The organism is Phytopseudomonas dryadis (genome assembly GCF_004327355.1).
Taxonomy (GTDB): domain Bacteria; phylum Pseudomonadota; class Gammaproteobacteria; order Pseudomonadales; family Pseudomonadaceae; genus Aquipseudomonas; species Aquipseudomonas dryadis.
Window position 1 is genome coordinate 173,015 of record NZ_QJUM01000002.1, and the last position, 115,343, is coordinate 288,357.

Genomic DNA, 115,343 nt, shown 5'->3' on the forward strand with positions numbered 1-115,343 from the left:
TCGATCCCCAGTCGGTGAAGAAGCAACTCGGCATCGCCGTCTCGCAATGGGACGATTTCATGTACCGCATGCGTGCGCTGGCCGAACGCAAGGTGCAGTGGCATGAGGCCCTGGGCTTCTTCATGAACGTGTTGTGCGAAACCTCGCCAACCGGCGCCCTGCCGGAAGTACTGCCGAACGAACGCGCCCTGCGCAAGGTGCAGGAACTGTACGAAGGCCGGGGTCGTGGCTCGAACCTGGAGTCGGCTCGTGGTACCGCCTGGGGACTGCTCAACGCCGTGACCGAGTTCGTCGATCACGAACGTCGGGCGCGCAGCACCGAATATCGCCTGGACTCGGCCTGGTTCGGCCAGGGCGCGCAGATCAAGCAACGAGCCCTGGACACCGCCCTGCAATTGGTCGCCTGACCTCTATCCTCCCCACCCCATAACGCCCGATCAGCCTCGCCGCTGATCGGGCGTTTCTATTTCCGCATGGTGAACACGATGAAAGCGACTCCGTTGAGCAGCACCGACAAGACTCGCCCGGCGCTGCGCCTGATCAGTACCAAGGAACTGCCCCGCGAAGACTGGCTGGAGGTGCGCAAGCAGGGCATCGGCAGTTCTGATGCAGGCGCGGCCGTTGGCCTAAATCCCTATAAATCGCAGCTCGAACTATGGATGGAGAAAACCGGTCGCGACACCGCACTGCCGAAGGCCGATCCGCACGACGAGGAAAGCCCGATGTACTGGGGCAATGTGCTGGAACCGGTCGTGGCCTGGCACTACAGCAAGCGCACCGGCAACAAGGTGCGACACATCAACGCCGTGCTGCAGCATCCAAATCCCGAGTTGCCCTGGATGCTGGCCAATATCGACCGTGAGGTGATCGGCGCCGACGACGTACAGATCCTCGAATGCAAGACAGCCGGCTTGAACGGGGCACGCCTTTGGAAAGAGGGCGTGCCCGAGTATGTGCAGTTGCAGGTGATGCACCAGCTCGCGGTCACCGGCAAGCAGGCGGCGGATGTGGCGGTGCTGCTCGGCGGCCAGACGCTGGAGATCCATCGGATCGAGCGGGACGAGCAGATGATCGCCCGCCTGATCGAGCTCGAACGGCGTTTCTGGCAGTACGTGGAAACGGATACACCGCCACCCGCCGACGGCAGCGCCTCGGCCGAGCTGGCACTGCGCTGCCTCTATCCCGAGGACAACGGCCAGACGCTAGACCTCAGCGGTAATGCTGGCCTGGCAGCAGCCTTCCTGGAATTGAAGGCGGTACGCCAGTCGATTGCCGAGAAAGAAAAGCGCGAAGCCGAACTCAAGCAGCGCCTGCAGCAGGCCATGGGCGATGCCACCCGTGCGGCGTTCTCCAGCGGCAGCATCACCTGGAAGAAAGCCAAGGACAGCGTAACCCTCGATATGGTGCGCCTACTCGAGGACAAGCCCTATCTCCAGGCGAAATACCCGCTGATGAAACCCGGCTCACGTCGCTTCCTGATCAACTGATTTCCCAATTCCCTCCCCCTTGGCCAGCACCCGCAGTTCGCACTGCTGGGCTGGCTTTTTTCGTTTCCAGGAGAACCACCATGCTGAAAGGCCTGGCAATCACCCCGCCCGTGCTGGGGCGCATCTCCATCGGCAGGGTCGTCGAGAAGAACGGCAAGCGCCTGCCGGAGAAAGACGACCAGTTCACCATCACCTCCCAGGTACAGAGCAAGGATGGCTGGCTGCTGCACCCGCTCAACGACGAGCTGCGCAAATCCCAGGAGGACAAGCTACGCAGCATCCCGATTCGCCTGCTGTTCAACGAACCAGAGCTGAACTTCCGCGCCGACTACACCCTGTTCGACCGGCAGAGCGGACGCCCGCTGTGTGTCGGTAACGGCGAGACCTGCAAGCGCCTGGGCAAGGACGGCATCCAGTCGCTGCCCTGCCCCTCGCCGGATGCCTGCTCGCTGGCCAAGGGCAATGCCTGTAAACCCTACGGCCGGCTCAACGTCGTGATTGGCGACGACGATCCACTGGGCAGCTTCGTGTTCCGCACCACCGGCTTCAACAGCATCCGCACCCTGGCGGCACGCCTGCTGTACTACCGAGCCCTTTCCGGCAACCGGCTGGCCTGTCTGCCGCTGGAACTGCGCCTGCGCGGCAAGTCCACCCGGCAGAGCCACGGCACACCGATCTTCTACGTCGATATCACCTTCAGAAGTGGCATAGGCATGGAAGCGGCGTTGCTCGCCGCCAGACAGCTCGATGAAGAACGGCAAGCCGCTGGTTTCGACCAGGTCGCGCTGGGCGCCGCCGCACGCAAAGGCCTCGGCAACGGCGCCTTCGAAGACAGCGTGGAAGACAGCGGCGCCATCACCGAAGAGTTCTTCCCGCCCCAGGACGATTCACCCCGCCAACCGGACACAGCGGCGACGGCCAGCCCCACCCTGGCCGCCAAGCTGGAAGCCCAGGCGCAGCGACACGCTACCCCGCCATCCTCCACCGAACGCAAACCCGCGCCCCAGCGCGCCAAACGCGCATGACTCTCCAGGAGCCCTTCCATGAAATTCCACAAGTTGAAAGCCGGCGAAATCGCCGGCAGCTATGTCGTCGAATCACCCGTCACCGAGGCCGATATCCTGCGCATGGCGCAGCAACTGGCAACCAGCCGCCTGGCTCGCGGTCGCGCCTTGACCGAGCCCGCCCAGGTCTTCGCCCACCTGCAGATACTCCTGCAACAGCAACCGCATGAGATCTTCGCCCTGCTGTTGCTCGACAGCAAACACCGGGTCATCGGCTTTCACGAAGTCTTTCGCGGCACGCTCGATTCAGCCTGCGTGTATCCGCGGGAAGTGGTGAAAATCGCCCTGGAACACAACGCGGCTGCCGCGATCCTGGTGCACAACCACCCTTCCGGCGACCCCGAGCCCAGCCAGGCCGACCTCACCCTTACCCGATCCCTGAAGAGTGCGCTCGCCCTGGTGGGTACCCGCACCTTGGATCACATCATCGTCGGCCACGAAGGCTGCGCATCCCTCGCCCAACTGGGTCATCTGTAAGGAGAACGACCATGACCGCATTGCGCTTCATTGGCCTGCTGTTCGTATTCATAGGCGTACTGGCCAGTAGCTCGGCGGCTATCGCGCTACTGGTATTCATGCTGCGTTTCTGGCCAGTTCTGCTGGTCGCCACTCTGGCCTTCGGCCTGTTCGCCTGGCTGCTCAAACGAGCCGACGTTCAGATCGTCCGCCAGGCCTGAGAACGAAAAGGCGCTCGTCCGACGCCTGCCCGCGACGTTCCCCGCTATCCCCTTCGATCCCCTCTGGAGCGACCACCATGACCATACGGTGCTTGATCTGTAATTCTTCCGTCGTGCTTTCCAAGGATGCAGCCAAGGCATTAGCCCGCCTGATCGGAACCCTGGGCGGGTTCCTGAACGGTATCCAGCAATCCGCCACCGCTCAGGCCGTGGCGACGCCCCCTAAAGAGAACCATCTGGAGCGCGCCTTCGACTTGATGATCGACGGCGTGTCGGGTGCAGCCTCCAACTGGGCCGATACCCAGGACTTCATTCGTGATGTCAGGAAACACCAGTTCATGGAGTACGACTGCTTGTGCCTGCGCTGCGGTGCAAAGTTCGATGAACAGTCGGATGCCTGAATCGATTCAGTACAGCGCGCTCAATCCTGGCTCAGACGCTCGCTCAGGCGCTCGACCATCTCCACGAGCAATTGCCGGTCAGCCTGATCAAGGGGCGTCAGCAGTCGACTGATCCGGCTGGCCTGATCATCCGGGCGCGGGCTGGCCTCACTGAGCAACTCAGTGGCTTCGCATCCGAAGATCGAGGCGAAATCGAACAGGCGAGCGATATTGGGAATGACGATGCCGCGCTCTATGCGTGATACCGCCTCGTTGCCGACGCCCAACCGCTCCGCCACTTCTTCCTGGGTCAACCCGGCGCGCACGCGCTGCCTGGCAATGGCACGGCCTACCGCTTCCGCCAGATCTTTTTGATCGCTACTCATGATGACGCCTCTTCCAGTCGACCCGAATGGTTGGGCATCAACTCGTTGACATGAAGGACAGCAGAGGTCGACAATCAACTTAAAAGGTTGATTATCGACCTTTCTGCATGCCACAACAGCACACAACACAAGGAAGCTTCTGCATGAACGACAAACTCTTGTTGGCTCTGGCGCTCGCCTGGACGCTGACCAACACCGCCTGGGCCGGAACCTATGAGTGGACTTCGGGATGGGGCCAGGGCGTCGCCGAATACCAGGCCGACGACGGCAATGACAATGCTCTGACCATTTCCTGTCCCGACCACGAGGACGGCTATATCAGTGCCTACGCAGACATTGCCGGAAAAGCCTACTCATCCGACCAGGAAGGCGGCTTCGACGTGATCGTCGACGGAATCCACTACAGCAATCCCTTCTTCACCGACTGCCGTGCCTGCGCAGCCAACTTCCCAGGCTTCTGGGATGCACTGCGCAAGGCGAACAACCTGCAGATAAACGCCGAAGGCAAGACGGTCAACTTACCCACTAAAAACATCGGGCAAATACTGCGCCCGCTCGACCACCCGGAAAACAGTTGCACCGCTTCCTGGTAGTGACGCGCACCCCTGCTTTTCCACCATTTACTGGGAGTAATGAAATGCAAGAACCGAAAGAAACACCTAACGAGTCCACGGACGATCAGGACTTCCCGGGATTAAACCCGGCCATTATCGGATGGGGCATTGCAGCCATTGTCCTGTCAATCCTCGGCGTCACCTTCAACAACTCCGCCATGGTGCTGGGCGCCGGCTTCTTCATGAAGTTCCTAGCGGTGGTGGTCGGGTCGGTGCTCGGCCTGATAGGCGCCCTGCTTGGCGACGCGATCAGGAAATTCGCCCATCCCGACGCGGTTTTCACCAACGGAGGCCTTTTCCAGTTGATCTGGATAAAGGTGTTCTGGCTGATGGGCCCACAGCTCATAGGGCTGGTGCTGGGCGCCTTTCTCGGTATCAGCCTGGTGCTTCGGTAAGGACGCCGCCCATGAAATCCATAGTGATAACGCTATTTGCCATCGTGGCACTTGCCGGGTGCTCCGATGAGAACTCCAAAGTGAGGGGCGAGTTCATGGCCGGCTGCATCAAGGGCGGCGCGGGTAAATCCATCTGCACCTGTACCTTCGAGAAGCTGGAGAACGCCTACAGCCCTGAACAACTCAAGGCGCTAAACACCCCTTATAAGGCACCTCCCGACAGCTTCATCAAAGACACCCTGCGGTTCGCGATGGCCTGTCGGACAGAGTAGCCGCTTTCCCCACCACCTTCGTGCGCCCGATCTGTTCGGAACGCTTGCGCGCGTGCACCTCAGCACTCGCTCGGACTGACAACGCCCGCCTGTAGCCAACAAAAACACGCCAACACCCACACGCAGTCATGCAAGGAGCAACACAATGACACCCCCTACCTACCGCAAACGGCTTCTGGCACTTGCCATTTCCGCCAGTACTCTCCCGCTGGCGGCCCAGGCCCTCACCTTGACCAACGATGGAATCCACAGCGCCGGCAACACCTATGCCGACCGCGTTGAAGTCACGGGTACCTTCTCCAACCAGGACGTCCAGCCGCTGCAGTTCCATGGCGATGTCTTCAACGATGACCTGGTGCTCGACGCCTCGGTGAATGCGACCGGCAACGGGCTCAATGCCGTCGACCTAGCCTCTGCTGGAGACGACTCCGATCCTTCATCGGCCGGATCGACGACCCGGGTACAGGGCGATCTGATCAACAACGGCAGCCTTACGATGACGGGCGAGCGGGTTTCGGGAATACGGGTCGATTCCGCCGCCATTCACGGTGACCTGATCAATGCGGCCAGCGGCAAAATCCTGGCCGATGGCGAAGAAGCATCCGGCATCCTGCTCGAGGGAGGCAGCATCACCGGCAAGCTGATCAACCATGGCCTGATCCAGGTCAGCGGAGAAGACGCTTCCGGCCTGCTGGCTACGGCTAATGCCGTAGGCGATCGCGCCGACCTCGGCGGCATCGAGAATCACGGCAGCATCGTTGCCAGTGGCGAGGACGCCACACCGATCAAACTGGATGGCGTCAGTTTTGCCGGATCGCCAGTACAAGTATTGAACACGGGATTGATCCAGTCCGACGATGCAGCCATCGAGATCGGTACCTTCGACATCGACAGTACCGACGCCGTCGATACGCTGGTGATACAGAACAGCGGCACCATCATCTCCCGGGATGAAGCCATCGATGCTTCCTTCGCCAGCGGCGACGTCAAACTGCTGTGGGATCAGGGCAGCATCACTGGCAACCTGATCGACCTGGCCAGTATCGACATCACCGGCCAGGTTGCCTTCACAGGCAACGATGCCACGGAGGACGGCGCCCATATCCGCATGAAGAATGGCGGTTGGGTGCAGGTGGGTGGCAGCTCGGCCGCTCGCCTGGAGTTCGAGCAGCCACATACCATCATCCAAGGCAACCTGAATGTCGCGGAGAACGCCGCGCTGGGCCTCAACCTGAGCGGCGCCACCGACCCAAGCAAGGCGGTGGTCGCGGTCTCCGGCACCGCGGCATTCGCCAACGGCTCGCAGATCCAACTGGCAGCCCGGGGCAGCGATTTCACGGCCGATGGCAGCACCTATACGCTGGTCGAGGCCGGCAGCCTGGAGGACGCAGGCCTCAGCGTCACCAGCCGCTCGGCGCTGCTGAATGTCGACACCTTCACCATCAAGGGCAACCAGATCGTGGCCAAGATCAGCACCAAGGCCGAGGAAGAGGTGGGCGAAGAGATCGGCAACGTGGGTGGCACGCAGAATGCCCAGCGTGCCGGGGCGGCGTTCAGCCAGGTGGTCACCGGGCTGGCGCAGAACAACCCCAACGATCCGGTATTCCAGGCCTACGTGAATGCGTCGCAGGATCCTGCCGCGCTGAAGGCATTGGCCGAGCAGTTGACGCCGGAGGTCAATGGCGGTGCCACCCAGGCTGCCACCAGCGGCCAGTCCCTGGTCAGCAATGTCACCGGCAACCGCACCAGCAGCCTACGCGGTGCCTCATCCGGCGACGCCCTGCAGGGCACCGGCGTCTGGGCACAGGCGCTGTACAGCGATGCCAACCAGGATCTGCGCGACGGCGTGGCCGGCTTCAACGCTTACAGCCGCGGCATCGCCATCGGTGCCGACGGAAAGCTCAGCGATCAGCTCACCCTGGGCGTGGCCTATAGCTTCCTGCACACCGGAGTGAACAGTGACAGCGGCAACACCACCGATGTCGACGGTAACGCCCTCACCTTGTACGGCAGTTTCGAACAGGGCGGCTACTTCGTCGATGCCAACCTGAGCTACGGGATCTACGACAACGAGAGCAAGCGTCGTATCGCCGGTACAACTGCCAAGGGCGACTACGACAGCAACGTCCTCGGCGCCAGCCTGGTCGGCGGCTACACCTACCGCCTGAACGACCGGTTCCTGGTCGAACCTCGCCTGGCAGCCCGCTACACGCGGGTGGATATCGACGGCTACCGCGAGAAAGGCTCGTCCGCGGCGCTCAGGGTCGAGGATCAACGCTACGAAGTGGCGGAACTGGGTGCCGGCGTGCGGGTGGCAGGCAACTTCCCGCTCGGACGCGGTAACCTGCAACCCCAGGCCAAGCTGATGGCCTACCATGACTTCGCCGCCGACGAGGCGAAAAGCACTTCGACCTTCCTGCTGGGCGGCACGCCGTTCGTGACGCAGGGTGCCGGCTCCGTGCGCAACAGCTATGAAGCAGGTATTGGTGCAGATTACCGTCTCGGCGCGATCACCGTGGGTCTCAGCTACGACTATGTCGGCAAGACCGACTTCAACGCCGACACCTTCACCGCCAAGGTACGTTACGACTTCTGATGAGAAGCCACCTATCCGGCCTGTTCAAGCAGGCCGGCTTTTATCGAATGACGATGGCGCTGCTGGTCAGCGCCGTTCTCGCTGGATGCCAGACGCCCCAGGAAGCCCTGCAGCAATTGGCTGATGAGCAGGGTCGAGCACTGGAAATCCTCCAGGATCAACCCTACCCACTTGCCCTGCTTTTGCCGCGACAGGTTCCCACTGGTTCGCGCCTCAGGGTCTACCTGGAGGGCGATGGCCATGCCTGGATCACCTCAAGTCAACCGAGCCTGGATCCCAGCCCACGCAACCTGCTGATGGCGAGATTGGCAGCCAATGATCCTTATCCCAATGTCTATCTGGCCCGCCCCTGCCAGTTCGTCAGTGCTCCAGCCTGCAGGCCCGAACTCTGGACGAACCGCCGCTTTTCCCAAGAGATCGTCGATAGCCTCGGCCAGGCCCTGGGTCAGCTCAAGACGCTCTACGGCAACCAGGAATTCGAACTGGTGGGCTATTCCGGAGGCGCAGCTTTGGCATTGCTGCTGGCAGCGCAACGCGACGACGTCAGCTTCGTCCAGACCATCGCGGGCAACCTCAGCCCAAGGCTCTGGACAAAGACCGGAGGGCTCTCGCCTCTCAGCGGTTCACTGGATCCGCTGGACTACGGTGACCGGCTCGCAGCCATGCCCCAACGGCATTTGATCGGAGAACAAGACAGCATCGTACCGGGACGACTGGCAGACCTGTATCAGCAAGCACTTGCGTGGCCATCTTGCTCCCTGCTTATTCGTGTCGCTGGAGCGAGCCACGACAGCGGCTGGGAGACCGATGCCAGCCTCTGGAATCTATCGCAGCCTGAGCCAACCTGTTTCTCGCCACCTCAAGAGCCAAAGCCGAGCAGCTCCATCACTGGGGCCGCTCGCCCCTAACCGGCGACAGTTCTTTTTTTAGATCCGACTACATCCGAATGCATGCTGCCAGTCACCGTACTGCTTGGTAGCAACCTTGCACAGGTAGCTTGCCCTGTTGTAGAAGTCCGCCATGTCTGCAAAGCAGTCACGTCGTAGCACGTAGGCAGCATTCTTTGGCAGCTCGACTAGACCCGCGACTGCCTCGACCGGCAACCCCAGCGCACTTCCCCACGCCTTGTGAAGTCGGTTGAACAGGTTGTCCCTGCCCAACTCGTACTTGCCCAAGCTGCAGTAGGCATCGCAGTTCAAGAAAATCACCAGGTGGTAGTGAGGACGTCCCAACCGTCCCAACTCCCTGGCCCACACATACCTCACGCTGCTTCCGTGCACACGCTCGTTCGATTGACTGGCAACCTGCCGGTTGTGCCTTATCTGAGCCTTGAGCGATTCGAAGAATCGGTTGAGGGCCTGGTTCGCATTGGCGAGACCAGCCAGATCCGTGCTTGCAGGAAAACGAAGGTCGACCCTGAAGGCCAGCACTCGCGAATACTCATCAAGCGCACGGCTCATCGTCGTGTAGAGACGATCAAGATATTGGGCAATGAAGGGGCCTTTCTGCATCTGGATAGGGAGCCCTCGATAGTGAGGCTCATGGTGAAGAAGCAGATTGCTGTTTTCAGGATGGCGGTTCATTAAGATACTCCAGTGGTTAGTCACATAAACTAACCACCACGAGTATTAAATATATTCCTCTCATTAAGCATATTACTATTACCGACAGTGCTAGAGAGCACTGCCCTGACCAAGGCCACGAAATACGCCACAGAGAAAACCGACAAGAAACAGATGCTGCTCGGGAAAAATACCATTATCACTGACGGCATAACCGACAGCACGACAACAATCACATATCTCGCTCTTCGACCCTGGCAATTATCCAGCCCTGTACCTCACTCTCCAGCCAACCCACACACCGGTCGCCCAAAGGCACTGGTTTGGGAAAGAACCCTTCTGATACGTACTTGTAGATGGTCGAACGCGCCAGCCCGGTGGCGTTGGAGACTTCTTTCAGGCGAATTATTCTCATGAGCGGGTTCCTCTAATTCATTCAGAGGATTGGTTGGTGAGTATTTTTAGTCTCCGTCAGAGCCAGAGCGCTCTGGCAGTAGCTCAAGCTCACCAGAGTGAGGCGCCTTATCACGATTGATCGCTTTTCTGTCCATACAGTGAATGCCACGTTCCCCCCTTACCTCGAAAGCTAGGCCATAGGGCTGAGACAAAATCGCACCGCGAAATCTCAAAAAAAGGCTGGTAAAACGTCTGAAAAACCGGCATACGTGTTACACGTAACGCTACCTGTAACGGCACCTGTAACGGCACAAAAACACTAATAATTAGTATGGTTATTTTATGTTAAAAAGTATGCAGAATGAACTTATAATATTTCCATGGATTAATAAAATCCCCAAAGAAGATAGACAATGGGCTCGAGAGTATTTACGAAGTAAAAAATGCTACATTGACAACACTGCATTTGAACCATATGGAACTCAGCCAAGCCTTGCAAACGACGCTAATAATCGAGAAATCGAGTCACAACTAAGAAATGCTTGGCGCCAGAGGAAATCAAGGAGCAAACATTCAGAGAGGAAAAGTTATACATTTATTCTATCGCATGATAAGAAACGTGCACTGGATAAAATAGCCAATGAAACATTCTCAACAATCACGGATGCGCTTGAAAAACTCATAGGGCATGAACAACAGCGGATCAAAGAACACAAAGAAGCAATCGCCGAGACGAAGAAAAAACTTAAACACCAAAAAGAAGCGCACCTTAGGGAGATAAAGAAATTAGAGAAAGATAACATGGAAATAGAACAAATATTAAGGGCAACGCAAACCCAGTTCGAACTGCAAATCATGAAGCTGATACAGATCAGACTTCAACTCGACAACCCCTATGCCGCCCATGTTCCAACTGATGCAATAAAAGAAAAAGCAATCAGTCTATTCGAAAACGAACGCAATGAAGTTCTCAAGAGAATGGGAACCTTGTCGCTGGGGTTGAGAAGACCGGCCTCTAATACTGAAAGACTTTGGGATAGAGCGGTGTCTGAGATAGCTTCGACAGATACTGATAGCTAGCTCAGATCAGTGAATACAGTGCAAAACTCACGTCATTCAGAAATTTAGTCCGCACTGATCCATGCGCTCGCCCCATGCCCATTCGACCGCAAGCGCGATAGCTTCAGGAATGTTGAAATGACTGGGCTTCAAGGAGAGTGCAGTCACTCATAACTCAACCACAACGAGTCTAATGAGAGGCGCTTTCAACCAGCCATTCAGGAATGTCCCTCACGCCATGTAAGACGCGCCATACATCGACACGGTCATCGCGTTCAACGTAGAACACCAGATAGGGATAGCGCTTCAGCGGCCAGTAGAGCAACCCTGGTAAAGCCAGCTCATGGGCGTACCGAGGCATACCCGAGGCTGGATGGCGGCTGATGTGGGTATAGGCATTTTCCAGAGCATCGATAAACCCGAGTGCAGCCTGCTCGGCCTGCTCCCCCAGATAATAGCTGACAGCGTCCTCTACATCCTGGCTGGCAAGGGCTCGCGGAATGACCGGCTTGGCCTTCATCCCCGAGCCTTACGAACCCTGGCGCGCAAGGATTCGAAGTAGTCGCCATCCACAGGAGCAGTGGAAGCCGACTCTGCCCCGGCCAGCAGCAGACCACGCAGGTGCTGCCGATCCTGATCCTTGCGAATCAGCTCCCGCACATATTCGCTACTGGTGCTGTAGCCTCGCTGGCTGACTTGGTCATCGACGAAGCTCTTGAGAGCGTCCGGCAGGGAGATGTTCATGGTACTCATGGCTTCGTCCGGCTTTGACAAAATTTGCCAAAGTATACACCCCTGCCCCTACCTCACCAGCATCGAAACCACCATGCCGACCTGCGACAAAACGAACCAACGAGGTCTTGTGGTGGCCTGAGAAAAACAGACGATGGAGATGCGATAGGCTGAAATACGCCCGCTTATTGGCTACTGGTGCTGTTGTAGCACGTCTTCAGCAAGAAGCTGACCGACGCCTTCAAGGATCGTAAGCAGAGCGTTATCGGCCGGGCGCGCCGCCCTATCACAATAACCGAGGCAAAGTTTGCTAACTGAGCCGCGCAATATTGTCGTCGATGCGTGCCTGAATCGTGTGCAGCGTGTCTCGGGTGATGCTACGAGGAAACTGGCGCTTGGCGCTGGCAGTAAAACCGCTGGCTACCTGGCAGATCCGCTCGATGACGTCGGCGGCGTCCCGGGACGATAGATCCGCCTCCTCCACAGCCAGCCTGAGCAGATGCTTACGCGTGATACGAAGCGCCTCCCCCATCACGTCCATCTGGTGGTATCCGCCCGGCCCTTCGCAGAAAGTCACGTCGTAAGCCGGGGCCAGCTTCCATTGGCCGCTAGAAGACATGAGGTAGGCAAAATTCTTGAGGTGGTCATCGCGGTTGTTGAACGCCACGTTGAACACGATCCGCTCGAAGGCAACCGCCTTCTCCCGCACGTCGTTGCAGCAGTACTGGGTCGCTCGTAAGAAATTGGTGTAATCCAGCGCGCCGGTAAAGGCGGCAAGGCTTTGCATGGGGACACGCATGCCATTATGACGGTCGGAATCGATGGGTAGCGAAGACAGCTGTCCATTCGGCAACTCAAAGCGCTCGGTGTCCGGGGTATCGATGGCGCTCTCACGCAGGCATTGCGCATAGATGGCTTCAACGGCACATGCCTCGGGAGGGGCTCATGCCCTTCCCGGAAACGGGATCAACCCAGCCTCCAACATAACTCCACGAATTCCAGGCTTATGGCCGAACTTGGCCATATAACAAGCAAAATATTGGATTTATCCACTCACACAACGGCGTCATAGGCGGGTCACAATACATCAATCAAGAGCTCAGCCTGTCGGCGGAATACGCCGTAGGCCTCATCGAAACCAGGCCTGACCGAGCCGAACACCAGCGGCAGCAAACGTGCTTCATAGTCCTCGCGAATCGCGGGATCCTTCTCGGCTTGCCCCAGTGCAGCGGAAAGGATTGCCTTGGGCTCGGAAGCGAACGGCGGAAACTGCTGGCCGAACTCCTGAACATCGAACGCCACAAGGGCCTGAAACCCCTCGACTGCCCGCTCGGTAATCTTTGAGTCTGCTCTACAAATGCAAAAGACATCGTAGATATGCCTGACCAACGTCCGATCCCAGTCCTGATGCATGGCACCCGCTCGGTGTTGAGCATATCGACGCAAAAAAGAAATCACCTTCTCCGCCAAGGTCTCCTCAACTGCCACACACTCGATTTGCCCCATAGGCTGGGAACATGACGCCAAACGCTCTACCAAGTAATCCAGGGGCTGGCGCGTAGTGGCGAACTGTGGTCTACGAACCGTAAGCTCAAGGCTCAGGTAGGGTCTCAGGCTGGCGTCATGCCCATAGCGAGGTTGGTACTGCCATCGGGTAGCGAAATAGCGATTCTGGTTACGGGCAATACGCTGCTGCGATTCCTCGACGAATCCCATGGACTCCAGCCGCCGTGCCACCTCCACCTTCAAATGGCTCAGATGCTTTTTGATTGCGGAGGCGCCACCGAGGCTCGGCTCGTCCAACACAACCTTGAGATCCACATCTTCGGACATGCGCTCGATCAGGCCGTATGCCTTGGACAAGCTGGTACCGCCGCAGAACACCAGATGGGTTGCGGGATACTCCATGCCCAGCAAGGCGCGCAAGGCATCCGTGACGTGGATATCCTTCTCCAGGATGCTGGCAGTCAGCAGGCCGACATCGAGTTCAGCCAATACCGACTCGATCAGTTCGGACTGGTCAGGCGTGATGGCTTTCATAGGCTACCGTCTGCTTGCCGAAACCCAGCTTGCGGGTAATCCGGCGGCGTCCGGTGTCCAGCACAATGCCAGCAGCCAGTTGCTGGGAAGTACCCGAGTTGTAATCGCGCACTGCCTGAGAAGGCTTCACCTTGACACCAAGCTTTTGCAGAACCAGCGGTGCCAACACCTCGAGGGGTTGCACAGGGATGGGTTTGCCGGTCAACGCACTGGGCTTAGCTTTGGCGAACACACCCAGCCCCAGCTTGACCAGCACACCTTCAGCAATGAGCTGCCTCAAGGCTCGGGAGAGCTGGGCCGGGCTGCCAAAACGAGCGAACTCGGAACGCAGGAACACATTGTCCTTGCGCAACGCGATAGCCCTTTTCAAGCGTTCTTCGGTAATCATGCTGCCTCTCACCTATCCATATAAAATAAACAATATATTGTTTATAAAAGGATTTTTATCACAAAACATGCTCATGACGTAGCAGAGTATACGCCACTCAAGATGCTGACTCCACCTGAACGCCATCGCAACCTCCAGAGTGTAAGGCGGGAGCAGCGCGTCCCAGTCATGCCGTTGTTGCTTTAGCTATTAATTGTTAGCAGGAGCGTCTTGGTGCGGAGTTCATAGGTGCGCACCACTGAGTCATCTCGAGTGGTAGCATGTGGCACATTGCCAGCGGAGCTGGTCAGGACAATAATGAAGTGAAGGGATGTCGGTATGATCAGAAGGTTCCGGCTGGAGCAGAAGTCTCATTACGAGAGGCTGGTGATTGCTCAGCGTTTGTCGGACATGCTTGAGAAGTTCCTGACTGGGAGGCTCGCTCCGCTCGCGATCGGCGCTGAACAGGGCGGTATCGAAGAATGGGATGACGTGGTCATCCTCCACTCCCCAGACTCCTTTGAGCATCTGCAGGTCAAACGCCAGGCCAGTGATTTTTGCACCAAGAATCCAGACAAGACCAAACACTCAGCCAAGGCATCCAAAGGTGCATCTGCCGACACTGAGCCTGCGGGCTCAGTCATAGACTCGGCATTCGCCAGCCTCGCTAAGCACGCCGGCTTGGGCACTTTCGATTCCCTCCCGGATCGTCAGTTTCGGTTGACCCTCGTCGGTGCACACCTGAAGATCAAAAAAGACCTGACCGTCGACCATTTGGATGCCTTGTGCAAACTGTGTCGCCAAGACGGACTTGACTTGGACGAACTTGCCAATCGCAAGGACGGCCCCACCGAACGAACCTATCTTTGGCTCACGACTTGGTGTGGGTTCAAAGATTGGAATCAGATCAGGGACACCTTGTGTCGAGTCACCATAGTCTGTGTAGGCAACGATGCGACCCTGGAGCAACGCTCCGTTGAATCTCTCGGCCGGCACTTTACCGATCCGAAACGGACGCTTGAACGCCTGATAACGTACATCACTGGCGAGACATCTGACGTGTCAGCTTTGGGCTGCCATGCGGTAGTCCGAGAGCTCAAGGACGAGCTTCGCCCAGATATCGAAACCTGGGCTCAGTATCTGTTAGGCGACGAAGTTCTGCCGGCCGGCAGGTCATGGTCGTTCGCAGGGACTCATGACCTTGGTGGGGTGGCTCCCCGATCCGCGCAGGGGGTTGTGGAGCACATGTGGAGTAGTGAGCCTGGAAACCGGAAGCTCAGGATATACGCCCCATACATGCCCTCCATCGGAGCAAATCTCACTCTTCCAGCAGCAATACTGCGCATGGCTTTACACCTGCCTAATGGCAGTCAGAGTCTGATGCTAGGCGAACCAACATGGCGCGGTAGCGTCGGTCATGAAGTCGGGTACACGCTCGGTTGTGCAGAGAGCGACCTGAATAATCTCCCGTGGCTCGAAAACCCTGAGCGTCTTGCGTGCGCACTGGATCATGAATTCAAGACACAAGGCGCGGCCCGAGCGGAAGCTGAGGCGCTCGCAAGCGCCATGGACGACTTAGTGTGGCAGCGCCTTATTCAAGGCGTCTCTGAAAAGCTTACCGCCATTACAGATCCTGCCCTCGCTGACGCCATGGAAACGGTTTGGCTGGAATGGTTGGACGGGTTCGCCGATAATCCCGAGAGCCGCCGAAAATTTCTGGATCAGCTTCTGTACCCGGAAACGGAAGGGAAAAATGCGAAGCACGCACTTCGCCTTGGCCCTCGCACTTTGGATCTGCTGGTCACCGCAGTTGAAACCCTGTTGCTGGTTGCGGTGGGGGTCGGTGGAAACGGCACCGACTGGGCGTCCTTCCCGGATTGTGGGCAGGTGCTGAGCATCGCACTTAAGTACTGGTCTGGCCCCGCTGGCTGCGCTCCAGAAGTCCGTGAGCTGTCTGACGATTCTTTGATGACGGTTATCGGCCCTTCCCCTGCCCCGGTCGTAATCTTGTCAGGCGTGAGCACCTCCCCCTCAGAGCTATTGAACATGGGGATGGCTGACGACGCCGAAACGGCTACCAGTATGGCGGCCGAGCGCCAGCCGCACCTGCTCGTCACGCGGTCTGGGGCGTTTAATCATCTGCGTAGGGGGAGTCTGGCCTCTGTGCGCCAACACTTCACTAAACAATGGCAAGATCGACTGCTAGCCCGCGAGTCAGCCATCGAGAAGAACGCGAAAGGACTCTGAAATGCTAACAATCCCGGAGATGGTTGCAGCCATCTCGAAGCGTGCTGAAGGTCGCTATGAAGTTTCCTTGTCTGATACGTTTGAACTAGCGTCGCCGTCGATTGAGATCGACTCTACTACGGTGCAGCTCAAACGGGTCAATCAGGAAGGTGCAGGCTGGCGGACTGTGTTGATTGCAGCCTTTCCCTTCGATTCGGCAAAAATCCAAGGCGCATTTCGGTGGGCAGCGGATGTTCGTGACATGCTTGCGGAGCCGCAAACAGCCGACCTCTATATGTTCATGCTCATCGAAGGCATTGCGTCAGAAGACGCAGCTCGCCTCGAGACGGACGATCGCTTCTGCAGAAAGGTAGTGGTCAGAGGGCAGGAAGATATCGACTCCTTTCTAGACCGTAGTTTCTTGGCGACTCTTTCCCCCGCCGGTAGCTCAGACAATATCAGCGATCCACTGCTAGCGTCCCTGGGCTCGCTGGGCCTGGCACATTCCTGGGCGGTGCCGCATCTTGAGACGTGGCGAGAATTACTGCTGTCTGGAAAATCAGGCGGTGACATCGCTGAAGCCCTGAAGGTTGCGGCGTTTGGTGACGAGGACTCCCAATGAAACAGCTGAAGTCCATTACCCTATCCAACATCCGCAGGTTTGGCGCTGATACCACGATTGAGCTTAGCCGCGGTGCAACCATTCTCTTGGCCCCCAATGGCACCGGAAAGACGGCGATCTTCGAAGCCATCGAGTTCGGTCTCACCGGCAAGATTTCCCGACTCGGCGAAAATCTTTCACCAATCATTCGAGACACTCAAACCATGGCCCGAGTGAGCCTGGATTTCGGTGATGTGCAAGCCTCTGCTCAGGTGAGCAATATTGGTGATGTTGAAAGAACGGGCGACCTCAGCCCTCTTTTTCCAGATACAAACCCTGAGGACATTCCGTTTCTGCTGAGGCTTACCCATCTGCTTGATCAGCGAGAAGGGGAATGGCTGGTAAAGGCGGATGCCAAAGTTGCGGGCTCTCAGCTGGCACGGTTGCCGATTGGCAAGGATGGCACCCAGGTGAGTTCTGCCCTTGGCGGCATTCGCCGCGCGCTCACTGAGCAACTGAAACAAGCCAAGAGCACACTCGAAACACTTGAAGCAGAATTTGGTGAATGGCAAAGCTTGACCCTTGACCGGGATCTGGCAGCTTCTCAGTCTCAAGGCGCACTTCGTAGTAAAGAAAACATCGCTGAATCCATTTCGGACATCGCGCGCCAGGCGCAGAGTTTCGAGCAGTTGCCCGCAGGCCTACTGGTGCCGCCGCAGGGCCTGGATGGCTTGGAAACGGCGCACGATGCATTGGAGCAATTGGTACAAGCCAAGCTAAACCGACTTCGTGATCAGATCACGGCGCTGGCTGAGGTTGACGGGCTCATAGGCCGGTTCGTTTCTGAGCAAGCACGTTCAGAGCAGCTTGGTAATGGTCTGGTAGCTGTTACGCAGGAGCTTGTACAGAAGAAACAGGATCGCGCCCTAGTAGCTGCCCGTCATGAGAGACTCCTGCTGGAGTTGGTCACTGCAGAAGGTGAGCGTGATGCCATCGCTCAGCAGCTCAATCGGCACGTAAATGAGACCCAGGCCAAAGAGGCTGTCGATCAACGCAAGCAGCTACTGGAGACCGCTGACAAGGCTTTGACCAGCGCTGAGTCTCAGGCTTCCACGTTGCGTAGTGAGTATGAACGCAACGAGCAGCTCGGCGTCCAACATGACCTCATCAACAGGCAACGCAAGGCGTTGCTACAAATAGACGCTGACCTTCTCACCGCTCATCAACTCTTGGAGCGCTGGGAGCAGACGCTTCAGCACGTTGCAGATGTTACGGGCTCCATACGTGGTGAAGAGGCGCAAGAGGATGTCCTTCAAGAAAGGCTCCAAGCCGCGATTTCGTCAAGGGTATCCGCTGAAGCTGAGGAGCTGGCCGCGAAGAGCCATCACGAGACTTTGATATCGGCCGCTGATTCGATACGGCAAGCCGTGGCGTCCATCGCGGCCCACCTGCCAAGCGATCGCGGTGACTGCCCCTTATGTGGTGAAGAGCACGGAGCAGCAGGCCTTCATGAACGTGTTGCCAAGGCTTTGGAGGCTATCGACCCTAATGTTGTCGACGCCGAACGACGCGTCAAGAAAGCAACTGATGCTTTGCGTGAATGCAAAGAGGCGGTAACACATACCGAAGCAGAATTGAGGGCATGCAAGGGTAGGATTGTTGAACTGGAATTCCAGCAGGCGGGCCTGACAGCAGACATCAAAGATCTCAGAACCAACATCCTGCTCGACGGCGATACACTACCTCTCGCGAAAGAGTCGATCCGACGCCGCGAAGATGCAAATGCTTCAGCCAAGCTCCAACTCGATGAGAAGCAGCGCAATCTTGCGGCCCCACCAGCCCCCGAAGTCTTTGATCAGACCAAAAACGCCTACGATTCGGCTGTTCGTGCACTGGACTCCGCCCGACAGGGCCGGTCAGAGGCCAGCAGCAAGCTTGAGCAGGCAACCGCAGCATTGGCAGCGATCACTGCAGACGCTCCGCCAGCACAAACTCTGCAGGAGTTGTCTTTGGCGCAAAACCAAAATGCCAGCCAGATCGCCGACCTGAGCGCCAAGCTGACGACCGAGCAATCCGCCTTGGATCGGCAGCAGGTTCAACTGACCGAAGTGATGAGTAGGATATCTGATCTGGAAAAACACCTATCCGATGTCCAATCTCGACTTGCTACTGTCCGAGCGTCCTGGCGCCAGCTATCATTCCCCGGCGATCCAACTGCCGAGGTTGCGAGCAGTCGAGAAGCTCAGTTGCAGTCCGCCGTCACCGAGCTGGCTCGACACTCAGAAACGCTACAAACTATCAAAATCGAGATTGGTGCCTGGAGCAAATTGGAGCAGGCGCGTCTCGCTCAGAGTCTCCTGGATCGTCGTCGCGGCGAGTTGTCGGAGGATGAGTTCACCGCCTATCTTCGTCAACGGGTAGAGAAAGAACAATCGGGCCAGAAGCGTCTATCGCTGCTATCCGATGCGATGGACACGTTCAATCAGTACCTATCCTCCGAAATCGCTAATGTTCAAAAACACGTACTCGCCGTAGTACCGCGCTGGCAGGCGCTCTTGAAGCGAGTGGTTAGAGAGCAGCGTTTTACCGGGACGAATCTGGATTTTCGCAGCCTCTATAGAAAGGAGCGTGCTGAAGTGTCAGTGCCGCTCCATGGGGAATTAGTCCCGGTACCGGCGATAGCCAGTGAGGCTCAGCTGACGGATTTGCAGCTAACTTTCCTGCTGTCAATGGCGCTGGATCATCAGTGGTCCTCCTGGCGCGGCCTGCTTCTAGACGACCCAACCCAGCATCATGACTTGGTACATGCAGCGTCGGTATTCGATGTACTTCGTGATTACATCGTCGATCATGATTTCCAGGTCGTGATTGCAACCCATGACGCTCTTCAAGCCCGTTACTTCATGCGGAAGCTACAAAACGACGGAATCGAATCACGCATATGGTCACTCGCCCCAACCCCTAATGGCGTTACAGCCTCAGAAAGCCCGTGGCCGGGCAGAAACTAGTTAGCGATGAGTCGGTAGTCAGCGTGCTGAGCCGTCAGTCCCTTGAGCACGAACAATCATTGCAGCAAAAACACCGGTGGGGCAAAAAGTGGGGCAAAAATCGGAAACCCTCAAAAACCACCAGGCATAAAAAAATCCAGCCACCGCTAAGTGACTGGATTTCTTGAGGTTTTTTTGGTCGGGACGGAGTGATTCGAACACTCGACCCCTTGCACCCCATGCAAGTGCGCTACCGGGCTGCGCTACGCCCCGACGGTGTTGCTGGTGCCTGCGGCGTTAGCCGAAAGCGGGAGGAACTATATACTAAGCGTCTGAATTACGGAAGATTTTTCTTCGATAAAATTCATTTGCGCAGTACATGCAGGACGTCTTCCAGCTCGGCGATCATCTGCTTGATGAGTTGCTTGTACTGGGTGGTGTCGTCCTTGGCTTCGTCGCCGGACAGGCGCTGACGCGCGCCGCCGATGGTGAAGCCCTGGTCGTACAGCAGTGCGCGGATCTGCCGGATCATCAGCACGTCTTGGCGCTGATAATAACGACGGTTGCCGCGACGCTTGACCGGGTTGAGCTGAGGAAACTCCTGCTCCCAGTATCGAAGCACATGCGGCTTGACCGCACAGAGTTCACTGACCTCGCCGATCGTGAAATACCGTTTGCCGGGTATGGCAGGTAGTTCGTCGTTATGACTTGGTTCCAGCATAAGCCTCGACCCTGGCTTTAAGTTTCTGGCCGGGACGGAAGGTCACCACACGGCGGGCCGTGATGGGAATTTCCTCCCCCGTTTTTGGATTACGACCGGGGCGCTGACGCTTGTCGCGCAGATCGAAGTTGCCGAAGCCTGAGAGTTTTACCTGCTCATTGAGTTCCAAAGCCTGGCGGATTTCTTCGAAGAAAAGCTCCACCAGCTCTTTGGCTTCCCGTTTATTCAGGCCTAGCTCTTCATACAGACGTTCGGCCATTTCAGCTTTCGTCAGAGCCCCCATACGCTACTTCCTTAACGTGGCGTTGAACCTTTGTTCCAGGGAGGTGAGGATATTCTGCGTCGTTGTACTCACCTCATCGTCGTTTAGAGTGCGCGATGGATGCTGCCAGGTCAAGCCAACGGCAAGGCTTTTTCTAAGCGGATCAATACCTTTACCGTGATAAACATCAAATAACCTGAGGTCTGTCAGCCATTCCCCGGCCGTTTGGCGAATATCGGCGAGCAGCTGCTGCGCCGGCACGTCACGATCGACCAGCAATGCCAGATCGCGCCGCACTTCCGGGAAGCGCGAAAGCTCCTGGAAGGCTGGCATGCGCCCTGCGCTGATTTCGGCCAGCACCAGTTCGAACAGGTACAGTGGCTGATCCAGGCCCAGCGCCTTGCTCAACTCGGGATGCAAGGCACCGAGGAAACCGATCAGCCGCCCGTCGCGCTCGATACGCGCGGTCTGCCCCGGATGCAGGGCGGCATGCTCGCCGGGTACGAAGCTGAAGCTGTCGCCCGCGCCGGCGGCCGCCAGCAGGGCTTCGACGTCGGCTTTGGCATCGTAGAAATCGATACCGTCACGGCCATGGGCCCAGCTTTCCGGCAGGCGGTTGCCAGTGATCACCCCGGCGAGCATGGGCTCCTGCTTCAGTTCATCCAGCTGACCGACGAAACGCAGCCCGCTTTCGAACAGGCGCACGCGGGTCTGCTGGCGGTTGAGGTTGTGCTCGACGGCCTTGACCAGGCCCGGCCACAACGAGGCGCGCATGGCGGCCATGTCGGCGGAGATCGGGTTGGCCAGCATCAGCGGTTCGACGCCAGGACTGAACAGTTCGAACAGTTTCGGATCGATGAAGCTGTAGGTGATGGCTTCCTGATAACCACGGGCAACCAGCAGGCGGCGCAAGGCCGGCAGATCGACCACGGCCTCGGCCTTGCTCTGCGGCGCCAGGCGCGCCTGCGGGTAGCGCACCGGCAGGCGGTTATAGCCATACAGGCGCGCCAGCTCTTCGATCAGGTCGACCTCGAGGCTGATGTCGAAGCGGTGGCTGGGCACGCTCACCTGCCACTGCCCGGCGGACTGTACCTCGACACCCAGACCCAGGGCCGTCAGCAGGTCGACGACCATGGCATCTTCCAGCTTGAGGCCGAGCATCTGCTCGATGCGTTCGGCGCGCAGGCTGATCGGCGCGACGCTGGGCAGTTGGGCCGGGTCGACGGCTTCAATGATCGGGCCGGCTTCACCACCGACGATCTCCAGCAGCAGCGCGGTGCCGCGCTCCATGGCCTCACGCGCCAGCCGCCAATCCACACCGCGTTCGAAGCGGTGCGAGGAGTCGGTGTGCAGGCCGTAGGAGCGGGCCTTGCCGGCGATGGCGATGGTGTCGAAGAAGGCGCTTTCCAGGAACAGGTCACGGGTCTTGTCGCTGACGCCGCTGTGCTCGCCGCCCATGACGCCGGCAATCGCCAGAGCGCGCTGGTGGTCGGCGATGACCAGGGTGTCGGCACGCAAGGTGACTTCCTGGCCATCGAGCAAGACCAGCTTCTCGCCCTCCTCGGCCATGCGCACGCGGATGCCGCCATTGATCTCGTCGAGGTCGAAGGCGTGCATCGGCTGACCGAGTTCGAGCATGACGTAGTTGGTCACGTCCACGGCGGCATCGATGCTGCGCACATCGGCACGGCGCAGGCGCTCGACCATCCACTGCGGCGTCGGCCGTGACAGGTCGACGTTGCGCACCACGCGACCCAGGTAGCGCGGGCATGCCTGGGCAGCCAGCACTTCGACCGGACGCACCTCGTCATGGGCCACGGCCACCTCGGCGATGACCGGACGAGTCACTGCAGTGGCGTACAGCGCGCCGACTTCACGGGCCAGGCCCGCCAGGGACAGGCAGTCGCCGCGGTTGGGCGTGAGGTCGACTTCGATGCTGACATCATCCAGACCCAGGTAGGCGCGAATGTCCTGGCCAACCGGCGCGTCGGCCGGCAGCTCCATGAGCCCGTCATGGTCTTCGCTGAGCTGCAGCTCGGAAGCCGAGCAGAGCATGCCGTTGGACTCGACGCCACGCAGCTTGGCCTTCTTGATCTTGAAGTCGCCGGGCAGCTCGGCGCCGATCATGGCGAACGGAATCTTCAGACCGGGGCGCACGTTCGGGGCGCCACACACGACCTGGAAGGTCTCGCTGCCGTTGCTGACCTGGCACACGCGCAGCTTGTCGGCATCGGGGTGCTGCTCGGTGCTCAGCACCTCGCCGACCACCACGCCGCTGAAGGCGCCGGCGACCGGGGTGACGCTGTCGACCTCAAGGCCGGCCATGGACAGGCGCGCCACCAACTCGTCACGGGAAACCTGCGGGCTGACCCAGCTGCGCAGCCACTGTTCACTGAATTTCATACTGTCTGTTCTCCTGATCCGATTCGATTACAAAATGCGAGAGCTACTAGCGAAATTGCGCCAGGAACCGCAGATCGTTCTCGAAGAACAGCCGTAGATCGTTGACGCCGTAGCGCAGCATGGCCAGACGCTCGACGCCCATGCCGAAGGCGAAACCGGAGTATTTTTCCGGGTCGATGCCGGACATGCGCAGCACGTTCGGGTGCACCATGCCGCAGCCCATGACTTCCAGCCAGCCGGTCTGCTTGCACACGCGACAGCCTTTGCCGCTGCACATCACGCACTGCATGTCGACTTCCGCCGAAGGCTCGGTGAAGGGGAAGAACGAGGGACGGAAACGTACCCCTAGGGGCTTCTCGAAGAACACCCGGAGGAATTCCTCGATGGTGCCCTTGAGGTCGGCGAAGCTCACGCCCTCGTCGACCAGCAGGCCTTCGACCTGGTGGAACATCGGCGAATGGGTGATATCGGAGTCGCAGCGATAGACGCGACCCGGGCAGACGATGCGGATCGGCGGCTGCTGGGATTCCATGGTGCGCACCTGAACCGGCGAGGTATGGGTGCGCAGCAACATGTTGGCGTTGAAATAGAAGGTGTCGTGCATCGCACGCGCCGGATGGTGGCCCGGAATGTTGAGCGCCTCGAAGTTGTGGTAGTCGTTTTCCACTTCGGGGCCTTCGGCGATGCCGTAGCCGATCCGCGTGAAGAACTGCTCGACGCGCTCCAGGGTACGGGTTACCGGGTGCAACCCACCGGACACCTGGCCACGCCCCGGCAGGGTCACGTCGATACGCTCGGCGGCGAGCTTGGCGCTCAGCGCGGCCTGCTCGAGAATCTGCTTGCGGCCATTGAGCGCATCCTGCACGCGCTCCTTGGCGGTATTGATCAGGGCGCCAGCCTTGGGGCGCTCCTCGGCTGACAGATTGCCCAGAGTCTTCATTACCTGGGTCAACTCACCCTTCTTGCCCAGATAGTGAACCCGCAGTTGCTCCAGGGCGTTCACATCGTCGGTGTGGCTAACGGCCTCAAGCGCTTGCGAGACCAGCACATCCAGATTTTCCATTTACAGACTCCAGATACGAAATAGGGGAAGAGCTTGAAGGCTCTTCCCCTATTGGTGACGTTCAGCACCGGGTAAACCCGGTGATTGTCGGGGACTTAAGCCAGTACGGCTTTCGCTTTCTCGACAATCGCAGCAAACGCCGCTTTTTCGTTCACTGCCAGATCAGCCAGAACCTTGCGGTCGATCTCGATCGACGCTTTCTTCAGGCCGGCGATCAGACGGCTGTAGGACAGACCGTTGGTACGCGCACCAGCGTTGATACGAGCGATCCACAGAGCGCGGAACTGACGTTTTTTCTGACGACGGTCGCGGTAGGCGTACTGGCCTGCCTTGATGACCGCTTGCTTGGCAACACGGAATACACGCGAGCGTGCGCCGTAGTAGCCTTTAGCGAGTTTCAGAATCTTCTTGTGACGCTTGCGAGCGATGACGCCGCGCTTAACACGAGCCATGAGTAATTTCCTCTATCTTGACCGATTAACGAACGCGCAGCATGCGCGCCACTTTTGCCACGTCGGACGGGTGCACCAGGGTGCTACCACGCAGATGACGCTTACGCTTAGTGGACATCTTGGTCAGGATGTGACTCTTGAAAGCGTGCTTGTGCTTGAAGCCGGAAGCGGTTTTCAAGAAACGCTTGGCCGCACCACTCTTGGTTTTCATCTTTGGCATGTTCGGATACTCCGCATTCAGTTGATAAACATAACCGCAAGGCCTGCCGTGCCCTGGTGGTTACTTCTTCTTTTTGGGGGCGATGACCATGATCAGCTGGCGTCCTTCCATCTTCGGATGCTGTTCGACGGAACCGTATTCGGCGAGGTCGGCTTCGACCCGCTTCAACAGTTCCATGCCCAGCTCCTGATGCGCCATCTCACGGCCGCGGAATCGCAAGGATACCTTGGCCCTGTCCCCATCACTCAGGAAACGTACCAGGTTGCGCAGTTTTACCTGGTAATCCCCTTCCTCCGTCCCTGGACGAAACTTGATTTCTTTGACCTGAACCTGTTTCTGGTTCTTCTTCGCCGCGGCAATCTGCTTCTTCTTCTCGAAGATCGACTTGCCGTAGTCCATCACGCGACAGACCGGTGGCACCGCGTCGGCAGAGATCTCAACCAGATCAAGCTTGGCTTCTTCTGCAATTCTAAGCGCTTCATCAATCGAGACGATGCCAATTTGCTCGCCGTCAGCGCCAATTAACCGAACCTCGCGTGCCGAGATATTCTCGTTGATCGGGGCTTTCGGGGCAGCTCGTTTATCTTGTCTCATATCACGCTTAATAATGATTACTCCAAATCTTGGCGACCACGCCGGGAAACCGCTTGCGCGAGCAATTCTGCGAATTGAGCGACGGGCATGGAGCCCAGGTCAGCACCTTCACGGGTGCGCACAGCGACAGTTTGCGTCTCAACTTCACGATCTCCGATAACCAGGAGATAGGGAACCTTGAGCAAAGTATGCTCGCGGATTTTAAAGCCTATCTTCTCGTTCCTCAAGTCGGACTTGGCACGAAAACCGCTTTGATTGAGCTTTTTTTCCACCTCGAGGGCGAAATCGGCCTGCTTGTCGGTGATATTCATCACCACCGCCTGGGTCGGCGCCAGCCAGGCCGGGAACGCACCTTCGTAGTGCTCGATCAGAATGCCGATGAAACGCTCGAACGAACCGAGGATCGCCCGGTGCAACATGACCGGAACCTTGCGGCTGTTGTCTTCGGAAACGTAGCTCGCCTCCAGACGCTGCGGCATGTTCGGATCGTACTGCAGGGTGCCGCACTGCCAGGCACGGCCGAGGCAGTCGAGCAGGGTGAATTCGATCTTCGGACCGTAGAACGCGCCCTCGCCCGGCAGGTATTCCCAGGGCAGGCCGGCATCGTTCAGGGCGTCGGCCAGGGCTGTCTCGGCGCGATCCCAGAAGGCGTCGTCGCCGACGCGCTTGGCCGGACGGGTCGACAGCTTCATCTTGATGTCGCTGAAGCCGAAGTCCGAGTAGACCTGCAGGGTCAGGCGGATGAAGTCGGCCGCCTCCTTCTTGACCTGCTCTTCGGTGCAGAAGATGTGCGCGTCGTCCTGGGTGAAGCCGCGCACACGCATGATGCCGTGCAGCGCGCCCGAGGCCTCGTTGCGGTGGCAGGAGCCGAACTCGGCCAGGCGCAGCGGCAGCTCGCGGTAGCTCTTCAGGCCCTGATTGAAGATCTGCACGTGACACGGGCAGTTCATCGGCTTGATCGCGTAGTCGCGGCTTTCCGACTCTGTGGTGAACATGTTGTCGGCGTAGTTGCCCCAGTGCCCGGATTTCTCCCACAGCACGCGGTCGACCACCTGCGGTGTACGCACTTCCTGATAGCCGTTTTCGCGCTGCACGCCCCGCATGTACTGTTCGAGCACCTGGTAGATGGTCCAGCCATTGGGGTGCCAGAACACCATGCCCGGCGCTTCTTCCTGGGTATGGAACAGATCCAGGCGCTTGCCGATCTTGCGGTGGTCGCGCTTCTCGGCTTCTTCGATGCGCTGGATGTAGGCCGCCAGCTGCTTCTTGTCAGCCCAGGCGGTACCGTAGATGCGCTGCAACTGCTCGTTCTTGGCATCGCCACGCCAGTAGGCGCCGGACAGCTTGGTCAGCTTGAACGCTTTGAGGAAGCGGGTGTTGGGCACGTGCGGACCACGGCACATGTCTACGTACTCTTCGTGGTAGTACAGGCCCATGGCCTGCTCGTTCGGCATGTCCTCGACCAGGCGCAGCTTGTAGTCCTCGCTGCGGGAGGTGAACACCTCGATGACCTCGGCGCGCGGCGTCACCTTCTTGATGACGTCGTAGTCCTTGTCGATCAACTCCCTCATGCGCGCCTCGATGGCGGCGACGTCATCCGGCGTGAAGGGGCGTTCATAGGCGATGTCATAATAGAAGCCATCGTCGATCACCGGGCCGATGACCATGCGCGCGGTCGGGTACAACTGCTTGACCGCGTGGCCGATCAAGTGGGCGCAGGAGTGACGAATGATCTCCACCCCTTCCGCATCCTTGGGCGTGATGATCTGCAGGGTGGCGTCGGCTTCGATCAGGTCGCAGGCGTCGACCAGACGACCATCGACCTTGCCGGCGACGGTGGCCCTGGCCAGGCCGGCACCAATGGATTGCGCCACCTCGAGCACGGATACCGGGTGATCGAACGTACGCTGACTGCCGTCGGGAAGAGTAATGATGGGCATGGCGCCTCCTCTCCTAGTGGTGACCTCTACCAAAGGCCACATGGGTTGGGATGAGCCAGTAAGCGATTCGGCGGCCTACCTGCCATACAGAGGCAGGAGCTGTGCAGCCGACCAAGACCGAACCGCAGTCACTGGAAGGGGTGAAACGGACTGGATGCTTTCAGAATCATGGCCGCCTGACAAGACGGTCTTTCCGGGAGTAACGCTCGCCGTCGCGACGCGACGGCCCGGAGGTGCCGCCAAGGCTGGCGGTCAAAAAAAATGGCCGCCGAAGCGACCATTTAAAAATTTGGTAGGCACAATTGGATTCGAACCAACGACCCCCACCATGTCAAGGTGGTGCTCTAACCAACTGAGCTATGTGCCTGCTGTGGGTGCGCATTCTACGGAGGCGCGCAAAAGAGTCAACACCTTTTTTCCCTAACTGACTGAATAAATGAATTTTTTACAGATATGCCGCAGGCGCTCGGGAGCTCCGGCGAGGCAAACCCGGGTGCGCTGAACGGCAGCGCCTGGATGGCTGGCGGGACGCCACTAGCCGACCCTGGGGGACTCGGGTAGCATCCCGGCAATCGTAAAAAATTCGGAACAGGGTTGCAGAATGACGCACACGGCCTATCCCCACTCCTATTACGCCGCCTCGGCCAACGCCGCGCCGCCGCGCCCGCCTCTGGAAGGCGAAGTGGAAACCGATGTGTGCATCATCGGCGCCGGCTACACCGGCCTGTCCACCGCCCTGTTCCTGCTGGAAAACGGCATGCGCGTGCACATCGTCGAAGCGGCCAGGGTCGGCTTCGGTGCCTCGGGGCGCAATGGCGGGCAGATCGTCAACAGCTACAGCCGCGACATCGACACCATCGAACGCACGGTCGGCGCCCGCGAGGCGCAACTGCTCGGGCAGATGGCCTTCGAGGGCGGACGCATCATTCGTCAGCGCATCGCCACCTACGGTATCCAGTGCGACCTGAAGGATGGCGGGGTCTTCGCCGCCATCACGGCCAAGCAGATGAAGCACCTGGAAGCGCAGAAGCGGCTGTGGGAACGCTACGGCCATACCCAGCTGGAGCTGCTGGACGGCACGCGCATTCGCCAGGTGGTGGCGACGGATCGCTACCTCGGCGGCATGCTGGACATGAGCGGCGGGCATATCCATCCGCTCAACCTGGCCCTGGGCGAAGCCGCGGCCGTGGAGTCCCTGGGCGGCATCATTCACGAGCAGACGCCGGCAGTGCGCATCGAGCGCGGCGCCAGCCCGGTGGTGCATACGCCCCAGGGCCGCATCAGAACGAAGTTCGTGGTGGTCGCGGGCAATGCCTACCTCGGCAACCTGGTGCCGGAACTGGCGGCCAAGTCCATGCCCTGCGGCACCCAGGTGATCACCACCGAGCCGCTGCCGGACGAACTGGCCAGCAGCCTGCTGCCTCAGGATTACTGCGTCGAGGACTGCAACTACCTGCTCGACTACTATCGCCTGAGCGCCGACAAGCGCCTGATCTTCGGTGGCGGCGTGGTCTACGGCGCACGGGACCCGGCCAATATCGAAGCGATGGTGCGGCCGAACCTGCTCAAGACCTTCCCGCAACTCAGGGAGGTGAAGATCGACTACGCCTGGACGGGCAATTTCCTCCTCACCCTGTCGCGCCTGCCCCAGGTCGGGCGCATCGGCGACAACATCTATTACTCCCAGGGCTGCAGCGGCCACGGCGTGACCTACACCCACCTGGCCGGCAAGGTGCTGGCCGAGGCCCTGCGCGGCCAGGCCGAGCGCTTCGATGCCTTCGCCGGCCTGCCCCACTACCCCTTCCCCGGCGGCCAGTTGCTGCGGGTACCGCTCAGCGCCCTGGGCGCCTGGTACTACAGCCTGCGCGACAAGCTCGGCTTCTGATCAGCCAGCCACGATGAAAAACGGCGCTCCTGGGAGCGCCGTTTTGCATGGTGCGGATAGGGCAATCACTGCGCAGGACAGGCCACCGGCAGCGCGCACTGCTCCGTCGTCGCTGCGCCTTGCGTGCCGATGACGCTGAAGCGCTGATCATCCGGTGCCAGGCGCTGGGCACACTGCCGTGCCGCCTGGGCGCTGTCGCGGCAGCCGCGCTCATCCAGCACCTGGGACAGGTTGAACCAGCCCGCGGCGAAGTCGGGCTGGCGCGTCACGCTCTCGCGCAACGCCGTTTCGGCACCGCGCGCATCGTCACCGGCATAGCGGCTGTTGGCCAGGGCGAACCAGCCCAGCGCCTGCTCCGGCCATTGCCGGGTGGCGGTGCGATAGGCACGCTGCGCCACATCCTTGCGCCCCACCTCTTCCAGGTCGTTGGCGGCCTTGAGCCAGGGCGTCAGTTCGGCGGTGGCCGGCAGGGTCTCCGGCGGCACGGTCAGTACCGCCCAACGCCCGCCGCGGGCCCAGGTCTTGTCGAAGCTGGCGAATTCGGTCACCCAGCGTCGTGTGGTGCCCGAGCGCAGGATCAGCTTCCGTTCGCGGCGGTCATAGCCGACCACTACCGCGAAGTGCCACTGCGGGTACCAGTCGAACGCCAGGTTCTGCAGTACCAGCACCGGATTGCCCGCCGCGACCTCGGCCAGTATGGCATCGAGTTGCGGCTTGAGCGGATAGACCAGCATGTCATGGGCGCGGGCCGCCGCGACCATCTCCACCTGCAGGCTGCCTTCGCGGCCAGGGAGATAGACCTGATCCTTGAGGTAGCCCGGGCTGGTCAGCACACCGCGCTGGTTGAGCATGGTCGCCAGCGCGGCCGGGCCACACTGGTAGGCGGTCTGCGGGAAGAAGGGAACGCTGCTGAGTTCGACCCGCTCGGGCAGGCGCTCGGCCTCCGGTGTCAACACCGGAGACCTCGCGCATGCGCTGAGCAGGACAATCAGAAGTGAAGCGAGTAGCGGTCTTAGCGATTTATGCATTTCACGAAACTGAAGAGGTTGGTGGCGCAGAGCATATCGGTGATGATGAAGATCACCAAGAACAACACGATCACGCCAAGCACACCGGCGCCCGCCGGGGCCTCGGACAGTTGCTGGTTGAATTGCGCCAGTTCGGCGCTGGTCAGGTTGTTGATGCGGTTTTCCACCTGGTCGCGCTCGACGCCCATGGCGAGCAGTTTGTCCTTGACCTGCTGGTCATCGAGCATGGCGATCAACTGCTGACGATCGACCTGCTGCTGATGCTCGGTCAAAACCTCGCCGGTACCGATCATCGCGGCATTGGCGAGTGGAACCTGAACGACCATCAGGACATGGAACACTGCCAACATGGCAGCCAGACGACGAAAGAACGAGGATTGAGTCATTGTGATATCTCCTTATCAACCACTAGGGTCTGTTGACGTTTCAGCGCAAGCCGCGTTGCTGCGCAAAATCTCGCCAGGCCGGGCGGCGATCCGCTAGGCGGAGGACGCCGGGAATGGCGTTCCCTTGCCAAGTCCTCCAACAACGCATGGCGAGATTTCCCACGCAACCCGCAGGGCCGGGTCCGTTTTGCCGCGAATGCTGCGTTTCTCGACGCTCATTTGGAACACCAAACTTCGCGTCTCGTGCCTTGCCTCGCGACAAAACGGGCTCCGGCGCGGTCGTGCTGAAACGTCAACAGACCCTAACCTAGACCTGCCATTTCGCGACCCGGTTCCACCCTTATTTCGGCCAAGCGTGATCGCTGCCTCATTGCCAACGAAAAGCCCCGCAGCCCAGGCATTCCAGCGTTCGGAAGCTGGCTCGGCAGCGCCCTCTTTCAGCGTATGACCCCGATGAAAAGCGGCCAGGATCAGGTCGGGGCGCGGGGTTGAATTCGAGAAAGATGCGCTGCACGTGCTGGAGCGCCAGGCGCTCAGTCCGTCGCGCCGAGCTGGCTGCTGAGGTAGTCGAGAAAGCAGGTGATGCGCGAGGCCAATGCGGTGTTGCGATAGTAGACGGCATGGATCGGCTGGCGGACGTCGACGGTCTCGTGCGCCAGCACCTGTACCAGGTCGCCACGGACGCGGTCGACATGGGTCATGAAGTCCGCCAGGCAGACGATGCCGGCGCCGGCCAGCGCCAACTGGCGCAGGGTTTCACCGCTGGAGGCCTGCAGGCTCGGCTCGATCGTCCAGCGGTCGCCGAGGGCATGGCGCAGCGGCCATTCGTTGAGGCTCTCGGGCTGGGTGAAGCCGAGCAGGCTGTGCTGCCGCAGTGCCTCGGCACACTCGGGCGTACCGTGAGCGGCCAGGTAGGCCGGGCTGGCCAGCACCCGCAGGCGATTGCTGCCCAGAGGCCGCGCATGCAGGGTGGAGTCGCGCAAGGGGCCGATGCGGATGGCCAGGTCGGTGCGCTGCTCCAGCAGGTCGATGATCTGGTCGCTGCTGTGCAGTTCCAGCTGGATCTGCGGATAGCGCTCGCGGAAGCCCGCGACCAGCGGCACCACGGCATGCAGCATGAAGGGCGCCGCGGCGTTGACCCGCAGGCGCCCGGCAGGCGTCTGCCGGCGCAGGCGCATCTGTTCCTCGGCGTCCTCGACCGCAGCGAGGATACGTTGCGCCTGGAGCAGAAAGGCCTCGCCCTCCTCGGTCAGTTCCAGGCGCCGGGTGGTGCGCCGCAGCAGGGTGACGTCGAGCTTTTCCTCCAGGCGGCTGAGGGCGCGGCTGACCCCCGAGGCGGTCTGCGCCAACTGTTGCGCAGCTGCGGTGATGGAGCCGCTGCTGACCACGCAGGTGAAGGCGAGCAATTCGTCGAGGGTGGTCTTCATGGAGGCCATTCGTGACTGTGGATCAATGGTGTTTACCATGAAACGCGGTTTTTCCGCATAAGTCCACGGCACATACTGCTGACCAAGACAACGCAACAACCCATGCGCACCGCTGTCAGCTACAGACAGCCGCTTATTCTGACCAGGAGACCCCTCATGCAGCAGATCCCCGCCCTCGGCCTCGGCACCTTCCGCCTCAAGGATCAACAGGTCATCGACTCGGTGCGCAACGGCCTCGAACTGGGCTACCGGCATATCGATACCGCGCAGATCTATGGCAACGAGGCGCAAGTCGGCCAGGCCATCGCCGACAGCCAGGTGCCCCGCGACGAACTGTTCGTCACCACCAAGATCTGGACTGACAGCCTGGGCGCCGACAAGCTGATCCCCAGTCTGCGCGAGAGCCTGGGCAAGCTGCGCCTGGATCAGGTCGACCTGACCCTGATCCACTGGCCATCGCCGGGCGATGCCATTGCCGTGGCCGAATACATGGCCGCACTGCTGGAAGCCAAGGCCCAGGGCCTGACCCGCCTGATCGGGGTTTCCAACTTCACCAACGCCCACCTGCAACAGGCGATGGAAACCGTCGGTGCCGAGCAGATCGCCACCCACCAGGTGGAAATCCACCCCTTCCTGCAGAACCGCAAGGTGGTCGACTTCGCCCGGGAACACGGCATCCACCTGACGGCCTACATGCCGCTGGCCTATGGCAAGGTCATGAGCGATCCGGTGATCCAGGGCATTGCCAGCAGCCATGACGCCACGCCGGCACAGGTCGCCCTGGCCTGGCTGCTGCAACAGGGCTTCGCGGTAATTCCGTCGTCGACCAAGCGCGCCAACCTGGAAAGCAATCTGGCGGCGCAGAACCTGAGGCTCAGCGAACAGGACATGGCGGCCATCGCCACGCTGGAGCGTGGCGAACGCCTGGCCAACCCGGACTTCGCGCCGCAGTGGGATTGAGCGTGGGGGAGCCATTCGGCGCCGGCCTCAGAAGTCGACCTTGCCCCTGCCCGCCTTGATCGCGCCCCGCTTGGTCTTGCCTTCCAGCCGGCGCTTTTTCGAGCCCAGGGTCGGCTTGGTCGGACGCCGGGCCTTCTCGGTCTTGCCCGCCGCGCGGATCAGTTCGGCCAGGCGCTCGAGGGCGTCGGCACGGTTCTGCTCCTGGGTGCGGTACTGCTGGGCCTTGATGATCACCACGCCATCGGCGGTGATCCGACTGTCGCGCCAGGCCAGCAGACGCTCCTTGTAGAACGGCGGCAACGAGGAGGCCTGGCTGTCGAAGCGCAGGTGCACGGCGCTGGACACCTTGTTGACGTTCTGCCCGCCGGCACCCTGGGCGCGGATGGCGGTCAGCTCGACTTCGTCGTCAGGCAGGTGAACGCTGTTGGAGATGACCAGCATGGCGGTTCCGGCGGTGAACTGGGCCACGCAGCATAACGCCTGGCTGTCGCCAGGCACCAGCGATCGCGGCCAGCGGCCCGGTTCAGGCTCGCTGCCGGAATGGCGCCAGGAACTGCTGGGCGCGGGCCGTCTGTGGGTCGCTGAAGAAGGCTTCCGGCGAGCCGCTTTCGACGATGTAGCCGCCATCCATGAAGATGATCCGGCTGGCGACCTGCCGGGCGAACTCCATTTCATGGGTGACGATCACCATGGTCGCGCCCTCGGCGGCCAGGTCGCGCATCACCTCCAGCACCTCCCCCACCAGCATGGGGTCCAGGGCGCTGGTGGGCTCGTCGAACAACAGCACGTCCGGCTTCATGGCCAGCGCACGGGCGATGCCGACCCGCTGCTTCTGCCCACCCGAGAGCCGCGAGGGGAACATGTCGGCCTTGTCGGCGAGCCCCACCTTGGCGAGCAGTGCCATGGCCTCGCCATGCACGTCCTTGCGCTTGCGCTTCTGCACGTGCACCGGGGCTTCCATGATGTTGCTCAGCACGGTCAGGTGCGGCCACAGGGCGAAGTGCTGGAACACCATGCCGATGCGCGAGCGCATCTGCGCCAGCTCGGCATCGCTTATCCTGGCGCCGCCCTTGTGCGCGCCGAAGCGCCTGGAATTGAGGCGGATGCTGCCGGCATCAGGCGTCTCCAGCCAGTTGATGCAGCGCAGCAGGGTCGACTTGCCACAACCCGACGGCCCGAGCAGGCACAACACCTCGCCACGCTCGAGGTCCAGGGACACATCCGCCAGCACCCGGTTGGCGCCGAAGGACTTGGACACACCCTGCACCTGCAGCACCTTGGGCGCTGCTGGCGTATCCACGTTGTTGATAAGACTGCTCATGCGCGGCGCACCTCGGCGTAACGGGTAAATAGGTTGGTGAGCAATTCGATGGCCAGGCAGATCACCCAGTACATCAGCACCGCCGACAGGAAGCTGGCGAAGGGAATGAAGTAGGTCGACTGGATGGCGTTGATGGCCGCCGTCAGCTCGGTAACGGCGATGATGCCCAGGAACGCGCTGTCCTTGACGATCTGGATCATCTGGTTGCCGATCATCGGCGTCGCGCGCAGCAGCACCGGCGGCATGATGATGCGCCGCAGCAGGCCGAAGCCGTGGTAGCCGAAGGCCCTGCCCGCTTCGATGGTGTCGTGTGGCAGATCCTTCCAGGCGCCCTTGAGGATGATCGCCATGTAGGCGGTGTTGTAGACGATCAGCGCGACGATGCCCGATACCCAGTTGCTCAGCTGGATGCCCCCTGACGGCAGCCCGAAATAGATCAGGTACACCAGCAGCAGGAACGGCGTGCAGCGCATGCACTCGCAGTAGAACGAGGCGCCGCGGCCGACGAAGACCCGGTTCGACATCAGCAGTGGAGTGAGCAGGATGCCCAGCACCAGCGAGACGCTGCCGGCGAGCAGGACGAACACCATGGTGTTCATGAAACCTTCCAGAATGGACGGGTAATGCTGCCAGACGGTCAGGAAATCGCTCATGTTCATACCGCGCCCTCCTGCCCCTGGACGTTGCGCTCGAGCCGGCGCTGCAGCCGGATCAGCAGGAAGATGATCGCCACGTACAGGCACAGCCCGACCAGCAACGGCGGCAATGGATCGTAGGTTCTCGCGCCCACGCGCTGGGCCGCGCGGGTGATCTCGACCATGCCGATCACCGCGATCGCCGGGCTGGATTTCACCAGCATGGTCATCTCGTTGACCAGCCCCGGCAGGCTCGACTGCCAGACCTGGGGCAGGACGATGCGCATCACCCGCATCCGCCTGGGCATGCCGAAGGCCAGCGCCGCGTCGTACTGCTGGCGATCGAAGGCCAGCAAGGCGGCGCGCCATATCTCGCAGTTGAACGCGGCGGCGGTGACCGACAGGGAAATCAGCGCGGCGAGCAGCGGGCTCAGCGAGATGCCGAACTGCGGCAGGCCGAAGTAGACCAGCAGGATCAGGGTCACCGCCGGGCAGGACCTGACGATGCTGACGTAGACATAGGCCAGTTGCCGGGCTACCGGGATCCGGGCCCAGCGCAGCAGCGCCAGGCCCAGCCCCAGGGGAATGCCGATAACGATGCCTACCAGCGACACACCCACCGTGGCGAATGCACCCTGCAGGATGCTCCAGTAGTCGTATGCATTCATGATGGACTCATCAGTTCACGTCGAGCGGCATTTTCTCGAAGCTGACGCCCAGCCATTTCTCCTGCAGGCGATACATCTCGCCGCTCTCGCGGATCTTCAGCAGCGCGTCGTTGATCACCTCGAGCACGCCATCGTTGCCTTTCTTGACCGCCCAGGCCTTGTAGCCCGGCTCGCCGATCGGGTGGCCCAGCTCGAACACGTCGCCGCGCTCCTTGACCAGTGCGCGTAGGGTCAGGTCGGTGTTGACCACCGCGTCGATACGGCCCTGGGCGAGATCCTGATAGGCCTCCGGGTAGCCGTGGTATTCCATGATCTTCTTCACACCCTCGCCCTTGCTGGCCTTGAGCTTGGCGTCGAACGCCTTGAGTTCGGCCAGGAAGGCGCTACCGGTCTCGGCCCCGACCACCTTGCCGACCAGATCCTCGGCAGTCTTGATCGAACTGCCCTTCTTCACCCCGTAGTAGGTCGCCGACTCGGCCGTCGGCGTGGTGTAGTCGAAGCTCTGCTTGCGCTCCGCCGTGACCATGACCGCCGACAGCGCCATATCGAACTTGCCGCTGGTCACACCGGAGAGGATGCCGGCCCAGGGCATGATCTGCTGACGCAACTCCAGACCGGTTTCCTTTTCCACCAGATCCTTGAGTTCGTTGTCATAGCCTGTGGACTTGCCGTTCTCCATGAATTCGAACGGGCGGTAGTCATCTTCGGTGGCAACGATGACATAACCCCGTGCCTTCACTTCTTCGGCCGTCATGGCATGACTGAGGGAAACTGCACCGATCGTGGTCGCCATCGCCAGAGCGATGGCCGAAAGAGATTTGCCGATATGCCCCTTGGCAACAGCCGTGGAGCAAACAAGGTCACGAATTGCTGACATGCTGACTTCCTTCTGGTTATGGATGTTGACATCGATCCGGACACGCAAGACCACGGCCGGCGCAGCGCAAGAGTCAAAGCAAGTGGCATGCCATTTATTTTTTAATTTTATTAATCAAATAGTTAATTAATTATCATGTTTTAAAACGGCCACTTCACGAGCATCGTCCGCCCCAACAGCGCTCGCGATATTGGTGGTATGCCACTTAAATGGGCGGAGCTTGTCTCAGGTGACGGCTTCTACCTGCGGTAACGCTCCGCAGCAGGCGAAAGAAGCACTTTCGGCAGGCTTGCGCTCTGGCTGGACACGGCCCCATCAGAGGGCGGAGGCGCGGACGCATCAAAACAAGGCACAAATAGGTGGCATACCCCACTTTAGTTCAGAGTAGGCCATTCCGAGCTACCTGAAAAAATCATTAAGAGTGGTATACCCCTCTATAAATCAATAAATAAAACGATATTTATCAATAGGTTGATAATCCCATGGAAATCCAAACTGCATAAATGGCACAGCCGTTGCACCCACCTGCGCATACCTCAACGCAGTGTTTGGGTTCACGACCAGTAGAAGGTGGAGAGCAATGGCTGATGTAATCCTCAAAGGTGGCTACCTGATCGACCCCGCCCAGGGGTACGACGGGAATTTCGACGTCGCCATCAGCAATGGCCGTATCGAGGCGATCATCGCGCCTGGCGCCGCCGGTGCAGCGGCGACGGTGATCGATGTCAGCGGCAAGCTGATCACCCCCGGCCTGATCGATACCCACGGCCACGTCTTCGAATACGTGACCGGTCGCTTCGGCCTGGATGCCGACCTCGCCGGCGTATACTCGGGGGTGACCACCTTGATCGACCAGGGCGGGCCGTCGTGCATGACCCTGCCGGCGTTCCGCGAGCATGTGGTCAAGGCCAAGAAGACCCGGGTATTCGCCTACCTGTCGGCCTATCTGGTCGGCGGCCTGGAGGGCCACTTCTACCCCAGCCTCTATACCCCGGAATGCGTAGACGTCGAGGCGACCGTACGCGCCGCGCTGGCCAATACCGACATCATCAAGGGCTTCAAGGCCCATGCCGAACTGGGGGGGTTCGAACGCTGGGGCAGCGATGTGATGGCGATGAGCGCGGAGATCTCCCGGCGCGCCGGCATGCCGCTGTACATCCACTTCGGCCAGTTGTGGCCAAGCCCGGGCGACCCGAGCCCGGTGCACCCCGACTCGATCCTCGCCGAGGTGGTGCCGATGCTCAAAGCCGGTGACATCCTCGCCCATCCGTTCTCCCGTCATCCGGGCGGCGTGGTCAGCGCCGACGGCAAGCTGCACCCCTTCATGACCCTGGCCAGGGACATGGGGCTGAAGGTGGATGTCGGCCACGGCTCGCACTTCAGCTTCCAGTGCGCGCGCATCGTTCTCGATGGTGGCGTGATCCCCGATACCCTCGGTGCGGACATGCATGGCTACAACACCCTGGTGCCCGCCCCGGCCGGCACGCCGGAAGAGCACTCGGACAGCGAGCACATGTTCTTCGGCAAGCAGCGCTTTTCCATGGCCTCGGCCATGACCAGCATGCTGGCTCTGGGGCTGCCCATCGAGCATGTGGTGGCCATGGCTACCTGCAACCCGGTCGAGGTGTTCGGCCTGCCCCGGGAACTCGGCACCCTGGCCGTCGGCAACCCGGCCGACATCACCATATTCAACGATGAGCGCGGCCGCTTCCAGTTGAAGGACAACGAAGGCACCGTGGCCTACAGCGACCGCCTGCTGACACCGGCGTTCTGCCTGAAAGACGGCCAGCGTTTCGATGCGGTCGCCTCGATCCTGCCGCCCTACTCCAGCTTCGCTGCCTGAGTGAATACACGGATCGTCCGAGGTCGTAGCCGCTGTAGCGTGGAGCGGGCGGCAGACGCCAACCGTGTGGGAGCGTCGCCCTCGGCGCGAAGCGATAGCGGCCATACCGCTCTATCCGCGTGGCCGTACGGTTCGCCCCGGGGTCGGGGCTCCTACAGCGTGCAGGTGGCTGCAGACGCCAACCGTGCAGGAGCGTCGCCCTCGGCGCGAAGCGATAGCGGTCATATCGCGCTATCCGCGTGGCCGTACGATTCGCCCCGGGGTCGGGGCTCCTACAGCGTGCAGGTGGCGGCAGACGCCAACCGTGTGGGAGCGTCGCCCTCGGCGCGAAGCGATAGCGGCCATATCGCGCTATCCGCGTGGCCGTACGATTCGCCCCGGGGTCGGGGCTCCTACAGCGTGCAGGTGGCGGCAGACGCCAACCGTGTGGGAGCGTCGCCCTCGGCGCGAAGCGATAGCGGCCATACCGCGCTATCCGTGTCGGCCAAACGGATCGCCCGCAAGCGGGCTCCTACGGGAGCGGCTGTGCAGGAGCCGGCTTGCCGGCGATATCTCGTGAAGGGCGCATGAATGTCGGTCTGGCCATCCAGCTCATGCATGGCAGACTCACTCGCCTGTTAACTTTCATCGCTCACTGTCAGGAACACGCCCATGAAGCTCGCCAACGGAATGATCGCCGATGATCCGGTTCACCTCTGCGCCACCGGCTCCGGCCCGCTCGACGGCCTGAGCTTCGCGGTCAAGGACATCATGGCAATCGCCAGGCACCGCACCGGCTGCGGTCACCCGCTGTGGCGTGACAGCCATCCACCGGCAGACACCACCTCACCGGTGATCGAGTTGCTGCTGGCCGCCGGCGCCACGCTGACAGGCAAGACCCACACCGATGAGCTGACCTACAGCCTGGCCGGGAGCAACATCCACTACGGCACGCCGCCCAATCCCGCCGCGCCCGATGCCACGGCGGGCGGCTCGTCCAGCGGTTCGGCCTCGGTGGTCGCCGCAGGCCTGGTGGATTTCGCCATGGGCAGCGATACCGGCGGCTCGATCCGCATTCCGGCCAGCTACTGCGGGATTTACGGGCTGCGTCCCAGCCATGGCGCGCTCGCCTATGAGCACTGCGCACAGCTGGCACGCAGCTTCGACAGTCTGGGCTGGTTCGCCCGCGATGGCGAAACCCTGGAACGAGTCGGCAAGGTGCTGCTGCCAGCAAGTGAACATCGTCTGCAACGTGTGCTGCTGGTCAGCAACGTACGCGAAGAGGCTGGCGAGGCGGTGCTGGCGCAATTCGACAGATGGCTGACCCAGACTCGCCTGCCGCTGCCCTGTGATGACTGGCAGGCGCTGCCGCCATTGGCCGATTTCGCCAACGATTTCCGTACCCTGCAAGCCTTCGAAGCCTGGCGGGAATACGGCGGCTGGATCAGCCGGCACCAGCCGGAGTTCGGTCCTGGGGTGAAAGAGCGCTTCGCCAATGCCAGCCGCGTCAGTGCCGCGGATGCTGCGGCGGCGCAGAAACGCCTTGGCGTATTGCGTGGGCAGCTGGATGCCCTGCTCGGCGATGACGGCGTACTGTGCCTGCCGACGGCACCCAGCCCGGCGATCGCCTTGACGGCCAGCGACGAGCAGGTCGAACAGATTCGCCTGGCAACCCAGCGCATGACCGCCATCGCCGGCGTCGGTGGGTTACCCCAGGTATCCGTGCCGCTGCTGCAGACCGCTGACGGTCCGGTGGGCGTCTCGCTGATCGGCCCCCGGGGCAGCGACCGTGCCCTGCTCGCCCTGGCCCGTCAGCTGAGCTGACGCCGCCCCCGACATCAGCTGTCGGCCTTTGCCGGCTGCAGGCGCAAGGGAGCGCTCTTGACCTCGTTGTTGGCCTCCACCAGGTGGATCAACTGCAGCATGAACAGGTCGCGCTCTTCGGCCGGCAGCGCCTCCAGCGTGCGGTCATGGGCGCGTTGAACGGCATCGTTCATCTTCGTCACCAGGGTTTTGCCCTTGCGCGCCAGTTTCACCAGTTTGACGCGCTTGTCCTTGTCGCTCTGGCGCCGCGATAGCAGCCCCCGCGCCTCGAGGCGCGGGATCACTTCGGCGACGCTGGTGCGCTCGAGGCCGATGGCCTGAGCGATGGTGTTCTGATCCATCTCGCCCAATCTGCTCAACGAGCTGAGCAGGCTGTACTGCACCGGCGTGATGTCATGGCCCCGGGTCTCTTCCTGGAACAGGCTGCAATGAACCTGGTGCAAACGGCGTATCAGAAAACCGGGGCGTCCCAACAGGCTCGAGCGACTGACAGCCTCATCGAGCCTGGCTTTAACTTCTTCGTTGTGCATATTGCGCTCCATAGCTCCCGGCTACTCGCTGATGATTAACAGTTTCGGCGTTGCGCTTCGAAAGCTCTCCATTACCGGCGACAGCAGCACCATCCGCTATCGACTCGGACCGGCCTGCGCTGCCGAAAAATCGCTGAGCGACGATTTCCCTCAGCACGAATCGTGCCTTCAAAACAGGAGGCTTCTTGTTCGCATTCCCGTGGTCAGGCTAACACAATCGCCCACATAAGTGGCATACCACCCAATTTACGCACGTTTATATGGCAGCACATCGCCGTTCGCCCTCCTGACAGCGGCCGTGCCGAGATGGCAGGCTGCGTCATACCTGGATTCCGGACACGCCCAAAAACGTGGCATACCTCTTGCTTTTCAATGGCCATTGGAAACATCCACGCACCGCGACCTTTCCTCCAGTGCTTTGCCGGCCTGGAATCCTTTATCTGCAGGAACGGAGTTCGACGCCATGAATTGCAAAGAGCACCTCAATAACCTGGACGCTCCCTTGGCGCCAGCCCTTCTCAACGACTGGCACGTGGTGGCCAGCAGCGAGGAAGTGGTCGAGGGAAAACTGTTTCAGGCCACCCTGTTCGACCGCGACCTGGTGATCTGGCGCGACTCCAAGGGCCAGGCCTACGTCTGGGAGGACCTGTGCATCCACCGCGGCGCGCGCCTGTCCAAGGGTTTCATCGTCTCCGACAAGGTGGTCTGCCCCTACCACGGCTGGAACTACGACGGCAGCGCACAATGCACGCTGATCCCCGCGTCGCCCAACGAAACCCCGATGAAAAAGGCCAAGGCCATCGCCCACCATGTACAAGAGGCCTACGGCTTCATCTGGACCTGCCTGGGAGAGCCGGAAAAGGATATCGCCGAATTCCCCGAATGGCTCGATGACAGCTACAAAAAGGTCGTCTGCGGGCCATACGAATTCAAGTCCGGCTACCGTGCCCTGGAGAACTTCATCGACCCGACGCACTTTCCCTTCGTGCATGCCGGCGTCAACGGCCTGATGGACGCCCCCGACCCCATCGGTCAGTACAAGGTCTGGGAAGAGGATGGCGGGCTGGCCACCTCGGAAGTCCAGGTCACCCAGCCCTATGGCGACCCTCGCGAAGTCCCGGTCATCGCCTATTACGCCTACAGATGCCTGCGTCCCGGCGTGGCCTATTTCAAGAAGCGGCTGATCATTTCCGACCCGCTGCGCGCCCATGAAGGTAACGAGAACGACCGTTTCTGCACCTTCTTCACCATGCAGCAGGTGAGCGAGACGCGCAGTATCGTGCGTATCTGCTGCGCCATGAATTTCGATCCCATGCCCAGCGACGCCGACGTGCGCCGCCGCCAGGATCTGGTCTACGCCCAGGATAGCGCGATCGTCGATACCCAGCGCCCCGAGCGCATCCCCACCGACCTGCGTCAGGAGCTTCACCACAGCACCGACCTGCTCGGCATGAAATACCGGGCCTGGCTGCGTGGGATGGGTATCAACTATGGCACCGTCTGAAACCGTCGCGCCGACGTTCCGCCTCACGGCCATGCGCTACGGCGCACGGGACATCGTGCTCTACGAGTTCCAGCCGCTGGACGGCCTGCCCCTGGCGCCGGTCCAGGCAGGCGCCCACCTGGACATCGTGCTGCCCAACGGGCAGATCCGCTCGTACTCGTTGCTCACCCCGCTGTGCGACGCCGAACGCTATGTGGTGGCGGTCAAGCGCGACGCCAACGGCCAAGGCGGCTCGCGCTGGCTGCACGACCAGGCCCGGGTCGGCCAGACCTTCGGCCTGCAGCCGCCACGCAACCACTTCGCCCTCACCGATGGCGATACCCCGGTGCTCCTGCTTGCCGGTGGCATCGGCATCACCCCGCTGTTCTCGATGCTCGCGCAGCTGCGCAGTGCCGGGCGCCCGGCGCATCTGCACTACTGGAGTCGTGATCCCGAGCAGACGCTGTTCCTCGAGGCGCTGCAACGCAGCGACGATGTCACCCTGCATTTTTCCAGCACCGCGGGTCGCCGATCCCTCGCCGATATCCTGGCCGCTGTCGAGCCCCGGACCGAGATCTACTGCTGCGGCCCGCTGCGCATGCTCGCCGACCTCGAGACGCTGAGCGCCGCCCATGGCCTGGAGCATGTGCGCGTGGAGCGGTTCCAGGGCGCCAGCCCGCCGGCCACGGCCAACGAAGCCTTCACCGTGGTGCTGGCCCGCTCGGGCAGCGAAGTGCAGGTCTGCAAAGGCGAAACCATCCTCGGCGCCCTGCTCGAGGCAGGTGTCGAGGTCATGTATTCCTGCGAGCAAGGCATCTGCGGCGCCTGCGAGGTCAGGGTCGTGGCAGGCGAGCCGCTGCACGCGGACTCGGTGTACTCGGCCGAGGAACATGAGCAGCGCGGCAGCATGATGATCTGCTGCTCCAGCAGTAACAGCGCCCGGCTGGTGCTGGACATCTAGACACTCCAAGGAGCGAGCGAACCCCATGACCGATCTGGCAGCCTCCGATCTCCAGACTGCGCTGGAAAAGCTGTATGCCGTACGTCCTGTCTGGCGACGAGTGGTCGCCGCCGCCGACGCCATCGGCCTGCCCGGCAGGACCCTGCTGCACGCCGGGCCCCCCTTCCGTCACGGCCAGCGACCGAGCGCGCCGATCCTGTCATCGGCGGTGCTCTGTTGCCTGTACGAGGGCTGGGCCGACAGCGAGGCGGCGGCACAGTATCTGATCACCAGCGGCGAAGTCCGCCTCAGGCCGGCTCAGGACTTCAATGTGGTGACGCCACTGGCCGCGGTCGTTTCGCCGGGCACGACGCTGGTCGAGGTGGTCGATGCCGCCGGGATCAATCCGCGTCCCTGCTGGTCGCTCCTGAGCAGTGGCCGCGGCCCGCAGATCCGCTTCGGCACGCGCCAGCAGGCGGTGATCGAACGCCTGGCCTGGCGCGACGGCGAGCTTGCCCGGGTGCTGCGGACGGCCCTGGCCGAGGGGCCGATCGACCTGCTGCCCCTGGCAGTCGCCGGCCTGCAGCGCGGCGACGACCTGCACAGCGTCACCAGCGGTGCCAGCCAGGCACTGCAGGAACGGTTGATGCCGCTGCTGGAAGGTGCCGACGAGGTCGAGCGGATGCTCGATGAAACGCCGCTGTTCTTCCTGACACTGTGGATGGCCGCCTGCCATTTGCTGCTCGACACACTGTGCGATGAGCCCGCGGCACGATCACTGCTGGTGGCCCTGGCCGGCAACGGCATCGAGGCCGGCATCCGGCTGGCTGGCGATCCTGCTCGCTGGCGCACGGCTGCGGCCCACACACCACAAGGGCCGCGCCTGAAAGCGGGCGACGAGCCGGTCTGCCCCATGCTCGGCGACAGCGGCGTGATCGATGCCGCCGGCTTTGGCGCCCAGGCCTGGCACCACGCCACGGGCGCCGCCGCCGATATGGCCGGCTGGTTACCGGGGCGCCCGGCTGCTGCGCCGGAGTGGCGGCTGGGCCAGCACCCGCTGTTCGCCCCCTTCGGCCTGGGATCGGCCATCGACAGCGAGCGGATCGACCATCACTCGAGCCTGCCGAGGGTGGCCATCGCCATGCTCGATGCCCGGGGCGAGGCCGGGCTGCTCGGACGTGGCGTCTGTCAGACGCCGGCACGGCTGTACGGGTCGCCTGCGGCCGATGAGCCGGAGCTGAACGATCCTCTGGTGGTCACGCAGGTCAACGCGGCCTTCGAGCGTTACGAACAGGCCCTGGTGAGCAATGACGTCGCCACCCTGGACGAACTGTTCTGGCGGAGCCCGCACACGGTTCGCTATGGCGCCACGGAAAACCTCTACGGCAGCGCCGCCATCCGGGCTTTCCGTGACGGGCGCCCGGCGACCGGCCTGGCACGCCGGATCATCGAACGCTCGATCACCAGCTTCGGCAGCGATCATGCCGTCACCCACATGGCCTTCAGCCGCGAGGGCAATCCCCGCACGGGTCGCCAGACCCAGACCTGGGTTCGAATCGCAGGCGCCTGGCGGATCGTTTCCGCACACGTCAGCAACATGGACTAGTGTCGCGACAGCGGTCATGCAAAAACGCTTGAGGCTGGCAAGCTGGACGAAAGGGCCCATGGGGTTTGCTTGTCGTTCAGCCTCCAGCCTTTAGCGCTCCTGTCGGCCGTCCGCTTGCGCCTTTGAACAATCACTCAGCCCGTTCGCTCGGATACGAGATTTGATCTGTGATGTGAGGCACTTGCGCGCTCTCGAGGCCCCGCGGATTGAAACCTTTGCTTGAAATTTCCCGCTACGCAACCCGGAACGCTCAAGTAACGTAGTCGACCGCGTAGCAGTCATGAGGCAAACCCATGGATTCGATTACCCAAGCCGTACTCGGCGCCAGCATCCAGGGCGCCCTGCTGGGACGCTGGCAGGGGCGCAAGGCACTGCTGTATGGCGCCGTGCTCGGCTCCCTGCCGGACCTGGATGTGGTGATCGACTACGGCGATTCGGTGGCGGCCATGACCTATCACCGCGGTTTCAGCCATTCGCTGTTCGTGCTGAGCGGCTTCGCCCTGCTGCTGACCTGGCTGATCAGGCGCTGGCGGCCGCACCCCGGCTATTCGGCAAGGCGGCTGTTGCTGGCGCTATGGCTGGTGCTGATCACCCATCCGCTGCTGGATGCCTTCACCAGCTACGGCACGCAGTTGCTGTGGCCGCTGGCACCGACGCCGGCGGCCTGGTCGAGCATCTTCATCATCGACCCGCTCTACAGCCTGCCGCTGATCGGCGTGGTGGTGTACGGCCTGTGCAGTGGCCTGCGCGACAGATCGAACAGCGCGATCAGCGTCGCCCTGGCCTTCTCCACCCTGTACCTGGCCTCGACCCTGGCCGGCAAGTACATGGCCGAGCAGCGCGTGGAGCGCGAACTGGCGCGCCAGGGCATCCACGCCGAGGCGCTGTTCAGCGCACCGACGCCCTTCAATACCTTGCTCTGGCGCATCATCGTACTGGATGGCGAGGATTACCATGAGGCCCTGGTCGGCTGGTTCGATCGTGCGCCCCCCATCCTCGAACGCATCCCGCGCGGCACGGCGCTGGCCGCCGCGCTGGAGGATTCCCCGTCCCACCAGCGGCTGAAATGGTTCACCAATGACATCCTGCGCTACGACCGTCTCGATGATCACCTGGTGGTGACCGACATTCGCCTGGGCATGACCGGCTTCCACCCGTTCCGCTTCGATTTCGCCCACTGGCAGGATGGCCGCTGGCAGTTGTCGCCGTTCATCGAACGCTGGCCTACCGGACGCGGCGACCTGGCAAGCCTCAAGCTGTTGTGGCAACGCATCTGGACGCCCTCGACACCGGTGCCGCTGGCGCTCTGGGCCAGCGGGCTGAGCCAGTACCCGCAAGGCGAAGGCTCACCAGCCGACACCGATTTGGCTCCCGGCCGCAAAGCCGCCAGCTCAGCGAACGACAAGAGCGAACCGGCGCTGTGAACTGTAGCCTGGGTTGAGCGGAGCGATACCCGGGGAAACCGTTCCCGGGTATCGCAGGCTCAACCCGGGCTACGTGGATTCGTGTTCATGCGCAGGCGCGGTGAGACCGGGACAACCCGGGTGGAGCGGTGAAGCGGGTTCCACCCGACGAACACCAGACCGTAGCCCGTGGTCGAGCGGAGCGATACCCGGGGAAACCGTTCCCGGGTATCGCAGGCTCAACCCGGGCTACGTGGATTCGTGTTCATCCGCAGGCGCGGTGAGACCGGGACAACCCGGGTGGAACGGTGCGGCGGGTTCCACCCGACGAACACCAGACCGTAGCCCGGGTTGAACGGAGTGATACCCGGGAGACCCGCTCCCGGGCGCCACCGGGCTCAGGTTCGGAACTGCCGTACCAGGCCCTGCAATTCCACGCCCAGCCTGGCCAGTTCGGCGCTCGACGCGGCGGTCTGCTGGCTGGCGCTGGCGCTCTGCTCGCCGATATCACGCACCCGGGTAATGCTTTCGCTGATGGTTTCGGCCACGGCGCTCTGCTCCTCGGCCGCGGCGGCGATCTGCTGGTTCATCTGTTCGATGGTGCTCACCGCCTGGGTGATGCGGCCCAGGGCGTCGCCCGCCTCACCCGCCAGGGCGACGGTGCGCTGGGTCAGCACGCGGCTGCCCTCCATCTGGGTGGCGGCGCCATGGGCCAGCCGCTGCAGGTTGGCGATCAGTTGTTCGATTTCCTGGGTGGACGCATGGGTACGCTGCGCCAGCGCACGCACTTCGTCGGCGACCACGGCGAAGCCGCGGCCCTGTTCCCCGGCGCGAGCGGCCTCGATGGCGGCATTGAGCGCCAGCAGGTTGGTCTGCTCGGCAACGGCGCGGATCACTTCGAGTACGCCGCCGATACGCCCGCTTTCCTGGTTCAGCGCCTGCATGGCCTCGGCCGACTGTTCGACCTCCCGGGCCAGGTCGCCGATCTGCCCGACCGCCTGCTGCACCACCTGGTTGCCCTGTTGCGCCTCACGATCGGCGTCGCCAGCGGCCAGGGAAGCCTGTTCGGCGTTCTGCGCCACTTCCTGCACGGTCGCGGCCATCTGGTGCATGGCCGTGGCGGTCTGCTCGGTCTCCAGCTTCTGGGTCTGCACGCCGGCGCTGGTCTGGGCGGTGATCGCCGACAACTGCTCGGCGGCCGCGGCGATCTGCGCCACACCACCACCAATGCGCCCTACCAGGTTGCGCAGGCTGAGGGTCATGCCCTGCATCGCTTCGAGCAGTTGGCCCAGTTCGTCGTGACGGTCCAGCGGCAGATCCTGGCTCAGATCGCCTTCGGCGATACGCCGGGCGAAGGTAACGGTTTGCCGCAGCGGCGTGGTGATGGAGCGGCTGATGGTCAGGGCCGCCACCAGGCCGATCAGCACCGCCGCAATGCCCATGCCGCCGAGCAAGACCAGGGCCTGGCGGCTGTCATCGCTCATGGCCTGCTCTTCGATGTTCTTGGCCTGCTCGGCCAGCGCCAGCACATGATCGGCCTGCTGCAGCATGGTCGTTTCACTGGCCTGGCTCTGCTCGTGCACCTGCTGGTAGTTGCCGAAGGCCTGCTGATAGGTGGCGAGCGCCTTCAGGGACGCTTCGATGGCGCGCTTCTGATCGTCGTTGAGCCAGACCATCAGGCCCTGGGCCGAAGACTGCAGGTCGTAACTGATGTAGTTCCAATCTTCCAGGGCGGCCTGGGAGCCATCGATGATGTAAAGGCTCTCATGGCCGCGCAACTCGAGCATGCGCTTGCTCAGGTTGGAGGCGGTTTCGGCCAGGGTCAGCGGGTCGCTGCCGCGCAGCTTGTCACCGCCCAGTCGCAGCTCGCGCACGGCGTCGTACATGCCCAGTTCGATCATCTCGAACTGATCGCGCGCTTCCTGCGCAGCGACGCCCATCTGCGCGCGGGCCTCATCGGCACGCGCCTCCTGCTGGACGAAGGCATCGAACTGCTCCAGGTAATCGGCCGTGGCCTTGTCCATGGCCTGCAGGCGCTCGCGCTCGCTGGGTGGCGAGGCGACGATCTCGTCGGCCAGCGCTGCCCGTACCCTGCCGAGCTGCTCGCGCATGCGCTGGGCATCGGCGTCGCTGTGGCTCACGGCAAAATCACGCTCCAGCCGGCGCGCGCCGAGGACCTGCGCGTCGATGGCGGACATGCGCACGGACTGGGCATGGCTCTGCATCACCGACTGCACGGCGAGAAAACCGCTGCCGGTCACCGCCAGGGTGAGCAGCAGCACCAGACCGAATCCCACGAGGAGTTTCTTGCCAACGGCAAGATCGACGAACAGACGGGTAGCAGACTGCAACATGAAGCGACTCCATTGTTTTTATTCGCTGCGGCGCACAGGCGCTCTTCGATGAGAGGCTGACAGCAGTGCCGCTCTCAACACCCAGGCAGACGGGCAGGCCCGTCCTCTATCTAGTGATCGGCTGCAAAGGGCAAAGCCTTAGGTTCAGCAGAGGCGGATGCGGAGCATCATTTGGCCACTATACCGATATCGGGCGGACCCGGGGTTTGTTCCGGAACAGGAAAAACCCCGATGCGTTACAGCGCTTGGCGCTCCAGCCGAGAGGGCGACAGGCTGCGGGAACGCCCGCCATGCGCATGCGTGGCCGCGGCTAGACCCTGTCCTGCAGGCGCTGGCGCAGCCGGTAGCAGGCCCAGATGAACAGCAGCCAGAACGGGATGGCGAATACCGACAGGCGTATGCCATCGATGAACAGCATCACCCCGAGGATGAACAGCACGAAGGCCAGGCACAGGTAGTTGGCGAACGGGAACCAGAACGCCTTGAACGCCGGCTCCACGCCCCTGGCGCGCATCGCCTTGCGAAACCGCAGGTGAGCCAGGCTGATCATCGCCCAGTTGATCACCAGGGCGGCAACCACCAGCGACATCAGCAACTCCAGCGCGCTTTTCGGGATCAGGTAGTTGACCACCACGCAGAGCAGCGTCACCGCCGCCGAGAGGAAGATCGCCAGCACCGGCACGCCACGCTTGTCCACCTTGAGCAGCGCCCTGGGGGCATTGCCCTGCTCGGCCAGGCCGTACAGCATGCGGCTGTTGCAGTACACGCCGCTGTTGTAGACCGACAGCGCCGCCGTGAGCACGACGAAGTTGAGGATGTGCGCGGCCGTGTCGCTGCCGATCAACGAGAAAATCTGCACGAACGGACTGCTGCCGTAGGAATCGCCGCCAGCCGTCAGGGTGGCCACCAGGCTGTCCCAGGGGTACAGCGAGAGCAGCACGCTCAGCGCGCCGATGTAGAAGATCAGGATGCGGTAGACCACCTGGTTGATGGCCTTGGGGATCACCTTCTTCGGCTCGGCGGCTTCGGCGGCGGTGATGCCGACCAGTTCCAGGCCGCCGAAGGAGAACATGATGATCGCCATCATCATCACCAGGCCCTGGATGCCGTGGGGGAAGAACCCGCCATGGCGCCACAGGTTGCTCACCGAGGCCTGTTCGCCACCGGCACCGCTGAACAGCAGGTAACAGCCGAGCACGATCATGCCGATGATGGCCGCCACCTTGATGATGGAGAACCAGAACTCGGCCTCGCCGAACACCCGCACGTTGGTCAGGTTGATGGCGTTGATCAGCACGAAGAACACCGCGGCGGTGACCCAGGTGGGCAAATCCGGCCACCAGTACTGCACGTACTTGCCCACGGCCGTGAGTTCGGCCATGCCGACCAGCACGTAGAGCACCCAGTAGTTCCAGCCGGACAGAAAGCCGGCGAACGGCCCCCAGTAGGCATGGGCGAAATGGCTGAAGGAGCCGGCCACCGGTTCTTCCACGATCATCTCGCCGAGCTGGCGCATGATCAGGAAGGCGATGAAGCCGCCGATGGCGTAGCCAAGGATCATCGACGGCCCGGCGGACTCCATGACCCCGGCCGAACCGAGGAACAGGCCGGTGCCGATGGCACCGCCCAGGGCGATCAGCTGTATGTGGCGATTCTTCAGGCCGCGCTTGAGCGGGCCTGTATGGAGTCTTTCATGTGGCATTCGTCACCTGTGGGTGGCCGGCATCGAACCCGCCGGGCTTGTGATCCAGCGGAGTGGCAAGGGGTGGTTTGCAGCGGGCAGCAGCGGCTGCCGAGTGTGACTACTGCGCGTCGGGCTGGGCCTGCGGCGCGGCCTGGGCGAAGGCCGCGAGCGGCTCGCAGCGCGCCGTCAGGGCGAGGATGCGCGGGTAGCCGTCGAGGTCACAGTCGAAACGGCGCGCATTGTACACTTGTGGAATCAAACAGGCTTCCAGATAGCCGGGCCGCTTACCGAGGGAAAATGTTTCACCGTACGCCATCAGCCCCTGCTCCACGGCTGCCAGGCCCTCGGCCAGCCAATGCCGGTACCAGGCGCTTTTCTCCTGCTCGGACGCGCCCAGCTCGCGCCCGAGATACTGCAGCACCCTCAGGTTGTTGAGCGGATGCACCTCGCAGGCGATATGCAGCGCCATGGCACGCACCGCCGCGCGCTCGAGCGGATCGCCCGGCAGTAGCGCCGGCACCGGAAAGATCTCGTCGAGGTATTCGAGAATCGCCAGGGACTGGGCGATCCGCACCCCACCGCTCTCTTCATCCACCAGCAGCGGCACCAGGCCTTGAGGGTTCAGCGCCTTGTAGGCCTCCCCATGCTGTTCACCGCCGTCCCTGACCAGATGCACGGGCACCTGGCGATAGCTCAGCCCCTTGAGGTTGAGCGCAATGCGCACCCGGTAGGCGGCGCTGGAGCGCCAGTAGGAATACAGAGTCAGCATGGCAGCCTCCACATTTGTAGGAGCCCCGCCCCCGGGGCGAATCGTGCGGCCGACACAAATTACGCGATAAGGCAGCTATCGCTTCGCGCCGGGGGCGAGGCTCCTACACAAACCGGATTCACGGCTAGAGATAGCGTTCGATCTGCTGGTCGATGGCACCGAAGATGCTCGTCCCGGCGGCATCGAACATCTCGATGCGCACCCGGTCGCCGAACTTGAGAAACGGCGTTTTCGCCTCGCCGCACTCGAGCACTTCCAGCATGCGTTTTTCGGCCAGGCAACTGGAACCGGCGCTGCGGTCGTAGTTCGAGACCGTACCCGAGCCGATGATCGTGCCGCTGCCCAGGGGGCGCGTGCGGGCAGCGTGGGCGATCAGCGTGGGGAAATCGAAGGTCATGTCGGTGCCGGCATCGGGCTGACCGAACACGCGGCCATTGATGGAGGACACCAGCGGTCGGTGCACCTTGCCGCCCTGCCAGGCTTCGCCCAGTTCGTCCGGCGTCACCGCCAGCGGCGAGAAGCTCGACGAGGGCTTGCTCTGGTAGAAACCGAAGCCCTTGCCCAGCTCGCCGGGAATCAGGTTGCGCAGCGATACGTCGTTGACCAGCATCAGCAACTGGATATGCCCCGCCGCCTCGGCGGCGCTGACGCCCATGGACACATCGTCGGTGATCACCGCCAGCTCCGCCTCCAGGTCGATGCCCCAGGCCTCGTCGCCGAGCTGGATCGGCGCCCGGGGCGGGATGAAGCGGTCGGCGCCGCCCTGATACATCAGCGGCTCGTGCCAGAAGCTCTCGGGCATTTCGGCGCCACGCGCCTTGCGCACCAGTTCCACGTGGTTGACGTAGGCACTGCCATCGGCCCAGTGATAGGCCCTTGGCAGCGGGCAATGACAATCGTCCTGGTGGAAGGGGAACGCGTCGTCGCACAGACCGTCGTTGAGACGCTGGTAGACGGCCTCCAGCGGCGCACGTTTGAGCGCCCAGTCATCCAGCGCCGCCTGCAGGGTCGCGGCGATCCGCGGCACCCTGACCGCTCGCGAGAGGTCGCGGGACACCACCAGCAGCAGGCCGTCACGGCCCTGGTTCAGCGAAGCGAGTTTCATGGCCCATACCTTTTCCGTTGATCGCCTTCTCCCTCCGGGAAACCGGGCGCGTCGGCACCCGTCCCGTTCCCGGGGAGAAGTACGCCCGGCGCTCGCCAGGAGTCCACGTAGTGCGGCACATCCACCTCGGCGGCGGCCGGGTCGATGTCCAGGGCGCGGCGGGTATCGATCATCACCGCCACCTCGTCGATGAAGGTCGCCGGCTCGACCTGGGCCTTCTTCAGGGCCTTGGGGTGCGGCCCGTGGGGAAAACCACAGGGGTGCAGGGTGACCATGCCCTGCTCGATATTGTCGCGGCTGAAGAAGTTGCCGCGGTGGTAGAACAGCACTTCGTCGTAATCGTCGTTGTTGTGGAAGAACGGCACTTTCAGCGCCCCCGGATCGGACTCCACCGGGCGCGGGGTAAAGGTGCAGACGACGAAGCCACTGGCGACGAAGGTGGTGTGCGCCGACGGCGGCAGGTGGTAGCGGTGGCTCATCAGCGGGCGGATATCGCGCCAGTTGAGGCGCACCACGGTGTTGTCGCCATGCCAGCCGACCACGTCCAGCGGGTTGTACGGGTAGGTCACGGTCGTGATCCGGTTGCGCCGTTTGATGCGGATTTGCCAGGCGTTCTCGTCCTGCTGGGCCTTGAAGGCGTCGTCCAGGCGCGGATGGTCGAGCACAGCCGGATCGAAGATCGCCTGCGCGCCGAGCAGGCCCTTGTCCGGCAGTTGGTAGGCGCCGTCGGTGTTCTCGATCAGCAGGAAGTGGCTGGGGGCCGTGGCCTCGAGGCGCCAGGCGGTGCCACGCGGGATCACCAGGTAGTCGCCGTCGCGGTACTCCAGGTGGCCGAAGTCGCAGTAGAAATGCCCGGCTCCGTCATGCACGAACAGCAGGTCGTCGCCATCGGCGTTGCGCACCAGGTGGCCCATGGCCCCGCTGGTTTTCCATACCCGCAGCTTCATATCGCCGTTGTGCAAGGTCAGCGGCGCCGCCAGCGGGCAGTCGTGCTCGCTGTCGATGGCATTGAAGTCGAACGCGTGGGGGCGCAACGGCCCCTGCCAATCGATCCAGCCCGTGGGCGGATGCTGGTGGTGCAGGTGCGCGGTCGGGCCGAAGAAGCCCTCGCGGCCCATCTCGCGCTCGTAGGTATGCTGCGGGAAGTCGCAGTGCGCCTGGCGCGAACAGTCGCCTTCACGCAGGGGGAACGCGATCCATTTGCGGCTCATGGGTATCTCCTCGGATGGCGGGCGAGCATTGGCGGGAAGCAGCCGGGGAGGATGGCTCAAGCGCCGTCCCCCCGGCGTTCAGATCACGCCACGGCGCAACTGGTCTTCCTCGATCGACTCGAACAGGGCCTTGAAATTGCCCTCGCCGAAGCCCTGGTTGCCCTTGCGCTGGATGATCTCGAAGAAGATCGGGCCGATCACGGTGTGGGTGAAGATCTGCAACAGGATGCCGTCGTCCCCGGGCGCGCCGTCGATCAGCAGGTTCAGCTCGCGCAGCTGATCGAGCGGCTCGCCATGGCCGGCCACGCGGCTGTCGACCTTTTCATAATAGGTATCCGGCGTGCTCATGAACGCCACCCCGTTGGCCCGCAGCCGGCGCACGGTGGCATAGATGTCGTCGCTGGCCAGGGCGATGTGCTGGATGCCCTCGCCGTGGTACTCGCGGATGAATTCCTCGATCTGCGACCGGTCGTCGGCCGACTCGTTGATGGGAATGCGGATCTTGCCGCAGGGCGCGGTCATGGCCCGGGACACCAGGCCGGTGAGCTTGCCTTCGATGTCGAAATAGCGGATCTCGCGAAAGCCGGCGATGCGTTCGTAGAAGCCGGACCAGACATCCATCTGCCCGCGCTTCACGTTGTGCGTGAGGTGGTCGATCACCCGCAGGCCCACGGCGTTGTCGTTCGGCCCGCGGCCTTCGATGTAGTCGAAGTCGACGTCGTAGATGCTTTTGTCGCCGTAGCGGTCGACCAGATACAGCAGAGAGCCGCCGATGCCCTCCAGGCAGGGGATGTTCAGCTCGCCGAAATTGGCATGGCAACCCACCAGGGTCGCTCCCTGGGATTCGGCATAGGCCGCGGCCTGGGCGGCATTCTTCACCCGGAAGGCCATGGCGCAGGCACTCGGCCCATGCTGCTCGGCAAAGGCATGCACATGTCCGCTGGGGCTGCCGTTGAGAACGATATTGATGTCGTGCTGCTGGAACAGCCAGACGTCCTTGGAGCGGTGCCTGGCGGTTTCCGTGAAGCCCATGGCCGTGAACAGCTGGCGCAACTGCTCGATGCCCTGCGCGGTAGGCGCGGTGAACTCGACGAATTCGAAACCGTCGGTGCCGATGGGGTTGTGCTGCTCGATCTTGCTCACGGCATTCATGGCATGTCCTCGTTGTCGTTATGCCTGCATGACAAACGAGGCGCACGCGACGGGCAAGGTGGCGGCGAGATGGACGCAGCACGCCTCTCAGCGCAAGCTGGCAACTATCCCTTACGCGAGCGGCCAGGCATCGTCCGGCGCGGAACGAGGCCGTGTCCTCGTAACGTTTGCTTTACAGGCTGGCGCGATCCGCTGCCGGCTCGATCACGCCGTCCGTCAGGCACACCCGCAGACGCACGGTAGCTGGCCAAGGCCCAGAAAATGGCAATATGATGGCAATCGCCATAGACCCCTAAAATAATTCAGAGGCCGTCATGAGCAATGAACTGCCAACCGATACCCCGACCGCCGACACCCCGCCCCTGAGCGACGACGAGCGCCTGGCGCAACTGGAGAAGGATCGCCGGCTCGATCGCCTGCTGATGTTCGTGCTGGCCCTGCTGCTGTTCATGGTGCTCGCCAGTTGGGCGACATCCGGACTGATCAGGCTGTTCAGCGCCGAGCCCCCCGCCATCGACCCCAGCGCCTTCGCCGCGCTGCAGCAACAGGCCGCCGAGCTGGACCGGCAGGTTGCCACGCTGCAACAGGAACTGGCCCGCCAGGACGCCCTATTGAAAGCGCCCGCCCCGCCAACCCCGGCCGTGCCGGCAAGCGGCACACCCGCAGCCGCGCCACCGGCCCAGGACATCGCCGCCCTGACCTTGATGAGCAGGACCCTGCTCGGCCAGGAGCAGAGTTTCCAGCACAGCCTGCAAACGCTGAAAACCGGCATGCGCGATCTGGCCGATATGATTCCCGGCTCGCGCAGCTGGCTGGACGATTACAACGAGGAACTGGACAAGGCGGTCGACGCCAGCGTGCAGCGGGCCAAGGCCGTGCAGCAATGGGCCGCCAAGCTGCCGCGGCAATGACGAGTCGGTCCCGGCACAGGCTGGTCCTCGCCCATGCATGGCCACGGAATCGGGTAATGTGCGCCGGACGGCATATCTCGTACACTTTCCCCACTCCACGTGCACGGACCGCTTCCCATGCAACACAGCCTCAAATGGATCTGCACGACGCTCGGTCTGATCAGCGCCCTGGCCATCGCCGATGAATTGCAACTCGACCCGATTGCGGACAGCTCCGCCACGACCGCGGCGCAACGCAGCGCCCGCGGGGTTCTGCGCGCCCGCGACCAGGCCATGCTGTCCAGTGAGCTGGCCGGACGCATCGTCGAAATGCCCTATGCCGATGGCCAGGATTTCAAGAAGGGCCAGGTCCTGGTCCGCTTCGACTGCAGCGCCTATCAGGCCCAGCTCAATGCCGCCCAGGCCGCCGTGCGCGCCGCGCGTGAGGAGCTCAATCACAACCAGCAACTGGCCGCCCTCAACTCGGTCGGCCGCTTCGAAGTGACGCTGGCCGAGGCCAGGCAGGCCCAGGCCCAGGCCGAAGCCCAGGTGTATCAGGTACAGGTCAAGCGTTGTGCCGTCAGCGCCCCGTTCGACGGTCGCGTGGTGCAGCGCAAGGTGCAGCCCCACGAAAGCGTGGCCAGTGGCACGCCCCTGCTGGAGATAGTCGACAACCGCACCCTGGAAGTGCACCTGCTGGTGCCCTCGGCCTGGCTGAACCGGCTCGAGCCCGGTGAGCGCTTCGAGTTCACCCCGGATGAGACCGGCCAGCCGCTGCAGGTCGAGGTCAGGCGCCTCGGCGCGCGTATCGACGAAGGCAGCCAGACCCTCCTGCTGATCGGCGCTCTGCCCGAGGCGGCGCCGGGCCTGCTGGCCGGCATGAGCGGCAGCGCGCGTTTCCCGGTGACGCCATGACCGCCCAGGTGGCCGGGCCGGTGGAGCGGGCCTTCGCCCAGTTCATCGCCCTCGAACAGCAGGCGCGGGCCGCGGCGGACACCGATGCCCTGGCCTATGTGCTGGTCAACGATGGCCAGGCGCTGTTCGGCTACCGCCACGCCGCCCTGCTGATCGCCGGCCGGGTCAGGGCCGTGACCGGCATCAGCGTGGTCGAGCCGAATGCCCCGTTCGTCGCCTTCGTCGAAAACGCCGCGCGCCAGTTGCTCGCCCAGGGCCAGTCGGACAAGGCCCATACCGTCGACCCGGCGACCCTGGACGAACAGACCCTGGCCGACTGGCGCGGCCTGTCGGCGGGCTCGGCGTTCTGGCTGCCGCTGCTCGACCGCCGCCAGCAAGTCTTCGGCGGCCTGTGGATCGCCCGTGACCAGGCCTGGAGCCAGGCCGAACAAGCCCTGCTCGCCCCGCTCGGCAACGCCTACGGCCATGCCTGGCTGGCCTTGCAGCCACGCAAGCCGTGGCGCCTGCGCTGGCCGAAAAAGAAGATCGCCGCCGTGCTGGCCGCCGCCCTGCTGTTGTTGCTGGTGCCGGTACGCCAGTCGGTACTGGCGCCGGCCGAAGTGGTGCCGCTCGACGGCCAGGTGGTGGCGGCGCCCCTGGACGGGGTGATCGTCGAATTCCTGATCGAGCCCAACCAGCCGGTGCGCAAGGGCGATACCCTGCTGCGTTTCGACGCCACCGGCATCCGCGCCCAGGCGGACGTCGCCAGTCGCAGCCTGAGCGTCGCCGAGGCCGAGCTCAAGGCCAATGCCCAGCGCGCCTTCGCCGATGCCGAGGCCAACGCCCGCATCGACCTGTTCGCCGCCCGCGTCGAACAGAAGCGTGCCGAGCTCGTCTATGCCCGCGAACTGCTGGCACGCAGCGAGGTGAAGGCCGAGCGCGACGGTATCGCGGTGTTCGCCGACGCCCAGCGCTGGATCGGCAGGCCGGTGCAGACCGGCGAACGACTGATGGAAATCGCCGAACCGAGCCAGGCCGAACTGCGCATCGAACTGGCCGTGGCCGACGTCCTGGACTTCGCCGCGGACGCGCCGGTCGCGCTGTTCCTCGACAGCGACCCGTTGCATCGCCACGACGCCCGCCTGCGGCGCGTCGCCTACGAGGCACAGACGACCGCCAGCGGCCAGTTGGCCTATCGCCTCGACGCCGCCTTCGACGAGGCGCCGCCGCGCATCGGCCTGCGCGGAACCGCCAAGGTCTACGCCAGCTCGGTGCCGCTCGGCCTCTACCTGCTGCGCCGGCCCCTGGCGGCGCTGCGCCAGACCGTGGGTTTCTGAGGTGCGCCTGCCCGCCCTGCGCCCCGACCTGCAGCTGTCGGACGCCGCGCCGGCGAACGACGGCGCGCCCCGCTGGGTCCTCGCCGACCCGCTTCGCGGCCGTTACTTCCAGCTGGGTGAGGCGGCCATGCGCCTGTTGCGTCACTGGCCCCTGGGTGAGGTGCGAGGGGTGCTCGCCGCCGCCAACCGCACCCCCGGCGTACCGCTGGGTGACGACGACCTGGAGCAGATGCTGCGCTTTCTGCGCGAGCACGACCTGATCGCCGCCAGCGACGCCGAACAGCGCGCCGGCTACGCGACCAGGGCCGCCCTGCTGCGCCAGTCGCCGTGGAAGAAGGCGCTGCACCAGTATCTGTTCTTCCGCATCCCGCTGTGGCGCCCGGACGCCTTCCTCGAACGCAGCTGGCCCTGGCTGGCGCGCTTCGGCCCCGGCCTGCTGCGCTACGGCCTGCCGCTCACCCTGCTGCTGGGCATCCTCCTGGCGGCGCGCGACTGGGAACGTTTCATCGCCTCCTTCCCGCACCTGTTCAGCCTCGGCGGCATGCTCGCCTTCGGCGTGGCCCTGGTGTTCGCCAAGCTCTGTCACGAGTTCGGCCACGCCTACATGGCCAAGCGCGCCGGCTGCCGGGTACAGAGCATGGGCCTGGCGTTCATGGTGCTGTTCCCCCTGTTCTATACCGACGTCAGCGACGCCTGGCGGGTCAGGGAACGCCGCTCGCGGCTGCTGATCGGCGCCGGCGGCATGCTCGCCGAACTGCTGCTGGCCTGCATCGCCCTGCTCGCCTGGTCGCTGCTCGAGGACGGCCCGCTGCGCACCGCCGCCTTCCTGCTCGCCACCGCGACCTGGATCACCACCCTGCTGGTCAACCTCAACCCCTTCCTGCGCTTCGACGGCTATTTCCTGCTCAGCGACCTGTGGGGCGTGGAGAACCTGCAGGGGCGGGCCTTCGCCCTGTGTCGCTGGCGCCTGCGCGAAATCCTGTTCGGCTACGGCGAGGCGATGCCGGAACCGCTGCCACCGGGCCTGCGTCGGCGCCTGCTGTGCTGGGGCTACGCCTCCTGGCTGTGGCGGGCGCTGCTGTTCCTGGGCATCGCCCTGGCGGTCTACCACCTGTTCTTCAAGCTGCTCGGCATCGTCCTGATGCTGGTCGAACTGGTCTGGTTCATCGGCCTGCCGATCTGGCGCGAGATGCGCGAATGGTGGCGCCGGCGCAACCACGCCCACCCACCCAGGCTGCTGCTGAGCGCGACCCTGGCGTTGGCCCTGATGGCCGTGCTGGTGCTGCCCTGGAGCGCCGGCGTCGAAGTGCCGGCGTTGCTCGAAGCGCAGCGGGTGAGCGCCGTGCACGCGCCGGTGCCGGCGCGGGTACGGGCGCTGCAGGTGATCGACGGCCAGACCGTGCAGGCCGGCGAGGTGCTGCTGGAACTGGAGTCGCCGGATCTCGACTCGCGGCTGGTCATCGTCCGCCGCGAGATCGACGTCCTCCAGTTGCAACTGCGTCGCCAGGCCGGACGCAGCGAAACGGTGGCCGAAGCCGCTATCCTCGAGCAGAACCTCGCCGAGGCCCTGGCCGAATACCGCGGCCTGCAGGCCCGACGCGAACGCCTGCAACTGCGCGCCCCCCATGCCGGCACGGTACGCGACCTGCAGGCCGACCTGCGCAGCGGCCGCTGGTTGCCAGCGCAGTTGCCTTTGCTGCAAGTGGTGGAAACCGGCACGCGCCTGCGCGGCTATCTGGCCGAGAAGGAGCTCTGGCGCCTCGAAGCAGGCGCCGAAGGCCGCTTCATCAGCGATGACCCGTCCCGCGCCACGATCCGCGTACGCCTGGAACAGGTGGACGCCACCGGCACGCCGCACCTGCAACTGGAAGCCCTGGCCTCGGATCGCCAGGGGCCGATCGCCGTGCGCCGCGACGACCGGGGCCGCGCCGAACCGCTGCAGGCCCAGTACGGCGTGCGTTTGCGGGCACTGGAGGAACGCCCCGCGCCACCCCAGCCGCTACGCGGCGTGGTGCACCTGCACGGCCAGAGCGAATCGCTGCTGGGCGCCGCCTGGCGGCGGATCGCCGCCCTGGGGATCAGGGAAAGCGGGTTCTGAAGCGCCAGGGTCTGTTGCCGTTTCAGCACGCGCCGGCAACAGACCCCAACCAGTCCAAATGGACTATATCCAGTCTCGCTTGATTCTCTCTACACTCGACAGGGCTAACATCCTTTTGCCATCACTGCCGGGCATGCGCGGCGACACGCTCGAGCTGCCTGCGGACGTGCATGACAGCCATTCTCGACTATTCTTCGAGCTGGCTTCGCACTGCTCCGCAGAGACGGCATCGAGCCGTACCGCCGGGCTCGTATGCAGACCCGGCATCACCGAACAAAGGACGCGGCTGCCCATTCTCTCGGCAGACAGGAGCAAGGATGTCGAACCCAGCACCCGTAGCAGTTCGCCCCATCTCGGCAACCGACATGGACTTCCTGCGCCACCTGTACGCCACCACCCGTGCCGATGAAATGGCCCATACCCAGTGGGACGAAACGACCATCGCCCACTTCCTCGCCCAGCAATTCGATACCCAGCATCGTTACTATCAGGCCCAGTACCCGGACGCGCAGTTCCTGCTGATCGAAAACGGCGATCGGCCCATCGGTCGCCTGTACCTGTCCTGGGGGCCGAGCAACCTGCAGATCATCGATATCGCCCTGCTGCCCGAACACCGCGGCCTGGGTATCGGCAGCCATCTCCTGCACGAGCTGATCGAGCGCGCCGATGCGCTCGGCCTGAGCATCGGCCTGTACGTCGAGACCTACAACCCGGCACTGCGCCTCTACCGGCATCTCGGTTTCCATCGGGTCGGTGAAAACGGCGTCTACCTGGCCTTGCGTCGGCCGCCCCGCGGCGAAGCAGCCGCACCAGGTGCCGACGCGCACCTGCAAGCCCTGCCCTGAGGAGCGGCCATGTACCCGATGCCCACCCTGGAACGCCTCGCACAATCGCGCAATACCTGCTTCCAGCTATGGATAGCCCCCGAACGGGCCCTCGACGTCGAACTCCTCCAGGTCGCCGAGGGCCAGCCCATGACGCCGGAGCACCAGACGTTCAGCGCCTTCTTCGCACTCCCCGAAGGCAGCCTCCTGCCGCAGGCGGTGTACCGGTTGTCGGCACACGGTGAGGAAGGCTGGCCCGTGCTGATGACCCCGGCAGCGCCGGAAGCGGATGGACGTCCGGTGCTGCAAGCCGTTTTCCATTGGAAAAAACCGCTGGACCAACCCGCAACCACGAAAAGCGCAGGAGAAGCGAGATGAGCGATCCATTCCTCGGCGAGATCAAGATGTTCGGCGGCAACTATGCACCGTACGGCTATGCCTTCTGTGACGGCAGCCCGGTGCCGCTCAACCAGAACCAGGCACTGTTCTCCCTGCTGGGAATCACCTACGGCGGCGACGGTGTCAGTACTTTCGCCCTGCCGGATCTGCGCGGCCGCAGCCCGGTGGGCTTCGGCCAGGGCCAGGGGCTGTCGCCGATTGCCCTGGGCCAGTCGGCCGGCAACGAGAGCGTGAGCCTGAGCCTGGCCCAGTTGCCGCCGCACTCCATCCAGATCCCCGCGCACAGCGCGAGCGTCACCGTCTCGGGCAGCGTGGGCATCCCCGTATCCAGCGCCACCGCAACCGTCGCCTCGCCGGTCGGCGCGGTACCAGCGGCGCCCGCCAGCAGTGGCCGTCCATTCCCGGTGTACGGCAGCGCCCAGAGCGGCAGCGACACCCTGGCCCCGTTCGACCTGAGCCTGAAGAGTTCCGTCGACATACCCGCGGTGCAATCCCAACCCGTCGGCGAAGGGCTGCCGCTGCCCGTGCGCACGCCCTACCTGGGCGTCAACTTCATCATCGCGCTGCAGGGCATCTACCCCTCGCGCGGCTGATCGCAACACCGTCCCCGCGAACGCGGGGACGAAACGACAATGCAAGGTGAGGAAGCGTGTCATGTGGTGGAACAGGATAGCCCGCAAGCAGTCGCCTGGCATGCCGGCCAGGGCCGCCCTGGTTCAGGCGCTCGAACCGCGGATGATGTTCGATGGCGCGGTCGCCGCCACCCTGGCGGAGACCGCGGATGCCCAACCGACGGACGCCGCCACAACGGACATTGCCAGTTACGAGATGGCCGCCACGACCAGCGGCGGGACAGCGCCGGGACGCCAGGAGGTGGTGTTCGTCGATGCCCAGGTGCAGGACTACCAGCAACTGCTCGGCAGCCTGCAGCCCGGCACGGAAGTGGTGGTGCTGGACAGCGGGGCCGACGGGCTGCAGCAGATCGCCGACTATCTGCAGGGCCGTTCCGGCATAGACGCCATCCACCTGCTCAGCCACGGCGACGTCGGCAAGCTGCAACTGGCAGGCCAATGGCTGGACAGCGGCAGCCTCGAAGCCCGCTCCGACCTGCTGGCGTCCATCGGCCAGGCCCTGACCGACGATGGCGACATCCTCCTCTACGGCTGCCAGGTCGGTGCCGATGGCGCGGGAAGCGCTTTCCTCCAGGCACTGGCTGCAGCGACGGGAGCGGACGTCGCCGCCTCCGACGACCCGACCGGCGCCAGCGACAAAGGCGGCGACTGGACACTGGAAGTCAGCCTGGGGTCGATCGAGACCGCCAGCCTGACCGGCTTCGACGCCTATGCGAGCCTGCTCGCCGCCCCCTCCAGCGAGAACTTCGACGGGGTGGCGGTGGATGCCAGCGGCTACAGCTTCGGCGACAGCCCGCGGGTGATCAATGGCTGGACGATCCGGCTGCTGGATGCCGCGGGCAACGATGCCCCGGACTACATCGACGTGACGCAGAACGCCAACGATACGGCCCTGGCAGGGAGCGGCGATGGCGCACTCGCTCTCACCGGCTACTACGGCGAGGCCCAGGCCGCCCAGTTCCAGTCCACCTCCGGCGATGCCTTCTGGTTGCGTTCCTTCAGCCTGGAGAACAACACGGCCAGTTCGGCCCTGCGCGTGGTGGGCTACCGGGACGGCGTCATCGTCGCCAGCCAGGACATCACGGAAACCAACCTGGATGCCCTGGGCAGCACCATCACCCTCGATCACAGGCTGGACCAAGACTGGCAGAACATCGACGAATTCCGCATCGTCCAGCAGGACGGCTCGGCCGACATCCTGTTCTACGTCGACGACATCAGCGTCGACGCGGCCAACCTGCCGCCGGTGATCGGCAACCTCGACGGCGACAGCAGCAATTTCATCGAAGGCAGCGCCCCCGTGCTGCTCGACGTCGGCAGCAATGCCACCGTGATCGATGGCGACTCCAGCAATTTCAGCGGCGGCAACGTCACCGTCACCCTCGTCGCCGGCGGTGTGGCGGGCGTGGATGTCCTGGGCATACGCAACCAGGGCACCGGTGCCGGACAGATCGGCGTATCCGGCACCAACGTCACCTACGGCGGCACAACGATCGGCACCTTCACCGGCGGCAGCAGCGGCAATGCCCTGGCCGTCACCTTCAACGCCAATGCCAGCGCCGACGCGGTACAGGCCCTGGTACGCAACCTCACCTACGCCAACCAGAGCGACGATCCGGGCGCCTCCCAACGAACCGTGCAGGTCACCGTCACCGACAGCAACGAAGGCACCAGCAATCCGGCCAACGTGGTGCTCAGCATCACCCCGGTCAACGACGCGCCGACCCTCAGCGCAACCGGCAACAGCGTCACCTTCACCGAGAACGGCTCGGCGGTGGATCTGTTCAGCAACGTGAGCGTCGGCACCGTCGAAGCGGGTCAGACCATCACCGGCCTGACCCTGGCCGTGTCCAACGTCGCCAACGGCGCCAGCGAGATCCTGCGCATCGACGGCACCGACATTGCGCTGTTCGACGGCAATACCGGCACCACCATCAACGGGGTTACCTACAGCGTCAGCGTCACCACTGGCACCGCTACGCTCACGCTCACCTCCAGCGGCCTGGCCACGGCCACCGCGCAGAGCCTGGTGGACGGCATCACCTACCGCAACGCCAGCGAGGCGCCCACCACCACCGCACGCACGGTGACGCTGACGTCCATCACCGACAGCGGCGGCATCGACAACGGCGGCAGTGATACCCGCTACCTGGCGATCGCCGCCAACGTGGCCGTCGTCGCGGTCAACGACGCCCCCACCCTTTCCGGAGGCCCCTACGCCCTGCCCGCCACCAACGAGAACACCATCTCCACCGGCACCCTGGTTTCCACCCTGCTCGCCGGCCTGAGCCATGCCGACGCGGATGGCCCCGCCGCCGGCATCGCCGTGACCGTCACCGCCGGCAGTGGAACCTGGCAGTATTCGCTGGACGGCAGCAGCTGGAACAACATCGGCACCGTCTCCGGCGCGGCCGCGCTGCTGCTCTCCGACACGACCTGGGTGCGCTACGCGCCGGACGGCATGAACGGCGAAACCGCCACCCTCACCTTCCGCGCCTGGGACCAGACCAGCGGCGCCGCGTCCACCAACATGACCCGCAGCACCGCCGACACCAGCAACAACGGCGGCAGCACGGCATTCTCCAGCGGCATGGCGCAGGCCAATATCGTCGTGCAGGCCGTCAACGACGCCCCCATCAACGTCAGCCTGAGCAACACCACGGTCGCCGAGAACAGCTCGACCGCCACCGAGCTGACCATCGGTACCCTCACCTCCACCGACGTGGACATCGGCGACAGCCACAGCTACAGCATCGTCGGTGGCACGGACGCGGGGGTCTTCGTCATCGTCGGCACCCAGCTGCGTTTCCAGGCCGGCACCGTGCTCGACTACGAGACCCAGAGCAGCTACACGGTCATCGTGCGCAGCACGGACTCCGGCGGCGCCTGGCTCGACAAAGCCTTCACCATTACCCTCACCGACGTCAACGAAGCCCCGATAGTCGCCACGCCGCTGGCCGACCAGACCGGCGCCGTCGGTGCCGCCTTCTCCTACACCGTGCCGGCCGGCGCCTTCGCCGATCCGGATGCCGGTACCACGCTCAGCTACAGCGCCACCCTGACGGACGGTAGCGCGCTGCCCGCGTGGCTGCAGTTCGACGCCGCCAGCCGCACCTTCAGCGGCACACTCGGCGCCGATGGCGCGATCAGCGTGCGCGTGACCGCCAGCGATGGCAGCCTGAGCGTGTACGACGATTTCACCCTGACGATCACGCAAGCGCCTCCCGAGGTGACGGGCATCGTGCGCGCGGGCGGTGCCGCCCAGTGGACCAATGCCGACACCCTGGTCTTCACGGTCACCTTCAGCGAAGCGGTGACCGGCGTGGACGCGAGCGACTTCTCGCTGAGCACGACCGGCACGGCGGTGGGCAGCATCACCGCCATCCAGACCTCGGACAACATCACCTACAGCGTGACGCTCACCGGCATCAGCGGCGACGGCACCCTGCGCCTGAACCTCAACGCCAGCGGCACTGGCATCGCCAACGGCAATGCCAGCCCCATCGCGGGCGGCTACAGCAGCGGGGAAATCTACATCCTCGACAACACCGCGCCCAGCACGCCCAGCCTCACCATCGCGCCCGCGTCCGACAGCGGGACGCTCGGCGACCGTATCACCAACGTCACCACGCCCACGCTCACCGGCACGGCGGAGGCGAACAGCAGCGTCCGCCTCTACGACAGCGACGGCACCACCCTGCTGGGCATGACCACGGCCGACGGCAGCGGCAACTGGAGCATCACCAGCAGCGCCCTGGCCGAGGGCAGCCATAACCTCACCGTCACCGCCACCGACGCGGTGGGCAACATCTCGGGCGCCAGCGCGACGTTGGTCCTGGTCATCGACACCACTGCGCCCGCCACGCCCGCCGTGACCTCGCCGGCCCTGAGCAACAGCGCGGCACCGCTGCTGAGCGGCACCGCCGAAACCGGCAGCACCGTGACCATCAGCATCGGCGGCGCGACCTATACCACCGTCGCCAGCAGCGGCGCCTGGAGTCTCGATCTGGCCAGCGCCACCCCGGTCGCCGGCGTCCTGGCGCTGAACGCCAACGGTGCCAACCCCGTTTCGGTCACCGCCACCGACGCCGCCGGCAATGTCTCGGCCACCGCCTCGCAGACCCTGCTTATCGATACCACCGCGCCCATCGCGCCCGCGGTGACCTCGCCGGCCCTGACCAACAGCGCGGCGCCGCTGCTGAGCGGCACCGCTGAAACCGGCAGCACCGTGACCATCAGCATCGGCGGCGCGACCTATACCACCGTCGCCAGCAGCGGCGCCTGGAGTCTCGATCTGGCCAGCGCCACCCCGGTCGCCGGCATCCTGGCGCTGAACGCCAACGGTGCCAACCCCGTTTCGGTCACCGCCACCGACGCCGCCGGCAATGTCTCGGCCACCGCCTCGCAGACCCTGCTTATCGATACCACCGCGCCCACCGCGCCCGCGGTGACCTCGCCGGCCCTGACCAACAGCACGACACCGCTGCTGAGCGGCACCGCTGAAACCGGCAGCACCGTCACGGTCAGCATCGGCGGCGCGACCTATACCACTGTCGCCTCTGGCGGCGCCTGGAGTCTCGACCTGGCCAGCGCCACCCCGGTCGCCGGCAGCCTGGCGCTGAACAGCAACGGCGCCAACCCGGTCAGCGTCACCAGCACCGATGCGGCGGGCAATACCTCGAGCGCCGCCACCCAGACCCTGATCATCGACACCGCCGCGCCCACCGCGCCCGCGGTGACCTCGCCGGCCCTGAGCAACAGCACGGCACCACTGCTGAGCGGCACCGCCGAAAGTGGCAGCACCGTGACCATCAGCATTGGCGGCGCGACCTATACCACCGTCGCCAGCGGCGGCGCCTGGAGCCTCGACCTGGCCAGCGCCACACCGGTCGCCGGCGTCCTGGCGCTGAACGCCAACGGTGCCAACCCCGTTTCGGTCACCGCCACCGACGCCGCCGGCAATGTCTCGGCCACCGCCTCGCAGACCCTGCTTATCGATACCACCGCGCCCACCGCGCCCGCGGTGACCTCGCCGGCCCTGACCAACAGCACGACACCGCTGCTGAGCGGCACCGCTGAAACCGGCAGCACCGTCACTGTCAGCATCGGCGGCGCGACCTATACCACTGTCGCCTCTGGCGGCGCCTGGAGTCTCGACCTGGCCAGCGCCACACCGGTCGCCGGCAGCCTGGCGCTGGACGTCAACGGCGCCAACCCGGTCAGCGTCACCAGCACCGATGCGGCGGGCAATACCTCGAGCGCCGCCACCCAGACCCTGATCATCGACACCGCCGCGCCCACCGCACCCACCGTGACCTCGCCGGCCCTGAGCAACAGCACGGCACCACTGCTGAGCGGCACCGCCGAAAGTGGCAGCACCGTGACCATCAGCATTGGCGGCGCGACCTATACCACCGTCGCCAGCGGTGGCGCCTGGAGCCTCGACCTGGCCAGCGCCACGCCGGTCGCCGGCGTCCTGGCGCTGGACACCAACGGTGCCAACCCCGTTTCGGTCACCGCCACCGACGCCGCCGGCAATGTCTCGGCCACCGCCTCGCAGACCCTGCTTATCGACACCACCGCGCCCGCCACGCCAGCCGTGACCTCGCCGGCCCTGACCAACAGCACGGCACCACTGCTGAGCGGCACCGCCGAAAGTGGCAGCACCGTGACCATCAGCATTGGCGGCGCGACCTATACCACCGTCGCCAGCGGCGGCGCCTGGAGCCTCGACCTGGCCAGCGCCACCCCGGTCGCCGGCAGCCTGGCGCTGGACGTCAACGGTAGCAACGCGGTTTCCGTCATCAGTACCGATGCCGCCGGCAACAGTAGTTCGTCCGCCGCGCAAAGCCTGGTCATCGATACCCAGCCAGCCTCGACCGTCTCGGTTGGCGTTCCCCCCGGCGGCGCCTACGTGGCCGGGCAGCCTCTCGACTTCACCGTCAATCTGTCCGAGGCGGTCATCGTCGACAGCAGCGGCGGCACCCCGCGTATCGCCATCACCCTGGAAGACGGCAGCATCCTGTACGCCGACTACCTGTCCGGCTCGGGCAGCCCGACGCTGGTATTCCGCCTCACGCTCGCCGAGGGTCAGGCGGACGGCAGCGGTTTCAGCCTCGGCGGCGCGATCGAAACCAATGGCGGCAGCCTGCGCGATGCGGCGGGCAACGACACCCTCCCCGCCCTCAATGGCGTCGGCGATACCTCGGGCATCCTGCTCGACAGCACGGCGCCGAGCGTGTCGAGCATCGTTCGCGACCCTGGCTCGTCCGCCACGACCCTGCAGTTCCTCGTCACCTTCAGCGAAGCGGTCACCGGGGTGGACGCCGGCGACTTCTCCCTGCTCACCAGCGGCACCGCCGCCGGCACCATCCAGTCGCTGGTGCAGGTCGATGCCCGAACCTATCGCGTCCAGGTCGGCAACCTCAGCGGCATGGGTGGTATCGGCCTGGCCCTGAACGCGGCCGGCAGCGGCATCAGCGATGCCGTGGGCAATACCCTGAGCGCCAGCGCGGCGGGCGAGATCGCCGCGGTGAATGCGCAACAGCCGCAAGGCGATCCCGAGTTCCGCGCCAATCCCCCGGCGAACATGCCGGACATGACGCCCGCGCCGTACCCGTCGGCACCGCCATTGCCGGAAGCGCCAATGCACTCGCCCCTGCTGCCCACCCCGCTCTTCGAGCCGCGCACCCTGGGCAGCGGCATGCCGGCGCCGGGCTCCATCTTCTTGCCCAACGGCACCCTGGCGCCGGGTTACCTCGCCCAGGTGTTCGCCAGCCACTACGGCAGCATCGGCGGCTCCGCCGCCAGCCGCCTCGGTTTCGCTGGGGGCGATGGCGGTGTCTTCGGCGCCAGCACCCTGTCGCTGATCTTCGGCAGCGAAGCGGCGAGCGCGCCGGCATCGCAGAACAGCCTCGATGGCAAGGCCGACGCTGGTCCAGGGCTGCCGGGCATCTTCGGCGCGCCGACGCTCGGCCAGCAGTTGCACGACATGCAGGAAAGCGAGCAACGGCAGTTGCGCGACCTGGCCCTGGCGCTGGGCCAGCTTACGGCGGTCGAATCACAGGTCTGATTGCAACGAAAGAAGAATAATGAGTTTGAGCCGTAACAAGGGGGCGGCCCAAGGATGAAAAGAAAGCAGAAACTATTCGGTGCCAGCCTGCTGGCCCTGGCTATCAGCGGGTGTGCCGTGACCAGCCAGCCGATCGAGCGTGGCATCAGCGAACAGCGCGCCCAACACGATCTGCTCGCCATGTTCAAGGATCAGGAGCCGCTCAGCGGTCCCCTGACCCTGCATGAGGCCATGGCGCGCGCGGTGAAATACAACCTCGAGGGTCGCCTCAAGGTCATGGAGGAAGCCTTGGCCAAGCGCCAGCTCGATCTCGCCAGCTTCGACATGCTGCCGCGCATGGCGCTCTCCGCCGGGTATGCCGGGCGCAACAACGTCAGCGCCTCCAGCAGCCAGAGCATCGACACCGGTACCCAGTCCCTCGAGCCCTCCACCTCCCAGGATCGCGACCGCGGCGTGGCGGACCTGACCATGGTGTGGAACGTGCTGGACTTCGGTGTCAGCTACGTCAGCGCCAAGCAACAGGCCGACCAGCGCCTGATCGTCCAGGAGCGGCGACGCAAGGTCGTGCACACCATCATCCAGGACGTGCGCTCGGCCTACTGGCGCGCCGTGGCGGCTGAACGCATGCTGCAGCAGATCGACAACCTGATGGCCCGCGTCGGCCAGGCCCGCGACAACAGCCAGAGCCTCAGCGAGCAACGCATCGGCGATCCGGTACAGGCCCTGAGCTACCAGCGCGCCCTGATCGAGGCCACGCGCCAGCTGGAAGAGCAGCGCCGGGCGCTGTCCCTGGCCAAGACCGAGCTGGCGACGCTGATCAACCTGCCCCTGGGCACAGACCTCACACTGGCCGCCTCCGGCGACTACGAGGTACCGGAACTCAAGGTCGAGCTGGCGCAGATGGAGCAGCAGGCCCTGGCCAACCGCCCGGAACTGCGCGAACAGGACTACCAGGCGCGCATCAGCGCCGCGGAAACCCGCAAGGCCATGCTGCGCCTGCTGCCCGGCCTGGAGTTCAGCGCCGGCGGCCATTACGACAGCAACAGCTTCCTAGTCAACCAGAGCTGGGCCGACTATGGCGTCAAGGTCACCTGGAACCTGTTCAACGTGCTCTCCGCACCGGCGGCCATCGATGTGGCCAAGGCCGGCGAGGAAGTGGCGGCGGCGCGGCGCCAGGCGATGTCCATGGCGGTGCTGGCCCAGCTCCACGTGGCCAACGCCAACTTCAACGAGGCCCGGCGTCAGTTCCTGACCAGCCAGCAATTGTCCCGCCTCGACAGCCAGATCGCCGAGCAGTTGCGTAACCGCCACACGGCCCAGGGGATCGGTGAACTCGCGCTGATCCAGGGCGAGCTGAATGCCCTGCAGGCCGATCTGCGCCGCGATCTGGCCTATGCCGAGCTCCGCAACAGCTATGGTCAACTGTTCGCCAGCATCGGTCTCGATCCGCTGCCCAACGAATTGCCTTCGACCCAGTTGAGCGACGTCGCCCAGGCGCTAGCCGACAGTGAAACGCGCTGGCAGCAAGGGAACATTCGAGCGGGCCTCTAGGAGGCGGCGAACGGGGTAATAATCGTAATGGGGGCTGCGGACGACCGATAGAAGCGCTAGAGGCTGAACGACAAGCAAACCGCATGGGCTCTTTCGTCCAGCTTTCCAGCCTCAAGCGTTTTCGATCGAAGGCCGCTTTCGTCTTTCAGACCGTAGGATGGGTCGGGCCGCGCAGGTGAAACCCATCAATTGCCGATGGGTTGCACCCATCCTACGGCCGCCCGCTCCTGCCTTTGCGCAACCTCGCTCGGATACGACATTTTATCTGTGATGTGGCACTAGCGCCCAGCCACAGTGCTGCGCCGGCGGCGGCTGCCGGCCCATCATGCCGGACAGGCCCCGATTGCCCACAGCGAAGCCGTATGCTGCGGGCCGTCAGTGCTGCAGGTTGCCGTAGAGTTTGGCGTACAGGCCGCCATCGGCGATCAGTTGGCGATGATCGCCGTCCTCGGCGACGCTGCCGCCGTCGAACACCAGCACCCGGTCGGCCTGCTTAACCGCTGACAGGCGGTGGGCGATGATCAGCGTGGTACGCCCCTGGAGGAATTGCCCGAGGGCCTGGTGCAGGGCGTATTCGGTGGCCGCGTCCAGCGCGGAAGTAGCTTCGTCGAGAATCACCACCTTGGGTTCGGCCAGCACCATGCGGGCGATGGCCAGGCGCTGGCGCTGGCCGCCCGAGAGGCGCACGCCGGAACGCCCGACCACGGTATCCAGGCCAGCGGGCAGTTGCCGGATGGTCTGCGCCAACTGGGCGATGCCCAGGGCCTGCCAGCAGGCCTGGTCGCTGCGCTCGCGGCCCATGCACAGGTTGGCGCGTACCGTATCGTTGAACAGCGCGGGATGCTGCAGCACCACCGCCACGTGCTCGCGGATCGCCGCCAGGCCGATCTCCTGCTGGCTGCTGCCGCCGAAGCGGATGCTGCCGGCCTGGGGCGTATACAGCCCCAACAGCAGTTGCACCAGGGTGCTCTTGCCGCCACCGCTGGCGCCGACGATGGCGACCTTCTCGCCCGGGGCGATGCTCAGGTTCAAGCGGTCGAGCACCGGCTCCTCGTTGTAGGCGAACGACAACCCGCGCACCTCGATGCCCACGGTGTCGCGCCCGCTGAACGGGTCCGCCTGCTGCGGGTACTGCGGCTCGTCGGCGCGCGCCAGCAGTTCGTTGATGCGGGTCAGCGCGCCACCGGCGGCGTAGAAGGCGTACTGCAGGCTGAGCAACTGTTCCACCGGCCCGATCATGAACCACAGGTAACTGAACACCGCCAGCATCTGGCCGATGGACAGGTCGGAGAGCAGCACCGTGAGCATCGCCGCAGCGCGGAAAATGTCGATGCCGAACTGGAACAGCAGGCCGCTGGCCCGGTTCGAGGCGTCGCTCTTCCACTGCGAGGCCACCGCGTAGTCGCGGACCTCGCGGGCACGCCCGCCGAGGCGGCCGAGGAAGAAGCCCTGGCGGTTGCCGGCGCGGATCTCCTGGATCGCCTCCAGGGTCTCGGTCAACGCCTGGGTGAAACGCGAGGTGCTGTCGTTTTCCAGCTTCTTCAGGTGCTTGACGCGCTTGCCCAGCAGCACCGTGGCGTAGATCACCAGCGGATTGAACAGCAGGATCAGCAGGGCCAGTTGCCAGTGCATCCACAGCAGGATCGCCGACGTACCGGCCAGGGTCAGCACACCGACCAGGAAGCGGCTGAGGGTTTCGCCGATGAATTTGTCCAGGGTGTCCAGGTCGGTCACCAGGTGGGTGGTCACCGTGCCGCCGCCCAGGCTTTCGTATTCGCTCAGGGAAATACGCTTGAGCCGTTCGATCAGACGGATGCGGATGCGGTAGACGATGTCCTTCGACAGCCCGGCGAACAGGCGCGCCTGCAGCACGTTGAACAGCAGCGCCGAACCGCGCAGCAGAAAGGTCAGAAACAGCATCAGGCCGATATAGCCGACCGCGGTCTGCCAGTCGCTCGGCAGGAAGCGGTCCATCACCGTCAATGCCGCATCGCCATCGCCGAGCAGCACTTCGTCGACCAGCAGCGGCAGCAGCAGCGGGATCGGCACGCTGCACAGGGTGGCGAACACCGCCACGGCATTGGCCAGCAGCAAGGCTTTCTTGTGGTGCAGGGCCAGGCGGCGGATCTCCGCCCAGCTCAACCGATCAACCATCGACGGCGCGCTCCAGCCAACGCCCGAGCAAGGGCGACAAGGCATCGAGCGGCTGGTAACCATTGGTCAGCAGGGCCAGCTGGCCGTCACGCTCGGCGAGCAGCGTGGGGAAACCGGCGATGCCCAGATCCTGCACCCAGCTGAAATCGGCGGCGGTGGCCAGTTGCTGTTCGCTGCTGTCGAAAGCCTCGGCGAATTCGATGCGCGGGATGCCCACCTCTTCGGCCAGCAGCACCAGCACCGAGGCCTTGGTCACGTCCGCACCCTCCTGGTAGAAGGCCTGCTGGATGCGCCTGGCCATGGGCCAGGCGCTCGGCGGGTCGAGATGGCGCACGGTGACCACCGCGCGGCAGGCCGCCTCGGTGTCGTAGAGCATGCCTTCGGGCAAGCCGTCGTCGAAGTTGAACAGTTGCCCGGTACCGGCGTTGACCGCCTGCCAGTAGCTCAGGTAACGCACCCGCGTGGCGCTGTCGATGGCGATGCGGTCGCGGCGCAAGCCACCGACCACCAGGTACATCGGCACCCCGCTGGCAGCGGCCTGAGCGGCCAGGGCCTCGGCCACCGGGGCGAAGCCCCAGCACCAGGAACACATCGGATCCATCACGTAGAGCAGCCGCGCTTGCATGCTCAGGCCTCGTTCTTCTGGCGGGGGTTGTAGCCCAGAGGATGGGGCTGATTGCGTGCTTTGGCCAGCTCGATCTGGCGCTGCCGCTCACGGGCGCCGGCGCGGGTCTTCTCCGACAGCGAGTCCCAGCAATGCGGGCAGCTCACGCCCGGCGAGAAATATTCCGAGGCGCGGTCTTCCACGGAGATCGGCGTACGGCAGGCATGGCACTGGTCATAGTCGCCCACGCTGAGGTCATGGCGCACGGTGACCCGGTTGTCGAAGACGAAGCAGTCGCCCTGCCAGCGCGTCTCCTGCTCGGGCACTTCCTCCAGGTATTTGAGGATACCGCCCTTGAGGTGGTAGACCTCCTCGAAACCGGCGCCGAGCATGTAGCTGGAGGCCTTCTCGCAGCGGATGCCGCCGGTGCAGAACATCGCCACCTTCTTGTGCCGGCTCGGGTCGAAGTTGGCCTGGATGTACTGGGGAAACTCGCGGAACGATTTGGTGCGCGGGTCCAGCGCCCCTTCGAAGGTGCCGATGGCCACTTCGTAGTCGTTGCGGGTGTCGATCAGCAGCACCTCGGGATCGCTGATCAAGGCGTTCCAGTCCCGCGGCTCGACGTAGCTGCCCACGCGCCGGTTGGGGTCGACGCCCGGCACGCCGAGGGTGACGATTTCCTTCTTCAGCTTGACCTTGGTGCGGTAGAACGGCTGCTCGGCGCAGTACGACTCCTTGTGATCCACATCGCTCAGCCGCGGATCGAGGGCGAACCAGGCGAACAGCGCGTCGATGCCTGCGCGGCTGCCGGAAACGGTGCCATTGATACCCTCCTCGGCGAGCAGCAGGGTGCCCTTGATATCGTTGGCCAGCAGGGTATCGAGCAGCGGCTGGCGCAGCGCCTGGTAATCGGGCAGGGAAACGAACTTATAGAGCGCCGCCACGACGATCTTGTCGGTCATTGCAAACATCCTTCAGTAGTCGCCCACGCAAAGGGCGGACCGGGAGTGAGCGGTGCACGGCGCGGCCGCGCTGCACACCGGTGAAAATGACCGCGAAGTTTACTGGTCTTGGACGCTGTCGTGTAGGGCCAATCCTCCCACGACCAGGGCAATTGCGCTACGCGCTCGAAAAGCCGACGACTGCATGGATGCAGGAGGTAGAGCGAAGCAGGAGCCCGAGCCGAAAACAGCGCTGGGAGGCTGGAGGCTTAGGGAAAAGCAGCCCTAGTGCGCGACACAGATCAAATGTCGGTCGTGCGGTATCTACACCGGGTGCAGCATTGCCGCACTCGTGTAGGAGCCGCGCCCTCGCGGCGAATCGTGGGCATACCGCGATTTCTGCGCAATGGCCGCCATCGCATCGCGCCGAGGTCGGCGCTCCTACAGGCGAACCCGGATTCCGAACGGGCTCTTGCTGGCCAGGGGGCAAGACGATATCCACGGGAGTCCGACATTTCAGGGTTGACACGACACTAGCACCCAGGAAAATAGTGGTTTCTCGTTCAGCCCTCCAGCCTCCAGCGCTTTTCCTCGAGTGTCTTTCACACGATCAGTGCTCGCGCCGGCTGCCGCCGCGGCAGGTCGGCGAGTCGGGGGCAGCGCCCTGCCCCGACCACTCGACGGGCGTATAGGTGTGCAGGGCCAGGGCATGCAGTTGGCCCATCAGCTCGCCCAGGGCGGCGTACACCTTCTGATGGCGCTTGACCGCGTTCAGGCCATCGAACTGCGCACTGACGATCACCGCCTTGTAGTGCGTTTCCAGACCCCGGCTGTGCATGTGGCTCTCGTCCAGCACTTCGAGATGCTCGGGTTGCAAGGCGGTGAAGGCGGTTCGCAGGTGTTCGAGTTTCGACATCAAGGGCTCCAGTGTAGGCAGCGGCCCGCTAGAACGGGCCACTCGGTCAGGGCTTCTTCGCCCCCAGTTCGCTGCTCATGTCGGTCAGCAGCTTGTTCACCGCGGGCACCGCGGACTCCAGTTTGCTCTGGGTGATCTCGGCCGATTGCGCGGTCAGTTCGGGCATTTTCTGCAGGACTTTCTGGCCCAGGGGCGACTGATAGAAGGCGATCAGTTCCTTGAGCTCCTGCTCGCTGAAGTTGCTGGTGTAGAGCTTGACCATGTCCGGCTTGAGCTTGTCCCAGCCCACCGCCTTGTCCAGCTCGGCATTGGCCTTGGCCTGATAGGTCTCCAATACGGCCTGCTTGCTTTGCGGCGCCTGGCTCTCGGCAAAGCGCTGGGCGAACATCTGCTGCACCTGGGCGTACACCGGCACGGCCAGTTTGTCGGCACGGGCAAGCTGCAGGAAGCGCTCGGCATCGGCGGCATGGCTGCGGGCATCGGCCAGCAGGTGGGTGCTGCTGGCGGCCATCAGCGCGGCAATGCAGAGTGCGGGTAGACGAGACATCGGGTACTCCTGATCGGAAGGATGAGGTGCTTTGACCCACGGCCGGCCATTTTGTGCCCCAATCGCCCCGCGCCTCAAGTCCATTCAAGCCTGCCCGGCTCTGTGGGTTAATCACAAATGCCGACTGGCGCACCCTTCGAACGACATCCAAAATGCCAGTACTTGTTCAAGGCGCACCGTAACGAGCATGCTCGGCGGCCACCTGGCATCCTGCCCTTGAGGAGATGACCGCACACATGGACGTGCACGATGAATAGCCCTTTCGTTCCACCGCCGCTATCGATCCCGCTGTGCGACCCTCGTGGTCGGCTCAACCCGCAGGCCGTGGGCTGGTCGCCCCGGCCACGGGTGGATTGCTCCCTGCCCGGCAATATCGGCCGGCGCAAACGCTGGAACCACTGGTGCATCACCACCCCGCAGTGGACGCTGTCGCTGACCCAGGCCGACCTCGATTACGTCGGCTACGGCGCCGTCTACTTCCTCGATCTGGACAGCGCGGAGAACGTCTCGCACAGTCAGTTGAGCCCGTTCGCCCGGGGCTGTTGCCTGCCGGATCATCCCCAGGGCAGCCACTCGTTCAGGCACTCACGCCTGCAACTGCATTTCAGCGAGTACCCCGCTCGCCTGCGCCTCACCGCCACGGCGGCGAACTTCGGCGGTCAACCGCTGCAAGTGGCGCTGGACGTGCAGCGCCCCGCGCACCTGGAGTCGGTGAATCTGGTCGTGCCCCTGGGCAGGCGTGGCTTTCACGCCACCTGCCGCCAGGTCGGCCTGCCCGTCAGCGGCAGCGTGCAGATCGGCGAGCGGGAATACCACTGCGCCATCGGCCAGGGCTACGCCTCCATGGACTTCGGCCGGGGCGTATGGCCGCTCAACAGCCACTGGACACGCGCGGCCTTCGCCGCGCCTGGCGGCATAGGCGGCAATTTCGGCGCCGGCTGGACGGACCATAGCGGGTTGTCGGAGAACGCCCTGTGGTTCGGTGGCCAGTTGCTGCACCTGGAGCAGCAGGTGCACATCCGGCAGGCGCCAGCGTCGGCCCTGGCACCCTGGCGGCTGTACACCGACGATGGGCAGGTGGAGCTGACCTTCACGCCGAAACAGGAGCACATCGCCAGGCCCCGCGTGGGGCCGCTGTATGCCGATACCCGGCAGTGGTTCGGCCATTACCACGGCCTGTTGCGCGGCCCCGACGGCGAACGCGTGCCGGTCGCCGCCGCCCAGGGCTGGCTCGGCTCGACACGAGCGCGCTGGTGAAGGGAACCGCTTGCCGGTTGCGACAGCCTAACGCAGCTGAATCGAAGCGGAGAGCCACCCCATGAGTCGCACCGAAACCGACAGCATCGGCCCTATCGACGTCCCCGAAGACGCTTACTGGGGCGCCCAGACCCAGCGCTCGCGGATCAACTTCGCCATCGGCGAGGAGCGCATGCCCATCGCGGTGATTCATGCCCTGGCCCTGATCAAGAAGGCCGCGGCACGCGTCAACGACCGCATCGGCGAGCTGCCCCCCGATACCGCCCGCCTGATCGAGCAGGCCGCCGACGAGGTCATCGCCGGCCAGCACGACGAACAGTTCCCCCTGATGGTCTGGCAGACCGGCAGCGGTACCCAGAGCAACATGAACGTCAACGAAGTGATCGCCGGCCGGGCCAACGAGTTGGCCGGCAACGCCCGTGGCGGCAAGAGCCCGGTACACCCCAACGACCACGTCAACCGTGCGCAGAGCTCCAACGACTGCTTCCCCAGCGCCATGCACATCGCCGCCGTCGGCGCCGTGCACAATGACCTGCTGCCGGCCATCGACGAACTGTCCCAGGCGCTGGCGGATCAGGCGGCGCGCCACGCCAGACTGGTGAAGACCGGGCGCACCCACATGATGGACGCCACCCCGATCACCTTCGGCCAGGAACTGTCGGCCTACGTGGCCCAACTGGGACATGCCGAGCAGGCCATCCGCGCCGCCCTGACCGCGGTCTGCGAGCTGGCCCAGGGCGGCACCGCCGTGGGCACCGGGCTCAATTCGCCGCCCGGCTTCGGCGAGGCGATCGCCGCGGAGCTGGCGGCGCTCAGTGGCCTGCCGCTGCGCAGCGCGCCGAACAAGTTCGCCGCCCTGGCCGGACACGAGCCATTGGCGGCGCTGTCCGGAGCGCTGAAGACCCTGGCCATCGCCCTGATGAAGATCGCCAACGACCTGCGCCTGCTCGGCTCCGGGCCGCGCGCGGGCCTTGCCGAAGTGCGCCTGCCGGCCAACGAGCCGGGCAGTTCGATCATGCCCGGCAAGGTCAACCCGACCCAGTGCGAGGCCCTGTCCATGCTGGCCTGCCAGGTGCTGGGCAACGATGTGACCATCGGCTTCGCCGCCAGCCAGGGTCACCTGCAGCTGAACGTGTACAAGCCGGTGATCATCCACAACCTGCTGCAATCGACACGCCTGCTGGCCGATGGCTGTCGCAATTTCAAGGAGCACTGTATCGTCGGCCTGCAGGCGGACGCACAGCGCATGGCGGAACACCTGGAACGGGGCCTGATGCTGGTGACCGCGCTCAACCCGCACATCGGTTACGACAAGGCCGCCGAGATCGCCAAGAAGGCCTATCAGGACGGCACCACCCTGCGCGAAGCGGCCCTGGCACTCGGCCACCTCAGCGCGGAACAATTCGATGCCTGGGTTCGCCCGGAGACCATGCTGGAGGCAGGGCACCATGACTGAAACGGCCAAGAGCGGCGCCACGCCACTGGAAGGTGACGGCAAGCGTATCCTGATGATCATCGGCACCCCGAAAAGCGACAGCCTGTGCCATGCGCTGGGCGAAGCCTACGCCCTCGGCGCGCGCACCGAAGGTCACGTGGTGCGCCAGCTCAAGCTCGGCGAGATGAGCTTCGATCCGGTGCTGCACGAAGGCTACACCCAGAGCCAGACCCTGGAGGCCGACCTGCTCGAGGCCCAGCGCCAGATTCACTGGGCCCAGCACCTGGTGATCGTCTACCCGGTCTGGTGGGGTGGTTTGCCGGCGCTGCTCAAGGGCTTTTTCGACCGGGTGTTCCTGCCCGGTTTCGCCTTCAAGTACCGCAGCAACTCGCCGCTCTGGGACAAACTGCTCAGCGGCCGCACCGCCGATCTGCTGGTCACCCTGGATACCCCGCGCTGGTATTTCCGCTGGATCTACGGCGCCCCGGCGCACCGCCAGATGACCCGCACCATCCTCGGCTTCTGCGGTATCAAGACCCGCCAGCTGGCAGAGTTCTCGCCGGTTCGCCCATCCTCGGAAGCCCAGCGGCAGAACTGGCTGCGCCGTGCCGAACTGCTAGGCAGCCGGGTCTGAGCCTATCGCCGGGGGAGCGGCGCCTGCAGAAAAGCGGCGATCCGCCCGCGTAGGAGCGTCGCCCTCGGCGCGATGCGAGGGCGGCCATTCCGCAGAATCCGTGGCGCGACCACCATTCGCCGCGGGGGCGCGGCTCCTACAAGATCGCGGCCAACCACCGACCGTGTAGGAGCGTCGCCCCCGGCGCGATGCGAGGGCGGCCATCACGCAGAGTCCAAGGCGCAGCCGCCATTCACCGCGGGGGCGCGGCTCTCACAGTAAATCGCGGCAAACCACTGGCCGTGTAGCGCCCTATCGAGTGGATGAAAACAGCGTCGGCTACGCGCCCCGATCTCCCTACCCGTCCTTGTCCGCCTTGGCGAACGCCATCTCCAGCGCATCGTTGAGGGTACGCAGCACCTTGACCCGGGCGAAGGGCTTGTCGTTGGCCTCGACCAGGGTCCAGGGCGCCATCTGCGTGCTGGTGCGATCGACCATGTCGCCGACGGCGTCACGGTACTGCGGCCATTTCTCGCGATTGCGCCAATCCTCCTCGGTGATCTTGAAGCGTTTCACCGGGTTGGCTTCACGCTCCTGGAAGCGCGCCAGTTGCGTGTCCTGGTCGATGGCCAGCCAGAACTTGACCAGCACCACGCCGGCGTTGCTCAACTGCTCTTCGAAGTCATTGATCTCGCCATAGGCGCGCAGCCAGTCGGAGGGCTCGCAGAACCCCTCCACCCGCTCGACCAGCACCCGGCCGTACCAGGAGCGGTCGAACACGGTGAACTTGCCACGCGCCGGAATGTGCCGCCAGAACCGCCACAGATAGGGCTGGGCGCGTTCCTCCTCGGTCGGCGCGGCGACCGGCACGATACGGTACTGGCGCGGGTCGAGGGCGGCGGCGACGCGGCGGATGGCGCCCCCCTTGCCGGCGGCGTCGTTACCTTCGAACACCGCCACCAGGGCATGCCGGCGCATGCGCTTGTCGCGCATCAGCCGTGACAGGCGCGCCTGTTCGCGGGTCAGTTGCTCACGGTAATCGGCCTTGGGCAGCGCCAGGCTCATGTCCAGGCTGTCCAGCAGGCTGCGCTGATCGATGCTGGTCATCAGCGGCGTGGTATGCGGCAAGGGCGCGCGCCGCGTGGTATCCCTGAGCGCCGCCTGCAAGCCCTCGAGGAGGATGCGCCCGACCGTCAGGCTGCGGTAGCAGGCGTCCACCCCTTCGACGATGTACCAGGGCGCGTAATCGCGGCTGGTGCGGCGCAGCACCTGCTCGCCGACCCGCACGAACTTGTCGTAGGTCTTCGACTGTTGCCAGTCCAGCGGGCTCAGGCGCCAGCTGTGCAGCGGGTCGTCGCGCAGCGACCTGAGCCGCGCCTTCATCTGCTTCTTGGACAGGTGGAACCAGAACTTGAAGATCAGCGTGCCTTCGTTGCACAGCATCTGTTCGAGGCCCAGGGCACCCACGATGCCCTGACTCAACTGCTCCTTTTTCAGCTCGCCGTGCACCCGCCCATGCAGGAGCTGGCTGTACCAGTTGCCGAAGAAGATGCCGATGCGGCCCTTGGGGGGCAGTTGCCGCCAGTAGCGCCAGGCGGCGGGTCGGGCCAGTTCTTCGTCGGTCTGCTGGTCGAAGGTGCTGACCTGGATCAGGCGCGGGTCCATCCACTCGTTGAGCAGTTTCACCGTCTCGCCCTTGCCCGCCCCCTCGATGCCGTTGATCAGGATGATCACGGCGAACCGCCCCTGCTCGCGCAGCGCGTACTGCGCCTCGAGCAGCGCCTCGCGCAACAGCGGCTCCTCGGTATCGAAAGTAGCCTTGTCAATGGCGCGGCCGATCTCGGCAGACTCGAACATATGCAACGACTCCCTGAAAATGTCCGGCCCAGCCTAGGGTCTGTTGAGGTTTCAGCGCAAGCCATGCAGAGCGCGCTTTGCTCCCCTCTCCCCCGGGAGAGGGGTCGGGGGTGAGGGCCGCTGCGGCAACGATCGTCAGCCCTGCTTCACCCTGGGCAGCGCATAACTGAGCGCCTTGCTGGTGCCCAGGCCGAGCGTCACCAGGGCCTCGACCCATTTCAGCGCCACCTGCACACCATCCACCACCGGTACCCCGAGGTCGCGCTGCAAGGCGGCGGCCCACTGGCTCATGCCGGCGCAACCGAGCACCAGACATTCGCTGCGATCCGCCTCCAGCAGTGCGCGGCCGAGCTCGACCAGGCGCGGGTAGTGGGCCGGGTCACGCTCCAGTTCCAGCACCGGGATATCGGCGGCGTGGATGCCGGCACAGCGCCGATCCAGGCCGTAGCTGCGCTGGTTGCGCTCGATGATGTGGATCGAGCGTGGCAGGCTGGTGAGGATCGAATAGCGCACACTGAGCATGCTCGCCGCGTGCATCGCCGCCTCGCCGATGCCCAGCACCGGGCCGTTGGCCAGTTCGCGGGCGGCGTCCAGGCCGGTGTCGTCGAAGCAGGCGATGACCAGGCCCTGCACACCTTCGCGCTCGGCGACGGCCACCGCGTCCAGCAGATGAAAGGCCGCCCGGGCGCCATCGGCCGCCCCCTCGATGCTCGGCGCCGACCCCGGCAGGTGGATCACGCTCAGTGCGGTAGTAGCCGCCTTCACCCGCTGGCAGGCCTGCCCGAGCATCTGCGCCATGGCCGCCGAGGCATTGGGGTTGATCACGCGGATCTTCATGCCTTGCCACCCCGGGCGCTGAGGCGCATCAGCAACAGCACCAGGGCGATCAGGCTGAAGGAGAACAAGGTGGTCAGGGTACCGAGCGCATAGAGCACCGGGGTGGTGACGTTGGTGGTCATGCCGAACACTTCCAGAGGCAGGGTATTGAAGCTGCCGGCGACCATCAGGGTGCGGGCGAATTCGTCGTAGGACAGGGTCAGGCCGAACAGCGCGACGCCGAACAGGCTCGGCGCGATCAGCGGCAGCACGATCAGGCGCACGGTCTGCCACGGACTGGCGCCGAGGTCGCGGGCGGCCATTTCATAGGAGCGGTCGAAACGGTTGAACACGGCGAACATGATCAGCAGGCCGAACGGCAGCGTCCAGGTCAGGTGCGCGCCGAAGGCCGAGCTGAACCAGTTCGGTTCCCAGCCGAGGCGGTCGTACATCAGACCGATGCCCAGGCTGACCAGGATCGAGGGAATGATCAGGCTGGCCAGGGTCAGGTAGAACAGCGCCTGGCCGCCAGCGAAGCGGCGCCGGTAGGCGAACCCGGCGAGCAGGGAAAACACCAGGGTGCAGGCCATCACCCCCAGGCCGAGCAGGATCGAACGACTGAACGAGCCGCCGAAATCGCCGACCTGCTGGGCCTGGAACAGGTTGCGGAACCAGTGCAGCGACACGCCGTTCATGGGGAAGGTCAGGCCGCCGCTGGGGCCCTGGAACGAGAGGATGCCGATGGTCAGGGTCGGGCCGTAGAGGAACAGCACGAACAGCGCGAAGACCACGCTGAGCACATAGAAACCGAGCGGACGGGACGTCTTCATTTCACAGCTCCCTGCGGATATCGACCAGGCGGAACATCGCCACCAGCATCAGCAGCACCGTGGCCAGCAGCACCACCGCGCTGGCCGCCGCGGCCGGGTACTGCAGCAGGCTGATCTCGTTGTGGATCAGCACCCCCACCGAAGCGTGCAGGCCGCCGCCCATGATGCGCACGGTGACGAAATCGCCCATCACCAGGGTGACCACGAAGATGCTGCCGATGAGGATGCCGGACTTGCACAGCGGCACGATCACCAGCAGCAGGATCTGCCAGCCACGGGCCCCGGCATCGCGCGCCGCCTCGATCAGGCGACGGTCGATGCGCATCATGGTGTTGAAGATCGGCACCACCATGAACAGGGTGTACAGGTGCACGTAGGCGAGGATGATGGAAAAGTCGCTGTACAGCAGGAACTCCAGCGGCTGCTCGATCAGGCCGGCGCCCATCAGGCCGTTGTTGACCAGGCCGTTGCGCCCCAGCAGCGGAATCCAGGAGATCATGCGGATGATGTTGGAGGTGAAGAACGGAATGGTGCAGAGCAGGAACAGCAAGGTCTGCACCTTGTTGCTGCGAATGTGGAAGGCCAGGTAATAGGCCACGGTGAAACCCAGCCCCAGGGTGATAGCCCAGGTGATCAGGGCGTACTTGAAGGTGTTCAGGTAGGCCTGCCAAGTCACCGGCGAGGTCAGCAGGTACTGGTAGTTGTCGAGAATGAAATCGGGGATCAGCTGATAGGAATCGTAGTCCCAGAAGCTGACCACGGCGATCACCCCGATCGGAAAGACCAGGAACAGCAGCAGGGTCAGCGCCAGCGGCAGGGCCTGCAGGTGGCTGAGGTTGGCGAGTCCGCTACGCATATCGAATCCAGTCGAGTGAAATTCATTGGCCGCCGTTCGTAGGGTGGATGACGCTTCACCCATCCACCTTGCCGCGGCCCAAATGGTGGATGAGAAAAGCGTCATCCACCCTACGCATTGAAGCTGCCCCGCCTCAGGACACGATGAACTCGTTCCACTTGCGGATCATGTGGCGATTCTCGTCCATCACCGAGTTCCAGCAGGCCACGCTGCCCATGCGCTGCTCATAGGAGCCGCCATCACGCACCGCGCCGGCCTTTTCCATGACCTTGCCATCCGGGCTGAGAATCTCGCCCTGGGCCGGTTTGCCTTCCATCCAGTAGCCCCACTCGTCGGCGCTCATGAACGCCTTCGAGGTCTCCGGCGCGGCGCTGTAGTAGCCCTGGCGGTTGAGGTAGGCGCCGACCCAGCCGGACAGGTACCAGTCGATGTATTCGTAGGCCGCATCCAGCTCCAGCCCGCTGAGGTGCCTGGCCAGGCCGATGCCGCCGCCCCAGGCGCGGTAGCCCTCCTCCAGCGGCTGGTAGACGCACTCGATGCCGCGGCTGCGCACCGCCGCCACCGCCGGCGACCACATCGACTGGATCACCACCTCGCCGGACGCCATCAGGTTCACCGACTCGTCGAAGCTCTTCCAGAAGGCGCGGAACTGGCCGTCCTTCTTCGCCTGCATGAGGATGGCGATGGTCTTGTCGATCTCGTCCTTGGTCATGTTGCCCTTGTCGCCGTACTGGATCTCGCCCATCGACTCGCAGATCATCGCCGCGTCCATGATGCCGATCGACGGGATGTTGAGGATCGAGGTCTTGCCCTTGAAGGCCGGGTCCATGATGTCGCGCCAGTTGCCGATCGGCCGCCCGACCAGGTCCGGGCGGATGCCCAGGGTGTCGGCGTTGTAGATGGTCGGCACCAGGGTCATCCAGCGCGTCGGTTCGCTGGCGAACTTCAGCGAATCGGCGCTTTCGACGAAGCCCACGGTATGCGGCGCGGTGCCCTGGGCGATCACCGAGTCCGGGGTCAGCTTGCCGGTGATGAACAACTGGGAAATCTTGTCGAAGTTCTTCAGCCGCTGGGTATCCATGGCCTGCATGGTGCCGGAGGGGAACACCTTCTTGCCGATCCAGTACTCGATGTCGGCGATATCGAAGGATTTCGGCTGGGTCACCGCGCGCTGCGCCACCGCGTCGGAATCCAGGGCGGTGAGCTGCAGAGTGATCCCCAGGTCTTCCTTGGCCTTGATGGCGATATCGTTGAGGTTGGACACGCCGGTGCCGAACTGGCGCAAGGTGACGTTCTTGATGTTCTGCGCCCAGATCATCGGGAAGCCGGTGATGGCGCCGGAGCCCACCGCCACCGCGGAGGCGACGCCCATGCCCTTGAGCAGCGAGCGGCGCGACAGCCCCTTGCCGCTGTCCGGGGCGCTGCTTTCGGTGCCTGGCACCAGATCGTTATGGTCGTGCTCGCTCATGGCTGAACCTCCGTGGTCGCATTGTTGTGGTGGGTGAACGGATTCAGGTGATCGGGATGCCAGGCCAGGCAGACCTCGCTGCCCACCGTGGGCACCTGCTGCTGGCGATCCGGCAGATAGACCATCAGCGGCGTACCGCTGGCGGCCCGGCATTCGACATAGACGAAGGCGCCCTGGAACTCGACGTCGCTGACCGTGGCCGGCAGCACGCAGCGCTCGGCGTCGGCCTCGCTGCCGGCCGGCAGGATGTCCAGATGGTCGCAACGCACCGAGAACGCCAGCGTACTGCCCACGGGCATGGCGGCCTGGCCGCCCAGTTGCCGGTCATCCAGCCGGCCGACGCCGTTGCCCTCGATGGTCAGCAGCGTGCGCTCGCCTGTGCGCTCGCCCAGGGTCGCGCTCATCAGGCTGTGGCCACCGATGAATTGCGCCACGAAGGGCGTGCTCGGCGCCTCGAACAGTTGCCGGGGCGGCGCCACCTGCTGGATGCGCCCGCCTTCCATCACCACCGCCAGATCGGCCAGGGCGAAGGCCTCCTCCTGGGAATGGGTGACGTGGATGAAGGTCAGGCCCAACTGCTTCTGAATGGCCTTGAGTTCCTTGCGCATGCGGATGCGCAGGAAGGGGTCGAGGGCCGACAGCGGCTCGTCGAGCAGTACCACGTCCGGCCGGGTGATCAGCGCACGGGCCAGGGCCACACGCTGCTGCTGGCCGCCGGAGAGCTGTTCGGGAAAGCGCTCGGCATACCCCTGCATGTTCACCAGCGCCAGCAGCTCGGTGGCCCGGGCATGGCGCTCGGCCTTGCCCAAGCCGGCGATGCGCAGGCCGAAGGCGACGTTGTCCAGGCAGTTCATGTGCGGAAACAGGGCATAATTCTGGAACATCATCGCCGTGCCACGCTGGGTCGGCGAAAAGTCGGTGACATTGCGGTTGTCCATGAGGATGTCGCCCGAGCTGACCGCCTCATGACCGGCGAGCATGCGCAGGGTGGTGCTCTTGCCGCAGCCGCTGGGGCCGAGCAGGCAACAGTAGCTGCCGCTGGGAATCTTCAGATTGATGTCGCTGACCGCCGCATGCCCAGCGTAGGTCTTGTGCACCGATACCAGTTCGACCTGCCCTTTTCCCGACATCATCGCCATCCAGAGTTGCTAACAATTTCAATTCCAGTGTTAGCAACTGCTGTGCCACAGATCGTGTACGGCGTCTCCGAACACTCTCGTCCAGGCGCTATGCCATTGAAAAACAAGTCTAAGCAGGGCCTGGCAGAAAACTTGCCGGAAGCTCGAAAACCCTGTGGTTGCTAATTCCGTCCAAGATGCCTGCACAATAACGGCGCACCTGTGCGCTGGCGTGCACCAGCATTCACGCGCTCGGGGACTTCCCAGCACAATTGTTAACAATTATCCTGACACCGACAGTGCTTCCGTCTCCTAAGCAGTCAAGGTGAGCCCCTATGTCCAGTCATGTGTTGCGCGAAATCCAACGCATCCACAGCGCCATTCATGACGCCATCGTCGAACAGCGCCTGCCACCAGGCACGCGCCTGACCGAGCTGAACCTGGTGCAGGTGTTCGGCGCCAACCGCAACCACATCCGCGCCGCGCTGCGCGAACTGGCCCATATGAAGCTGGTGCGTCTGGAGATGAACCGCGGCGCCTTCGTCGAAGAACCCACCCCGCAGCAGGCCCGCGAAGTGTTCGCCGCCCGCCGGGTGATCGAGAAGGCGCTGATCGAAGAAGCCTGCAAACGCATGCAGGCGCGTGACCGCAAGGCCATTCGCGAGCACGTGGCCGCCGAACTGGCGCTGGGGCACGATCCCGAGCGCCCCGAGTTCGTGCGCCTGTCCGGCGATTTCCACCGGCTGCTGGCGCGCATCGCCGGCAACAGCACCCTGGGCGACATGCTCGATGGCCTGATCGCCCGCAGCTCGCTGATCATCGCCCTCTACGAAAACCGCAACGGCGTGCAGTGCTCCCACGACGAGCACCAGTCCCTGGCCGAAGCCGTGCTGCAGGGCGACAGCGCCCGCGCGGTACGCTGCATGGAGCAGCACCTGTGCAACATCGAACAGCGCTTGCACCTGGAGCCGCCGGAAAACCACGCCGTCGACCTGTTCCAGGTATTCGCCACGCGCGCCAACGCCTGACCCGGGGCCGCGCCGCCCAAGCGCCGGGCAGCCTGCTAGAATCGCCGCCCTGCTCGATCCGGAACTTCGCCATGGCCGACCATCACGCACAACTCGACTGGAACGCACAGGGTCAACCCAGCTCCCGCCAGTACGCCGACATCTATTTCTCCCAGGACAACGGCCTGGAAGAAACCCGCTACGTGTTCCTCGCCAACAACGACCTGCCGGCACGCTGCGCCGCGCTGGGCGCCGGCGAGCAACTGGTGATCGGCGAAACCGGCTTCGGCACCGGGCTGAATTTCCTCTGCGCCTGGGAATTGTTCGAGGCCCAGGCCCCGGCCGATGCGCGCCTGCACTTCGTCAGCGTGGAAAAGCATCCGCTGAGCCACGCCGACCTGCGGCGCGCCCTGGCGCTGTGGCCGCAACTGGCGCCCTACAGCGAACAACTGCTGAGCTGCTACGTGGCTCTGCACCCGGGCTTCCAGCGCCTGGTGCTGGGCGGCGGCCGCATCGTGCTGACGCTGATGATCGGCGACGCCACGGCCATGCTGACGCAGCTCGACGCGCGCATCGATGCCTGGTTCCTCGACGGTTTCGCGCCCGCGAAGAACCCCGAGATGTGGACTCAGGAACTGTTCATCGAACTGGCCAGGCTGAGCGCGCCGGGCACCACGATCGGCACCTTCACCAGCACCGGTTACGTGCGCCGCGGGCTCAACGAGGTCGGCTTCCAGATGCGGCGCGTCCCTGGCCAGGGCAAGAAATGGGAAGTGCTGCGCGGCACCTTCGCGGCCGCGCCCAGCCAGGGCGGCAAACCCTGGTTCGCGCGGCCCGCCCGGCAGCGCGGCGAGCGTCGCGCCCTGGTCATCGGCGCCGGGCTGGCCGGCTGCGCCAGTGCGTCGAGCCTGGCCGCGCGCGGCTGGCAGGTGGAGCTGCTGGAGCGTCATGGCGACATCGCCGAGGAAGCCTCGGGCAACCCCCAGGGCGTGCTGTACCTCAAGCTGTCCGCCCATGGCACGGCGCTGTCGCGCCTGATCGTCGCGGGTTTCGGCCACACCCGCCGCCTGCTCGAACGCCTGCACAAAGGCCGGGACTGGGATGACTGCGGCGTCCTGCAACTGGCCTTCGACGAGCGCGAGGCACAGCGCCAGGCCAAACTGGCCGCGGCCTTTCCCAGCGACCTGCTGGTCAGCCTGACGCGCGACGCCGCCGCGGCGAAGGCCGGCGTGGCCCTGGCCACGGGCGGGCTGTTCTACCCCGAAGCGGGCTGGGTGCACCCACCAGCGCTGTGCCGGCAGTTGATCGAGCACCCCGGCATCCGCCTGCACAGCCACCGGGAAGCCCTGCAACTGCGCCGCGCCGGGGATGGCTGGCAGGCCTGGAACGGCGATCGCCTGATCGCCAGTGCGCCGGTGGTCATTCTCGCTGGCGCGGCGGACATCACCCGTTTCGCCCAGTGCGAGCAGCTGCCGCTCAAGCGCATCCGCGGGCAGATCAGCCGTCTGCCGGCCAGCCCCTCCAGCTCGGCACTGAGCACGGTGGTCTGCGCCGAAGGCTACGTCGCCCCGGCGCGCGACGGCGAACACACCCTCGGCGCCAGCTTCGATTTCAGCAGCGACGACCTGACCCCGAGCAGTGCCGAGCATGCCGGCAACCTGCGCCTGCTCGAGGAGATTTCCAGCGACCTGGCCGAACGCCTGCAGGCCGGCACGCTGGCGCCGGACAGTCTGCAAGGCCGCGCCGCCTTTCGCTGCACCAGCCCGGATTATCTGCCGATCATCGGCCCCCTGGCCGACGCCCAGGCGTTCGCCGAAGCCTATGCGCCGCTCGCCCGCGACGCGCGGCAGGTACCGCAGGCGCCCTGCCCATGGCTGGAGGGGCTGTACGTCAATAGCGGGCATGGTTCACGCGGGCTGATCAGCGCGCCCCTGTCGGGCGAGCTGCTCGCCGCCTGGCTCGACGACGAGCCGCTCCCCGTGCCGCGGGACGTCGCCGAAGCCTGCCATCCCAACCGCTTCGCCCTGCGGCGCTTGATCCGCAACGACTGACCCGGCCGATCAGCCTTGCGGCGACGCCTTGTCGTGGTTGACGTGAACGGCGAAGCGGTTCACCGCGCTGACCACATGCTGGGCGCCATCCTGGATCTCCAGAATCACCGAGCCCGCCTGGTTGGCCAACGCCAGCCCCTGCTCCACCTGGCTCCTGCTCTGGGTCATGCTGTCGACCGCGGTCTGCGCCAGTTGCTGGTTGCGCTGGACCACCTCGATGATCTCCTCGGTCGCCGAACTGGTGCGCCCGGCCAGTTGCCGCACCTCGTCGGCGACCACGGCGAAACCGCGCCCCTGCTCGCCAGCCCTGGCCGCTTCGATGGCGGCATTGAGCGCCAGCAGGTTGGTCTGCTGGGCGATGCCGCTGATGGTCTGCACGATGGAGCTGATGAGCACCGATTGCTTGCCCAGGTCCTCGATCTCATGAGCCGCGCTCTGAATCTGCTCGGCGAGCCGGTTCATGATGGCCGCCGTGTCCTGAGTCACCTGCGCGCCACGCTGGGTACTGGCGTCGGTCTCGCGCGAGACCCTGTAGGCGATATCCGCCGCCTCGCTGATCTCGTTTTCCCGGTTCACCTGCTCGGTGACGATGATCGCGAACTTGACCACCTTGTACAGCTCGTCACGGGTGTTGAGCACCGGGTTGTAGGTGGCCTCCAGCCATACCGTCCGGCCATTGCTGTCGATCCGCCTGAAACGATCGGCCACGTACTCGCCACTATTGAGACGCCGCCAGAATTCCTGATAGCCGGGTGAACGCACGTCCTCCGGGTCGCAGAACAGACTGTGATGCCGGCCCTTGATGTCCTCGAGCCGGTAGCCCATGGCCTGCAGGAAGCGGTCGTTGGCGGTGAGCACTTCGCCCTCGAGGTTGAACTCGATGACCGCGGTCGAGCGCAGCAAGGCCTTGATCAAGCCTTCGTTCTCCTTGGCCAGCTCGACCGACTCGGTCACGTCACGGGCGAAGCAAAGCGTTTTGTAAACCTGCCCCGACGCATCCTTGAGTGGCTGCCAGACCGCTCGTAACCAGATTTCCCGGCCATCGCGGCGCAGAAAACGGTAGTGATCGCTGATGTGCCTGCCACTGGCGATCGCCTCCTTGAGGCCCCGGTAACACGCCAGTTGCTTGACATAGTCGGGGATGAGGTCGTCCAGCGGACGCTGCTGCAATTCTTCCCGGGTGTACTGCAGCGCATCCAGGAAGCGCTGGTTGACCGATTCCAGCAGACCGCCATCATCGATGGTGAACGAGATCAGTTCGTCCTCTATCGCCTCCTTGATCTGGCGTAGCTCAGTCAGCTCCGCACGTTGTTCCGACAGCTCCTGCTTAAGATGGCGACCGAACATGTGCCCTTCTCCCTTGATGGCAACTACCCACTACAGTAAAGCTCATCAGGATTGTGGTTTCGTCCGTATGCCGTACTCCCCGACGAGTGGAAGCCTCTAGCGCGATATTTTCAGGCCTTTACACAGGTATCTCCGGGCGCCCGGGAACGCCGCAGACGTGCGCAAGGGCAAGGCGTCGCCGCCAGCGAATTCCACCGTGGGAGCAGGAGCCGGACCTTGAACCGCCGGGAGGTTTTATTGAACGATCACGCCTTGCGGGGACTCGAAAAGGCTCGGGTGCTCACGGCGATCCCGTGTTCGGCCCCCATGAACGCTTCGATCGTCTCCGGCGCGCTCTGGAGCGAGAGGGAAAATCAGAACCGGTACAACACTGGTACGGACTGACGGTAAGGAGGAACAGAGCCCAGGAATTACACGGGCTTTATAGACTATGTGCGGAATAGCAGGCGAATTACGCTTCGATAACCGACCGGCCGACCTGGCCGCCGTCGAACGCATCACCCACCACCTGGCGCCGCGCGGCCCGGATGCCCACGGTTTCCATAGTCAGGGGCCCATCGCCCTGGGCCATCGCCGGCTGAAGATCATGGATCTCGCCGAAGCCTCGGGCCAGCCGATGATCGACAACGATCTGGGCCTGTCGATGGTGTTCAACGGCGCCATCTACAACTACCCAGAACTGCGCAACGAGCTGGAACAGCTCGGCTACCGCTTCTTCTCCGGCGGCGACACCGAAGTGCTGCTCAAGGGCTACCACGCCTGGGGCAGCGAACTGCTGCCCAGGCTCAACGGCATGTTCGCCTTCGCCATCTGGGAGCGTGACGCGCAGAAGCTGTTCATCGCCCGCGACCGTCTCGGCGTCAAGCCGCTGTACCTGTCCAGGAGCCGCGATCGCCTGCGCTTCGCCTCGAGCCTGCCCGCGCTGCTGCAGGGCGGTGATATCGGCAAGACCCTGGACCCGATCGCGCTCAACCACTACCTGAACTTCCACGCCGTGGTGCCGGCGCCGCGCACCATTCTCGCCGGGGTCGAAAAACTGCCGCCGGCCACCTGGATGCGTGTCGACGCCCAGGGCAAAGTCGAGCAGCAGGTCTGGTGGACACTGCCCTACGGCCCCCGGGGCGAGGAAGCCGGCTTCGGCCTGGAAGAATGGCGTGACCGCGTGCTCGACGGCATGCGCGAAGCCGTGTCCATCCGCCAGCGCGCCGCCGTGGATGTCGGTGTGCTGCTGTCCGGCGGCGTCGACTCGAGCATGCTGGTCGGCCTGCTGCGCGAGGCCGGGGTGGACAACCTGCTGACCTTCTCCATCGGCTTCCAGGATGCCGGTGGCGAGCGCGGCGACGAGTTCCAGTATTCCGACCTGATCGCCCAGCGCTTCGACACCCGGCACCATCAGCTGCGTATCGGCGAGAACGAGATTCTCGAGCAGTTGCCAGCGGCCTTCCGCGCCATGAGCGAGCCGATGGTCAGCCACGACTGCATCGCCTTCTACCTGCTGTCGCGGGAAGTGGCCAAGCACTGCAAGGTGGTACAGAGCGGTCAGGGCGCCGACGAGCTGTTCGCCGGTTACCACTGGTACCCGCTGGTCGATGGCGCCGAGGATGCCTTCAGCGCCTACCGCAAGGCCTTCTTCGACCGCGACCACGAGGAATACGCCGCCTGCGTGCAACCCGCCTGGCTGACCGACGACGCCGCCGGCGAGTTCGTCCGCCAGCACTTCGCCCAGCCCGGCGCCGAGGCGGCGGTGGACAAGGCCCTGCGCCTGGACAGCACGGTGATGCTGGTCGACGATCCGGTCAAGCGGGTCGACAACATGACCATGGCCTGGGGCCTGGAAGCGCGCACCCCGTTCCTGGACTACCGTCTGGCCGAACTTTCCGCACGCATCCCCGCTCGGTTCAAACTACCGGATGGCGGCAAGTACGTGCTCAAGGAAGCGGCCCGCCAGGTGATTCCGGCGGAAGTGATCGACCGCAAGAAGGGCTACTTCCCGGTGCCCGGCCTCAAGCACCTGGAAGGCGCGACGCTGGGCTGGGTACGCGAGCTGCTGGTGGACCCGAGCCAGGATCGCGGGCTGTTCAACCCGGCCATGCTCGACCGCCTGCTGACCGACCCACAGGGTCAGCTGACCCCCCTGCACGGCTCCAAGCTGTGGCAGATGGCGGCACTGAACCTGTGGCTGAGCGAACAGGGACTGTAAACTGGCCCGGGGCGCTTCGGGCGCCCCGTCACCTATCAGGAATGGCCGCAGCCGCCTCGCCGCGGCTCACCGAACAGGCCAACAGACGCCCGCGGACACGTTCCGGGCGATGCGAAAGCAAAGGACTTCTCCAATGCGAGCCACTGCCCTCAATCAACGCCTCCTACGCGGTCAACCCCCGTCCTACGAACGCCTGCAGGCACGCTTCGCCGAAGAACACGGCGATGGCATCTGCCAGCCGCGCGTGGTGCATTGCGGCTGGGGCCGGCTGCTGATCGGACACACCTTCCCGGACGCCGCCGTGCTGGCCGAGGAACTGCTCACCGAAGAGCCTGGCGAACGCGATATCGCCCTGTACGTGGCGGCGCCGCAGCAGGTGCTGGCCCAGGCCCCGCAGCAGCTGTTCCTCGACCCCTCCGACACCCTGCGCCTGTGGTTCAGCGACTATCGCCAGGCGCGCCGGGGTTTTCGTGGTTTCCGCATCCGCCGCGCCCAGGCGCCGGAAGACTGGCAGGCGATCAACTGCCTGTACCAGATGCGCGGCATGCTGCCCATCGATCCGGACAAGCTGACGCCGCGCCACCAGGGTGGCCCGGTGTATTGGCTGGCCGAAGATGAAGACAGCGGCGCGGTGATCGGCAGCGTGATGGGGCTCAACCACCAGAAGGCCTACCGCGATCCGGAAAACGGCAGCAGCCTGTGGTGCCTGGCGGTCGACCCGACCTGCAGCCGCCCCGGCGTCGGCGAAGTGCTGGTGCGCCACCTCGTCGAACACTTCATGAGCCGCGGCCTGAGCTACCTCGACCTGTCCGTGCTGCACGACAACGACCAGGCCAAGAAGCTGTATGCCAAGCTCGGTTTTCGCGAGCTGCAGACCTTCAGCATCAAGCGCAAGAACGGCATCAACCAGCCCCTGTTCCTCGGCCCCGGCCCGGATGAGGAGCTCAACCCCTACGCGCGCATCATCGTCAACGAAGCCCGCCGGCGCGGCATCGAGGCGCATATCGACGATGCCGAAGCCGGCCTGTTCACCCTCAGCCATGGCGGACGCCGCGTGCGCTGCCGCGAGTCGCTGACCGACCTGACCAGCGCCGTGACCATGACCCTGTGCCAGGACAAGCGCCTGACCCATCGTACCCTCAGCCGCGCCGGCCTGGCCCTGCCGGCCCAGCGTCTGGCCGGCAGCGCCGAGGACAACGCCGCCTTCCTCGCCGAGCATGGCAGCCTGGTGGTCAAGCCGGTGGATGGCGAACAGGGCCAGGGGGTGGCGGTCGACCTGCGCACGCCGGCCGAAGTGCAGGCGGCCATCGAACGCGCGCTGCCCTTCGACGAACGGGTGCTGCTGGAGAGTTATCACCCGGGGTACGACCTGCGCATCGTGGTGATCGGCTTCGAGGTGGTCGCCGCGGCGATCCGCCGTCCGGCCGAGGTGCTGGGCGACGGTTGCCACAGCATCGGCGAGCTGATCGACGCCCAGAGCCGCCGGCGCCAGGCCGCCACGGCCGGGGAAAGCCGCATCCCCAAGGATGCGGAAACCCTGCGCACCCTGCACGCCGCGGGCTACGACTACGACAGCGTGCTGCCCCAGGGCAAGCGCATGGCCGTGCGCAAGACCGCCAACCTGCACACCGGCGGGATTCTCGAGGACGTGACCGGCATTCTCCACCCGGCCCTCGCCGAGGCCGCGGTGAAGGCGGCCCGCGCCCTGGATATCCCGGTCGTGGGCCTCGACCTGCTGGTGCCGGCGGCGGATCAGCCCGAACACGTGTTCATCGAAGCCAACGAGCGCGCCGGCCTGGCCAATCACGAGCCGCAGCCCACCGCCGAGCGCTTTATCGATCTGCTGTTCCCGCTGAGCCGCGTGGTGGCTTGATGAAACCCTGACGGCAGGCGGCGTGTGCGGCCAGACAGCGTTCGCGCTCGGCACAAAAGGCGCCTGCCAGCCTGGCCCGATCAGATAAGGTTTTTGTAGGAGCAGGGGGCGCCTACAGAAGAGCGGTAAACCGCCACCCGTGTAGGAGCGCCGACCTCGGCGCGATGCGATGGCGGCCACCCCGCAGAGTCCGTGGCGCGGCCACCATTCGCCGCGGGGGCGCGGCTCCTGCAGGCCGGGGCAGACCGCCGTTTTTGCGGGCCGGATGCTCGACTGACCGGCATTAGCCTACCGGCCCGCTCGATTTCTTTGCCGGGCAGACCTTCGCAGGTCTGCCTGCCATCCCACAGATGGAGATTCCATGTCGCAACTTCCCGAACCCGATCTCGAGTACCTGCAGAAAGTCCTTCTGGAAATGCTCGCCATCCCCAGCCCCACGGGCTTTACCGACACCATCGTGCGTTACGTCGCCGAGCGCCTCACGGAAATCGGCATTCCCTTCGAGATGACCCGCCGCGGCACCATTCGCGCCACCCTCAAAGGCCGCCGCTATAGCCCGGATCGTGCGGTATCGACCCACCTGGACACCATCGGCGCCATGGTCCGCGAAGTGAAGGACAACGGCCGCCTGGGCCTGACCGCCATCGGCTGCTGGTCGAGCCGCTTCGCCGAAGGCAGCCGCGTCAGCGTGTTCACCGACCATGGCGTACTGCGTGGCAGCGTGCTGCCGCTGCTGGCCTCCGGCCACGCCTTCAATACCGAAGTCGACCAGATGCCGATTTCCTGGGATCACGTCGAACTGCGCCTGGACGCCCTCACCGCCAGCCGCGCCGACAGCGAAAGCCTGGGCGTCTCGGTGGGCGACTTCGTGGCCTTCGATCCGCTGCCGGAATTCACCGAAAGCGGGCACATCAGCGCCCGCCACCTGGACGACAAGGCCGGCGTCGCCGCCCTGCTCGCCGCCCTCAAGGCGGTGGTGGAAAGCGGCCAGGAACCGCCGATCGACTGCCACCCGCTGTTCACCATCACCGAGGAAGTGGGTTCCGGCGCCGCCGCCGCCCTGCCCTGGGACGTCAGCGAATTCGTCGGCATCGATATCGCGCCGGTGGCCCCCGGGCAACGCTCCACCGAACACACGGTCAGCGTGGCCATGCACGATTCGGGTGGGCCCTACGACTATCACCTGTCGCGCCAATTGCTGCGCCTGGCCAGCGACCACGAGATCCCGGTGCGCCGCGACCTGTTCCGCTACTACCACAGCGACGCCCAGTCGGCGGTCACCGCCGGGCACGACATCCGCACCGCGCTGGTGGCCTTCGGCTGCGACGCCACCCATGGCTACGAGCGCACCCACATCGACAGCCTCGCCGCCCTCGCCCGCCTGCTCAGCGCCTACCTGCTCAGCCCGCCGGTATTCGCCAGCGATGCCCAGCCGGCGAAAGGCTCCCTGGAGCGTTTCAGCCACCAGTTGGAACATGACGCGCAAATGGAGAGCGACACCCGCGTGCCCACCGTCGATAGCCTGGTGGGCACGCGCGAGCGCGACAGCTGAACGCGCCTGCGCACGTTGCGCCCATCGGCTAATGCCGATGGGATAAGGGCGGCAACGCCCATGTGGGCACGTCGACCTCGGCGCGATGCGGTCGTGGCCATTGCACAAAGCGTGTCATGGCCAGCAATCGCCGCGGTGTCGCGGCTCCCACAGGGCCTGGGCAAACCGCCGTTTTGCGGGCCAAACGCTTGACTGACCGGCATTGGGCCATCGGCCCTCGAGGAAAACGGGCAAGCCCGGCCCAAGCCCTTGCGCCTGTCGTTCCGCTTCCGGCTTTTCGACGCTCTTGAGCGCATGGCACGACAGCCCTGCCCTCATTCGCTTGAAGGCCGCCGCGCATCCGGGCAAAGTAGCTGGAAAAGGACAATCGGTGCCGCTCGCGAGCCCGGTTCGACGCCCTTGAGGTTCGCCACGGATGCCTCGTCTCCTGCTTGCTCTCCTGCTTCTCTGGCCAGGCGGCCCGGCCTGGTCCGCTCCGGCTGCGGTGCTGGACAGCAGCGACCTGCGCCTCGCCCTGGGACAGTTCGCCCGGTACTACGAAGATGCCAGCGGCAGCTTGACCATGGAGCAGGTGCGCGCACTGCCGGACACGGCCTTCAGCGCGGTGCGCGGCACCCATGCCAACCTCGGCAAGAACACCTCGGCCTGGTGGTTCCGCATCACCCTCGACAACCGCCTGAACCAGGCGCTGCACGGCTACCTGGAAGTCAATTATCCGCTGCTCGACTCCCTGCAGCTGTACCTGATCGACCCCAACGGCGAGGTCAGGCAACAGAGCGGCGGCGATACCGAGCCCTTTTCCCAGCGCACGGTCAAGGTGCGCAATTTCTGGTTCCCGGTCCAGCTGCCGCCCGAGCGCACCACCCTCTACCTGCGCGTGCAGAGCAGCAGCACCCTGTTCGTGCCCTTGTTCTTCAGCACCCATGCGGCCAGCGCCGAAGACCAGGAAACCCTCATGGGCTTCAACGGCGCCTTCTATGGCGTGCTGTTCGCCATGTTCTGCTACAACCTGTTTCTCTACCTGTCGCTACGCGAAGCCGCCTATTTCTGGTACCTGGCCTACAACCTCAACGTCGGTCTGCTGGCCGCCAGCTTCGATGGCATGCTGTTCAAGCTGCTGCCCGATTTCGTCACCCTGCAGGCGTTCGGCATCTACCTGCTGATGTACCTGCACTGTCTGAGCGCCCTGCAGTTCAGCCGCCATTTCCTGCACACCAAACAACACTTCCCACGCCTGGACAACGCGTTGCGCCTGCTTCTGGCGCTGACGATCGCCTGCCTGCTCTCGGTCCCGCTGATCGGCTTCATGGCCTGGAACATCCTGGCCAGCATCACCCTGTCGGCGGTTTCCCTGGTACTGCTACTGACCGGCCTGTACGCCTGGCGCCAGGGCTTGCGCTACGGCTCCTACTACACCCTGGCCTGGGGCATCCTGCTGTTCGCCTTCATCCAGGCCACCACGGGATCGCTGGGCATCGAAGCCTTCGGTATCTTCGGCGCCACGGCGGTGAAGATCGGCGTGATCATCGAACTGATCACCCTGTCCATCGGCCTGGCCGACCGTATCAACAGCCTCAAGGAAGAAGGCTTCCTGTCCCGCCAGGCCGCCGAGCAGGCGCATGTCGAGAGCCGCGCGAAGAGCCGCTTCCTGGCCAAGATGAGCCACGAAATCCGCACGCCGCTCAATGGCGTGCTGGGCATGCTGCAGTTGCTGCGCGAAACACCGCTGGATCGCAGCCAGCGTTTCTATGTGGACACCATCTCCAGCTCCGGCGGCGCGCTGATGGCGGTGATCAACGACATCCTCGACTACGCCCGCATCGAATCCGGCAAGCTGAGTCTCGAGCGCATCGAATTCGATCTCGAACAGTTGCTCTCCGAAACCCTCAGCCTGTTCACCGGCCAGGCCCTGGACAAGCACCTGCGCCTGTACATCAGCATGGAGAACGGCGTCCCCCGGCGCATGCAGGGCGATCCGACGCGCCTCAAGCAGGTACTGATGAACCTGCTGAGCAATGCCCTGAAGTTCACCGCCAACGGCCACGTGGCGTTGAACATCTGCCGGCGCAGCAACGCCCAGGGCGAACCCCACCTGGTGTTCGCCGTCAGCGACAGCGGTATCGGCATCGACGGCGAGGCGATCAAGCAGTTGTTCGAGTCCTTCGCCCAGGGCGACTCCAGCACCACCCGCCGCTATGGCGGCAGCGGCCTGGGCCTGGCCATCAGCAAGGAGCTGATCGAAATGATGGGCGGCCGCATCGAGGTGCAGAGCACACCAGGCCAGGGCACCCGCTTCGCCTTCGATATTCCCCTGGGCAGCGAAGCGCAGGATGATCGCCCGGACGCGCTGAGCAGCCTGGTCAGTGGACGCCCCGCGTTGCTCGCTTCGCTCGACGGACTGGCCCTCGATGCCCTCAGCCACCTGCTCGGCCGCTGGGGCATGCGCACCGAGCGCTGCCAGACGCCCTCGAGCCTGGCCGGCTACCTCGAGGACTACGCCGTAGCGCCGCTGCTGATCCTCATGGCCCCCTGGCCCGGGAGCCCGGACACCTGGCTGGACGGTGTGCTGCCCAAACGCGAAGCGCCGCCCCGGGTACTGCTGCTGTGCCCGCCGGATCAGTGCCCGTCGCCGGCGCCCTCCGGCAACGACCTGCGCCTGCTGAGCCTGCCTCAGCCGCTGGCCGTCACCGCCCTGCGCGACGCCCTGCAAGAGCTGTACGAAGAGCCCAGAGTCCGGTCGCAGGCCCTGCCGCAGGAGGTGTGTGATGACGGGAGGAGCAAACCCTGCATCCTGGTGGCCGAAGACAATCCGGTGAACCAGCTGGTGGCTCAGGGCGTACTGAAGAAGCGCGGCTACGACGTACGCATGGCGATCAATGGCGTGGCCGCTGTCGCGCAATACCGCCGCGACCCCGAGGGCATCCAGTTGATCCTGATGGACTGTGAAATGCCGGAAATGGACGGTTTCGAAGCGACCCGGCAGATCCGCCAGCTGGAGCGCCAGCACAACTGGGCTCCCGTGCCCATCGTCGCCCTGACCGCGCACATGCTCGATGAACACCGGCAACAGGGCGCCAGCGCCGGCATGGACGATTTCCTCGGCAAGCCGCTGGACATCCAGTTGCTGTACAGCACCCTCGAACGGCTGCTGGCCTGAAGCGGGCAGTCGCCGCCGAGGCCGGATCGCACTTGGCTTGCGCTGGAGGCGCAACAGACCCTAGCATGCGCCCGCCATCAGGAGACGACCGTGCTGATTCCCGCCCACCTGCTCGAAGCCGACACCCTCACCCGCCTGATCGAGGATTTCGTCACCCGCGACGGAACCGACAACGGCGATGAAACCCCACTGCAGACCCGCGTGCTGCGGGTACGCCGCGCCCTGGACAAGGGCGAGGCGGTGATCGTCTTCGATGCGCAAAGCCAGCAGTGCCAGTTGGCGCTCAGGCGCGACGTGCCCAGGGAATGGCTGGTCGAGGACGAAGAATAGGACGACAGGAGGCCCCGGCAGTGCGGGCCGACCCCGGGGCCTAGCTAGGATCGCGTCGGTCGCGCGGTATCACCATAAGCGCAGCATGGCCACATTCGTGTGGGAGCCGCGCCCTCGCGGCGAATCGTGGCCATAGCGCGGCATTGCAGCATGGCCGCCATCGCATCGCGCCGGGGTCGACGCTCCTACTGGCGAACCCTGATTCCGAACGGGCTCTGGCTGGTCAGGGATCAAGACGGTATCCACGGGACTCCGACATTTCAGGGTTGACGCGACACTAGCGAAAAATGTCCTCCCCTAGGGTCTGTTGACGTTTCAGCGCGAGCCGCGTTGCCGCGAGAAATCTCGCCAGGCTAGGCGGAGGACGCCGGTAATGGACTAGCCGTCCGCGTGTTCCCTTGCCAAGTCCTCCAACAACGCATGGCGAGATTTCCCGCGCAACCTAGGCGGCCCCACCCGAAGGGCCGGGCCCGTTTTGCCGCGATGCTGCGTTTCTCGCCGGCTCATTTAGCCCGCTAAACTTCGCGGCTCGTGCCTTGCCTCGCGGCAAAACGGGCTTCGGCGCGGCCGTGCGTGAAACGTCAACAGACCCTAGGCCTCGCGTTCCCAGGCACAGCGCATGCGCAGCGCGCCATCCTGGGGGCTGTACAGGCCATTGTCCGACTCCCAGCGAAAGGTGTGGGTACCCTTCGACTCGGTTTCCAGATGCACCACGGCACTGGCCCAGTACAGCCGTTTGAGCAGCGCCTCGAAAGCCTCGACCCACAGGCTCCATTCGTACTCCACCGCCTGGTAACTGGCGCCGAAGTGGATGACCTGGGTCTGGTAAAGACCGCTGCCCGGCTGCTGGCAATAGGAAAACATCTCCCGGCCGAGGAACGGCCAGGCGTCTCCCGCCGGCAAGGCATCCAGCACCTGGCGATTGCTGTCGCGCCGCAACCGGCTCTGCGCCGGGCTATCCGCCGGCCAGTCCCGGATGCTGCCATACACGATGGATTCGGCTTCCACACCGTCACTCCGCAAGAATCAGGGCTGCCTTCTATCACACCCGCCCGGTTCAAGGAAGGCAACCGCTGCCTCGGGCTCAGGCGCGCTTCGCGCCCCGGCGCATCAGCCAGGCCAGCAGGACCATGGTCGCGGACATGCCGGTCAGGACCATGAACGGCACCTGGTAGGTGCCCGCCATGTCCCGCGCCAGACCACTGAGCACCGGGGTCAGGGAACCGACCCCATAGCCCAGGCCCAGCATCATGGCCGTCCAGCGGCTCACGGCCATGGGCGATCCCGCCTCGTACAGCGGCAGCAGCATCGACAGGGCGAACGAGCCACTCATGGCGAAGCCGAGGGTCAGCGCCCACAGCTCCGGCAGCACGACCGGCGCGAAGGTGATCATGCTCAGGCTGAGCAGGGTCATGCAGACGCACCCCAGCAGCAGCAGGTGATGGTTGTTCACCCGCTGCACCAGCCAGGGCAGCAGGAAGGCGCTCGGCAGGCCCATCAGCATCGCCAGGCTGAACAGGGTATTGCTGTGCAACTGCGACAGGCCGGCTTCCTGGTAACGCGCCACGGTCCAGGTCGCCACGGCGTAGAACAGCCCCGCCTGGAGGGCGAAGAAGACACTGATCAGCCAGGCCCTGGGCTCACGCCAGGGCAAGCCTGCGCTGGCTTCCTCGCTGCTCGACGGCTCTTCGCGCCGCTTCGGCAGGGCGCACCAGAGCGCCACGGCCAGCACGGCGGGCAAGGCCCACACGGCCAGGCCATAGACCCAGTCGTCGGCGAACAGCTGGGTGGCCGGCAGGGTCAGCACCACGCCCGCGGCGCCGCCAATGGCCATGCTCAGGGAATACCAGGCCAGCACCTGGCCCATGCGACCGGCGAAATGGTGCTTGATGAACCCCGCCAGCAAGGGGCCGGCAATGGCGATGGCCGCGCCAAGCAGCACCGCGCTGCCGATGAGCAGCAGGCTGGAATGCCCGACCAGGCGCAGCAGCAAGGCCAGGGTAACGGTCGCCAGACACAGGGTGATGGTGCGTTCCAGGCCGAACCTCACGGCCAGGCGGGGGGCCAGTGGCGCCAGCAGGCCCATGCACAGCACCGGCAGCGCCGTGGTCAGGCTGATGAAGCCCCGGCTCAGGGACAGTTCCTGGGCGATACGTTCGATGAGCGGCGCCAGCGAGGTGATACCGGGGCGCAGGTTGAGCGCGGCCGCCACCAGGGCCAGCAGCAACAGGGTTCGGGATACGGGTTTCACGCACAATCCTGATCAGACGGCCAGGCCGGCCGGATCGGCAACCTTAGTGATGCGTGCCAGCGAGGGCAAGTCCGAACCGCGTTATCGGCCAGCCGCATGGCGTCGCCTGGCGCCCTCGACCGCTACGGCAGGCGCTCGCCATCCCCGGCGGCTCAGCCGCGCTGCGCCTTGGCGCGCATCTTCTCGCACATGCTGGTCATTTCGTCGTAGAGCAATTGCGGGTTCTTCTGCTTGAGCGTCCAGGCCATGCGTCCCTGCTCATGGGGCAGAATCATGAACTGCCCGGCGGCGACCGACTGGAAGATGTAATCGGCAATGAACTCGGCATTGATCGGCGAGCTTTCCAGCAGTTTGCCGACCTGTGCCTTCATGGCCGGCGTGGGCCCGCGGAAGGAATCCAGCAGATTGGTCTGGAAGAACGACGGACAGACCACATGCACATCGACCTGCAGCGCCTTGAGTTCCACCAGTAGGCTCTCCGAGAGCGCCACCACGCCGGCCTTGGCCACGTTGTAGTTGCTCATCGCCGGGCCCTGCATCAAGGCCGCCATGGAGGCGATGTTGATGATCCGTCCCCGGCTGCGTTCGAGCAGCGGCAGAAACGCCTTGCAGCCCTTGACCACGCCCATCAGGTTGATCGCGATCTGCCAGTCCCAGTCCTCCAGCGACAGCTCGCTGAAGAAACCGCCGGAGGCCACGCCGGCATTGTTGACGATCACGTCGATGCCGCCGAACTTCTCCTCGCAGGCCTGGGCCAGCGCGGTCAGCTGGCTGTAATCGCGCACATCGCAGCGCTGGCTGAAACCGTCGCCGCCGGCCTCGCGCACCAGCCCGAGGGTCTCGGCCAGGCCAACCTCATTGACGTCCGACAGCGCCAGCCGCCAGCCCTCGCGCGCCCAGCGCAACGCGATCTCGCGCCCCAGACCGGAACCCGCGCCGGTGATCATCATGCGATTGTGCATACGCAACCCGCCCTGCTGGCTGATAAAGACAGCGGCCAGTGTAGCGAAGGAAATAGTCGCGCCCATCCACCATCAGGCTGCTGAATGGTGAGGCCGAAGCGCCCCCGGGAACCGGTCGTGCGCGCTGGCGCAGCCGGTTGAAGGCAAAAGTTCTAGTGAAACAGCCTGGTGCTCAACTCCCGGCTGGCCTCCAGCAGCACCGGCAGGAAACGGCTTTCCAGCTCCTGCCGGGAAACCCGGCCGACATGGGTGCCGACATTGAGCGCGGCCAGCACCTGCCCGGCCGAATCCTTCAGCGGCACGGCGATGGAGCGCAGGCTGACTTCCAGCTCCTGGTCGATGATCACCCAGCCCTGGCGGCGGATCTCCTCGATATTGGCGCGCAGATCCTCGGGCGTGTGCAGGGTGCGGCTGGTCTTGACCTGCAGTTCGGCATGGCCGAGGTAATCGTCCAGGGCGGCATCGTCGAGCGCCGCCAGGAGGATCCGGCCCATGGACGTGCAGTAGGCCGGCAGGCGGCTGCCGACGCTCAGGTCCACGGATATCAGGCGCTGCGGCGTGGCCGAACGGGCGATGTAGAGAATCTCGTCGCCCTCCAGCGTGGCCATCGAGCAGGCCTCGTGCAGTTGCTCGCTGAGGCGGTCGAGGATCGGCTGGGCGGTCACCGCCATGGGCGTCGAGGAGAGGTAGGCATGGCCCAGGGTCAGCACCTTGGGCAACAGCGAATAGACCCGTCCATCGGTGGTCACGTAGCCCAGCTTCATCAAGGTGTGCAGACAGCGGCGTACCGCGGCGCGGGGGATTTCCGTGCGGTGGCTGATCTGGGCAATGGTGAGGTGGCGCTTGCGCTCCTGGAAAGCGTGGATCACCGCCAGCCCTCGGGCCAGGGACGTCATGAAATTGGGATCGCCGGTAAAAGCCTCGATGCGCTTGGCCGGCGAAGCGATGATCGGCGGCGCCATGGGCGATGGCAGGGAACGGGATTCGGTCATGGTGCTTTCCACTGGTCCTGACGGTCTTGCGCGATTATCGGACCCGGGTTCGATAATCGCAATGCATGCAAGGCGGGGTATACGCTTTTTCCTGAGGCTTGAGGCTTGAGGCTTGAGGCTTGAACAGAATGCTTTGCATTTTTCCATTTAAGATATATCTTAAGTCCTATCTTAAATAGGGAACCACACACTCATGCGTAACAAACCGTCCTTCTCCGCTACCTCCCCTTCCGATGGTCTCGAGGAGCATCGCCACAAGAGCCGCGAACGTGGCCAGCGCATCTTCGCCCCGGGCGATCTGAAGTTGCTGTTGCTGGCGTTGATCGCCGAAACGCCAAGCCATGGCTACGACCTTATCCGCCGCATCGAAGCGCTGTTCGAGGGCAGCTACAGCCCGAGCCCCGGGGTGATCTACCCCACCCTGACCTTTCTCGAGGAAAGCGAACTGATCGTCAGCCACGCCGAAAGCGGCAAGAAGTCCTACCGCATCAGTGCCAACGGCAGCCAGTGGCTAGAGGGCCAGGCCGTGGCGCTGCAGGGCGTGCGGGCGCGTATCGAACTGAGTCGCCAGGCGCTGCACGGCCATGATCGCCCAGCGGCCGTGCAACAGGCCGTGGCCACCCTGCGCCATGCCCTGAAGATGCACCACGGGCGCTGGAGCGAAGAGGAAATCGCCCGGGTCTGCGCCCTGCTCGAGCACACCGCCAAAGCCATCAGCGACGGCTCCAGCCTTGCCCCCACCCAGGAGTGACCCGATGACCGCAACCGCCTCCAACAGCGTGCAACGCGTGATGCACGACATCGTGCGCCGGCACCTGGCTGTCGCCCGGGTGGTCGACATCACCCCGCGCATGCGCCGCGTGACCTTCACCGGCAGCGAACTGCAGGGGTTCGTCTCGGCGGCCGCCGACGATCACATCAAACTGCTGTTTGCCAGCAACGCGGAGGAACGACGACGCCTCGACGACTTCCTCGCCGGGCGTGACGGTGACAGACCGGTCATGCGCGACTACACCCCGCGCCGCTACGACGCCGGGAGTGGCGAGCTGGACGTGGACTTCGTCCTCCATGGCGACGGCCCCGCCGCCACCTGGGCCGCCCAGGCGCAGCCGGGCCAGCACCTGCATATCGCCGGTCCGCGCAGCTCGCTGGTGGTGCCGGACATCTTCGACAGCTACCTGCTGATCGGCGACGAAACCGCCCTGCCCGCCATCGGCCGCTGGCTCGAGGGCCTGGCGCCCGGGCGCCGGGTCACGGTGCTGGTGGAAATCGAGGACGAAGCCGAGAAGCAGGCATTGCCGAGCGCCGCCGAGGTCAGCCTGCACTGGCTGATGCGCAACGATCGACGCAGCCTGGTCGATGCGGCCGCGGAGCTGCAACTGCCCGCTGGCGACCTGTATGCCTGGGTGGCCTGCGAAGCCAGCCAGTCGCGCAAGATCCGCCGCCTGCTGATCGAGCAGCACGGCGTCGACGAGGAACGGCTCAAGGCTGCCGGCTACTGGCGCCGGGACGACGAGACCACGGCGTGATGCGCGCGGGTTGCCACCCGCCAGACCCGCCTCATGGCCAGCATTCGCGGCGGGGTCGCCGCTCCTACAGAAATCGCGGCAACCACCCCCCAGGTAGGAGCCCCGACCTCGGGGCGATGCGATCTTGGCCCCCCGCACACTCCGTATCATGGCCAGCATTCGCGGCGAGGTCACCGCTCCTACAGGAAATCGCGGCAGCCACCGCCCAGGTAGGAGCCCCGACCTCGGGGCGATGCGATTTCGGCCATCCCACACAGTCGGCATCACGGCCAGCATTCGCGGCGAGGTCGCCGCTCCTGCAGGAAACCGCGGCAGCCACCGCCCAGGTAGGAGCCCCGACCTCGGGGCGATGCGATCTTGGCCCCCCGCACACTCCGTATCACGGCCACTATTCGCGGCGAGGTCGTCGCTCCTACAGGAAATCAGCCTACGCCGCCTGCGCGTTGCCGATCAGCAGCAGCGCCACGCTGATGGTGAGGAAGGACAACGAAGTCGCCACCAGCAAGGTGGCGGAGCAGCGGTCTTGCAGGCCGAAACGCTGGCCGAGGATGGGGAAGATGCTCAGCATCGGCGCACAGGCGAACAGCACGCCCACGGCCTTCATCACTGGATCCACATCGGGCAGCAGCATGAACGCCAGCAGCACCGCCAGGGGGTGCAGGATCAGCTTGCCGGCGGCGATCCAGGCCGCGTCGAACCACACGCCCCGGGCCTGCATGCCGAACAGGCCGGCACCGATGACGAACAGCGCCAGCGGCGCGGCAACCCCGGCCAGCATGTCGATGGGCTTGAACAGCAGCGGCGGGATTTCGATGCCCAGCAGCGATACGCCCAGGCCGATGACGATGCCGACGATTATCGGGTTGCGCAGCAAACGGCCGAAGGTCATGCGCAAGACCGTGCCCAGCCCGCCGCCCTGCTGCTTGCCAGCCTCGGCCAGTACCAGGGCCATGGGAATCAGCAACAGATTCTCCACCAGCATGGCCATGGCCATGCCCAACACCGCCGGCGTGCCGATGGCCGCCGCCACCAGCGGATAACCGATGAAGCCGCTGTTGGAAACCGACATGCCCATGGCGTTGATCGCACAGCCCGACAGGCCGTCCCTGCGCAGCCAGCGTGACACCGCGAACGCCAGCCAGAAAGTCGCCAGCGAACCCAGGGCGTAGGCCAGGAGATAACCCGGGATCATGGTCTGCTGGATCGGCGAGGAACCCAGGGTCTTGATCAGCAGCGCCGGCATGGCGAAGGTGATGACGAAGGTACCGATGCCGCGAACCTGCTCGCGGCTGAGCAATCCGCTCATGGCGGCGGCATAGCCCAGGCCGATCAACAGAAAGATCGGCGCGGTAATCTGGAAGATCTGCAGCACGGTCTCAGGATTCCTTATCGCGACCATCACGGGCAGCGCTTGAGAGGTCGCGTGGCTGCAACTGGTTCAAACGGCTTCGCGTGCGTCCGAAGTCCTGGTGCGGCGAGCCCCGGCACAGGCGCTCCAGGCTGAATTCGCTGCACAGCAGCAGACGCGCGCCGGCATCATAGGCGATGTCGACCAGATTGATGAAGCGCTGGCAGGCATCGGTGGGCTGGCTGTCCAGCGTCGGCACCCCGCTCAGGGCCAGGCGCGGATAGCGCTGCAGCAACCAGAGAAAATCGCGGGTGGAATGGGCCCGGGCGCAGAGCTCGGCGAATGCCAGCCAGGCATTGCCGGGCGCCAGGGCACAAACCTGCAGCGGATGATGGTTGACCTCGAGCACCTGATCACGCAGCACCCTGTCGTCGAAACCCAGCCAGCGCTGCAGGTAATCCAGGCCGCCGGCCGATTGTGGCCAGGCGTATTCGCCCCACTGCTGGCCGCTGTCGGACAGCGTCCGGTAGTCGATGCCGGCCTCCAGCGGCAGCACGGTGAAGCGCTTCTCGATCAGCGTGATCGCCGGCATGAAGCGCTCCCGGTACAACGGATTGGGGCACAACCCGGCAGGCGCATAGTTGGAGGTCATCACCAGGCCGACGCCGGCCTCGACCAGGACATCGAGCAGACGCCGCAACAACAGGGCATCGCCGATATCGTGCACATGGAATTCGTCGAAACACAGCAGGCGGATATCCCGGGCCAGGGCGCGGATCGCCAGTACCAGGGGATCGGGCTGCCCGGCGAAGGCCGCCATGCGCTGCTGCAACTCCTGGAGGAAGGCATGGAAGTGCACGCGACGCTTGGCCTGGATGGGCGCGGCGGCGAAGAACGCATCCATGACGAAACTCTTGCCGCGGCCTACGCCTCCCCACAGGTAAACGCCGGCCGCGGGTTTGCGCAGCCAGCCACGACGCCCGGCGCACCAGCCTTGCAGCCAGTGCGCCAGGGTATCGATGGCGGTCTGTTGCGCCGCATCGGCGCGGAACCCACGGGCCTCCAGCGCAGCCTTGAAAGCTTGCCGGACATGCGCTGCGATCGCTTCGACGGGCGGCTCAAAAGTCAAAAAACACCGTTTCTTCTTCACCCTGGAGGCGTATATCAAAGCGGTATGCCAGCTTGCCGTCAATTTCGCAGCGCCGGGCGATGAGGGTTTCACGACGCTGTGGCTGCTCGATCAGGTTGAGCACCGGGTCCTTGGCGTTGGCCTCGGCTTCATCCTCGAAGTACAGCCGGGTGTGCAGATGGATGTTGATGCCACGGGCGAACAGCGAGACGTTGATGTGCGGCGCCATCGGCACGCCAGCGGCATTGTGCAGCACCCCCGGTTTGACCGTCTGCGCCGTCCAGGCGCTGCCGGCATCGAAGGTGGTGGCGGTGCGGCCGAAACCGTTGAAGGGCTTTTCCTGGTCGTAGCGGGCATCGTAGCGCCCCTCGTGGTCGGCCTGCCACAGCTCGAGGAAGGCATCGCGCACCAGATGGCCGTTGCCGTCGTAGACATGGCCGACCAGGGTGATGTGCTGGCCCGGCGCCTCGGCACGGGCCATCCGGTTCCACACTTCCTGCTCGCGGGTCGGGTTGCCGGCGGCCTCCAGGGCCAGGCCGATGTGCACATAGGGGCCGGCGGTTTGCGAAGGGGTTTCAGGGAGTAATTCGACGGGCATGACGGGCGCTCCTCAGCAGTTCTCGAAGTGGGTCTTGCGCTGGCCGCGCAGCACGATGTCGAAACGGTAGGCCAGGCAGTCCATGGGATTGGCCATGCTCATGTCGAGCCTGGCGATCAGCGTCTGTACCGCATCGGGGCTGGCGATGGACTTGACGATGGGGCACAGCGGGATCAGCGGATCCCCTTCGAAGTACAGCTGGGTGATCAGTCTGGTCGAGATCGACGGGCCACTGATGGAGAAGTGGATATGCGCGGGGCGCCAGTCGTTGGGGCCATTGCGCCATGGGTAAGGCCCGGGCTTGACGGTGCGGAAGCTGTAGTGGCCTTCGCTGTCGGTGAGGGTACGTCCCACGCCGCCGAAATTCGGATCCAGCGGCGCCAGGTAACGGTCGTTCTTGTGTCGGTAACGGCCACCGGCGTTGGCCTGCCACATCTCCACGAAGGTGTGCGGAATCGGCTTGCCGTACTGATCCATGACCCGACCGCAGACGATGATGCGCTCGCCCACCGGCAAGCCGCCATTGTTGAAGTTGAGCAGCAGGTCGTTGTCGTGGCGGCCCATTTTCAGGTGGGTGAAATCCGGCCCGGTGGTTTCCGAGAGGGATTGCCCGATGCTCACCAGCGCCTGGCGCGGCGAGCGCGCGATGGACGTCTTGTAGTCGGGGGTGAAGGCCTTGGGGTGCCAGTTGCGATCACGGATGACGAAACGGCTGTTGTCCTCAATAGGCATGGGACGCTCCTGTTTATTGAAATTGTGGAGTCGACCTGTCGAGCAGGCTGTGTCGGCCATTTTCGGGTAAACGCGGCTGCCGGCCTATTGAAAATAAGCCGCACAAACATAACCAAATGGTTATGAAAAGCACAGCACCACGAACCGACGACCTTGAAGATCCGGATCGGCGTAGCAGCCAATAAGCTTCAAGCTAAAGACGCAGGCAGGCGTAGGGTGGACAACGCTCTTTTTGTCCACCATTGCAATGGCAGGGCGGTGGACGGATGGAGCGTCGTCCACCCTGCAACTCTGGATAACGCCTGCTGGGTACGGCAGGCCGAGTGCTTGCTCAAAGGCGGAAGCGGCCGTTCGTAGGATGGGTGCAACCCATCGGCAATTGATGGGTTTCACCCATCCTACAGGCTTGAAGCTTGAGGCTTGCAGCTTATGGCTGCTATCGCCTTACTGAAGACGCTCGCGGTACTCCACCGCCAGCTCGCGCAGCGTCTCGCAGCACCAGTGGGCGGCCAGGGACAGGGGCAGCGTGGCGTTGCTGCAGATGCCCACCGAACCGCCGGGCTCGCGAATGCCCAGGGACAGTTCGGCCAGTTCGCCGCTGTGCAGATTCAGGCGTACCGCATCCAGCGGCGCCACCCACAGCGCATCGCTGCATTGCACGTAGCGCCGGCTCAGCGCCGGCGACAGGGTTTCCAGGCGCTGACGCGGCTGCGCGACGCCACACTGGACGAACAGGCTGTCGGCATAGCGGCGGATGGTGGTGCCCGCCAATGGCAGCACCAGCGGGTAGTCGCCGAGCTGGCCGAGGGCCTCGATACCCAGCGCCAGCAGCGGATGCCCCGGCCTGACCACCAGGGTCATGGACTCGCTGTACAGGTGCTCGAAGCTCAGCCCCTGGATCTCCGGGCTGTCGGTCATGCGCCCGACCACCAGATCCAGTTCGCCGACGCGCAACTGCGCCAGCAGATAAGCGCTCGGCCCGGTGGCGACACTCACCACCAAGGCCCCATGGCGCTGGTGCAGGCGGCGCACCACCTCGGGCATCAACAGGCTCTCCACGGTCGACAATACGCCCACCCTGACCTGGCCACCCTCATGCTCGGCGCCACGCAGGCTCGCCACGCCATCGCGCAGGGCCTGCACGCAGGGGCCGGCATAACGCATGAACGCCAGCCCCGCCGTGGTCAGGCTGACGCCGCTCTTGCCGCGTTCGAACAACGACGCGGCCAGGATCGTCTCCAGTTCCTTGAGCGTCTTCGACACCGCGGGCTGGCTCACGGCCAGGGCGTCGGCCGCCCCGGCGAAGCTGCGCTGGCGGGCGATCTCGAGAAAGCAGACCAGATGGCGGAATTTGATGCGGGTATCGATATTCATGGATGCAGCCCGGTGATGACACGGATGACCGTCGCCTGGAGAGCGACGGCAGGCACAGTAGCAGATTGCAAGACGGCACCCGGTATGGGCGCAAGCCACATCACCCGGGAAAGTCGTTCGTTATATTCGACAGGCGGATGTTTTAAACAGCACCCGTGCAACTAATTTCCCCCGGCGCCGGCATGGCAAAGTTGCCCACTAAGGTGCGACTCAGGACGAAGTTCCGCAGCGGCAACTTTCGAACTTGAATAAACGTTCAAGTTAAATTGCCATCGCCACCCAAGTGCCAGCACGAACCATTCAAACGGTAGTTTGAACAGCGCCTGCCCATGACACTTTTCGTCGCACTCGCCCAGCGCTTCGAACGCCGATGCCCTGCGCTGACGACCGCCTGTCGCCCCGCGGCCTGCAAGGGCTTGGCCCTGGCTTTGCCTTTTACTCGCGGAGTTATTGAAAGGCAGATGAAAGCACCGGTGAAGCGGGATTTTCGCAGGAAAAAAATGGCCACTTCCACCCCGGTGGCAGAAGAGACTCCTCAGCGCTGCCATTCATACCCAGGGCTCGCGGACAGCTAATAAAAAAGTCGAAACTTCTACGCGCGGGCTCAGGTCATGAAGTAGGTGGGAATCATCAACCAGAAAGTCAGCTATTCCTCCTGCCCAACTGGGTTTATCCGGGGAAACAATGCGGCGTATTCCCCTATGCGGTAATCGAGCGAAGCAATTGCCTAGCAAAGGAAAAAGGTCAATAGGAGGATGGTATGGGAAACGCGGTCGCGGCCACACGGTTTGATCAATCGGCCTCTGTAGTCACTTCGCTCAAACCTCGACCCAATGTAAAGAACCTGCATGCGGTCAAGAAGAAGATCCTGTTCGTCACCCCCGAACTCGCCGACCTGATCAAGGTGGGCGGACTGGGTGACGTGTCGGCGTCGTTGCCACGCGCGCTCAGCGCCGACCACGACATCCGCGTGCTGATCCCCGGTTACCGCCAGGTGCTGGAAAGCGGCCACCCCATCCGCGAGGTCGGCCGGATTCCCGGCCACGCCGCCCTGCCCGACTGCCGCATCGGCTGCATGACCCTGCCCGATGGCCTGATCGTCTACGTGCTGCTCTGCCCCGAACTCTACGAACGCGATGGCACCCCCTACGGCGACAGCCATGGCCGCGACTGGCAGGACAACCATATCCGCTTCGCCCGCCTGGGCCTGGCCGCCGCGGAAATCGCCGCCGGCACCGCCTGCATCAACTGGTGCCCCGAGCTGGTCCACGCCAACGACTGGCCGGCCGCCCTGACCTCCGCCTACATGTCCTGGCGCGGCCTGGACACACCCTCGGTGTTCACCATTCACAACCTGGCCTACCAGGGCCTGTGCGGCCTGGAATGCAGCCCGGAACTGGGCCTGCCGTCATCCGCCTGCGGTCACCAGGGCATGGAGTTCTACGGCAAGCTGTCGTTCCTCAAGGCCGGCCTGGTGTACTCCGACCATGTCACCACGGTGAGTGCCAACTACGCCCGCGAGATCACCACCGAAGCCTTCGGCTGCGGCCTGGAAGGCATGCTCCAGTTCAAGGTGCGGCTCAACCAGCTGAGCGGCATCCCCAACGGCATCGACGAGAGCTGGAACCCGCTGACCGACCCGCACCTGGTACGCGCCTTCGGCGCCAACGACTGGCAGGGCAAGCGCGCCAACACCCGCCACGTCGAGCAGATGTTCGGCCTGGAACCCGGCGACGGCCCGCTGTTCGCCGTGGTATCGCGCCTGGTCCAGCAGAAAGGCATCGACCTGACCCTGCAGATCGCCGATCGCATCGTCGCCGAAGGCGGCCGCATCGCCATCATCGGCTGCGGCGAGGAACACCTGGAACAGGCCGTGCGCGAACTGGCCCAGCGTCACCCGGGGCGGATCGGCGCCAACGTCGGCTTCAACGAGGCCGACGCCCGCTGCATGTTCGCCGGCAGCGACTTCCTGCTGATGCCGTCACGCTTCGAACCCTGCGGCCTCAGCCAGATGTATGCCCAGTGCTTCGCCTCGCTGCCCATCGCCCGGGCCACCGGCGGTCTGGCCGACACCATCGAGGATGGCGTGACCGGCTTCCTGTTCCGCGAAGCCAATGCCGATAGCTACCTGGAGGCCGTCCTGCGGGCGATGTCGGTATACCGCAACGCGGATCTGCTCAATGCCATGCGCAACAAGGCCATGACCTCGCCGCTGTACTGGCGGCAGTCGGTGCAACCCTACGCGGCACTGTACAAGAGCCTGATGGCGGCGAAAAAATCGGGTGGGCAACTGGCGTGATGGCGGAAAGACCTCGACGACACGGTGCCTGGCTGGACGAGCATGGCCACACCCACTTCGCCCTCTGGGCGCCTGACGCCCGTACGGTGGCGGTCCAACTCGAAGGCGGCGAGCGCCATGCCATGGCGCCAGCGCCGGACGGCTGGTTCGCCACCCGGCTGGCGCTGGAGGCCGGCAGCGCTTACCGCTACCTGATCGATGAACGGCTGCTGGTGCCCGACCCGGCGTCACGCAGCCAGGTCGACGACGTGCATGGGCCGAGTCGCGTGGACGACCCACGCGCCCATGTCTGGCGCAGCGACCACTGGCAGGGCCGGCCCTGGCACGAAACGGTGCTCTACGAATTGCATGTCGGCAGCCTGGGCGGCTATGCCGGCGTCGAAGCCCGCTTGCCCGCGCTGCGCGAACTCGGCGTCACCGCCATCGAGCTGATGCCGCTCGGCGAGTTCCCCGGTGGCCGCAACTGGGGCTACGACGGGGTACTGCCCTTCGCCCCGGACTCTTCGTATGGCAGCCCCGCGCAGCTGCGCCAGTTGATCGACAGTGCCCACCAGTTGGGCCTGATGGTGTTCGTCGACGTGGTCTACAACCATTTCGGCCCCGACGGCAACTACCTGGGGCAGTACGCCAGCGACTTCTTCCGCGAGGATGTGCATACGCCCTGGGGCCCGGCCATCGATTTCCGCCGTCGCGAAGTGCGCGACTTCTTCATCGAGAACGCCCTGATGTGGGTACTCGATTACCGCATCGACGGCTTGCGCCTGGATGCCGTGCACGCCATCGGCGAATGCGATTTCCTGCTGGAGCTGGCCGGCCGCCTGCACGCCGCCGTGCCCGCCTCACGCCACCTGCACCTGGTGCTGGAGAACGAGAACAACGACGCCGATCTGCTGCAGCGCGGCTTCGTCGCGCAGTGGAACGACGATGGCCACAACGTGCTGCATCACCTGCTCACGGGCGAAGCCGAAGGCTACTACGCCGACTTCGCCGAGGACGCCACCCACAAGCTGGCGCGCTGCCTGCAGGAAGGCTTCATCTATCAGGGCGAAACCACCCGCCACGGTACGCCACGGGGCCGCGTCAGCGCGCACCTGCCGCCAACCGCCTTCGTGCTGTTTCTGCAGAACCATGATCAGGTGGGCAACCGTGCCCTCGGCGATCGCCTGCTGGGCCTGAGCGATGTCGACGCGCTGAAGAGCGCCACCGCCCTGATGCTGCTCTGCCCGATGATCCCCCTGCTGTTCATGGGCGAGGAATGGGGCTGCGAGCAACCGTTCCAGTTCTTCACCTCGCACAACGAGGAACTGGGCGAAGCCGTGCGCAAGGGCCGGCAGAACGAGTTCCGCGAGTTCTCCCTGTTCGCCGGCCAGGATATCCCGCCGCCCAACGCACCCGGCACCTTCCACGCCTCGAGCCCGGATCACGCCGCCCGCGACAGCGCCTGCGGCCAGCAATGGCTGGCGTTCTACGGCGAGCTGCTGCGCCTGCGCCAACGCCACCTGGTTCCCCACCTGCCCGGCGCTCGCGCGGAGGCGGCACGGGTGCTGGCTCCCGGCGCGGTCAGCGCCCGCTGGACCCTGGGTAACGGCCAGAGTCTGCGTATCGACCTCAACCTCGCTGCCGCCCCGGTCGCCATCGAGCCCCTCGCCGAACAGGCGCAGCGGCTGTTCGCCCATGGCCTGCCGGATCGATCCAACCCGCAACAACTGCCACCGCGCAGCGTGCTGGTCAGCCTGGAGGCCGGCGTATGAGCGATCGCCTGCTGGCCGAACTGACCCATGCGGCGGGCCTGAGCATCGACTGGATCGATGCCGACGGCAATGCCCAGGCCGTGACGCCGGAAGCCCAGCGCCGTCTGCTCGAAGCGCTCGGCCATGCCGCCCAGAGTCCGCAACAGATCCAGCACAGCCTCGAACATCTGCACGAACAGCGACGCAGCGCGGCCCTCGGCCCGCTGCTGACCCTGGAACAACACGAAAAGCTGTCCCTGGCCAGGCATTTTCCGGCGGGCAGCGCATTCGTCCTGAACCTGGAAAACGGCGGACGTATCGAGGCGCATCTGGATGACGAAGGCCGCCTGCCCGCCCTCGACGGCTGCGGCTACCACCAGTTGCTGATCGGCGATCGCCAAGTGACCCTGGCCGTGGCGCCGCAGGCCTGCCCGAGCGTCGCCCAGTTGAGCGGCCGCAGCCATGCCCGCATCTGGGGCCTCACCGCCCAGCTCTACTCCCTGCGCCGCCCCCACGATGGCGGCCTGGGCGACACCGAAGCGCTGCAGGCACTGGTGCGCAGCGCTGCCGGCAAAGGCGCCGATGCCCTGGCGATCAGCCCGGTGCACGCCATGTTCAGCGCCAACAGCCATAACTACAGCCCCTACTCGCCGTCCAGCCGGCTGTTCTTCAATGTGCTGCACGCCGCGCCGGGCAGCGTGCTCGGCGAACCCATGCTGCACCAGGCGATCCACGCCTGCGGCCTGCGCGAGGAACTGGCCCGCCTGGAGTCGCTGGAGCTGATCGACTGGCCCGCGGTGGCCGATAGCCGCCAGCGTATCCTGCGCCACCTGCATGCAGCGTTCATCCAGGCCCCCCATCCGCTACGCGGCGATTTCGAGGCCTTTCGCCGCGAAGGCGGCGATGCCCTGCTGCAGCACTGCCGCTTCGAAGCCCTGCATGGCTTCATGAGCCGCAACGACCTGCCCCAGGACTGGCGCGTATGGCCCGAACAGTACCGTGACCCGGGCAACGACGCCGTGCGCCAGTTCTGCGCCGGCCACGAACATGAGATCGACTACCACGCCTTCGCCCAGTGGCTGATCGCCCGCGGCCTGGATCGCGCGCAGAGCAGCGCCCGCGAAGCCGGCATGGCCATCGGCCTGATCGCCGACCTGGCGGTGGGCGCCGATGCCGCGGGCAGCCAGGGCTGGTCGCGCCAGGCCGA

The 115,343-nt window shown here is 64.3% G+C and carries 97 protein-coding genes, 2 tRNA genes and 2 pseudogenes (2 of these 101 running past the window's edge); 47 read left to right on the forward strand and 54 right to left on the reverse strand.

Annotated elements, in window-relative coordinates; all coding sequences use genetic code 11:
• The 6 genes from DNK34_RS02305 to DNK34_RS02330 form a co-directional block, all read left to right on the forward strand.
• Positions 1-407, forward strand: the final stretch of a protein-coding gene (locus DNK34_RS02305) for a DUF932 domain-containing protein (protein ID WP_131174535.1). Its footprint begins 562 nt before the window's first position; only the last 407 of its 969 coding nucleotides appear in the window; its start codon lies beyond the left edge, outside the window; it ends in the stop codon at positions 405-407.
• A gap of 78 nt (positions 408-485) precedes the next feature.
• Positions 486-1,487 (forward strand): YqaJ viral recombinase family nuclease, encoded by a 1,002-nt coding sequence (locus DNK34_RS02310; RefSeq protein ID WP_131174536.1) that lies wholly within the window; start codon positions 486-488, stop codon positions 1,485-1,487.
• An 80-nt stretch (positions 1,488-1,567) separates the two neighbouring features.
• Positions 1,568-2,512, forward strand: a complete 945-nt coding sequence (locus DNK34_RS02315; protein ID WP_131174537.1) for a recombination directionality factor — start codon at positions 1,568-1,570, stop codon at positions 2,510-2,512.
• An 18-nt stretch (positions 2,513-2,530) separates the two neighbouring features.
• Positions 2,531-3,028: a RadC family protein gene (gene radC, locus DNK34_RS02320; RefSeq protein ID WP_131174538.1), complete on the forward strand. Its 498-nt coding sequence runs from the start codon at positions 2,531-2,533 to the stop codon at positions 3,026-3,028.
• A gap of 11 nt (positions 3,029-3,039) precedes the next feature.
• Positions 3,040-3,228, forward strand: coding sequence for a hypothetical protein (locus tag DNK34_RS02325; RefSeq protein WP_131174539.1), 189 nt, complete (start codon positions 3,040-3,042; stop codon positions 3,226-3,228).
• Between the two features lie 77 nt (positions 3,229-3,305).
• The gene (locus DNK34_RS02330) at positions 3,306-3,629 is read left to right on the forward strand and encodes a hypothetical protein (RefSeq protein WP_131174540.1); all 324 of its coding nucleotides are present in this window, start codon (positions 3,306-3,308) and stop codon (positions 3,627-3,629) included.
• A 20-nt stretch (positions 3,630-3,649) separates the two neighbouring features.
• On the opposite strand, the gene DNK34_RS02335 is transcribed toward DNK34_RS02330, so the two are convergent.
• Positions 3,650-3,997 (reverse strand): helix-turn-helix domain-containing protein, encoded by a 348-nt coding sequence (locus tag DNK34_RS02335; RefSeq protein WP_131174597.1) that lies wholly within the window; start codon positions 3,995-3,997, stop codon positions 3,650-3,652.
• Between the two features lie 140 nt (positions 3,998-4,137).
• Here DNK34_RS02335 and DNK34_RS02340 point away from each other — a divergent pair, with 140 nt between their 5' ends.
• From DNK34_RS02340 to DNK34_RS02360, 5 genes are all read left to right on the forward strand, one after another.
• Complete coding sequence (locus DNK34_RS02340; protein ID WP_131174541.1) at positions 4,138-4,587, forward strand: hypothetical protein; 450 nt, start codon at positions 4,138-4,140, stop codon at positions 4,585-4,587.
• Positions 4,588-4,631: 44 nt separating this feature from the next.
• Positions 4,632-5,003: a hypothetical protein gene (locus DNK34_RS02345; RefSeq protein ID WP_131174542.1), complete on the forward strand. Its 372-nt coding sequence runs from the start codon at positions 4,632-4,634 to the stop codon at positions 5,001-5,003.
• Between the two features lie 11 nt (positions 5,004-5,014).
• Entirely contained in the window at positions 5,015-5,275 is a 261-nt protein-coding gene (locus tag DNK34_RS02350; protein WP_131174543.1) for a hypothetical protein, read from the forward strand.
• Between the two features lie 145 nt (positions 5,276-5,420).
• A complete protein-coding gene (locus DNK34_RS02355; RefSeq protein ID WP_131174544.1) occupies positions 5,421-7,871 on the forward strand; it encodes an autotransporter family protein in 2,451 nt (816 codons plus the stop codon).
• Positions 7,871-8,779, forward strand: coding sequence for an alpha/beta hydrolase (locus DNK34_RS02360; RefSeq protein WP_165497295.1), 909 nt, complete (start codon positions 7,871-7,873; stop codon positions 8,777-8,779). The genes DNK34_RS02355 and DNK34_RS02360 overlap by 1 nt, the downstream gene beginning before the upstream one ends.
• Before the next feature lie 18 nt (positions 8,780-8,797).
• Here the strand turns inward: DNK34_RS02360 and DNK34_RS02365 are convergent, their stop codons facing one another.
• On the reverse strand, positions 8,798-9,454 hold the full coding sequence (locus DNK34_RS02365; protein WP_131174545.1) for an inovirus Gp2 family protein: 657 nt from the start codon (positions 9,452-9,454) through the stop codon (positions 8,798-8,800).
• 211 nt (positions 9,455-9,665) lie between these two features.
• Positions 9,666-9,848 (reverse strand): helix-turn-helix transcriptional regulator, encoded by a 183-nt coding sequence (locus DNK34_RS02370; RefSeq protein WP_131174546.1) that lies wholly within the window; start codon positions 9,846-9,848, stop codon positions 9,666-9,668.
• A 335-nt stretch (positions 9,849-10,183) separates the two neighbouring features.
• On the opposite strand from DNK34_RS02370, the gene DNK34_RS02375 reads away from it, so the two are divergent.
• Entirely contained in the window at positions 10,184-10,909 is a 726-nt protein-coding gene (locus DNK34_RS02375) for a hypothetical protein (RefSeq protein WP_165497454.1), read from the forward strand.
• A gap of 169 nt (positions 10,910-11,078) precedes the next feature.
• Here the strand turns inward: DNK34_RS02375 and DNK34_RS02380 are convergent, their stop codons facing one another.
• The 5 genes and pseudogenes from DNK34_RS02380 to DNK34_RS02400 form a co-directional block, all read right to left on the reverse strand.
• On the reverse strand, positions 11,079-11,408 hold the full coding sequence (locus DNK34_RS02380; protein ID WP_131174548.1) for a type II toxin-antitoxin system RelE/ParE family toxin: 330 nt from the start codon (positions 11,406-11,408) through the stop codon (positions 11,079-11,081).
• Positions 11,405-11,641, reverse strand: a complete 237-nt coding sequence (locus DNK34_RS02385) for a type II toxin-antitoxin system ParD family antitoxin (protein ID WP_131174549.1) — start codon at positions 11,639-11,641, stop codon at positions 11,405-11,407. Before DNK34_RS02385 ends, DNK34_RS02380 begins: the two co-directional genes overlap by 4 nt.
• A 289-nt stretch (positions 11,642-11,930) precedes the next feature.
• Positions 11,931-12,554 (reverse strand): annotated as a pseudogene (locus DNK34_RS02390) (type II toxin-antitoxin system HipA family toxin); the annotation flags it as partial.
• A 143-nt stretch (positions 12,555-12,697) separates the two neighbouring features.
• Positions 12,698-13,660 carry a nucleotidyl transferase AbiEii/AbiGii toxin family protein gene (locus tag DNK34_RS02395; RefSeq protein WP_131174550.1) on the reverse strand — a complete coding sequence of 321 codons (963 nt, stop codon included), beginning with the start codon at positions 13,658-13,660 and terminating at the stop codon, positions 12,698-12,700.
• Positions 13,641-14,048, reverse strand: a complete 408-nt coding sequence (locus tag DNK34_RS02400) for a DUF6088 family protein (RefSeq protein ID WP_131174551.1) — start codon at positions 14,046-14,048, stop codon at positions 13,641-13,643. Before DNK34_RS02400 ends, DNK34_RS02395 begins: the two co-directional genes overlap by 20 nt.
• A gap of 318 nt (positions 14,049-14,366) precedes the next feature.
• On the opposite strand from DNK34_RS02400, the gene DNK34_RS02405 reads away from it, so the two are divergent.
• Genes DNK34_RS02405 through DNK34_RS02415 form a run of 3 tightly spaced genes read left to right on the forward strand, consistent with a single transcriptional unit; the run spans position 14,367 to position 19,862 of the window.
• Positions 14,367-16,274 (forward strand): ABC-three component system protein, encoded by a 1,908-nt coding sequence (locus DNK34_RS02405; protein ID WP_131174552.1) that lies wholly within the window; start codon positions 14,367-14,369, stop codon positions 16,272-16,274.
• A 1-nt stretch (position 16,275) separates the two neighbouring features.
• Positions 16,276-16,875: an ABC-three component system middle component 1 gene (locus tag DNK34_RS02410; RefSeq protein ID WP_131174553.1), complete on the forward strand. Its 600-nt coding sequence runs from the start codon at positions 16,276-16,278 to the stop codon at positions 16,873-16,875.
• On the forward strand, positions 16,872-19,862 hold the full coding sequence (locus tag DNK34_RS02415; RefSeq protein ID WP_131174554.1) for an AAA family ATPase: 2,991 nt from the start codon (positions 16,872-16,874) through the stop codon (positions 19,860-19,862). Before DNK34_RS02410 ends, DNK34_RS02415 begins: the two co-directional genes overlap by 4 nt.
• 175 nt (positions 19,863-20,037) lie before the next feature.
• Here the strand turns inward: DNK34_RS02415 and DNK34_RS02420 are convergent.
• The 10 genes from DNK34_RS02420 to DNK34_RS02465 form a co-directional block, all read right to left on the reverse strand.
• Positions 20,038-20,114 (reverse strand) — tRNA-Pro (locus DNK34_RS02420).
• Between the two features lie 91 nt (positions 20,115-20,205).
• Positions 20,206-20,562, reverse strand: a complete 357-nt coding sequence (locus tag DNK34_RS02425; RefSeq protein ID WP_131174555.1) for a MerR family transcriptional regulator — start codon at positions 20,560-20,562, stop codon at positions 20,206-20,208.
• Positions 20,543-20,845 (reverse strand): integration host factor subunit alpha, encoded by a 303-nt coding sequence (gene ihfA / locus DNK34_RS02430; RefSeq protein ID WP_003243414.1) that lies wholly within the window; start codon positions 20,843-20,845, stop codon positions 20,543-20,545. Before ihfA ends, DNK34_RS02425 begins: the two co-directional genes overlap by 20 nt.
• A gap of 3 nt (positions 20,846-20,848) precedes the next feature.
• Positions 20,849-23,227, reverse strand: coding sequence for a phenylalanine--tRNA ligase subunit beta (gene pheT / locus DNK34_RS02435; RefSeq protein WP_131174556.1), 2,379 nt, complete (start codon positions 23,225-23,227; stop codon positions 20,849-20,851).
• 46 nt (positions 23,228-23,273) lie between these two features.
• Entirely contained in the window at positions 23,274-24,290 is a 1,017-nt protein-coding gene (pheS, locus tag DNK34_RS02440; protein WP_131174557.1) for a phenylalanine--tRNA ligase subunit alpha, read from the reverse strand.
• Between the two features lie 95 nt (positions 24,291-24,385).
• On the reverse strand, positions 24,386-24,742 hold the full coding sequence (gene rplT, locus DNK34_RS02445) for a 50S ribosomal protein L20 (RefSeq protein WP_003250671.1): 357 nt from the start codon (positions 24,740-24,742) through the stop codon (positions 24,386-24,388).
• Between the two features lie 25 nt (positions 24,743-24,767).
• On the reverse strand, positions 24,768-24,962 hold the full coding sequence (rpmI, locus tag DNK34_RS02450) for a 50S ribosomal protein L35 (protein WP_069900298.1): 195 nt from the start codon (positions 24,960-24,962) through the stop codon (positions 24,768-24,770).
• A 60-nt stretch (positions 24,963-25,022) separates the two neighbouring features.
• Positions 25,023-25,574 (reverse strand): translation initiation factor IF-3, encoded by a 552-nt coding sequence (infC, locus tag DNK34_RS02455; RefSeq protein WP_207390833.1) that lies wholly within the window; start codon positions 25,572-25,574, stop codon positions 25,023-25,025.
• Entirely contained in the window at positions 25,574-27,496 is a 1,923-nt protein-coding gene (gene thrS / locus DNK34_RS02460; protein ID WP_131174559.1) for a threonine--tRNA ligase, read from the reverse strand. Before thrS ends, infC begins: the two co-directional genes overlap by 1 nt.
• 290 nt (positions 27,497-27,786) lie before the next feature.
• A tRNA-Val gene (locus DNK34_RS02465) sits at positions 27,787-27,863 on the reverse strand.
• A 234-nt stretch (positions 27,864-28,097) separates the two neighbouring features.
• Between DNK34_RS02465 and DNK34_RS02470 the strand changes: the two genes are divergently transcribed.
• Complete coding sequence (locus DNK34_RS02470; RefSeq protein WP_131174560.1) at positions 28,098-29,381, forward strand: NAD(P)/FAD-dependent oxidoreductase; 1,284 nt, start codon at positions 28,098-28,100, stop codon at positions 29,379-29,381.
• Positions 29,382-29,446: 65 nt separating this feature from the next.
• Here DNK34_RS02470 and DNK34_RS02475 read toward each other — a convergent pair whose 3' ends face one another.
• From DNK34_RS02475 to DNK34_RS02490, 3 genes are all read right to left on the reverse strand, one after another.
• Positions 29,447-30,409 carry a PA2778 family cysteine peptidase gene (locus DNK34_RS02475; RefSeq protein ID WP_131174561.1) on the reverse strand — a complete coding sequence of 321 codons (963 nt, stop codon included), beginning with the start codon at positions 30,407-30,409 and terminating at the stop codon, positions 29,447-29,449.
• Complete coding sequence (locus DNK34_RS02480) at positions 30,394-30,795, reverse strand: PA2779 family protein (RefSeq protein ID WP_131174562.1); 402 nt, start codon at positions 30,793-30,795, stop codon at positions 30,394-30,396. Before DNK34_RS02480 ends, DNK34_RS02475 begins: the two co-directional genes overlap by 16 nt.
• A gap of 533 nt (positions 30,796-31,328) precedes the next feature.
• Positions 31,329-32,222, reverse strand: coding sequence for a LysR substrate-binding domain-containing protein (locus DNK34_RS02490; protein WP_131174564.1), 894 nt, complete (start codon positions 32,220-32,222; stop codon positions 31,329-31,331).
• 156 nt (positions 32,223-32,378) lie between these two features.
• On the opposite strand from DNK34_RS02490, the gene dkgB reads away from it, so the two are divergent.
• Positions 32,379-33,182, forward strand: a complete 804-nt coding sequence (gene dkgB / locus DNK34_RS02495) for a 2,5-didehydrogluconate reductase DkgB (RefSeq protein WP_131174565.1) — start codon at positions 32,379-32,381, stop codon at positions 33,180-33,182.
• A gap of 27 nt (positions 33,183-33,209) precedes the next feature.
• Here the strand turns inward: dkgB and arfB are convergent, their stop codons facing one another.
• The 5 genes from arfB to DNK34_RS02520 form a co-directional block, all read right to left on the reverse strand.
• Positions 33,210-33,623, reverse strand: a complete 414-nt coding sequence (gene arfB / locus DNK34_RS02500) for an alternative ribosome rescue aminoacyl-tRNA hydrolase ArfB (RefSeq protein WP_131174599.1) — start codon at positions 33,621-33,623, stop codon at positions 33,210-33,212.
• An 82-nt stretch (positions 33,624-33,705) separates the two neighbouring features.
• Entirely contained in the window at positions 33,706-34,503 is a 798-nt protein-coding gene (locus tag DNK34_RS02505; protein ID WP_131174566.1) for an amino acid ABC transporter ATP-binding protein, read from the reverse strand.
• Positions 34,500-35,162, reverse strand: coding sequence for an amino acid ABC transporter permease (locus tag DNK34_RS02510; protein WP_207390831.1), 663 nt, complete (start codon positions 35,160-35,162; stop codon positions 34,500-34,502). The genes DNK34_RS02505 and DNK34_RS02510 overlap by 4 nt, the downstream gene beginning before the upstream one ends.
• Positions 35,159-35,806: an amino acid ABC transporter permease gene (locus DNK34_RS02515; RefSeq protein WP_131174567.1), complete on the reverse strand. Its 648-nt coding sequence runs from the start codon at positions 35,804-35,806 to the stop codon at positions 35,159-35,161. The genes DNK34_RS02510 and DNK34_RS02515 overlap by 4 nt, the downstream gene beginning before the upstream one ends.
• A 10-nt stretch (positions 35,807-35,816) precedes the next feature.
• On the reverse strand, positions 35,817-36,683 hold the full coding sequence (locus DNK34_RS02520; RefSeq protein WP_131174568.1) for a transporter substrate-binding domain-containing protein: 867 nt from the start codon (positions 36,681-36,683) through the stop codon (positions 35,817-35,819).
• Between the two features lie 580 nt (positions 36,684-37,263).
• On the opposite strand from DNK34_RS02520, the gene DNK34_RS02525 reads away from it, so the two are divergent.
• Positions 37,264-38,526 (forward strand): amidohydrolase/deacetylase family metallohydrolase, encoded by a 1,263-nt coding sequence (locus DNK34_RS02525; protein ID WP_131174569.1) that lies wholly within the window; start codon positions 37,264-37,266, stop codon positions 38,524-38,526.
• 651 nt (positions 38,527-39,177) lie between these two features.
• Positions 39,178-40,329 carry an amidase gene (locus DNK34_RS02530; RefSeq protein ID WP_131174570.1) on the forward strand — a complete coding sequence of 384 codons (1,152 nt, stop codon included), beginning with the start codon at positions 39,178-39,180 and terminating at the stop codon, positions 40,327-40,329.
• A 14-nt stretch (positions 40,330-40,343) separates the two neighbouring features.
• On the opposite strand, the gene DNK34_RS02535 is transcribed toward DNK34_RS02530, so the two are convergent.
• Positions 40,344-40,859 carry a MarR family winged helix-turn-helix transcriptional regulator gene (locus tag DNK34_RS02535; RefSeq protein WP_207390832.1) on the reverse strand — a complete coding sequence of 172 codons (516 nt, stop codon included), beginning with the start codon at positions 40,857-40,859 and terminating at the stop codon, positions 40,344-40,346.
• A gap of 463 nt (positions 40,860-41,322) precedes the next feature.
• Here DNK34_RS02535 and DNK34_RS02540 point away from each other — a divergent pair, with 463 nt between their 5' ends.
• The 4 genes from DNK34_RS02540 (at position 41,323) to DNK34_RS02555 (ending at position 46,312) form a co-directional block, all read left to right on the forward strand.
• Positions 41,323-42,363: an aromatic ring-hydroxylating oxygenase subunit alpha gene (locus tag DNK34_RS02540; protein WP_131174572.1), complete on the forward strand. Its 1,041-nt coding sequence runs from the start codon at positions 41,323-41,325 to the stop codon at positions 42,361-42,363.
• Positions 42,350-43,303 (forward strand): PDR/VanB family oxidoreductase, encoded by a 954-nt coding sequence (locus DNK34_RS02545; RefSeq protein ID WP_131174573.1) that lies wholly within the window; start codon positions 42,350-42,352, stop codon positions 43,301-43,303. Before DNK34_RS02540 ends, DNK34_RS02545 begins: the two co-directional genes overlap by 14 nt.
• A 25-nt stretch (positions 43,304-43,328) precedes the next feature.
• Entirely contained in the window at positions 43,329-44,888 is a 1,560-nt protein-coding gene (hpxZ, locus tag DNK34_RS02550) for an oxalurate catabolism protein HpxZ (RefSeq protein WP_131174574.1), read from the forward strand.
• 293 nt (positions 44,889-45,181) lie between these two features.
• The gene (locus DNK34_RS02555) at positions 45,182-46,312 is read left to right on the forward strand and encodes a metal-dependent hydrolase (RefSeq protein WP_131174575.1); all 1,131 of its coding nucleotides are present in this window, start codon (positions 45,182-45,184) and stop codon (positions 46,310-46,312) included.
• A gap of 377 nt (positions 46,313-46,689) precedes the next feature.
• Here DNK34_RS02555 and DNK34_RS02560 read toward each other — a convergent pair whose 3' ends face one another.
• The 6 genes and pseudogenes from DNK34_RS02560 to hppD form a co-directional block, all read right to left on the reverse strand.
• Entirely contained in the window at positions 46,690-48,645 is a 1,956-nt protein-coding gene (locus tag DNK34_RS02560; RefSeq protein WP_131174576.1) for a methyl-accepting chemotaxis protein, read from the reverse strand.
• Between the two features lie 310 nt (positions 48,646-48,955).
• A complete protein-coding gene (locus DNK34_RS02565) occupies positions 48,956-50,347 on the reverse strand; it encodes an amino acid permease (protein WP_131174577.1) in 1,392 nt (463 codons plus the stop codon).
• A gap of 100 nt (positions 50,348-50,447) precedes the next feature.
• The gene (gene maiA, locus DNK34_RS02570) at positions 50,448-51,098 is read right to left on the reverse strand and encodes a maleylacetoacetate isomerase (protein WP_131174578.1); all 651 of its coding nucleotides are present in this window, start codon (positions 51,096-51,098) and stop codon (positions 50,448-50,450) included.
• A gap of 124 nt (positions 51,099-51,222) precedes the next feature.
• The gene (locus DNK34_RS02575; RefSeq protein ID WP_131174579.1) at positions 51,223-52,203 is read right to left on the reverse strand and encodes a fumarylacetoacetate hydrolase family protein; all 981 of its coding nucleotides are present in this window, start codon (positions 52,201-52,203) and stop codon (positions 51,223-51,225) included.
• 83 nt (positions 52,204-52,286) lie between these two features.
• Positions 52,287-53,414: pseudogene (locus DNK34_RS02580) on the reverse strand (homogentisate 1,2-dioxygenase); the annotation flags it as partial.
• A gap of 78 nt (positions 53,415-53,492) precedes the next feature.
• A complete protein-coding gene (gene hppD / locus DNK34_RS02585; RefSeq protein WP_131174581.1) occupies positions 53,493-54,566 on the reverse strand; it encodes a 4-hydroxyphenylpyruvate dioxygenase in 1,074 nt (357 codons plus the stop codon).
• A gap of 314 nt (positions 54,567-54,880) precedes the next feature.
• Here hppD and DNK34_RS02590 point away from each other — a divergent pair, with 314 nt between their 5' ends.
• The 9 genes from DNK34_RS02590 to DNK34_RS02630 all read left to right on the forward strand — a co-directional run bounded on the left by DNK34_RS02590 (position 54,881) and on the right by DNK34_RS02630 (position 70,263).
• Entirely contained in the window at positions 54,881-55,477 is a 597-nt protein-coding gene (locus DNK34_RS02590; protein WP_131174582.1) for a hypothetical protein, read from the forward strand.
• A 117-nt stretch (positions 55,478-55,594) separates the two neighbouring features.
• On the forward strand, positions 55,595-56,371 hold the full coding sequence (locus DNK34_RS02595; protein ID WP_131174583.1) for an efflux RND transporter periplasmic adaptor subunit: 777 nt from the start codon (positions 55,595-55,597) through the stop codon (positions 56,369-56,371).
• Complete coding sequence (locus tag DNK34_RS02600) at positions 56,368-57,687, forward strand: efflux RND transporter periplasmic adaptor subunit (protein WP_131174584.1); 1,320 nt, start codon at positions 56,368-56,370, stop codon at positions 57,685-57,687. Before DNK34_RS02595 ends, DNK34_RS02600 begins: the two co-directional genes overlap by 4 nt.
• 1 nt (position 57,688) lies before the next feature.
• The gene (locus DNK34_RS02605; RefSeq protein WP_131174585.1) at positions 57,689-59,785 is read left to right on the forward strand and encodes a site-2 protease family protein; all 2,097 of its coding nucleotides are present in this window, start codon (positions 57,689-57,691) and stop codon (positions 59,783-59,785) included.
• A 317-nt stretch (positions 59,786-60,102) separates the two neighbouring features.
• Positions 60,103-60,630 carry a GNAT family N-acetyltransferase gene (locus tag DNK34_RS02610; RefSeq protein WP_131174586.1) on the forward strand — a complete coding sequence of 176 codons (528 nt, stop codon included), beginning with the start codon at positions 60,103-60,105 and terminating at the stop codon, positions 60,628-60,630.
• 9 nt (positions 60,631-60,639) lie between these two features.
• A complete protein-coding gene (locus DNK34_RS02615; RefSeq protein WP_131174587.1) occupies positions 60,640-60,987 on the forward strand; it encodes a DUF6916 family protein in 348 nt (115 codons plus the stop codon).
• A complete protein-coding gene (locus DNK34_RS02620; RefSeq protein WP_131174588.1) occupies positions 60,984-61,601 on the forward strand; it encodes a phage tail protein in 618 nt (205 codons plus the stop codon). Before DNK34_RS02615 ends, DNK34_RS02620 begins: the two co-directional genes overlap by 4 nt.
• A gap of 61 nt (positions 61,602-61,662) precedes the next feature.
• Positions 61,663-68,712 (forward strand): Ig-like domain-containing protein, encoded by a 7,050-nt coding sequence (locus DNK34_RS25840; protein ID WP_131199522.1) that lies wholly within the window; start codon positions 61,663-61,665, stop codon positions 68,710-68,712.
• Between the two features lie 54 nt (positions 68,713-68,766).
• Complete coding sequence (locus DNK34_RS02630) at positions 68,767-70,263, forward strand: TolC family protein (protein WP_131177512.1); 1,497 nt, start codon at positions 68,767-68,769, stop codon at positions 70,261-70,263.
• Positions 70,264-70,638: 375 nt separating this feature from the next.
• Here DNK34_RS02630 and DNK34_RS02635 read toward each other — a convergent pair whose 3' ends face one another.
• The 5 genes from DNK34_RS02635 to DNK34_RS02655 all read right to left on the reverse strand — a co-directional run bounded on the left by DNK34_RS02635 (position 70,639) and on the right by DNK34_RS02655 (position 75,425).
• Entirely contained in the window at positions 70,639-72,417 is a 1,779-nt protein-coding gene (locus DNK34_RS02635) for an ABC transporter ATP-binding protein (RefSeq protein ID WP_131177513.1), read from the reverse strand.
• Positions 72,410-73,042 (reverse strand): DsbA family protein, encoded by a 633-nt coding sequence (locus DNK34_RS02640; protein WP_131177514.1) that lies wholly within the window; start codon positions 73,040-73,042, stop codon positions 72,410-72,412. Before DNK34_RS02640 ends, DNK34_RS02635 begins: the two co-directional genes overlap by 8 nt.
• A gap of 2 nt (positions 73,043-73,044) precedes the next feature.
• Entirely contained in the window at positions 73,045-73,983 is a 939-nt protein-coding gene (gene trhO / locus DNK34_RS02645; RefSeq protein ID WP_131177515.1) for an oxygen-dependent tRNA uridine(34) hydroxylase TrhO, read from the reverse strand.
• A 589-nt stretch (positions 73,984-74,572) separates the two neighbouring features.
• On the reverse strand, positions 74,573-74,878 hold the full coding sequence (locus tag DNK34_RS02650; RefSeq protein ID WP_131177516.1) for a BolA family protein: 306 nt from the start codon (positions 74,876-74,878) through the stop codon (positions 74,573-74,575).
• A gap of 46 nt (positions 74,879-74,924) precedes the next feature.
• Complete coding sequence (locus DNK34_RS02655) at positions 74,925-75,425, reverse strand: DUF2059 domain-containing protein (protein ID WP_131177517.1); 501 nt, start codon at positions 75,423-75,425, stop codon at positions 74,925-74,927.
• A 249-nt stretch (positions 75,426-75,674) separates the two neighbouring features.
• On the opposite strand from DNK34_RS02655, the gene DNK34_RS02660 reads away from it, so the two are divergent.
• The 3 genes from DNK34_RS02660 (at position 75,675) to DNK34_RS02670 (ending at position 78,751) form a co-directional block, all read left to right on the forward strand.
• The gene (locus tag DNK34_RS02660) at positions 75,675-76,682 is read left to right on the forward strand and encodes a DUF2804 domain-containing protein (RefSeq protein ID WP_131177518.1); all 1,008 of its coding nucleotides are present in this window, start codon (positions 75,675-75,677) and stop codon (positions 76,680-76,682) included.
• A 61-nt stretch (positions 76,683-76,743) separates the two neighbouring features.
• Complete coding sequence (locus tag DNK34_RS02665; RefSeq protein WP_131177519.1) at positions 76,744-78,138, forward strand: class II fumarate hydratase; 1,395 nt, start codon at positions 76,744-76,746, stop codon at positions 78,136-78,138.
• The gene (locus DNK34_RS02670; protein ID WP_131177520.1) at positions 78,131-78,751 is read left to right on the forward strand and encodes an NAD(P)H-dependent oxidoreductase; all 621 of its coding nucleotides are present in this window, start codon (positions 78,131-78,133) and stop codon (positions 78,749-78,751) included. The genes DNK34_RS02665 and DNK34_RS02670 overlap by 8 nt, the downstream gene beginning before the upstream one ends.
• A gap of 336 nt (positions 78,752-79,087) precedes the next feature.
• Here DNK34_RS02670 and pap read toward each other — a convergent pair whose 3' ends face one another.
• From pap to DNK34_RS02700, 6 genes are all read right to left on the reverse strand, one after another.
• Positions 79,088-80,587 carry a polyphosphate:AMP phosphotransferase gene (gene pap, locus DNK34_RS02675; RefSeq protein ID WP_131177521.1) on the reverse strand — a complete coding sequence of 500 codons (1,500 nt, stop codon included), beginning with the start codon at positions 80,585-80,587 and terminating at the stop codon, positions 79,088-79,090.
• 135 nt (positions 80,588-80,722) lie between these two features.
• Positions 80,723-81,424, reverse strand: coding sequence for an aspartate/glutamate racemase family protein (locus DNK34_RS02680; protein WP_131177522.1), 702 nt, complete (start codon positions 81,422-81,424; stop codon positions 80,723-80,725).
• Positions 81,421-82,233: an ABC transporter permease gene (locus tag DNK34_RS02685; protein WP_131177523.1), complete on the reverse strand. Its 813-nt coding sequence runs from the start codon at positions 82,231-82,233 to the stop codon at positions 81,421-81,423. Before DNK34_RS02685 ends, DNK34_RS02680 begins: the two co-directional genes overlap by 4 nt.
• Before the next feature lies 1 nt (position 82,234).
• Positions 82,235-83,089 (reverse strand): ABC transporter permease, encoded by an 855-nt coding sequence (locus DNK34_RS02690; protein ID WP_131177524.1) that lies wholly within the window; start codon positions 83,087-83,089, stop codon positions 82,235-82,237.
• 133 nt (positions 83,090-83,222) lie between these two features.
• A complete protein-coding gene (locus tag DNK34_RS02695; protein ID WP_131177525.1) occupies positions 83,223-84,557 on the reverse strand; it encodes an ABC transporter substrate-binding protein in 1,335 nt (444 codons plus the stop codon).
• Entirely contained in the window at positions 84,554-85,687 is a 1,134-nt protein-coding gene (locus tag DNK34_RS02700) for an ABC transporter ATP-binding protein (protein ID WP_131177526.1), read from the reverse strand. Before DNK34_RS02700 ends, DNK34_RS02695 begins: the two co-directional genes overlap by 4 nt.
• A gap of 323 nt (positions 85,688-86,010) precedes the next feature.
• Here DNK34_RS02700 and DNK34_RS02705 point away from each other — a divergent pair, with 323 nt between their 5' ends.
• Together DNK34_RS02705 and mnmC are read left to right on the forward strand one after the other, a co-directional pair.
• Positions 86,011-86,703, forward strand: coding sequence for a GntR family transcriptional regulator (locus tag DNK34_RS02705; protein WP_131177527.1), 693 nt, complete (start codon positions 86,011-86,013; stop codon positions 86,701-86,703).
• Positions 86,704-86,774: 71 nt separating this feature from the next.
• Positions 86,775-88,733 (forward strand): bifunctional tRNA (5-methylaminomethyl-2-thiouridine)(34)-methyltransferase MnmC2/FAD-dependent 5-carboxymethylaminomethyl-2-thiouridine(34) oxidoreductase MnmC1, encoded by a 1,959-nt coding sequence (mnmC, locus tag DNK34_RS02710; protein ID WP_131177528.1) that lies wholly within the window; start codon positions 86,775-86,777, stop codon positions 88,731-88,733.
• Positions 88,734-88,742: 9 nt separating this feature from the next.
• On the opposite strand, the gene DNK34_RS02715 is transcribed toward mnmC, so the two are convergent.
• A complete protein-coding gene (locus tag DNK34_RS02715; protein ID WP_131177529.1) occupies positions 88,743-90,080 on the reverse strand; it encodes a methyl-accepting chemotaxis protein in 1,338 nt (445 codons plus the stop codon).
• Positions 90,081-90,510: 430 nt separating this feature from the next.
• Here DNK34_RS02715 and DNK34_RS02720 point away from each other — a divergent pair, with 430 nt between their 5' ends.
• The 5 genes from DNK34_RS02720 (at position 90,511) to DNK34_RS02740 (ending at position 99,192) form a co-directional block, all read left to right on the forward strand.
• A complete protein-coding gene (locus tag DNK34_RS02720) occupies positions 90,511-92,280 on the forward strand; it encodes an N-acetylglutaminylglutamine amidotransferase (protein WP_131177530.1) in 1,770 nt (589 codons plus the stop codon).
• A gap of 133 nt (positions 92,281-92,413) precedes the next feature.
• The gene (ngg, locus tag DNK34_RS02725) at positions 92,414-94,153 is read left to right on the forward strand and encodes an N-acetylglutaminylglutamine synthetase (RefSeq protein WP_131177531.1); all 1,740 of its coding nucleotides are present in this window, start codon (positions 92,414-92,416) and stop codon (positions 94,151-94,153) included.
• A 361-nt stretch (positions 94,154-94,514) separates the two neighbouring features.
• Complete coding sequence (locus tag DNK34_RS02730) at positions 94,515-95,705, forward strand: osmoprotectant NAGGN system M42 family peptidase (RefSeq protein WP_131177532.1); 1,191 nt, start codon at positions 94,515-94,517, stop codon at positions 95,703-95,705.
• Positions 95,706-96,120: 415 nt separating this feature from the next.
• Complete coding sequence (locus DNK34_RS02735) at positions 96,121-98,862, forward strand: hybrid sensor histidine kinase/response regulator (RefSeq protein WP_131177533.1); 2,742 nt, start codon at positions 96,121-96,123, stop codon at positions 98,860-98,862.
• A 90-nt stretch (positions 98,863-98,952) separates the two neighbouring features.
• The gene (locus DNK34_RS02740; protein ID WP_131177534.1) at positions 98,953-99,192 is read left to right on the forward strand and encodes a YheU family protein; all 240 of its coding nucleotides are present in this window, start codon (positions 98,953-98,955) and stop codon (positions 99,190-99,192) included.
• Positions 99,193-99,783: 591 nt separating this feature from the next.
• Here DNK34_RS02740 and DNK34_RS02745 read toward each other — a convergent pair.
• From DNK34_RS02745 to DNK34_RS02760, 4 genes are all read right to left on the reverse strand, one after another.
• Positions 99,784-100,200: a hypothetical protein gene (locus DNK34_RS02745; RefSeq protein ID WP_131177535.1), complete on the reverse strand. Its 417-nt coding sequence runs from the start codon at positions 100,198-100,200 to the stop codon at positions 99,784-99,786.
• Positions 100,201-100,276: 76 nt separating this feature from the next.
• Positions 100,277-101,443, reverse strand: coding sequence for an MFS transporter (locus tag DNK34_RS02750; protein ID WP_131177536.1), 1,167 nt, complete (start codon positions 101,441-101,443; stop codon positions 100,277-100,279).
• A 152-nt stretch (positions 101,444-101,595) separates the two neighbouring features.
• Entirely contained in the window at positions 101,596-102,405 is an 810-nt protein-coding gene (locus DNK34_RS02755) for an SDR family oxidoreductase (protein WP_131177537.1), read from the reverse strand.
• Positions 102,406-102,557: 152 nt separating this feature from the next.
• Complete coding sequence (locus tag DNK34_RS02760; RefSeq protein ID WP_131177538.1) at positions 102,558-103,397, reverse strand: IclR family transcriptional regulator domain-containing protein; 840 nt, start codon at positions 103,395-103,397, stop codon at positions 102,558-102,560.
• A gap of 193 nt (positions 103,398-103,590) precedes the next feature.
• Between DNK34_RS02760 and DNK34_RS02765 the strand changes: the two genes are divergently transcribed.
• Both DNK34_RS02765 and DNK34_RS02770 read left to right on the forward strand, forming a co-directional pair.
• Positions 103,591-104,148, forward strand: a complete 558-nt coding sequence (locus DNK34_RS02765; protein ID WP_131177539.1) for a PadR family transcriptional regulator — start codon at positions 103,591-103,593, stop codon at positions 104,146-104,148.
• A gap of 4 nt (positions 104,149-104,152) precedes the next feature.
• Positions 104,153-104,926: a siderophore-interacting protein gene (locus DNK34_RS02770; RefSeq protein ID WP_131177540.1), complete on the forward strand. Its 774-nt coding sequence runs from the start codon at positions 104,153-104,155 to the stop codon at positions 104,924-104,926.
• A 427-nt stretch (positions 104,927-105,353) separates the two neighbouring features.
• Here the strand turns inward: DNK34_RS02770 and DNK34_RS02775 are convergent, their stop codons facing one another.
• The 5 genes from DNK34_RS02775 to pcaQ form a co-directional block, all read right to left on the reverse strand.
• Positions 105,354-106,298: an AEC family transporter gene (locus DNK34_RS02775; RefSeq protein WP_131177541.1), complete on the reverse strand. Its 945-nt coding sequence runs from the start codon at positions 106,296-106,298 to the stop codon at positions 105,354-105,356.
• A gap of 4 nt (positions 106,299-106,302) precedes the next feature.
• Positions 106,303-107,403, reverse strand: a complete 1,101-nt coding sequence (gene zapE / locus DNK34_RS02780; RefSeq protein ID WP_131177542.1) for a cell division protein ZapE — start codon at positions 107,401-107,403, stop codon at positions 106,303-106,305.
• Positions 107,393-108,001, reverse strand: coding sequence for a protocatechuate 3,4-dioxygenase subunit alpha (pcaG, locus tag DNK34_RS02785; protein ID WP_131177543.1), 609 nt, complete (start codon positions 107,999-108,001; stop codon positions 107,393-107,395). The genes zapE and pcaG overlap by 11 nt, the downstream gene beginning before the upstream one ends.
• 12 nt (positions 108,002-108,013) lie before the next feature.
• Positions 108,014-108,733, reverse strand: a complete 720-nt coding sequence (pcaH, locus tag DNK34_RS02790; RefSeq protein ID WP_131177544.1) for a protocatechuate 3,4-dioxygenase subunit beta — start codon at positions 108,731-108,733, stop codon at positions 108,014-108,016.
• A 444-nt stretch (positions 108,734-109,177) separates the two neighbouring features.
• On the reverse strand, positions 109,178-110,107 hold the full coding sequence (gene pcaQ / locus DNK34_RS02795) for a pca operon transcription factor PcaQ (protein WP_131177545.1): 930 nt from the start codon (positions 110,105-110,107) through the stop codon (positions 109,178-109,180).
• Between the two features lie 760 nt (positions 110,108-110,867).
• On the opposite strand from pcaQ, the gene glgA reads away from it, so the two are divergent.
• The 3 genes in view from glgA to malQ are tightly spaced (each overlapping or abutting the next) and all read left to right on the forward strand, a layout consistent with a single transcriptional unit that may run on beyond the window.
• Positions 110,868-112,406 (forward strand): glycogen synthase GlgA, encoded by a 1,539-nt coding sequence (gene glgA, locus DNK34_RS02800; RefSeq protein WP_131177546.1) that lies wholly within the window; start codon positions 110,868-110,870, stop codon positions 112,404-112,406.
• Positions 112,406-114,157 carry a malto-oligosyltrehalose trehalohydrolase gene (gene treZ / locus DNK34_RS02805; protein ID WP_131177547.1) on the forward strand — a complete coding sequence of 584 codons (1,752 nt, stop codon included), beginning with the start codon at positions 112,406-112,408 and terminating at the stop codon, positions 114,155-114,157. The genes glgA and treZ overlap by 1 nt, the downstream gene beginning before the upstream one ends.
• Positions 114,154-115,343: the 5' portion of a 4-alpha-glucanotransferase gene (gene malQ, locus DNK34_RS02810; protein ID WP_131177548.1), read on the forward strand. Its footprint extends 892 nt past the window's final position; only the first 1,190 of its 2,082 coding nucleotides appear in the window; the start codon lies at positions 114,154-114,156; its stop codon lies off the right edge, out of view. Before treZ ends, malQ begins: the two co-directional genes overlap by 4 nt.

Excerpts from the sequence above, each read along its gene's own strand:
- DNK34_RS02310 (WP_131174536.1), top strand. The coding sequence starts at position 486 with ATGAAAGCGACTCCGTTGAGCAGCACCGACAAGACTCGCCCGGCGCTG.
- DNK34_RS02315 (WP_131174537.1), top strand. The coding sequence starts at position 1,568 with ATGCTGAAAGGCCTGGCAATCACCCCGCCCGTGCTGGGGCGCATCTCC.
- radC (WP_131174538.1), top strand. The coding sequence starts at position 2,531 with ATGAAATTCCACAAGTTGAAAGCCGGCGAAATCGCCGGCAGCTATGTC.
- DNK34_RS02325 (WP_131174539.1), top strand. The coding sequence starts at position 3,040 with ATGACCGCATTGCGCTTCATTGGCCTGCTGTTCGTATTCATAGGCGTA.
- DNK34_RS02330 (WP_131174540.1), top strand. The coding sequence starts at position 3,306 with ATGACCATACGGTGCTTGATCTGTAATTCTTCCGTCGTGCTTTCCAAG.
- DNK34_RS02340 (WP_131174541.1), top strand. The coding sequence starts at position 4,138 with ATGAACGACAAACTCTTGTTGGCTCTGGCGCTCGCCTGGACGCTGACC.
- DNK34_RS02345 (WP_131174542.1), top strand. The coding sequence starts at position 4,632 with ATGCAAGAACCGAAAGAAACACCTAACGAGTCCACGGACGATCAGGAC.
- DNK34_RS02350 (WP_131174543.1), top strand. The coding sequence starts at position 5,015 with ATGAAATCCATAGTGATAACGCTATTTGCCATCGTGGCACTTGCCGGG.
- DNK34_RS02355 (WP_131174544.1), top strand. The coding sequence starts at position 5,421 with ATGACACCCCCTACCTACCGCAAACGGCTTCTGGCACTTGCCATTTCC.
- DNK34_RS02360 (WP_165497295.1), top strand. The coding sequence starts at position 7,871 with ATGAGAAGCCACCTATCCGGCCTGTTCAAGCAGGCCGGCTTTTATCGA.
- DNK34_RS02365 (WP_131174545.1), bottom strand. The coding sequence starts at position 9,454 with ATGAACCGCCATCCTGAAAACAGCAATCTGCTTCTTCACCATGAGCCT.
- DNK34_RS02370 (WP_131174546.1), bottom strand. The coding sequence starts at position 9,848 with ATGAGAATAATTCGCCTGAAAGAAGTCTCCAACGCCACCGGGCTGGCG.
- DNK34_RS02375 (WP_165497454.1), top strand. The coding sequence starts at position 10,184 with ATGCAGAATGAACTTATAATATTTCCATGGATTAATAAAATCCCCAAA.
- DNK34_RS02380 (WP_131174548.1), bottom strand. The coding sequence starts at position 11,408 with ATGAAGGCCAAGCCGGTCATTCCGCGAGCCCTTGCCAGCCAGGATGTA.
- DNK34_RS02385 (WP_131174549.1), bottom strand. The coding sequence starts at position 11,641 with ATGAGTACCATGAACATCTCCCTGCCGGACGCTCTCAAGAGCTTCGTC.
- DNK34_RS02395 (WP_131174550.1), bottom strand. The coding sequence starts at position 13,660 with ATGAAAGCCATCACGCCTGACCAGTCCGAACTGATCGAGTCGGTATTG.
- DNK34_RS02400 (WP_131174551.1), bottom strand. The coding sequence starts at position 14,048 with ATGATTACCGAAGAACGCTTGAAAAGGGCTATCGCGTTGCGCAAGGAC.
- DNK34_RS02405 (WP_131174552.1), top strand. The coding sequence starts at position 14,367 with ATGATCAGAAGGTTCCGGCTGGAGCAGAAGTCTCATTACGAGAGGCTG.
- DNK34_RS02410 (WP_131174553.1), top strand. The coding sequence starts at position 16,276 with ATGCTAACAATCCCGGAGATGGTTGCAGCCATCTCGAAGCGTGCTGAA.
- DNK34_RS02415 (WP_131174554.1), top strand. The coding sequence starts at position 16,872 with ATGAAACAGCTGAAGTCCATTACCCTATCCAACATCCGCAGGTTTGGC.
- DNK34_RS02425 (WP_131174555.1), bottom strand. The coding sequence starts at position 20,562 with ATGCTGGAACCAAGTCATAACGACGAACTACCTGCCATACCCGGCAAA.
- ihfA (WP_003243414.1), bottom strand. The coding sequence starts at position 20,845 with ATGGGGGCTCTGACGAAAGCTGAAATGGCCGAACGTCTGTATGAAGAG.
- pheT (WP_131174556.1), bottom strand. The coding sequence starts at position 23,227 with ATGAAATTCAGTGAACAGTGGCTGCGCAGCTGGGTCAGCCCGCAGGTT.
- pheS (WP_131174557.1), bottom strand. The coding sequence starts at position 24,290 with ATGGAAAATCTGGATGTGCTGGTCTCGCAAGCGCTTGAGGCCGTTAGC.
- rplT (WP_003250671.1), bottom strand. The coding sequence starts at position 24,742 with ATGGCTCGTGTTAAGCGCGGCGTCATCGCTCGCAAGCGTCACAAGAAG.
- rpmI (WP_069900298.1), bottom strand. The coding sequence starts at position 24,962 with ATGCCAAAGATGAAAACCAAGAGTGGTGCGGCCAAGCGTTTCTTGAAA.
- thrS (WP_131174559.1), bottom strand. The coding sequence starts at position 27,496 with ATGCCCATCATTACTCTTCCCGACGGCAGTCAGCGTACGTTCGATCAC.
- DNK34_RS02470 (WP_131174560.1), top strand. The coding sequence starts at position 28,098 with ATGACGCACACGGCCTATCCCCACTCCTATTACGCCGCCTCGGCCAAC.
- DNK34_RS02475 (WP_131174561.1), bottom strand. The coding sequence starts at position 30,409 with ATGCATAAATCGCTAAGACCGCTACTCGCTTCACTTCTGATTGTCCTG.
- DNK34_RS02480 (WP_131174562.1), bottom strand. The coding sequence starts at position 30,795 with ATGACTCAATCCTCGTTCTTTCGTCGTCTGGCTGCCATGTTGGCAGTG.
- DNK34_RS02490 (WP_131174564.1), bottom strand. The coding sequence starts at position 32,222 with ATGAAGACCACCCTCGACGAATTGCTCGCCTTCACCTGCGTGGTCAGC.
- dkgB (WP_131174565.1), top strand. The coding sequence starts at position 32,379 with ATGCAGCAGATCCCCGCCCTCGGCCTCGGCACCTTCCGCCTCAAGGAT.
- arfB (WP_131174599.1), bottom strand. The coding sequence starts at position 33,623 with ATGCTGGTCATCTCCAACAGCGTTCACCTGCCTGACGACGAAGTCGAG.
- DNK34_RS02505 (WP_131174566.1), bottom strand. The coding sequence starts at position 34,503 with ATGAGCAGTCTTATCAACAACGTGGATACGCCAGCAGCGCCCAAGGTG.
- DNK34_RS02510 (WP_207390831.1), bottom strand. The coding sequence starts at position 35,162 with ATGAACATGAGCGATTTCCTGACCGTCTGGCAGCATTACCCGTCCATT.
- DNK34_RS02515 (WP_131174567.1), bottom strand. The coding sequence starts at position 35,806 with ATGAATGCATACGACTACTGGAGCATCCTGCAGGGTGCATTCGCCACG.
- DNK34_RS02520 (WP_131174568.1), bottom strand. The coding sequence starts at position 36,683 with ATGTCAGCAATTCGTGACCTTGTTTGCTCCACGGCTGTTGCCAAGGGG.
- DNK34_RS02525 (WP_131174569.1), top strand. The coding sequence starts at position 37,264 with ATGGCTGATGTAATCCTCAAAGGTGGCTACCTGATCGACCCCGCCCAG.
- DNK34_RS02530 (WP_131174570.1), top strand. The coding sequence starts at position 39,178 with ATGAAGCTCGCCAACGGAATGATCGCCGATGATCCGGTTCACCTCTGC.
- DNK34_RS02535 (WP_207390832.1), bottom strand. The coding sequence starts at position 40,859 with ATGCACAACGAAGAAGTTAAAGCCAGGCTCGATGAGGCTGTCAGTCGC.
- DNK34_RS02540 (WP_131174572.1), top strand. The coding sequence starts at position 41,323 with ATGAATTGCAAAGAGCACCTCAATAACCTGGACGCTCCCTTGGCGCCA.
- DNK34_RS02545 (WP_131174573.1), top strand. The coding sequence starts at position 42,350 with ATGGCACCGTCTGAAACCGTCGCGCCGACGTTCCGCCTCACGGCCATG.
- hpxZ (WP_131174574.1), top strand. The coding sequence starts at position 43,329 with ATGACCGATCTGGCAGCCTCCGATCTCCAGACTGCGCTGGAAAAGCTG.
- DNK34_RS02555 (WP_131174575.1), top strand. The coding sequence starts at position 45,182 with ATGGATTCGATTACCCAAGCCGTACTCGGCGCCAGCATCCAGGGCGCC.
- DNK34_RS02560 (WP_131174576.1), bottom strand. The coding sequence starts at position 48,645 with ATGTTGCAGTCTGCTACCCGTCTGTTCGTCGATCTTGCCGTTGGCAAG.
- DNK34_RS02565 (WP_131174577.1), bottom strand. The coding sequence starts at position 50,347 with ATGCCACATGAAAGACTCCATACAGGCCCGCTCAAGCGCGGCCTGAAG.
- maiA (WP_131174578.1), bottom strand. The coding sequence starts at position 51,098 with ATGCTGACTCTGTATTCCTACTGGCGCTCCAGCGCCGCCTACCGGGTG.
- DNK34_RS02575 (WP_131174579.1), bottom strand. The coding sequence starts at position 52,203 with ATGAAACTCGCTTCGCTGAACCAGGGCCGTGACGGCCTGCTGCTGGTG.
- hppD (WP_131174581.1), bottom strand. The coding sequence starts at position 54,566 with ATGAATGCCGTGAGCAAGATCGAGCAGCACAACCCCATCGGCACCGAC.
- DNK34_RS02590 (WP_131174582.1), top strand. The coding sequence starts at position 54,881 with ATGAGCAATGAACTGCCAACCGATACCCCGACCGCCGACACCCCGCCC.
- DNK34_RS02595 (WP_131174583.1), top strand. The coding sequence starts at position 55,595 with ATGCAACACAGCCTCAAATGGATCTGCACGACGCTCGGTCTGATCAGC.
- DNK34_RS02600 (WP_131174584.1), top strand. The coding sequence starts at position 56,368 with ATGACCGCCCAGGTGGCCGGGCCGGTGGAGCGGGCCTTCGCCCAGTTC.
- DNK34_RS02610 (WP_131174586.1), top strand. The coding sequence starts at position 60,103 with ATGTCGAACCCAGCACCCGTAGCAGTTCGCCCCATCTCGGCAACCGAC.
- DNK34_RS02615 (WP_131174587.1), top strand. The coding sequence starts at position 60,640 with ATGTACCCGATGCCCACCCTGGAACGCCTCGCACAATCGCGCAATACC.
- DNK34_RS02620 (WP_131174588.1), top strand. The coding sequence starts at position 60,984 with ATGAGCGATCCATTCCTCGGCGAGATCAAGATGTTCGGCGGCAACTAT.
- DNK34_RS25840 (WP_131199522.1), top strand. The coding sequence starts at position 61,663 with ATGTGGTGGAACAGGATAGCCCGCAAGCAGTCGCCTGGCATGCCGGCC.
- DNK34_RS02630 (WP_131177512.1), top strand. The coding sequence starts at position 68,767 with ATGAAAAGAAAGCAGAAACTATTCGGTGCCAGCCTGCTGGCCCTGGCT.
- DNK34_RS02635 (WP_131177513.1), bottom strand. The coding sequence starts at position 72,417 with ATGGTTGATCGGTTGAGCTGGGCGGAGATCCGCCGCCTGGCCCTGCAC.
- DNK34_RS02640 (WP_131177514.1), bottom strand. The coding sequence starts at position 73,042 with ATGCAAGCGCGGCTGCTCTACGTGATGGATCCGATGTGTTCCTGGTGC.
- trhO (WP_131177515.1), bottom strand. The coding sequence starts at position 73,983 with ATGACCGACAAGATCGTCGTGGCGGCGCTCTATAAGTTCGTTTCCCTG.
- DNK34_RS02650 (WP_131177516.1), bottom strand. The coding sequence starts at position 74,878 with ATGTCGAAACTCGAACACCTGCGAACCGCCTTCACCGCCTTGCAACCC.
- DNK34_RS02655 (WP_131177517.1), bottom strand. The coding sequence starts at position 75,425 with ATGTCTCGTCTACCCGCACTCTGCATTGCCGCGCTGATGGCCGCCAGC.
- DNK34_RS02660 (WP_131177518.1), top strand. The coding sequence starts at position 75,675 with ATGAATAGCCCTTTCGTTCCACCGCCGCTATCGATCCCGCTGTGCGAC.
- DNK34_RS02665 (WP_131177519.1), top strand. The coding sequence starts at position 76,744 with ATGAGTCGCACCGAAACCGACAGCATCGGCCCTATCGACGTCCCCGAA.
- DNK34_RS02670 (WP_131177520.1), top strand. The coding sequence starts at position 78,131 with ATGACTGAAACGGCCAAGAGCGGCGCCACGCCACTGGAAGGTGACGGC.
- pap (WP_131177521.1), bottom strand. The coding sequence starts at position 80,587 with ATGTTCGAGTCTGCCGAGATCGGCCGCGCCATTGACAAGGCTACTTTC.
- DNK34_RS02680 (WP_131177522.1), bottom strand. The coding sequence starts at position 81,424 with ATGAAGATCCGCGTGATCAACCCCAATGCCTCGGCGGCCATGGCGCAG.
- DNK34_RS02685 (WP_131177523.1), bottom strand. The coding sequence starts at position 82,233 with ATGAAGACGTCCCGTCCGCTCGGTTTCTATGTGCTCAGCGTGGTCTTC.
- DNK34_RS02690 (WP_131177524.1), bottom strand. The coding sequence starts at position 83,089 with ATGCGTAGCGGACTCGCCAACCTCAGCCACCTGCAGGCCCTGCCGCTG.
- DNK34_RS02695 (WP_131177525.1), bottom strand. The coding sequence starts at position 84,557 with ATGAGCGAGCACGACCATAACGATCTGGTGCCAGGCACCGAAAGCAGC.
- DNK34_RS02700 (WP_131177526.1), bottom strand. The coding sequence starts at position 85,687 with ATGTCGGGAAAAGGGCAGGTCGAACTGGTATCGGTGCACAAGACCTAC.
- DNK34_RS02705 (WP_131177527.1), top strand. The coding sequence starts at position 86,011 with ATGTCCAGTCATGTGTTGCGCGAAATCCAACGCATCCACAGCGCCATT.
- mnmC (WP_131177528.1), top strand. The coding sequence starts at position 86,775 with ATGGCCGACCATCACGCACAACTCGACTGGAACGCACAGGGTCAACCC.
- DNK34_RS02715 (WP_131177529.1), bottom strand. The coding sequence starts at position 90,080 with ATGTTCGGTCGCCATCTTAAGCAGGAGCTGTCGGAACAACGTGCGGAG.
- DNK34_RS02720 (WP_131177530.1), top strand. The coding sequence starts at position 90,511 with ATGTGCGGAATAGCAGGCGAATTACGCTTCGATAACCGACCGGCCGAC.
- ngg (WP_131177531.1), top strand. The coding sequence starts at position 92,414 with ATGCGAGCCACTGCCCTCAATCAACGCCTCCTACGCGGTCAACCCCCG.
- DNK34_RS02730 (WP_131177532.1), top strand. The coding sequence starts at position 94,515 with ATGTCGCAACTTCCCGAACCCGATCTCGAGTACCTGCAGAAAGTCCTT.
- DNK34_RS02735 (WP_131177533.1), top strand. The coding sequence starts at position 96,121 with ATGCCTCGTCTCCTGCTTGCTCTCCTGCTTCTCTGGCCAGGCGGCCCG.
- DNK34_RS02755 (WP_131177537.1), bottom strand. The coding sequence starts at position 102,405 with ATGCACAATCGCATGATGATCACCGGCGCGGGTTCCGGTCTGGGGCGC.
- DNK34_RS02760 (WP_131177538.1), bottom strand. The coding sequence starts at position 103,397 with ATGACCGAATCCCGTTCCCTGCCATCGCCCATGGCGCCGCCGATCATC.
- DNK34_RS02765 (WP_131177539.1), top strand. The coding sequence starts at position 103,591 with ATGCGTAACAAACCGTCCTTCTCCGCTACCTCCCCTTCCGATGGTCTC.
- DNK34_RS02770 (WP_131177540.1), top strand. The coding sequence starts at position 104,153 with ATGACCGCAACCGCCTCCAACAGCGTGCAACGCGTGATGCACGACATC.
- pcaG (WP_131177543.1), bottom strand. The coding sequence starts at position 108,001 with ATGCCCGTCGAATTACTCCCTGAAACCCCTTCGCAAACCGCCGGCCCC.
- pcaH (WP_131177544.1), bottom strand. The coding sequence starts at position 108,733 with ATGCCTATTGAGGACAACAGCCGTTTCGTCATCCGTGATCGCAACTGG.
- pcaQ (WP_131177545.1), bottom strand. The coding sequence starts at position 110,107 with ATGAATATCGATACCCGCATCAAATTCCGCCATCTGGTCTGCTTTCTC.
- glgA (WP_131177546.1), top strand. The coding sequence starts at position 110,868 with ATGGGAAACGCGGTCGCGGCCACACGGTTTGATCAATCGGCCTCTGTA.
- treZ (WP_131177547.1), top strand. The coding sequence starts at position 112,406 with ATGGCGGAAAGACCTCGACGACACGGTGCCTGGCTGGACGAGCATGGC.